This window comes from Microbacterium phycohabitans, from assembly GCF_032464935.1.
Classification (GTDB): Bacteria; Actinomycetota; Actinomycetes; order Actinomycetales; family Microbacteriaceae; genus Microbacterium; species Microbacterium phycohabitans.
This window is the reverse complement of the sequence record NZ_JAWDIT010000007.1, coordinates 1-98142: the sequence shown is the minus strand read 5'-3', so window position 1 is coordinate 98142 and position 98142 is coordinate 1. Positions and strand designations below refer to the sequence as shown.

Here is a 98142-nt window from a genome sequence, read left to right as displayed (position 1 = left end):
GCGCCGCGCCCGCCCCGCCCCGCCCCGCGCCCGCCCGGCCCCGCCCCGCGCGGTCGCGGGTCCGGCCCCTTCTCCGCCGATAAACGCCGTCCATGGCGAGAAACGGCGCGACGCCGCGTGTCTCGGCACAGGCGGCGTTTATCGAGGGATCCACGCGCGACCGCGCGCACCACTCCCCGCACAGCGCCCCGCACAACGCAACGCCCCGCACAGCGAACACCCCGCCCCTCGCGAGAGGGACGGGGCGTTCGACGTCGCGCCGGGTCAGACCCCGGGGTAGTTGCGCTCCGCGGCCCCCGTGTACAACTGCTGCGGGCGGCCGATCTTGGTCTGCGGGTCGGTGATGGCCTCGCGCCACTGCGCCAGCCAGCCGGGAAGGCGACCGATCGCGAAGAGCACCGTGAACATGCGCGTCGGGAAGCCCATCGCCTTGTAGATGACGCCGGTGTAGAAGTCGACGTTGGGGTACAGGCGACGCTCCTTGAAGTAGTCGTCCTGCAGCGCGATCTGCTCGAGCTCCTTCGCGAGGTCGAGCAGCGGGTCGCTGACGCCGAGCGCCTCGAGCACCTCGTCGGCCGCTTCCTTGACGAGCTTGGCGCGCGGGTCGTAGTTCTTGTAGACCCGGTGGCCGAAGCCCATGAGCTTGACGCCCTCTTCCTTGTTCTTGACCCGCTCGACGAAGCGCTCGACGCTCTCGCCGGAGTCGCGGATGCGGCCGAGCATCTGCAGCACGGCCTCGTTCGCCCCGCCGTGCAGCGGGCCCGAGAGGGCCTGGATGCCGGCCGAGATCGACGCGAACTGGTTGGCCCCGGTCGAGCCCACCAGGCGCACCGTCGAGGTCGACGCGTTCTGCTCGTGGTCGGCGTGCAGCATCAGCAGCAGGTCGAGAGCCTTGGTCATGACGGGGTTGACCTGGTAGATCTCGCTCAGCACGCCGAAGTTCAGCTTGAGGAAGTTGTCGACGAAGCTCAGCGAGTTGTCGGGGTAGAGGAAGGCCTGTCCGATGCTCTTCTTGTGCGCGTACGCCGCGATCACGGGCAGCTTCGCCAGCATCCGCACGGTGTTGAGCTCGACGTGCTCGGGGTTGTGCGGGTCGGACTCGGACTCGTAGTACGTCGAGAGCGCGGCCGTCGCGGCCGACAGCACCGACATGGGGTGCGCAGTCGGCGGCAGTGACGAGAAGAAGCGCTTGAGGTCTTCGTGCAGCAGCGTGTGGCGACGGATGCGCTCGTCGAACGACGCCAGCTCGGATGCCGAGGGCAGCTCGCCGTAGATGAGCAGCCAGGCGACCTCGAGGTACGTGCTGTTCTTCGCCAGCTGCTCGATCGGGTAGCCGCGGTAGCGCAGGATGCCCTGGTCGCCGTCGATGAAGGTGATGTCCGACTTCGTCGACGCGGTGTTGACGAAGCCGTAGTCGAGGGTGGTGTGCCCCGTCTGCTTGGTCAGCGACGCGATGTCGATGCTCGGGACGCCGTCGGTGCCTCGCAGGACCGGGAATTCGGCGGTGGTGCCCCCTACCGTGAGAGTGGCCTTGTCCTGCTGCGTTCCCGCGTCGCTCACCGCGCCTCCTTGCGATTTCTGGTCGCCCATTCGGTCGATCACGGGAGCGGCGGCACCCGCGGTCTTCTCGACCGGTGGATGCCACGGGTATGGCATCCGGGTCGGCACGCACGCGGAAGGTGACCCGAGCACAGTGCTTTTACAGCCTAGTAGGCACGCCGACGTACAGACGACATCACCAAAGGATGCTCCCATCGAATGGAGGGATCCTCCTGATCAGCGGGCCGGATGCCGTTCGCCCGCGCTCGACGCCCCGGGCGGGTCGCTGCGAGGGCGAGGAGCGAGGCGACGTCGCCACCGGCCCCGCGAGTGGGTCGTCCCCCTCAGCGGGCCGCGCGGCCCGACGCCCGTCAGTCCGCGAGGCGCTCCGCCGCCGCCGCGATCCGCTCGTCGGTGGCCGTCAGCGAGAACCGCACGTGCTGCGGGAAGTGCGTGCCGTAGAAATGCCCCGGACCCACCAGGATGCCGAGTTCGGCCAGGCGCCCCACGCTCTCCCACGCGTCGCGGCCCTCGGTCGCCCAGAGGTACAAGCCGCCCTCGCTGTGGTCGATCGTGAAGCCCGCCGCCTCGACCGCGGGCTTGAGCACGGCGCGACGACGGGCGTACCGCTCGCGCTGCTCCTCGACGTGGGCGTCGTCGCCGAGCGCGACGGTCATCGCGCGCTGCACGGGTGCGGGGGGCATGAGGCCGAGATGCTTGCGGCCGGTCAGCAGACGCGCGACGAGAGCCGGGTCGCCGGCGAGGAACGCCGCGCGGTATCCGGCGAGGTTCGACTGCTTGGAGAGCGAGTACACCGAGAGGACGTTGGCGAGGTCGTCGGCCACGACATCGGGGTCGAGCACGCTGGGCACGCGCCGGGCGTCCCACGGCGACTCCCAGCCCAGCTCGGCGTAGCACTCGTCGGAGGCGAGGACGGCTCCGAGCTCGCGCGCACGGCGCACGGCATCCCGGAGCTCGGCGGTGGAGAGCACACGACCGTCGGGGTTTCCCGGGGAGTTGATCCAGACGAGCCGGGTGTTCGCCGGCCACTCCGCCGGATCATCGGAGGCGACGGACTCCGCGCCGACGAGTCGAGCGCCGACCTCGTACGTGGGGTACGCCGCACGCGGGTGGACGACGACGTCACCCGGACCCAGATCGAGCAGCAGCGGCAGAAGAGCCACCAGCTCCTTCGATCCGACCGTCGGCAGCACGTGAGCGGCGGTGAGTCCAGGCACCCCCCGGCGACGGTGGTACCACTCGGTGATCGCCTCGCGCAGGGCGGGAGTCCCCGCGGTCTGCGGGTAGGCGTGGGCATCGGTCGCGTCGGCGAGGGCCGCGGCGACGACGGCGGGCGTCGGGTCGACGGGCGAGCCGATCGATAGGTCGACGATCCCGTCGGGATGACGTCGCGCGCGCTCCGCGTAGGGGGCGACGGCGTCCCAGGGGTAGTCGGCGAGGTCGGCGACTCCCACGGCTCAGTGGCTCTGCGGAGGAAGCGCCGACACGACGGGGTGATCCTTGGCGATCACGCCGACCTTGGCGGCACCGCCGGGCGAGCCGATGTCGTCGAAGAACTCGACGTTGGCCTTGTAGTAGTCGGACCACTCTTCGGGCAGGTCGTCTTCGTAGTAGATCGCCTCGACGGGGCAGACCGGCTCGCACGCACCGCAGTCGACGCACTCGTCGGGGTGGATGTAGAGCGATCGTTCACCCTCGTAGATGCAGTCGACCGGACACTCGTCGATGCAGGCGCGGTCTTTGACATCGACACACGGGAGGGCGATCACGTAAGTCACCCGCTCAGTCTAATCGCGTCGGGGCGACCGGCCCCGCCGACGGGCCGCGGGCCTAAGATTCGGCCGGTCGCGCGGGCGCCGGCAGTCTCGAGAAGTCGGGCCACAGGGCGACGAGCACCATGAGGGCGGGCCCCACCACGGTCCACACCAGCGGCACCCACTCGGTCCCCGCCGTCGGGGCGGCGACGATGGCCGACCCGCCGGGGCCGACCTGAGAGAACACGTAGGTCGCGAGCGTGATGCCGAGGCCGCCCGCCAGGGCGTTCACGCGGTCGCCCGTGAGGGTGCGCAGCGCGATGAGGAGAGCTGCGCTGCCAACCGTCGCGAGCAGCAGACCCGCGGGAAAGGGGCCGACGAGGGACGCCTGCGTCACCGTGCCGGCCGTGCCGTAGAACGCGCCGACGAGCAGGGCGACGATCCAGCCGACCACGCGCAGAATCCTGGACTTCATCCGCCTGATCCTAGGCGCAGACCCTATGCGCCGGCTCAGGTCGCGAGCCCCCACAGACGCAGCAGAGCGGCCGTGACCGCCGCCCCCGCGACGACGACGAGGAACGGCGCCCGCGCCCACAGCAGCAGCGCGGCGACGGCCACGGCCGGCAGGCGCGCGTCGACGACGATCGCCGACCCGGCCCCCAGCGTCTGCACCATCACCAGCGCCGCCAGCAGCGCCACCGTGAGCAGGTCGGCGATCCGCGCGGGGCGCGGGGCGTCGAGCCAGTGCGCGGGCAGGAGGTACCCGGTGGCCTTGAGGGCGAGGCAGACGAGGGATGCCGCGAGCACGGCGGTCCACAGGGTCACGGCATCCCCTTCTCTTCCGCCGTCGTCGCCCCGGACGCGGGCGACGCGGGCCGGGGGTCGGCCAGCCCCACCGCCACGGCCACGCCGGCCGCGGCGATCACCGGGATGCCGGGCATGAGCCACGGGGTGAGCAGGGCGGCGACGACCGCGGCGCCCGCCGCGACCGCGAGGGGCTGACGCCCCCGCAGGCGGGGCCACAGCAGCGCGAGGAAGGCCGCCGCGGCGGCGGCGTCGAGGCCATAGGCGCGGGGGTCGCCGAGCACGTCGCCCAGCAGGGCACCGAGAAGGGTCGACAGGTTCCAGCCAATCCAGATCGCGACGCCGGTCACCCAGAAGCCGGCCCGACGCGCACGCGCAGTCTCGTGGGCGAGGGCGACGGCGACCGATTCGTCGATCGTGAAGGGCGTCGCGATCGCCTTGCGCGCGAGTCCTCCCCCCACGACCGGCGCCATGCGCATCGCGTAGGCGGCGTTGCGCACCCCGAGAAGCGCTGCCGACGCGATCGCGGCCGGGGCAGCGGCCAGGCCCCCGGCCGCGATCACGCCGACGAAGGCGAACTGCGAGCCCCCGGTGAACATCAGCAGGCTGAGCACGCAGGTCTGCCACACGTCGAGACCGGATGCCACCGACAGGGCGCCGAACGACACGCCGTAGGCGCTGGTGGCGAGCGCGACGGCAAGACCCTGTCGGGTCGCCACCCCCTCGGGTGTTCGGTAGAACGAACGCATGGACATCATCGTGAACGCATCGCGCTCGTTCGTCAAGTCGAACGATCGGCGAGCATAATGAACGGATGACGGATCTCGGCGATCGCATCGCGACCACGCTCCGCCGCGAACGCGAGCGACGCGACCTCAGCGTCTCGGAGCTCGCCCGCCGCGCCGGTGTGGCCAAGGCCACGGTCTCGCAGCTGGAGAACGGCGGCGGCAATCCCAGCGTCGAGACGCTCTGGGCCCTCGCCTCGGCCCTGGAGGTGCCGTTCGCGGTCTTCGTCGACGAGGGCGCCCACTCCCCCACCCTGATCCGCGCGGGCGAGGCGGGCACGGCGGTGGCGTCGTCGGCATCCGCCTATGTCGCCGTCCTGCTCTCGGCGAGCCCGCCCCATGCCCGCCGCGACATCTACCTGCTCAGCGCCGAACCGGGCTCCCCGCGCCTCTCCGACCCGCACCCGCGCGGCACCGTCGAGCATCTCGTGATGGTCTCGGGTCGCGGCCGGGTCGGTCCCGCCGACGACCCGTTCGAGCTGTCCCCCGGCGACTATCTGTCCTATCCCGGAGACGCCCCGCACGTGTTCGAGGCGCTGACGCCGGGCATGAGCGCGGTGTGCGTGGTCGAGTCCCGCTGACGCGACGACCGCGTCGACAGGCGCCGGACGTGGGGATATCGTGCGGATATGTCCCGCGTCTTCGACATGCCCTTTTCGTCGGTGTATACGCTGTACGTCGCGAAGGTCGAACGCAAGGGGCGCACCACCGACGAGCTCGACACGGTGATCCGCTGGCTGACCGGCTACGACGAGGCGGATCTCGCCCGCCACGCGCAGGGGTCGACCACGTTCCGCGAGTTCTTCGACGAGGCACGGCTCACCCCGCAGGCCGCCGAGATCACCGGAGTGGTCTGCGGCGTACGGGTCGAGCAGATCGAAGATCCGTTGATGTACCGCATCCGGTTGCTCGACAAGGTCGTCGACGAACTGGCGAAAGGGAAGACGGTCGCGAAGGTGATGCGAGCGCGGGCGTCCGGCGACAGCTGAGGCCCCGCCGGTCTGAGCACAACCGCGGAGAGAGTCCACCACACACCGCCCACCCCCGCCACACGGCGGCGTGTCGCCGAAATCCCCTGCCGCTGTGCACGCCCCGGCATCCGGATGGCACCCACCCCGCCGGCCCGCAACGCGAACGGCCCCGCCGAGCGCGAGGCTGGGCGGGGCCGTTCTCAGGCGGGACGCTCAGGCGTTGGCGTCCTGGCGCTTCAGGCGCGAGGCCGCGCGGCCGCGCTCGGTCGCGTCGAGCACGACCTTGCGGATGCGCACCTTCTCGGGCGTGACCTCGACGCATTCGTCGTCGCGGGCGAACTCGAGCGACTCCTCCAGCGTGAGCACGCGCGGGGGCGTCATCGACTCGAAGGAGTCGGAGGTCGACGAACGCATGTTCGTGAGCTTCTTCTCCTTGGTGATGTTGACGTCCATGTCGTCGGCGCGCGAGTTCTCGCCGATGACCATGCCCTCGTAGACCTCTTCGGTGGGCTGCACGAAGAAGCTCATGCGCTCCTGCAGGGCGATCATGGCGAAGGGGGTCACGACGCCCATGCGGTCGGCGACGATCGAGCCGTTCTGACGGGTGGTGATCGAGCCCGCCCAGTCGTCGTAGCCGTGCGAGATGGCGTTGGCGATGCCGGTGCCGCGCGTGATCGTGAGGAACTCGCTGCGGAAACCGATGAGGCCGCGAGAGGGCACGACGAACTCCATGCGCACCCAGCCGGTGCCGTGGTTGGTCATGTTGTCCATGCGCCCCTTGCGGGCGGCCATGAGCTGCGTGATCGCGCCGAGGTGCTCCTCGGGGGCGTCGATCGTGAGGTGCTCGAAGGGCTCCTTGAGCTTGCCGTCCTCGCCGCGCTTGGTGACCACCTGGGGCTTGCCGACGGTGAGCTCGAAGCCCTCGCGACGCATGTTCTCGACGAGGATCGCCAGGGCGAGCTCTCCGCGGCCCTGGACCTCCCACGCGTCGGGGCGTCCGATGTCGACGACCTTGAGCGAGACGTTACCGATGAGCTCACGGTCGAGGCGGTCCTTCACCATGCGGGCGGTGAGCTTGTGGCCCTTCACCTTGCCCATGAGGGGCGAGGTGTTCGTACCGATGGTCATCGAGATGGCCGGGTCGTCGACGGTGATCGCCTTGAGCGGGCGCACGTCCTCGGGGTCGGCGATGGTCTCGCCGATCGTGATGTCGGGGAAACCGGCGATGGCGACGATGTCGCCGGGGCCGGCGTCTTCTGCCGGGTAGCGCTCGAGCGCGCGGGTCTTCAGCAGCTCGGTGACGCGGGCGTTGCTGGTGGTGCCGTCGGCACGCACCCAGGCCACGGTCTGGCCCTTCTTGAGCGTGCCGTTGAACACGCGCAGCAGGGCGAGGCGACCGAGGAACGGGCTCGAGTCGAGGTTCGTGACCCAGGCCTGCAGCGGGGCCTCGTCGTCGTACGACGGCGCGGGCACGTGCTGGAGGATCGCCTCGAAGAGCGGCTCGAGGTCGTCGTTGTCGGGCAGGGCGCCGTTGTCGGGGCGGGTGAGCGACGCGGCTCCCGCGCGGCCCGAGGCGTAGACCACGGGAACGTCGAGCAGGGCGTCGACGTCGAGGTCGGGCACGTCGTCGACGAGGTCGGAGGCGAGGCCCAGCAGAAGGTCGTGCGCCTCTTCCTCGACCTCGGCGATGCGCGCGTCGGGACGGTCGGTCTTGTTGACCAGCAGGATGACGGGGAGCTTTGCCTCGAGGGCCTTGCGCAGCACGAAGCGGGTCTGGGGCAGCGGACCCTCGGACGCGTCGACGAGCAGCACGACGCCGTCGACCATCGACAGGCCGCGCTCGACCTCGCCGCCGAAGTCGGCGTGGCCGGGGGTGTCGATGACGTTGATCGTCACCGGCACGTCGGTGTGGGCACCGTTGTACGTGATCGCCGTGTTCTTGGCGAGGATCGTGATGCCCTTCTCGCGCTCGAGGTCGTTCGAGTCCATCGCGCGCTCTTCGACGTGCGCGTGCTCGCCGAAGGAGCCGGTCTGGCGGAGCATGGCGTCGACGAGGGTCGTCTTGCCGTGGTCGACGTGCGCGACGATCGCGACGTTGCGGAGGTCAGGACGAAGGGCGTGCGCCATGGAGGGTCTCCAGGAAATTTAGGGGTGACGCCCGGAATCGGGCCCACCCAGTCTACCGGGCGTCCGCGACACTCCCGGCAGGCGACGTTCAGGAACCGTCGGAGCACGGCGAAGGGGCGGGATCCCGCAGGACCCCGCCCCTCCACGACCGGTGTCGGACTCAGCTGTTCTGGAAGCCGACGATCGTCCAGTCGATGGTCTCGAACTGGGTCGCGCCCCAGTTCACGAGGCCCTGCTTCACGGCCCAGACATTGGGCAGCGGCGCGATCGGGATGATCGGCACCGACTCCCAGAGGACCTTGTCGATCTCCTGGGCGGTCTCGAGGCGCGCGGCCGGGTCGAGCTCGTTGTTCGCCTGCTCCCACAGCGGGCCGAGGCGGTCATCGGCGATGCCGGTGAAGTTCTGCTCCGAGTCCACGGGGGTGAACAGCGAACGGGTCGACGAGATCGGGTAGGCCGTGCCGACCCACGAGAACGTCACCATCTCGAAGTCGCCCGGGATGATGTAGTCGCTGAAGTAGCCGCCCACGGGCACCGAGTTCAGCTCGACGGGGATGCCGAACTCGCTGAGGTCGGCCTGGATCTGCTCGGCGCGCTGGATGTTCGTCGCGGTGTCGGCGGGGACCGTGACCGAGAAGGTCAGGGGCGTGCCGTCCTTGACCCAGGAGTCGCCGTCCTTGGTGTAGCCGGCGTCTTCGAGGTACTTCGCACCGGCGTCGGTGTCGTAGGGCAGCGCCTCGTCGGTGTAGCCGTCCTGGCCGGGCATGAAGATGTAGCTGCCCTGCGTGATCGCGGGCACGCCGACGGGAGAGTTCGCCGTGTTGGCGATCTGCTCGCGGTTGACGATGGATGCCACGGCCTTGCGGACGTTGACGTCCGCGAGCGGTCCGTCGGAGGCGCGCATGGTGATGTGCGTCCAGGTCAGGCCGTTCGAGGCCTGGATCTGCGCACCCTGCACGTTCTGGGCGGTCTGGTAGAGGTCGGCGTTGGCCGAGATCTCGACGGCGTCGATCTCACCGTTGCTGAACGACGAACCCTGCTGGTCCTGGCTCACCGCACGGTAGACGATGGTCTCGAGCTTGGGCGTCTCGCCCCACCAGTTGGGGTTGCGCTCGAGCGTGGCGATACCGGCGGTCGCGTCGATCGAGCTCACCTTGAACGGTCCCGACGACGGCACGGCCTGCGTGGTGTAACCGGTGTTGAAGGTGGTCGGGTCGGCCGTGACGCTGGCCTTGAGCACCGGGCTCAGCAGCGACTGCCAGTCGGCGAAGACCGAGGAGAAGGTGATCTTGAGGTCGAACTCGTCCTCGCCCTGCTCGACCGAGGAGACCTGGTCCCAGCCGGTTGTCGAGGTGACGATGTACTCGGGGTTGGAGCCGTTGTTGGCCTTCCACATCCCCTGGTAGTCGGCGACGGTGATGGGCGTGCCGTCCTCCCAGACGGCATCCGGGTTCAGTTTGACCTCGACGACCTGGGGGTCCTCGCTGACGAGCTCGGCCGAGGAGGCGTAGTTCTCGTCGACGACGGGCTCACCCGACTCGTTGATCTTGATCGGGCCGCCGCTCATCGTCGAGTAGATGTCGTTGGTGTCGCGCTCGTTGCCGTCGATCTGGTAGATGTTCCAGTTCACGGGGAGCGACGACACCGCGAGGGTCAGCGAGCCGCCATCCTGCACGCTCGAGGCGTCGGCGCGCACCCACGCGGTCGAGGGCAGCGCGTTCTGGTCGTCGGGGTTCGCCGACGGAGCCGCGGTGTTGCCGGGCGCGCACCCGGCGATCGCCAGGGCGGCGGCGCTCAGCAGCGCGAGAGCGCCGAGCCCCTTCGCTTTGCGGATCTGCATGTGATCAATCCTCTCGTTGGTGATCAGGGAGGGCCTTCGACGACGTGGTGCCGTCGACCGAAGACGTTCGGGGGGAACCGGTCGCCGCCGTCTCGAGGACGAGGTCGGACCGTTCGGCGTAGTGGCACGCCACCTCGGAGTGCGCCGAGGGGCGCAGACCGGGGTCGTCGGAATCGCACCGGCGCCGGTCGGCGTCGGGCAGCAGGCGGTACAGCGGGCACCGCGTGCGGAAGCGGCATCCCGAGATCTCCAGCGTGGGGCTCGGCAGATCGCCGTCGAGCAGGATGCGGGTGCGCGAGCGCTCGATGCGCGGGTCCGGGATGGGCGCCGCCGAGATCAAGGCCTTCGTATAAGGATGCCGAGGATCGTCGAACACCTCGTCGACCGGGCCCTGCTCCACGATGCGTCCGAGGTACATGACCGAGACGTCGTCGGCGATCTGGCGCACCACCGCGAGGTCGTGCGCGACGAAGAGGAACGACAGGCCGAGGCGTTCCTTCAGATCCTCGAGCAGGTTGATCACACCAGCCTGGATCGAGACGTCGAGCGCCGAGACCGGCTCGTCGAGCACGACGACGGCGGGATCGGTCGCCAATGCGCGGGCGATGCCGATGCGCTGGCGCTGACCGCCCGAGAACTCGTGCGGGTAGCGGTCCGACATGTTCGGATCGAGGCCCACGAGCTCGAGCAGCTCGGTCATCTTGCGGTCGCGCTCGGCGCGCGGCACGCCCTGCACCAGCAGCGGCTCGGTGATGACCTCGCCGACCGGCAGACGCGGGTCGATCGCACCCATCGGGTCCTGGAACACGATCTGGATGCCCTTGCGCAGGGTTGCCTTGTCCTTGCGGCTCACCGTGGCGACGTCCGTGCCGTTGATGTGGATGCTGCCGCTCTGGGGGGCGACCATCTCCATGATCTCGAGGATCGTCGTGGTCTTGCCGCAGCCGGACTCCCCCACCAGGCCCATGGTGCGACCGGGCTGGATCGAGAACGAGATGCCGTCGACGGCGCGCACGGTGCCGATCCGGCGCGGGAAGACCGCTCCCTTCATCAGCGGGAAATGCTTCGTGAGGTCCTTCACCTCGACCGCCGGGGTCACGTCGGGGCGCAGCGGCGGGATCTCCCCCAGTGCTTCCGGGCGCGGGAAGATGTCGGGCCGCGACAGCGCACCGGAGGCGATCTCGTCGGCGCGGATGCACGCGGCGACGTGGTCGGCGGTCGCACCGTGGGTCACGAGCTCGGGTTCGACCTCGCGGCACGCGTCGATCGCGATGGGGCAGCGGGCGGCGAACGGGCAGCCGGTCGGGAGGTTCGCGAGGGACGGCGGGCGCCCCTCGAGAGGAACGAGTCGCTGCGAGCCGGCGGTCTGCATGTTCGGCACCGAGCGCAGCAGTCCCACGGTGTAGGGCATGTGGGGGTCGTGGAAGATCTCGTCGACGGATCCCCGCTCGACGAGCGCGCCGGCGTACATCACGGCCACGCGGTCGGCGTGACCGGCGACGACGCCGAGGTCGTGCGTGATGAGCACGACGGCGGCCCCCGTGACCTCGCGCGCCTTCTGCAGCACCTCGAGGATCTGGGCCTGGATCGTGACGTCGAGAGCCGTGGTCGGCTCGTCGGCGATGATCACGCGCGGATCGTTCGCGATCGCCATGGCGATCATCGCGCGCTGGCGCATTCCGCCCGAGAACTCGTGCGGGTACGCGCGGGCCCGGCGCTCGGCATCCGGGATACCGACGAGCTTGAGCAGTTCGACGCTGCGTGCGTGGGCGGCCTGGGCCGACAGGGCGCGATCGTGCAGACGCAGCCCCTCGGAGATCTGGTCGCCCACCGTGTAGACCGGGGTGAGCGCCGACAGCGGGTCCTGGAAGACCATCGCGAGCTCGGCGCCACGGATCTTCGACAGCTGCGCGTCGTTCATCGACAGCAGCGAGCGGCCGTCGTAGAGAATGTCGCCCTCCACCTTCGCGTTCGAGGGCAGCAGGCCCATCACCGCGAGCGAGGAGACGCTCTTGCCGGAACCGGACTCGCCGACGATGCCGAGGAACTCGCCCTCGTGCACGTCGTACGAGATGCCGCGCACCGCGCGCACGGCGTTGCCCTCGCGCTGGGGGAAGGTCACGCTGAGGTCGCGCACCGACAGCAGCGGCGACCGGCCGGTCGACGACAGCAGGGTGGCGGAACGGGTGTCAGTCACGGTTCGCTCCCGAGGTGGGGTCGATGGCGTCGCGCAGCGCGTCGCCGATGAGGCTGATGGCCAGGAGCAGCACGATCAGCACGCCGGCGGGGTACACGAAGAGCCACGGACGGGTGACGGCGGCCGAGGTCCCGGCCGACAGCAGCGTGCCGAGCGAGACGTCGGGCGCCTGCACGCCGAAGCCGAAGTAGCTGAGCGAGGTCTCGGCCATGATGGCCGCGACGACACCGAGGGTCGCGTCGATGATGAGCAGCGACGCGATGTTGGGGATGATGTGGCGCCCGAGGATCTGGCGGGTCGGCATGCCCATGTACCGCGCGGCGCGCACGAAGTCGCGATTGCGCAGGGACCGGGTCTGGTTGCGCACCACCTGGGCGAGGATCATCCAGCTGAACACCGCCAGGAAGAAGGTCAGTGCCAGCCACGACAGGCCGCGCGTCAGCGGGCTCAGCAGCACGAGGATGAAGAACGACGGGATCACCAGCAGCAGGTGGATCAGCCACCCGATCACCGCATCGATCTTGCCGCCGAGGTACCCCGCGATCGAGCCGACCGCCGCGGCGATGAGGGTCGCGCCGATGCCGGCGAGGGCGCCGATGATGAGCGACTTCTGCAGCCCCACGAGGGTCTGGGCGTAGATGTCCTGACCGATGCCGTTGGTTCCGAACCAGTGCAGCTGCGTCGGGCCGAGACCGACGTTGAGGAAGTCGCGCTCGCTCGCGTCGTAGGGGTAGAGGAGCGGTCCGATGAAGGCCCAGAGCACGATGAACACGAGGATGCTCGCGCCCACCCAGAAACGGGGCATCTTGCGCAGCCGGGCGCGCACGAGGGCGCCGCGCGAGAGCGGCTTCCGCTCGCGGGTGACCGGGCTGGTGGCGACGAGCGTGCCGTCGACGGCCTCTTCCTGCATCGTCATCTCAGCTCCTCACTCTCGGGTCGAGGGCTGCGTAGAGCACTTCGGACAGGGTGGACGACAGCAGCACCAGGACCGCGACGAACAGGGTCGATCCGGCCACCGCATTGATGTCCTGCTGGGTGACGGCGTTGAGCTGGAACTGGCCCATCCCCCGCCACGAGAAGACGATCTCGAGCATCGTCGAGCCGGCGATCAGGGTGCCGAAGCTGTAGGCGAAGAACGTCGACATCGGGATGAGCGCGATGCGCACGCCGTGACGGAAGAGCGCCTGCGTCCGCGGGAGTCCCTTGGCGCGGGCCGTGCGGATGTAGTCGGCGCCCAGCACGTCCAGCATCATGCTGCGCTGGTAGCGCGAGTACGACGCGGCGCTGATGAGCACGAGCGCGATCGTGGGCAGCAGGAGATGCACGGCGCGATCGGCGACGACCGGCCAGAAGCCCTCGATGCCGGCGGTGTATTCACCGGTGAAGCGGATGACCTGCGTGCCGAGGGCGTTGTTGAATCCGGTGGCCGCGATCATCAGCAGGACGCCGATGACGAACGTCGGCGTCGCGAACACCAGGTACGAGGCGTACGTGGTCACCTGGTCGCTCGCGCGGTACTGGCGAACGGCCCCCCACACGCCGATGAGGACGCCCACGACGGCTCCGATGAGCGAGCCGATGAGCAGCAGCCGCAGGCTCGTGCCGGCGCGGGCCGAGATCTCGGCCACGACGTCCTGACCGCCGATGGTCGAGCCGAGCGAGAACTTCGTGAACAGGTTCACGAGCCAGTTCCACAGGCGCACGAGGATCGGCACGTCGGGGTTGGCGCCGAGGGCGTTCAGGCTCGCGATGATCGAGTCCTCCGGCGGACGCGGGTTCATGCCGTAGAAGCGGTCCTGGGGTCGCAGGAGCGCACTGCCCAGCACGTAGGCCAAGCAGGTCGCCAGCAGGCTCAGGACGGCGTAGTTCAGGAACCGTCGCAGAACGTACAGCGTCATGACGAGCGCGAACCCGTCCGGAACGTGTCGGTAATCTGCATGATGGTGGTCCTCTCGCCGTCGAGATCCCCGCCTATTCGTTCGTCTGGCTAAGGATCTTCAGAGACCCTACGTCGGCTTCTTCGCGGAACGTGTGCCGGGGGAACACACTTTTCACGACCGTAACAAAGCCCTTACATGGCGGTTTGTCACGAGCGGTGCAGTCGAGCGCAGCACTGCGCTCAGCGGACACCGCCGGAAATGAACAAAGCGATAATAACCCAGGCGATGAGAACTGCCAGGGAAATCGCCGAGGGAATGTCCCAGAAACGACGGACCACTCCGTCGGACGCTGCGCCCGGGCGCGCCGACTCCCACGCGTCCTGGATCACCTGCAGATCACGGATGGCCGGGGGCTCGCGGCGACCGCGATCCTCGTCGCGGCGCAGCGGAGGCCGCCCCGGGCGACCCGCCACCGGGCCGCCGAACGCCTTCACGACTCGCGGCTCGTCGGTGGTCACCTCGAGCTGCCAGCGCATGTCGATGTCGCTCACCCGCGCCCAGGCGATCTCGGTGATACGCAGCGGATTGTGGATCCGGATGCCGCGGGCGTCGATGCGCACGTGCGGGGCGAACAGCAGGGCGTAGACGCCCCAGAACGCCAACAGCACCCACGGTGCGAGCAGCAGCATCTCGCCGACGCCGGCGCGCAGCGCGGCATCCCCGAGGAGGACGACCGCGAGCACGGCCCCGAGCACCAGCCCGAAGACGGACGACGGGGCGCGGAACACCCGTGGGTGCTCCGCGCCCCGGAAGCGCTCGTCGCGCGTCACGCGCCGCCCAGCTGGAGGGAGGCGCCGGGGATGGCGTCGAGCAGACGCTGCGTGTACTCCTGCGACGGCTGCGCGAAGATCTCGTCGACGGTCCCCTGTTCGACGAGCTTGCCGCGCTCCATGACGCACACCAGGTCGGCGGCGACACGGACGACGGCGAGGTCGTGCGTGATGAACAGGTACGTCAGGCCGAGCTCGGACTGCAGTTCCGCGAGCAGCTGCAGGATCTGCGCCTGCACCAGCACGTCGAGGGCCGAGACGGCCTCGTCGAGCACGAGGATGTCGGGCTTGAGCGCGAGCGCGCGCGCGATCGCGACACGCTGGCGCTGACCACCGGACAGCTCGTTCGGGTAGCGCGAGGCCAGCTCCTGCGGCAAGGCGACCTGCTCGAGCAGCTCTTCCACACGGGCGCGCCGTGAGGCGTTGTCGCCCACCTTGTGGATGTTCAGCGGCTCGGCGATGAGGTTGCCGATGCTGCGCAGCGGGTCGAGCGAGCCGTACGGGTCCTGGAAGACGGGCTGCATGCGGCGACGCAGGGCGAAGGTGTCCTTCGCGCTGAGCTTGCCGGTGTTGACGCCGTCGACCTCGATGGAACCCGAGGTGGGCTCCTCGAGCTTGAGCACCATCTTGGCGATGGTGGACTTGCCCGAGCCCGACTCCCCCACGAGCGCCAGCGTCTTGCCGCGCGGGATCTCGAACGAGACCCCGTCGACCGCGCGGAACTGCTCGCTGCGGAACCCGCCCTGACGGATTTTGTACTCCTTGACCAGATCGGTCACCTTCACGGTGGCCGGGGCGTCGAGGTCGGCTTCGTGCAGGATGCCGCGGTCCTCGACCTTCGCCTGGATGCGCTGCGACGCGATGCTCGGCGCCGCGGCGACGAGCCGCTGGGTGTACGGGTGCTGCGGGTTCTCGAGGATCTCGCGGCTCGGACCGGACTCGACGATCTCGCCCTGGTTCATCACCACGATGGTGTCGGCGCGCTCGGCGGCCAGCCCCAGGTCGTGCGTGATGAGCAGCACCGAGGTGCCGCGCTCCCGGGTGAGGGATGCCATGTGGTCGAGGATGACGCGCTGCACCGTGACGTCGAGAGCCGAGGTCGGCTCGTCGGCGATGAGGAGCTTCGGGTCGGCGGCGAGGCCGATGCCGATGAGCGCGCGCTGGCGCATACCGCCCGAGAACTGGTGCGGGTACTGGTGCAGTCGGCGCTCGGCGTCGGCGAGGCCGGCCTGCTTGAGCACCTCGATCGCGCGCTTCTCGACCTCCTTGCGGCCGCTGGCGATCCCGTTCGCGCGGATCGCCTCCTTGACCTGGAAGCCGATGCTCCACACCGGGTTGAGGTTGGACATCGGGTCCTGCGGGACGTAGCCGATGTCCTTGCCGCGCACCGACTCGAACTGCGTCGGGGTCAGGTCGGTCAGCTCGCGCCCGTCGAGCGTGATGCTGCCGCCGGTCACGTGGCCGGTCCCGGGCAGCAGCCCGATCACCGCCGAGGCGGTGGTGGACTTGCCCGAGCCGGACTCGCCCACGATGGCCACGGTCTGACCGGGGTACACGTCGAGGCTGACGCCGTGCAGGACCTGGCGGGAGCCGCCCTGGCCCTCGAAGGCGACCTTGAGGTCGCGCACGGACAGCAGAGGCGTCATGGTGGCGTCGCTCATCGGCGGGCCCTCGCTCTCGGGTCGATGGCGTCTCGGATGAGCTCGCCCAGCATGATGAACGCCAGCACCGTCACGGTCAGCGCCAGCGACGGCCAGATCAGCGCGGCCGGCGCGACGCGCAGCGACTGCTGCGCCTGGCTGATGTCGTTACCCCACGACATCGTGTCGCCACCGAGACCGACACCGAGGAACGACAGGGTCGCCTCGGCCACGATCGCCGCCGCGAGGCTGATGGTCGTGACGACCAGCAGAGGGGCGATGGCGTTGGGGATGACGTGGGTCAGCAGCGTCTTGAAGCGCGACTGCCCGAGGGCCTGGGAGGCTGCGACGTAGTCGGCTTGACGCACACGAAGCACCTCGGCACGCACGACGCGCGCCGTGGACGCCCACGCGAACCCGCCGATCGCGAACGCCAGGGTGAGGACGTTGCGGTACTGCGAGAACACGCTCATGACGACGATCGCCGCGAGGATGTAGGGGATCGAGAAGAAGATGTCGCCGACGCGCGAGATCACCGCGTCGAGCCATCCGCCGTAGAAGCCCGACAGCGCGCCCATGATGAGGCCGATGATCGTTCCGATGGCGGTGGCGAGCAGACCCACCGACAGCGAGGTGCGGGCGCCCCAGACGATGCGGGAGAACGTGTCGCACCCCTGGAAGGTGAACCCGAGGATGTGCCCGGCCGTCGGGCCGCCGTTGCTGTTCGAGAGCTGGCAGTCGTTGTTCGGCGGCACCTGCGTGAACAGGGTCGGGAACGCGGCCATGAGGATCACGACGGCCATGACGGCCAGGGCGATCCAGAACGTCGGGCGACGACGCAGGTCGCGCCACGCGTCGAGCCACAGGTTGCTCTTACGCGCGGCGACGCGGACGGCGTCGACCGAGATGGTCTCGGTCTTGATGGGGGCGACGTAGTGCGGCGCCGGGAATCGATTACTTGACATAGCGGATCCTCGGGTCAAGGAGACCGTACAGAAGGTCGACGACGAGGTTGACCAGCACGTAGATGATGACGAAGACGGTCACGAACGAGACGACCGTGGGGCCCTCGCCGCGGATCGTCGCCTGGTAGAGCGTGTTGCCGACGCCGGGGATGTTGAAGATGCCCTCGGTCACGGTGGCACCGACCAGCAGCACACCGAAGTTGGTGGCGGAGTTGGTGATGACCGGGATGAGCGAGTTGCGCAGCACGTGCACGGGGATCACGCGACGACGCGAGAGGCCCTTGCTGTACGCGGTGCGCACCCAGTCCTGGTTGAGCGTGTCGATGACCGACCCGCGCATCAGGCGCATGCTCGTGGCGAAGAGACTGAATCCGAGCACGATGGCCGGCAGGATCAGATCGCCCCAGTCGTTCTGCGCTCCCACGGTCGGTCGGAACCACCCCAGCTGGACGGCGAGGAAGTACTGCGCGAGGAAGCAGGCCACGAAGATGGGCAGGGCGACGAACAGCAGCGCGACGACGAGCGCGACGTTGTCGAACAGCTTGCCCTTGCGGATGGCGGAGATCGTGCCGATGACGATCGCGAGGACGAACTCGATGGCGAGGGCCATCACGGCCAGGCGCGCGGTGACGGGCAGCGTGCGCGCGAGAACCTCGTTGACGGACTGACCCGAGAAGGTCGTGCCCAGGTCGCCCTGGAAGATGCCGCCGAGGTACAGGAGGTACTGGACGATGAAGGGCTGGTCGAGGTGGTACTGCGCCCGCAGGGCTTCGACGACCTGCGGGGCGGGGGTCTTGTCACCGAAGAGACCGAGGATCGGGTCTCCGGGCATGGCGAAGACCATGAAGTAGATCAGCAGCGTGGCCCCGAAGAACACGGGGAGCACCTGCAGCAGACGTCTGAGGATGTAGCCGAGCATCCGCTCTCTTTTCGAACGTGGGAAACGCCTCATCGGACGTTACGTGGGGGGCAGGGCTCAGAAGAGCCCGTGCCGTTCTACCACACGTCGTGATGAGGCCTGGCTGGCAGACCGCGAGGCGGTGACGAATCCGTCACCGCCTCGCGGCCAGAGATCGGAAGGGTTACTTCGTGATCTCGTAGTACAGCGGAACCGAGTTCCACCCGAACTTGACGTTGTTCACGCCGTCGGCGAAACCGCCGGTGACGTTGGAGTACCAGAGCGGGATGGCGGGCAGGTCCTGGAGCAGGATCTCCTGAGCCTTCTGGAAGTCGGCGTTCTGCGCGTCGACCTCGGTCTCGGCGATGCCGGCGGAGAGCAGGCTGTCGAACTCGGGGTTCGAGTAGTCACCGTCGTTCGACGAGGCGTCGGTCGCGTAGAGCGGTCCGAGGAAGTTGTACAGACCGGGGTAGTCGGCCTGCCAACCGGTGCGGAAGGCGGTCTGGATGCTGCGGTCGGTGATGGCCGAACGGGCTTCCTTGAACGTCGGGTAGGGAGCGCCCGACGCGTCGATGCCGAGGGTGTTCTTGATCGAGTTGGTCACCGCGTCGACCCAGGTCTGGTGTCCACCGTCGGCGTTGTACGCGATCTGGAAGGTACCGGTCCACGGCGAGATGGCGTCGGCCTGGGCCCACAGCTCCTTCGCCTTGGCCTCGTCGTACTTCAGCACGTCGGCGCCGGCGAGCGAGTCGGACCAGCCGTCGATGACCGGCGAGGTGAAGTCGCTGGCCGGGGTGCGGGTGCCCTGGAAGATCGTGCTGGTGATCTCTTCGCGGTTGATGGCCATCGACAGCGCCTGACGACGCAGCTTGCCCTCTTCGCCGCTGAAGTGCGCGAGGCGCTCCGGGATGGTGAAGGACTGGAACACCGCAGCCGGCTGGTTGACCGCACGGTCGCCCAGGTCGGACTCGAAGGTGGCCTGCGACGCGGACGGGATGGCGTCGATCACGTCGACGTTGCCGCCGAGGAGGTCGGCGTAGGCGGCATCCTGCGACGCGTAGAAGACGACCGTGAGGCCGCCGTTCGCGACCGTGCGGCCACCCTGGTAGTCGTCGTTCTTGACAAGGTCGATCTGCACGTTGTGCTGCCACGCGCCGTCGCTGGCGAGCTTGTAGGGGCCGTTGCCGACCGGGTTCTCACCGAACGCGGTCATGTCGTCGAACGCGGAGTCCGGCAGCGGGAAGAACGCCGAGTAGCCCAGGCGCAGCGCGAAGTCGGCCGCGGGCTTGGACAGCGCGATCGTGAAGGTGTAGTCGTCGACCTTCTGCAGACCCGTCAGCTCCGAGTCCTCGTCGTAGCTGAAGCCGACGATGTCCTCGAAGAAGTAGCTGTTGAGCTGGTTGTTCGACAGCAGCGCGCCGTAGTTCCACGCCTTGATGAAGTTGTCGGCCTTGACCTCGGTGCCGTCGGTGAACTTCTGACCCTTCTTCAGGGTCACGGTGAGGTTCTGCGCGTCGTTGGTGACGATGGACTCGGCCATGTCGTTCACCGGAGCGCCGTCGGCGTCGTAGTAGACCAGACCGGCGAAGATCGAGTCGAGGATCTTTCCGCCGCCGACCTCGTTGGTGTTGGTCGGGATCAGCGGGTTCTGCGGCTCGGAGCCGTTCGTCCGGATGATGGCCGAGGCGTCGCCGCCCGATGCCGAGCCGCTGCCGCCGTTGTCTCCGCCCGAGCAGCCGGCGAGCATGAGCCCGACAGCTCCCAGCAGGGCGAGACTGGACAGGGCAATCTTGTTGCGCTTCACAGTTCCTCCAGGGAAGGGATGATCGTCGCCCGGGCAGGGTTTTCACGCAGCACAAGATGCGGGGAAATCCGTTCGGGCAGGATGAGAACACATTAGGCACGTTTACCCAGGTGCCCCAAACTTCTTCGATAAACGTTACAGAGGATTTACTCGAGAGGCCCATGATGTGGCAATTTGACAAGTCGTCGCGCTCCAGGGGCCCCGCGGACTGGACATATCCTCCGACTTTGGCGGCCTCAGACCGCTACCGGCGGACGCGTCTGGCCTGGGAGATCGTTCTGGTGCTCTTGGTCAGCGTGGGCCAGTCCGCGATCTATTCGGTGGTGTCGTTCGTGAGGGCGGCGACCCGGGCGCCGATCTCGCAGCAGCAGACGCAGCTGAACCCTTCGCGCAGCGCCGAACCGCTGTGGGACGCGATCTACCAGTTCCTCGACATCTTCTTCTCGCTCGCTCTGGTCGCGCTCGCGCTCTATCTGCTGTGGGAACCGGCGAACAACGCCCTGCGCCGGATCGGCTTGGACTTCCGGCGCTTCGGTTCCGACCTCGCGCGCGGGCTGCTGCTGGTCGCGCTCATCGGCGCTCCCGGCATCGGCGTGTATGCGATCGGCCGTGCGATCGGTCAGAGCATCGCGGTGGTCCCGGCCCCGCTGGACTCCTCGTGGTGGGTCGTCGCCCTGCTCGTGCTGGCGGCCCTGCGGGCCGGCTTGACGGAGGAGGTCATCTTCCTCGGCTATCTCTTCGACCGTCTCCGCCGGCTCGGGTGGTCGTGGACGGGGATCATCGTCTCGACCGCGCTGCTGCGCGGCAGCTACCACCTCTATCAGGGCTGGCCGTCCGCGCTCGGCAACGTGGTGATGGGTCTCGTGTTCGGGTGGTGCTACAAGCGCTGGGGCCGGGTCATGCCCCTCGTCGTGGCGCACACGGTGATCGACATCGTCGCCTTCGTCGGGTATCCGCTGGCTGCAGCCTGGTGGCCGGGGATCTTCGCCCCGCCCGCGTCCACCCCGACGCCCACGGCGACGCCGTCGCCGACGGCCTGAGGCGCCGCGGCGGAAGGTCGGTCGCGCACCGTCGGCGGACGGCATCCGGGCTCCGACGTCAGCGCTGGGGCGGGGACCAGGTCCAGAACGCCGGGGGCACTCCATCGGGCTCGGAGGTGTAGGCCACTCCCCCGACGCCCTCGGCGGTCACGACCGCGCCCGTGCGCTCGAGCAGCGGCACCCCCGCGTAGGCGGCGAACAGCGACCGGTCGATCTCCTTCGCCTCGGCCAGCACGTCGACCGGATCGGTGTGGACGGTCAGCTCGTCGAAGAGCTCGTTCGTGTTCGCCCCCTCGATCCCCTCGGCGATGCGGTCGCGCGCCGAACGGTAGAGGCTCTCGTCCTCGCCCACCCAGGCCAGAGTGGCATCCGCCTCTTCCGGCGTGGTCGCGAGACGGACGGCGATTCCGGCACGGGCTCCCATCGACACCAACCGGGGGAAGACCTGCGCGGAGACGTCGTCGGTGGTGTCGTAGGCCACCCGGAGCACCGCTGCTCGGTCGCCCAGGGCGCTGCGCGCCCCGTCGACGTCGCTTCCGGTGCCGGGGGCGCCGTTGCCGGACACGAGGTCGGCGTACAGCGAACCCGCCGCGGGCGACGACAGGAAGGATTGCAACGGCTGCGCATCCGGGCGCACCGCGCCCAGGACGTCCTGCACGAGGGACGAGCGGTCGATCGCCAGCGTCATGGCCTGTCGGAGATCGGATGCCGTCCCCTCGGCGAAACGCAGGTGCAGCGTCTGGGTGGTCGGGCCGACCTGCACCTGATAACCGGCATCCGTCAGGGTCTTGTTCTCCGCCACGTCGATGTCGCCGACGTTGGCCACGTCGACCTGGCCCGCCTCCACGGCGGACAGCTGGGCTGCGCGGTCGGCGAAGAAGCGCACGGTCAGCTGCTCGAGACCCGGGAAGTGCGCACCCTGGTACGAATCGCGGCGCGCGAGCTCGACCGTGTCGGCGGTGATCTCGGTCACGGTCCAGGGCCCTGCCGACACCACGCTCGCGGGATCGGGGGTGGAGCCGGGGGCGATGTCGAACCCGGTGTTCCAGGTCTGCGCCGCGGCGAGCAGCACGGGATTCGGCGTGCGCGGCTGCTCCGGATCGCCGGCGGGGGTGGTCAGGATCGCGGTGAGCAGATCCTTCACGCTGACGCCCGCGCGCTGCGCGACGACGTGGACGGGCCGGTCGAGCAGCCACTGACGGTTCCAGTCGGCGAACGGCTGCTCGTACGTGAGGGTCAGAGTGTCGTCGGAGCGGTTGATGCTCGGACGGGTGGTGCGCGCGTTCGGGTCCGCCGGCGCGGCCGTGTCGAAGTACCGCGTACCCGAGACGACCTGCCCGTTCGCGTCGTACGCGGCGTCGTCGAAGTAGTGCGAGGTGACGGCCCACCCGAAGAGCAGGTCGTCGAGGGTGACCGGGGTCCCGTCCGACCACACGCGGTCGGAGAAGAGCTCGTAGCTCACCTTGAGCGGGTCGCCCTGCACGCGGGTGATGCGACCGAGGCCGTCGTTGGGCACCACCTGCAGGTCGCCGTCGAGAGAACCGAGCCGTTCGTCCAGGAGAGCGGAGAGCGCGCGGTTGGCCGCCGTGTCGCCGGTCGAACTCGCCGCGTTGAAGCTCGTGAGCGAGCCGACGACACCGAGCGTGAGGCTCGTGGGCGCCTGTTCGACGGGAGCCGGGGCGGGCTCGGGAGCGGAGCAGCCGGCCAGCACGACGCCCGCGGCCGCGAGGAGGGCGAGCAGGCGCCCCGCGCCGCGCCGCGGCGCTGCGGGGCGAGATGCTGCGGGTCGTCGCCGAGTCGGTCGAGGAACGTCGTTCAGCCCGTGGTGCACAGGGGCACTTTACTAAACGCCTCCTGTGGGATCCCCGGGCCGCACGACGCGCTCGCCCCCTCGGCATCCCGCGCCATGACGGCGCGACGCCCCCGGCGGATCCGCATGCCGGACCCACCGGGGGCGTCGCGAGGTGTCAGGCGAAGGCCTCCGGCGGAGGGCACGAGCACACCAGGTTGCGGTCGCCGTACGCCTGGTCGATGCGGCGCACCGGGGGCCAGTACTTGCCGCGGACGAGCGAGCGCACCGGGTACACCGCGGTCTCGCGCGAGTACGGGTGCTCCCACTCCCCCACGACCACCGTCTCGGCGGTGTGCGGGGCGTTCACGAGCGGGTTGTCGTCGGCGGGCCACTCCCCCGCGGCGACCGCGAGGGCCTCGTGCTTGATCGCGATCATGGCATCCACGAACCGGTCGAGCTCGACGAGATCCTCGCTCTCGGTCGGCTCGACCATGAGCGTGCCCGCGACCGGGAACGACATCGTCGGCGCGTGGAAGCCGTAGTCGATCAGACGCTTGGCCACGTCGTCGACGGTGACTCCGGTCTGCTCCTTGAGCGGACGCAGGTCGAGGATGCACTCGTGCGCCACCAGGCCGCCCTCACCGGCGTAGAGCACCGGGTAGTGCTCGCGCAGGCGCGCCGCGATGTAGTTCGCCGACAGCACGGCGGCGGCCGTGGCCTGACGCAGTCCCTCGGCGCCCATCATGCGCACGTACGCCCACGAGATCGGCAGGATGCCGGCGGAGCCGTGCGGGGCGGCCGACACCGGGCCGCCGTCGAAGACGCCGCCCGCGTGCTCGGCGCGCTGCGAGAACGGGTGCGACGGCAGGAACGGCGCGAGATGCGCCTTGGCCGCGACCGGTCCGACGCCCGGGCCTCCCCCGCCGTGCGGGATGGCGAACGTCTTGTGCAGGTTGAGGTGCGACACGTCGCCGCCGAGGTCGCCGAAGCGGGCGAAGCCGAGCAGGGCGTTGAGGTTGGCGCCGTCGACGTACACCTGTCCGCCGGCGTCGTGCACGGCCTGCGTGATCTCGAGCACGTCGTGCTCGTACACCCCGTGGGTCGAGGGGTAGGTGATCATCAGCGCCGACAGCTCCGCGGCGTGCTGCGCGATCTTCGCGCGCAGGTCGCCGAGGTCGACGTTGCCGGCTTCGTCGCACGCGACGACGACGACCTTCATACCCGCGAGGATCGCGGAGGCGGCGTTCGTGCCGTGCGCCGACGACGGAATGAGGCACACCGTGCGCTCGGCGTCGCCGTTGGCGAGGTGGTAGCCGCGGATCGCGAGCAGGCCCGCGAGCTCGCCCTGCGAGCCGGCGTTTGGCTGCAGCGACACCGCGTCGTACCCGGTGACCTCGGCGAGCCAGCGCTCGAGCTGTTCGATCATCTCGAGGTAGCCGCGCACGTCGGCCTCGGGGGCGAACGGGTGCACGCGCGAGAACTCCGGCCACGACACCGCCGCCATCTCGGTCGCCGCGTTGAGCTTCATCGTGCACGAGCCCAGCGGGATCATGCCGCGATCGAGCGCGTAGTCGCGGTCGGCGAGCGACTTGAGGTACCGCATCATCGCCGTCTCGCTGCGGTGCGCGTGGAAGACGGGGTGCGTGAGGTACTCGTCGTCGCGGTGCAGCGCGTCGTCGATACCGCGCAGCGCCTCCCCGGCGGGCAGGTCCTCGCTCGCGAGACCGAACGCCTCGAGCACGGCGAGGAGGTCGGCATCCGTCGTCGTCTCGTCGACCGAGACGCCCACGGTCGCGTCGTCGACCCACAGCAGCTGGTACCCGCGATCGCGGGCGCGGTCGACGACGTCCTGCGCGCGACCGGGCACGTGCACGCGCACGGTGTCGAAGAACGCGTCGCTTGCGAGGTTCAGCTCGGAGGAGCGCAGAGCGGATGCCAGGGCATCGGCCTTCTGCGCGACCCGCGTCGCGATCGCGCGGAGCCCGTCGGGCCCGTGGTAGACCGCGTACATCGCGGCCATGACGGCCAGCAGCACCTGGGCGGTGCAGATGTTCGACGTGGCCTTCTCGCGGCGGATGTGCTGTTCGCGCGTCTGCAGCGATAGGCGGTAGGCGGGGGCGCCGACGGCATCCTGCGACACGCCCACGAGGCGACCGGGCAGCTGACGCTCGAGTCCCGCCCGCACGGCCATGTAGCCGGCGTGGGGTCCACCGAAGCCGAGGGGGACGCCGAAGCGCTGCGTCGTGCCCACGGCCACATCGGCGCCGAGAGCACCCGGCGACCGCAGCAGCGTCAGCGCGAGGAGGTCGGCCGCGGCGACGACGAGACCGCCGTGGGCGTGAACGGCGTCCGCGACGGCCGAGAAGTCCCAGATGCGTCCGGTCGCGCCGGGGTACTGCACGAAAGCGCCGAATGCTTCGGGCAGCTCGCCCTCGAAGGCGGTCTCGACGATGCGGATGCCGACCGCCGCGGCGCGGTGGTGCAGCAACGCCTTGGTCTGGGGCAGCGCGTCGACGTCGACGAGGAAGACGTCGGTCTTCGCCTTCGACGCACGACGGGCGACGAGCATGCCCTCGACGACCGCGGTGGACTCGTCGAGCATCGACGCATTGGCGGTGGCGAGGCCGGTGAGATCGGTGACCATCGTCTGGAAGTTGATCAGTGCCTCGAGCCGACCCTGCGAGATCTCGGGCTGGTACGGCGTGTAGGCGGTGTACCACGAGGGGTTCTCGAGCACGTTGCGCGAGATCACCGACGGCGTGAGCGTGTCGTAGTAGCCCAGGCCGATCATGGGCCGCGCGCTGCGGTTGGCCGTGGCCAGCTCGCGCAGCTCGGCCAGCGCCTCGGCCTCGGTCGCAGCGACCGGGATCTCGCTCGACGCGCGCGGCTGCACGTGAATGGATGCCGGAACGGCGGTCTCGACGAGCGCCTCGACGCTGTCGTAGCCGACGACGTCGAGCATGTGCGCCTGAGCGTCGGGACCGATGCCGATGTGACGATCGGTGAACGCGGCCGGCGACGCGGCCTGCGTGCGGGAAGGGAGAAGGGTGCTCATGCGGTGAGGTCCTCGTAGGCGGCGCGGTCGAGCAGGTCGGCCGGAAGGTCGCCCTCGACGCGGATCTTGATGAGCCAGCCGCCGGCGAACGGCTCGGCGTTCACGAGCGAGGGGTCGTCGACCACGGCGTCGTTGACCTCGACGACGGTGCCGGTGAGGGGCGCGTAGAGCTCGCCGACCGATTTGGTCGACTCGATCTCGCCGCAGACGTCGCCGGCCGAGACCGACGAGTCCGCGCCGGGCAGCTCGACGAAGACGACGTCGCCGAGCTTGTCGGCGGCGAAATCGGTGATGCCGACGGTGGCGACGTCACCGTCGATCGAGATCCACTCGTGCTCGGACGTGTAGCTGAGGGCGGTGAGGTCGGTCATGCGTTTCTCCGATAGAAGGGAAGGGCGGTGACGGTCGCGGGGATGCGGGTTCCGCGCACGTCGATGGTCAGTTCGGTTCCGAGTCCGGATGCCGCGGGCGCGACGAACGCCATCGCGACGGGGTGGCCGAGGGTGGGGCTGAGGGCGCCGCTGGTGATCTCGCCGACGACCTCGTCACCGTGCAGCACGGCGTATCCGGCTCGACCGGCACGGCGGCCCGCCGAGACGAGGCCGACGAGCACGGGGGCGTCTGCGGGACCCGACGAGAGGCCGTCCTTGCCGACGAACGCCGTCTTGTCGACGGCCACCACGCGACCGAGACCGGCTTGGGCGGGCACGATGTCGCGAGAGAGCTCGTGGCCGTACAGCGGCATCCCGGCCTCGAGGCGCAGCGTGTCGCGCGCGGCGAGTCCGCACGGGACGAGTCCTCGGTCGGAACCCGCGGCGAGCGCGGCGTCCCACAGCGAGCCGGCCTGCGCGGTCGGGATCATCAGTTCGTACCCGTCCTCGCCGGTGTAACCCGTGCGGGCGACGAACAGCGGCGCCCCCTGGAAGGTCCCCTCGGTCCAGGCGTAGTAGCCGAGCTCATCGAGGGCGGTGCCGGTGATCTCGACACCCGAGGTGGAGCTCAGGATGCCGCGGGCCTCGGGTCCCTGGAGGGCGATGAGGGCGTACTGGTCGGTGTCGTCGGTGACCGTGAGTGTTCCGGTCCCTTCGTCAGGCTCAGGGACCTCGGCCGACGCGGGGACCCACGTGCGCTGAGCCAGGTCGAACGCCGCCGCCACGGCATCCCGATTTCCGGCGTTCGAGATGACGAGGAAGCTTTCGTCCCCCGTGCGGTAGACGATGACATCGTCGACGATGCCGCCGCTTTCGGCGAGCACGAGCGAGTATTTCGCCTTGCCGATCTTCATGGTCGACAGGCGTCCGGCGAGCACGAAGTCGAGGAAGGCCGCGGCGCGGGCACCCTCGACGCGGAACTCGGCCATGTGCGAGATGTCGAACAGTCCCGCGGCCTCGCGCACCGCGTGGTGCTCGGCGAGGTCGGAGGTGTAGCGCACGGGCATGTTCCAGCCGCCGAAGTCGGTGAACAAGGCACCGAGGGCCTCGTGCCGATCGTGCAGCGGCGACGTGCGCGGTGGAGCGGGGGTTTCGGTCATGAGTTCTGCCGTTCGCGATGACGGACAGACGCCGGTCGGCGCCTGGAGAACTCCCCCTCTGTCATGGGCCTGAGAGTTTCACTGCCGCGTTGCGGACGCGCAGCTTTCACCGTCGGCGGATCCGGCGCGGTGCACCCGGATCACTTTCCAGAGTGGCCCGATCGACGCGGTACGCGTACCTGAGAGATTGGCGGGGAGGCTTGCTCCTTCGGTGCCCGGCTGCGTTCGCCGGAGCTCTCCCGCATCGATCATGGGGCCGGTGTGGACTTGTGGGGTCAGCCTAGCGGAGCTTCGGTCGGCCTCGTGAGATGTTCAGCCGTTGTCCTGTTTGCGGATCTCGTCCGCGTCGCCGGGGACGCAGAGGGAGGTGCCGGCGATGTAGTAGTTACCCGGCGCCGTCGAGAAGGACAACCCCGCGACAGGGCCTCCCGTGGCGTACACCACATGCGAAGGGCTCTCGACGATGCGGACGTCCATTCCGAGCGCTGTCCAATGGTCCGCCATTTTTCTGGCGTCCGCCTCATGATCTCGTTGAGGCTGCGGGGGCGCGTTGTACCAGTAGTTGTAGTCGACACGTTCGCCGGGCTGGTCGCCGCAATGTCCCCCGTCCGCCGGGGCCACCTCCGCCCAATCCAACTCACCGAGGATGGCCGCGCTTTCCTCGATTGTCGACGTGAGTTTCTCACGAGCCGACTGCGGACTGACGTCAGCTGGCGACGCGCAGGAGGCCAACGCCAACGTCAGCCCCAGCATTGCGGCCGCGCCGATCACCCAGCGGCCCATCCATTTGATTTTACCCACCATGGGCCATCCCTTCGATCAGCGCCTGCTGGAACGGCGTTGGTGCCGGGGAAACGTAATCCGTCACCATTTGAGGCAGCCCCGCGGTCGCGGCCGCGACATTGCGCAATGATTCCGTTCGGGGGTCTAGATAGCCCGTGCCCTGAGGAGTACTGATCTCATGATGGGCTACAGGCAGCAACTCGCCGCCGCCAGCGACACTGAATGCATGAGCACCGAAGCCCGGCGCGATTGGGTTGACGGGATGGGTGGGGGACGTTCGACCCAACCATGCCCACGGGTCACCGCCAGCGGGGTCGATGGCCAGCACGTCCTGCGCCTGCCCGGCATAAACCTCCTGTGCCTGCAGGTCAGCCGCCTCACCGATTTCCGCCGGCAACCCGGCCGATCCCAAAGTGACGAAGGCTTGAACGTGAACGTCATTCTGAGCGAGAGCAAATGATGCGGTGGTCGTCCCATATGAGTGGGCCACAACGTTGATGTCCGCACCGGGGCGCGAGCACTCAAGACCCCGAATTTCGGCGGCTAGTTTCTCCCCACCTTGTCTGGCGAGATTGGAACCAAGGACATCTAACTCACCGGCGCCCGTTGGCACAGGCGGCGTCTGATATCCGACCCACGCCACCGTCGCGTGGGATCGTGCTGGATCTAGCTGGTCTTGCATCGTCACCAAATTCTGCGTCACGCGTACCCAGTCGTTGATGTGCTCGGTTGTCGTTCCCATTCCCGGCACCGTGAAGGTGATGTTCTCAGCTGCGTCGAGGTCGCCTAACGAGATCGACGCAAGCGGGGGCGCGTCGGAAGTCAGCGAAACCAGTTGCCTCGGAAAGCCCATGGCGGTTTCCGCGAGTGTCGACGCAATATTCTCCAGCCCTTCCACCCGCGTCCGGGCCGCCTCCAGTCGCTGCGCCGAATTCGCCGCGCCAATGACCGCATTGACCCGCGAACCGTACGAAGGCGCCTCCGTTTTTAACGCATCCGCCAACGCCGCGCGCGCCTCCTCCAGCTGCGCGTCGAGCCAGAGACGGTTCGCTCGATCACGAGCGGCGTAGGCCACGCCGCCGAGGTTGCCGATGACCGCGGGCGCGGCGGAGATGAGAGCGTTCTGCTGCGCTGCCGACAGGGCGGCCCACCAGGGGGCGACCGCGGCGGGTTCGGCCTGCGCCAGGACGTCGGCGAGGGCGGGTTTCGCCCGCAGAACGGCCCGGAGGCTGGGGCCGTCGGCGCCCGCGAGCGCGTCGAGGATCTGCGAGGCCGAGGCGGTGTCGGCGAGGAGGGCCAGCCACTCCTCCGCCTGCAAGCCGGGCAGGGCAAGGGCTCGTCTCAGAGCCGTGGCCGCCGTCTGCGCCGCCCGGTCGAGCGCCCTGCGCGCATCGTCGAGGATCGCGCGGGCCTCAGCCCGGGGTTCGAGGCTGCGCAGCGGCTGCCGGTCTGCGGCGGGGAACCCGGGCGTCGCCGGCGCCGGTGCGGCGTCCATCGCCTCGGCGAGGTCCCACAGGTCGACCGCGTCGCCCGCTCGCGCCCGCGCGGCCTCGAGCGCGGCGGCGTACTCCTCCAGGGCGAGCAGCCCCGCGCGGAACGCAGAGGCCATGGCATCCCACGGCGAAGCGGCGGCCGTGACGCGCCGCTCGTAGGCGTCGGCGGCTTCTCCGGCCCACTCCGGCACGGCGCGCAGCTGACGCAGTGCGGCCCCGGACTCCTCCGCGTCGGCGGCTCGGGAGCGCCAGAGGGCGATCGTGCGGTGCAGGCCGGCGAGGTCTCCGGGGATCAGGCGGACGGGGTCGCGGGACTGTCCGAGTTCCGCTCTCACCGGATGCTCCAATCGAGCGAGGAACCGAGAGCGCGGATCTCGTCGAGGGCGCCGCTCTCGTGGCTCTCGAAGAGGTCGGCGACCTCGCGCAGCCCCGCCGACAACGCGTCGAGCTCGCGCTCCCGTTCCGAGCGGCAGTCGTTCATGCAGGCGACGAACTCGGCCACGGCGAGCGAGAGATCGGGCTGGTCCGCGATGCTCACCAGCGGGAGCGGGCTCAGCCCCGCGGAGACCTCTTTGACCTTCGTCGCGGCTCGCCGCATCTCGTCGACGGAGACGGAGATGAGCGGCATGGCAGCGATCGTAGGGAGCCGGAGCGCTCCGCCCGGTCACCCTGTGGACAACTTCACCCGCGCGGGCGCGTGCCCTCGCGAACCTCACCGATCCGGCGGCCTGAACGCCGCGAGCCGCCGGCGTGCGGCCGACGCAGTTGCCGTCGTCGCGCGTCAGCCGCGCGTGCAGCTCCCGGATGCCACGGGCGTCGACAGGGAGTCGATCTGCGCCATGACGGGCAGGAGCTCCGCGGGAGTCATGGCGTAGCCGACGTTGTCGTCGGTGTCGGAGCGGGCGAAGACGATCCCCGCGACCTCTCCCGTCGTCGTCAGCAGCGGACCGCCGGAGTTGCCGGGCCGCACGACACCGGCGATCGCGTAGATGTCCCGGGGTGTGGAGGAGCCGTCGTAGATGTCGGGGACGGGGACGGTGCCCTCCGAGAGGATCTGCGCGCCGCCCGACGTGAACGGACCGCCGCCCGGGTACCCCTGCACGACGGCAGCCGATCCCACGGCGAGGGTCGGCACGATCGGCAGGGCGGCGGCATCCAATCCGTCGACGGACACCACGGCGATGTCGTCGATCGGGTCGAAGTAGGTTACGCGACCCTCCCGCGCGGGCTGGCCCGGGAGTTCGACGAGCGGGGCGTCGACGCCCGCGACGACGTGCGCGTTGGTGACGATGCGGTCGTCGGCGACGACGAAGCCCGATCCGCTCGAGGTGATTCCGCACGCGTATGCGGTGCCCGAGATGCGGGCCACCGATTGCGCCGCCTGGGTCAGGGCCGGGTCGTCGAGGGCGATCGCCGGCGTGCTGGGCACGGGACCGATCTGGATGAGCGAGCCGAAGCTCGGGATGCCGCCGGCGAAGACCGTTCCGCGCAGGTCGGCGAGCGCGCCGCGCACGGGGGGCGGGGTGAGGTCGTCGATCGTCCGCACGACCGCGGAGGAGCCGAGGGCGGCCGACACGACCGGGAGTCCGACGGGGGTGAGGGATCCGGCGACGAACGAGATCGTGAGCGCCGCGGCGGCGACGTTGACGACGCCGCCGAGCAGCCGCTCCGGCACGCGCAGGCGGATGCGGTCGGCACCGCGGCGGAAGAACCCACCGACGGCACTGCCGAGACCCGAGCCGATCATGAGCAGCACGACACCGGTGAGGATCATCGCGGGCCCGCGCCACGCCGGGGCGGTGACCCACTGCCCGACGAACGGCGTCACCCAGTACGCGGCGACGGCGCCCACGGCGAGTCCGGCGAAGAAGCCGATCGTGGCGAGGAATCCGCGCGACAGGCCCACGATGAGAGCGATCGCCAGAAGGGCGATCAGAACGATGTCGATGATCGGCATCCGACCTCCTGAGTCCTCTTCGAGGCTAGGCGGCGCGTCTGGGAGAACGCTTCCGACGCGCGGCGGGCCGCCGGTCGGTCCCGCCCCTGCTCTCGAGAAACGCCGTCCCTGACGAGACACGCGGTGTCCCGCGGTGTCTCGCGAGAATCGGTGTTTATCGCGCGGATATCGACGGATTCGCCCTTCGGGTCGGAATGACACTAAGATCGATCCCGGAGATATGGTCAACATGACACGAACCCCGCAGCCCGAGTCCCGCGACGCCGACGTGCGCGTCGCGGTGTCGACCGTCATCTTCAGCGTGCGCAGGGACGCCGACGACGAGGCGGTGCTCTCGCTCCCCCTCGTGCGCCGCACCCGAGACCCTTTCGACGGGCGGTGGGCGCTGCCCGGCGGATGGCTGGACGCGACCGAGGAGCTCGACACCGCGGCATCCCGGACGCTCGCCGAGACGACCGGCCTCACCCCCAGCTATCTCGAGCAGCTCTACGCGTTCGGGGCCGTGGACCGCTCCCCCACGCGCGTCGTGTCGATCGTGTACTGGGCGCTGCTGCGCTCCGACGAGGTCGACGCGCAGGTCGCCGCGCACGCCCGGGAGGGCGATGCGCCCGAGAACGTCGAGTGGTTCGACGCGACCGATCTGCCGCCCCTCGCCTTCGACCACAACGACATCGTCGAGTACACGCTCTGGCGCCTGCGCAACAAGGTCGGGTACAGCCGCATCGCGCACGGGCTGCTGCCCGACGAGTTCACCCTCGCCGATCTGCGCGAGGTCACCGAGACCATCCTCGGCAAGCGCCTCGACCCGGCGAACTTCCGCCGCCAGGTCGACACGTCCGACACGCTCATCCCCACCGACCGCTTCCGCACCGGCAGCCATCGTCCCGCCCGCCTCTACCGCTACAACCGCGACGTGGAGCTCGCCGACCGCGGCCCGCTCCCGTCCCGTCACTGATCGGAAACGCCCATGTCCGCCACACCCCTCACCCTGCAGCCCCGCCCCGCGATCGACCCGAGCGTCGACCACGTCATCCAGGCGATCGTCACGGGCGCGTCGACCGACGCCACCTGCACCACGGACCTCGCCGTGGGACCGTGGGACTTCGACACGCGGCCCGGGTACGGTCCGGGCTCGTCGATGGGCGACGTGATCCCCACCGGCGCTCCGCGGCAGGGCGAGCTGCCCCAGGAATACCGCGACGCCTCCGATGACGAGCTCGACGAGCGCATCCGCACGGCGAAGGCCGTTCTCGGCGACCGAGTGGTCGTGCTCGGGCACTTCTACCAGCGCGAGGAGGTCGTGCGCCACGCCGACTACGTGGGTGACTCGTTCCAGCTCGCCAACGCCGCGAAGGACCGCCCCGAAGCCGAAGCGATCGTCTTCTGCGGCGTGCACTTCATGGCCGAGACGGCCGACCTGCTTTCACGCCCCGACCAGGCCGTGATCCTGCCGAACCTCGCCGCCGGGTGCTCGATGGCCGACATGGCCGACATCGACCAGGTCGAGGAGTGCTGGGAGCAGCTCGAAGAAGTGCTGGGCGACCTCGAGACCCCGGATGCCGAGGGCCTGGTCCCCGTCATCCCGGTGACCTATATGAACTCCTCGGCCGCCATCAAGGGCTTCGTCGGGCGCCACGGCGGTATCGTCTGCACCTCCTCGAACGCGCGGACCGTGCTCGAGTGGGCCTTCGCCCGCGGGCGCCGCGTGCTGTTCTTCCCCGACCAGCACCTCGGCCGCAACACCGCGAAGGCGATGGGGGTGCCGCTGGAGCAGATGCCCATGTGGAACCCCCGCAAGCCGCTCGGCGGGTCGTCGCAGGCGCAGATCGCCGACAGCCGCGTCATCCTGTGGCACGGCTTCTGCTCCGTGCACCGTCGCTTCACCGTCGACCAGATCGACAAGGCCCGTGCCGAGCACCCCGGTGCGCGCGTGATCGTGCACCCCGAGTGCCCGATGGACGTGGTGGATGCCGCCGACGAGGCCGGGTCGACCGACATCATCCGCAAGGCGATCGCCGCGGCGACGGAGCCCACGACCTTCGCGATCGGCACCGAGATCAACCTCGTGCAGCGCCTGGCCGCGCAGTACCCGCAGCACGAGATCTTCTGCCTCGACCCGGTGGTGTGCCCCTGCTCGACGATGTACCGCATCCACCCGGGCTACCTCGCGTGGGTCCTCGAGTCGCTCGTCGCGGGAGAGGTCGTCAACCGCATCACCGTCCCCGCCGACGTCGCCGCCCCCGCGACCGTGGCCCTCGAGCGCATGCTCGCGGCCAAGCCGAACGGCGCCGTGAAATGACCACCGTCGTCGTGGTGGGCAGCGGCATCGCCGGTCTCACGGCGGCACTGCACGCGCACGAAGCCGGATGCCGCGTCACGATCGTCACCAAGGGCGCCCTGGTCGACACCAACACGCGCTGGGCGCAGGGAGGCATCGCGGCCGTGACCGCCCCGGGTGACACCGTCGCCTCGCACGCGGCCGACACCCTCACCGCCGGCGCCGGCTTGAACGATCCGGATGCCGTGGACGTGCTCGTCGGCGAAGGCCCCGCGCGCATCGCCGAGCTCGTCACGCGCGGCGTCGCGTTCGATCGGAACGCCGACGGCGACTTCTCGCGCGGCCTCGAAGCGGCCCACGCCGTCGCACGCGTGCTGCACGCCGGCGGCGACGCCACCGGAGCCGCGATCCAGGCCGCTCTCGGCAACGCGGTCGGCGCCGCCGGCATCCCCGTTCGCGAGCACGCGCTCCTGCGCGACCTCGTCGTCGATCGCGGCCGGGTCTCGGGCGTCGACCTGGCCGACGGAGAGCGCCTCGCCGCCGACGCCGTGATCCTCGCCACGGGCGGGGCCGGTCAGCTGTACGCGCACACGACCAACCCGCTCGGCGCCACGGGCGACGGCATCGCCGCCGCGATCCGTGCCGGCGCTGCCGTCGCCGACCTCGAATTCGTCCAGTTCCACCCCACCGCCCTCGCTGTCGGTTCGCCCTTCCTGGTCTCCGAGGCCGTCCGGGGCGAGGGGGCCGTCCTGATCGACGACACCGGGCGCCGCTTCGCCTTCGACGCCCATCCCGACGGGGAGCTCGCGCCCCGCGACGTCGTGGCCCGCGCGAACGCGCGCGCCATGGCCGCGCAGGACGGCCACCCCGTGCGGCTGGACGCCACCTCTCTCGGCGGCGAGCGCCTGTCGCAGCGCTTCCCCACGATCGATTCGGCCGTGCGCGAGCGCGGCCTCGACTGGGGCCGCGACCCCATCCCTGTGACGCCCGCGGCGCACTACCTCATGGGAGGCGTCGTGACCGACCTCGACGGGCGCACGACGGTGCCGGGACTGTACGCGGTGGGCGAGACGGCCCGCACGGGGGTGCACGGCGCCAACCGCCTGGCATCCAACTCCCTGCTCGAGGGGGCCGTCTTCGGCGCACGCGCCGGTGACGCCGTCGCCCGTGACCGCGCCTGGCCGGTCTCGCCGACGCCGCCCGCCCGGACTTCGCCCGTCGCCGTCGACCGCGACGCCCCCGCGTTCTCGCGCGCTGCGCTGCAGCGCCTGATGTGGGACGACGCGGGGCTCGTCCGCGACGCCGCGGGACTGGATCGCGCGGCCGCGACGCTCGCGGCCTGGCGCGCCGCGGGACGCCTCCCCTCGATCGAGGACGACAACCTCCTGCTCGTCGCCACCCACGTCGTGGATGCCGCCCGCGCGCGCACGAACTCCGTGGGCGCGCACCACCGCTCCGACGCCGCCGACTCGGCATCCATCCCCCCATCCCCGGAGGTCCTCGCATGCTGACCCGCGCCGCCATCGACCGCGTCGTCTCCGCCGCCCTCGACGAGGACGCTCCGTGGGGCGACCTCACCAGCGAGACGCTCATCCCCGAGAACGCCACGGCGCGCGCCGAGCTCGTCGCCCGCGTCGACGGCGTCTTCAGCGGAGCGGCGGTCTTCGCGGCCGCCTTCACCCTCACCGACCCCTCGATCACGGTCGAGCAGCGCGTCGCCGACGGGGCGCGCTTCTCCCCCGGCGACACGCTCGCGGTGGTGACCGGCCCGGCACGCGCGGTGCTCACGGCCGAGCGCATCGGCCTGAACTTCGTGCAGCGCATGTCGGGCATCGCGACCCTCACCAGCCGTTACGTCGCCGAAGTCGCCCACACCGGCGCGCGCATCGTCGACACCCGCAAGACCACCCCGGGACTCCGCGCCATCGAACGGCAGGCGGTGCGCGACGGGGGCGGTCACAACCACCGCTTCTCGCTCTCGGATGCCGTGATGGCGAAGGACAACCACCTCGCCGTGCTCACCGCGAACGGCCTCTCGGTCACGCAAGCGCTCGAGAGCGCCATCGCACGGCTGCCGCACACCACGCACGTCGAGGTCGAGGTCGACCGTCTCGAGCAGATCGACGCGGTGCTCGCCGCCGGTGTCGGCACGATCATGCTCGACAACTTCTCGCTCGACGACCTGCGCACGGGCGTCGCCCGGATCGCCGGGGCCGCTCAGGTCGAGGCCTCGGGCGGCGTCACCCTCGACACCGTCCGCGCGATCGCCGAGACCGGCGTCGACGTCATCTCGGTCGGAGCGCTCACGCACTCGGCATCCGCTCTCGACCTCGGGCTCGACATCCGCATCGAGACGGCGTGAGCCTCTACCTCGACAACGCCGCCACGACCCCCGTGCGCCCCGAGGTGCTCGAGGCCATGGCCCCGTACTTCACGCGGTACTTCGGCAACCCGTCGAGTCATCACGAAGTGGGCGAGGCGGCGGCATCCGCCCTCGACGACGCCCGGTCGCGCGTGGCCGCCGTGCTCGGCGTGCGCGCGGGGGACGTGATCTTCACCTCGGGCGGGACGGAGTCCAACAACGCGGCGATCAAGGGCCTGGTGCTGGGATCGGGGAGGAAACACCTCGTCACGACGGCGATCGAGCACGAGTCGGTGCTCGCGTCGGCCGACTACCTCACCCGCCTGCACGGGGTCGCGGTGACCCACGCACCGGTCGACGACACCGGCACCCTCTCCCCCGACGCCCTCGCCGCGAGCCTGCGCGACGAGACCGCCCTGGTGAGCGTGGGGTACGCCAACAACGAAATCGGCACGGTGCAGGACGCCGCCGCCCTCGCCGCCGTCGCCCACGCACGCGGAGTGCCCCTGCACCTGGATGCCGTGCAGGCGGCCGGATGGCTCCCCCTCGCCGGCCTCGGGGCGGATGCCATGACCGTCGCCGGCCACAAGATCGGCGCGCCGAAGGGCACCGGCATCCTGGCCGTGCGTGGGCGGCTGCCGTTCGAGCCGCTGCTGCACGGCGGGGGTCAGGAGCGCGGCCGCCGGTCGGGGACGCCCGATGTCGCGGGAGCGGTCGCGATCGCCACCGCCCTCGCCCTCGCCGAGACCGAGCGCGCGGAGGAGGCCAGCCGGGTGGCGGCCATCCGCGACGCCTTCATCGCCCGGGTGCTCGCGCTCGTACCCGGCGCCCGGGTCACCGGTCACCCGACGCATCGCCTGCCGGGCACCGCGAGCTTCGTCTTCCCCGGCACCAACGGCGAGACGGTCCTGCTCGAACTCGAGCGTCGGGGGGTCGTGTCCTCCAGCGGCTCCGCGTGCGCCGCGGGCAGCGACGAGGCATCGCACGTCCTGCTCGCGATCGGGCTCGAGCACGACCTATCGCGCACCGCCGTGCGGTTCACGCTGCCGCACGGTCTGTCGGCATCGCTCGATCGTGTAGCGGATGCCGTCGCGGAGGCCGTGACCGCCGTAGGATCGCGCGGGTGAGCTCCACCCCCGTCACCGTCATCGTCCCCGGCTACGACGTCGCCGAATACGCGGTGGAGGCTCTCGACTCCCTGCGCGCGCAGACGCACCCGCACTGGACGGCGATCCTCGTCGACGACGCCTCGACCGATGAGACGGCCCGCATCTTCGCCGACGCCGAAGCCGACGACCCGCGCTTCCGTCTGCTTCGCCACAACGAGCAGCGCGGCCTGGGCGCCGCCCGGAACTCCGGACTCACCCTCGTCGACACCCCGTACACGGCGTTTCTCGACGCCGACGACGTGATGCGCCCCGACGCCCTCACGCGCCTGGCCGACACGCTGGACCGCACCGGCAGCGACTTCGTCGTCGGCGCCTACGTCCGGCTTCGACCGGATGCCGATGGCCCCGACTACACCGCCGGAGAGGTGCAACCGTGGGTTGCGGCCGCCACCGACCCCGCGCGATTCGGGACGACGCTCGCGCAGCACCCCGCGGCATCCGGGAACATCGTGGCGTGGTCCAAGCTCAGCCGCACCGCCTTCTGGCGAGCGCGGGGGCTCCGCTTCCCCGAGGGCCGCTACTACGAGGACCAGGTGCTCGCCCAGCGCATGTACACCTCCGCGGCGGCGTTCGACGTCATCCCCGACGTCGTCGTCGAGTGGCGCCAGCGCCGCGACGGCGGCTCGATCACCCAACGCCTGGGCGAAGTCGATGTGCTGCGCGACTACCTCGAGGCCCTGGGCGAGGGCATCGCCGTGCTGCGGGCCGCCGGAGCCGACGCCGCCGTCGCGGAGCGCGGGCGATTGATCCGCACGCTGGACCTGCCGCCGCTCCTGCGCATCGCCGAGACGCACCCCGACGCCGCATACCGCATCGCGCTCGAGGCGTTCGTGGAGTCGCTGCCGGACTGAGCGGGGCGGGCCCCGCGGCGGGCGGGGGTGGTGACGCGGCGGAGGCCGGGACCTGACGTGCACAACGGCGGGTCCGGCAGGCGACACGCCGAGGCCGGACGCCACCGGCCGGCGTGTCGGCGAGAACCTCCGCCGTTGTGCCCGGCTGCGGCACTCCGGCGCCGGCACAGACAGCCAGACCAACCCCACGCCGTGCCGTGCACAACGGCGGGTCCAGCGCGCGACACGCAGAGGCCGGATGCCACCGACCGGCGTGTCGGCGAGAACCTCCGCCGTTGTGCCCGGCTGCGGCATCCCGGCGCCGGCACCGACGGCCAGACCGACCCCGCGGCCTGACGTGCACAACGGCGGGTCCAGCGCGCGGCACGCCGAGACCAGATACCACCGACCGGCGTGTCGGCGAGAACCTCCGCCGTTGTGCCCGGCTGCGGCATCCCGGCGCCGGCATAGACGGCCTGTGGGCCGGTGGCTCGCTAGGCGGGTGCCTCGTCGGCCCGGCGAGCGGGCAGGGCCGCACGGGCGAGGCCCGCCTCATCGAACTGCTCCTCGGCGAGCACGAACGAGGCCGCCAACTGCTCGGCGGCGAGGCTGGCGTAGAGTCCGCCGCGCGCCAGCAGCTCGCTATGCGTGCCGGATTCGACGATGCGCCCGGCATCCACCACGTGAATCCGATCGGCGCCGATCACCGTCGACAGCCGGTGGGCGATCGACAGGGTCGTGCGGCCGTGCGAGGCGGTCTCGAGAGCTTCTTGCACGATGCGCTCCGACACCGTGTCGAGCGCGCTCGTCGCCTCGTCGAGGAGCAGCACAGGCGGGTCTTTCAGCAGAACCCGCGCGATCGCGATGCGCTGCTTCTCTCCACCCGACAGGCGGTAGCCGCGCTCGCCGACCACGGTGTCGTAGCCGGCCTCGAAACCGGCGATGACGTGGTGGATGTTCGCCGCCCGGCAGGCCGCCTCGATCTCGTCGTCGGTGGCGTCGGGGCGCGCGTAGCGGAGGTTCTCGCGGACGGTGGCGTGGAAGAGGTAGGTCTCCTGAGAGACGATGCCGATCTCGTCGATGATCGAGGCGCGATCGAGCGTGCGCACGTCGGCTCCCGAGAACATGACCGCGCCGCCGGTGGCTTCGTACATGCGCGGCGTCAGGTAGAGGATGGTCGTCTTGCCCGCGCCGGAGGGCCCGACGAAGGCGACGTGCTGGCCGGGCTCGACGGTGAACGAGACGCCGTCGAGGGTGGGGCGGGTCTGTGCCGGAGCGTCCGGATAGCGGAACTCCACGTCGCGGAACTCGATGCGCCCGAGCGGTCCGGGTGCGGCCGACACGGGCAGGGCGTCGGGGACGTCGACGATCGCCGGGCGCAGATCGAGGTACTCGAAGATGCGGGCGAACAGCGCCGAGGAGGTCTGCACGTCGAGCGCCACGCGCATGAGGCCCATCAACGGCATGAGCAGCCGCGCCTGGACCGTGGTGAAGGCGACGATCGTGCCGGCGGTGATCGCCCCCGCGCCCCCGCCGATGAGGTAGCCCGAGACGAGGTAGATGACCGCGGGAACGCTCGACATGATCACCTGCACGACCGCGAAGAAGCCCTGACCGCTCATCGCACGCCGCACCTGCAGGCGCACCTGGTTGTCGTTCTCGGCGTCGAAGCGCGCGGACTCGGTGCGCTGGCGGTTGAACGACTTCGACAGCAGGATGCCGGAGACGCTCAGCGTCTCCTGCGTGATCGCCGACAGCTCCGACAGCGACTCCTGCGTCTCGCCGGCGATACGCGCCCGTACCTGCCCCACGCGACGCTGCACGAAGATGAGGAAGGGCATGAGGGCGACCGCGATCAACGTCAGCCGCCAGTCGATGAGGATCATCGCCACCAACGAGGCGATCACCGTCACGGCGTTGCCGAGGATGCTCGTGACGGTGTTGGTGAGCACGCCCGACACACCGCCGACGTCGTTCTGCAGACGCGACTGGATGACACCGGTTTTCGTACGCGTGAAGAACCCGAGCTCCATGGCCTGGAGGTGATCGAACAGCCGCGTGCGGAGGTCACCCGTCACGCGGTTTCCGACCGTCGCGGTCAACCATGTCTGGCCGACGTTGAGCCCCGCCGACAGCAGGAAGAGCCCGATCATGATGCTCACGAGGGTCGCGAGCAGTCGGAGGTCGGGTGCGGAGCCGTCGACGGGGAACAGCGCGTCGTCGAAGATCCGCTGCACGAGCAGCGGAGGGATGACGGCCACCGCCGCCCCCACGACGACCAGAACCGCGGTGAGGGTGATACGCCACCGGTACGGGCGGAACAAGTCGACGACGCGGCGCCCGAGCTGCGCCACCTGCGGCGCCTGGGCGTTGCGCTTGCGCTGCATGTCGGCATCCACGCCGCGGAACATGCTCCCGCCACCTCCGTGCATGCTCATGCGAGCCAGCCTACGTCCGGCCACCGACATGGAGACTCGGAGCGGCGATGTCGGAACCCCTCGCTAGGGTCGATGACGGATCCCCGTCGATCCGATTGTCTCGATGTCGGAATACCTCGGGCCGCGCGCCCGTTGTGTCCGACGCAGTCGCCCTCGTGGCGCCACGAAGCCCCCCGTGCGTAAAGGACCTCGTCATGGCCGCCACCGGCACCATCCCCGTCTCCCGACCGGACACCGCGTCGACCCCGGCACATCGCCCCGGGCCGGTGATCGCCCTGCTCGTGGTCGCCGCGTTCGTCGTCATCCTGAACGAGACCACGATGTCGGTGGCCCTCCCGGCGATCATGGCCGACTTCGGTGTGAGCGCCGCCACCGGTCAGTGGCTGACCTCGGCGTTCCTGTTGACGATGGCCGTCATCATCCCCCTCACCGGGTTCCTGCTCGAGCGTTTCCCGATCCGCGTCGTGTTCTTCAGCGCGATGGGCGTGTTCGCCCTCGGCACGCTCGTCGCCGCGATCGCACCGGCGTTCGGAGTCCTGCTCGCGGGCCGCATCATCCAGGCGATGGGCACGGGCGTGATGATGCCGCTGCTATTCACCACCGTGCTGAACCTCGTGCCCGCGAACAAGCGCGGCCGCGTGATGGGCGTCGTGACCATCGTCATCGCCGTCGCGCCCGCGGTCGGCCCGACGGTGTCGGGGCTCATCCTGTCGGCCCTCACCTGGCACGCGATCTTCTGGCTCATCCTCCCCATCGCCCTGATCGCCATCGCTCTCGGCGCACGCTGGGTGCGTAACGTCACCCAGACCCGCCCCGACGCGCGATTCGACGTGCTCTCCGTCGTACTGTCGGCGATCGGCTTCGGCGGCCTCGTCTACGGCCTCAGCGCCATCGGGGAGTCGGCGTCCGGCCACGCGTCCGTCCCGGTGTGGATCCCCCTCGCCGTCGGCGTGATCTTCGTGACCGTGTTCGTCGTCCGTCAGCTCGCTCTGCAGCGCTCGGACTCCGCCCTGCTCAACCTGCGCGTGTTCCAGAGCTCCTCGTTCCGGCTCGCGGTTCCCCTCGTCGCGATCGTGATGGCCGCGCTGTTCGGATCGCTCATCCTGCTGCCGATCTTCCTGCAGCAGGCGCTCGGCCTCAGCAGCCTCACGGTGGGTCTCATGCTGCTCCCGGGCGGCGTGCTCATGGGCGTCATGGCGCCGATCGTGGGCCGCCTCTTCGACCGTTTCGGACCGACCCCGCTCGTCATCCCCGGGATGCTGATCGCGGCGGGCGTGCTGTGGACGATGGCACTCACCTTCGGTCAGGACACTCCCATCTGGTGGATCGTGACGGTGTACCTCGGCCTGAACCTCGGGCTCGGCCTCGTGTTCACTCCGCTGATGACCTCCGCGCTCGGCTCGCTCCCCCGTCGCCTCTACTCGCACGGCAGCGCCGTCGTCGGCACCGCTCAGCAGGTCGCCGGAGCTGCGGGCACGGCCGGCTTCGTGGCGATCATGACGGTGTTCTCGAGCATCGCCCTCGCCGACGGCGCCGACCAGGCCGGCGCGGTCGCGTCGGGTGTGCACGCATCGTTCCTCGTCGGAGCGGTGATCGCCACGGCCGCCGTGGTCCTCGCGTGCTTCGTCCGCAAGCCGGCGGAGGCGGAAGAGGCAGACGCGCCCGTCGTCGCGCACTGACCCGGGCTCGAGACGGGCGGGCATCCGCGCGGGGCGCATCCTGGAGAATCGCGAAACGGCGTGGAGCCGCCTCGTCGCGGGAGGGTGTCCCGTGCGCTCAGACGAGCGCCCTCAGCGAACGGGCGCGTGAAAGCGACGCGCTCAGAGGGAGCAGGAACCGCCGCCGCAGCACTGCGAGGCGGAGGGAGCGTCATCCTCGGTCTCGACCGCGGGAGCGTTCAGCAGCGTGAGAAGCGGCGCGGACGCGGGAGTGTCAGACGTGGAGTCACCGGACATGCGCTCCATGCTACGCCTGCGCGCGAGCACGAGGGCCGCGGCCTCCCACGACCGCGACGCCCGCCTTTTCCCGCCCGGCTAACCCCTGCTCGTGGCGACCGCAACCCCCGCCCCCGCGCCGCATCGCGTTCCTAGCGTGGATCACCTCACCGACAACGAAGAGAGGCGTATCCATGACCGATCTCAGCGGCAAGCGCATCGCGTTCCTGGCCACCGACGGATTCGAAGACAGCGAACTCACGAGCCCGTGGGAGGCCGTGACCTCGGCCGGCGCCGAGGCGGTGCTCGTTTCCCCGAGCGAGGGCAGCATCAACGGCGAGAAGGGCCACGAGCAGAAGGTCGACCTCGCCGTCTCGGGCGCCTCGGCCGGCGACTTCGACGCCCTCGTGCTCCCGGGCGGCGTGCAGAACGCCGACGACATCCGCATCGTGAAGGATGCGGTGTCCTTCACCCGTGACTTCTTCGACCAGCACAAGCCGGTCGCCGTCATCTGCCACGGCGGGTGGATCCTGACCGAGGCCGACGTGCTGAAGGGCCGCACCCTCACGAGCTACCCGACGCTGCAGACCGACCTGCGAAACGCCGGCGCGACCTGGGTCGACGAAGAGGTCCACGTCGACCAGGGGCTCGTCTCGAGCCGCAACCCCGACGACCTTCCCGCTTTCAACGCCAAGCTCGTGGAAGAGGTCGCCGAGGGGAAGCACTCCGGCCAGACGTCCTGAGCACCTTCATGTAAGGGCCCCGGACCGCGGTCCGGGGCCCTTACGCGTCGGCCTTCGCGCACATCCTCCGCGATGCGCACAACCTCAGCCCGAAACCGCCCTCACGAACGGAGGATGCGCACATCACGGAGGCCATGACGCGCCGACGCATCCCCGCCCGCGCGCGACACGACCCGCCGCCTCCGCGCACATCACGGACGCCATGACGTTCCGAGGCAGACCCGCGCGCGAGGTGCCGAGGCACCCCCGCCCACGCGTCGGCCCACCAGCCCCGTAGAACCGGCCCTGCCGCCGCCCAAACCCCGCACGCGCCCGGCCCTCAACCGCCCTGGCACGACGGGCACCACTGACCGCCACCCTTGGTGCCGGGGATGTCCTCGATCGCACCGCCGCACCCGGGGCACGGCTCGCCCGTGCGGCCGTGCACTCGCATCGCGGCCACTTTCGCGGCCTTCTGCTCCGCGATGGGGACGCCGCGGCGCGCCGCCACGGCCGTCGCGAGGGTGTCGTGCAGGGCCTCGTACAGCCGGGTCACCTCCTCGGCGTTCAGCGAGGACGCGTGGGCGACCGGCGACAGCCGCGCGGCGAAGAGGATCTCGTCCGAGTACGCGTTCCCGATCCCGGCCAGCGTCTCCTGCTCCTGCAGCAGAGCCTTGAGCTGCTTGCGTCGTCCGCCGAGCGCCGCCCGGAGCATCTCGAGCGAGAAGGCCGGGTCGATGGCATCCGGTCCGAGCTTCGCCACCGACGGCACCTCTCGCGCGTCATCGACGAGGTGCAGCTGCACCGACAGCCAGTCCCCCGCGTCGGTGATGCCCAGGATGCCGTCCGCGAAGACCACGCGCGCGATCACCGCGGCCGCGGTCGCGGGCTCCTCCTCATCGACCTCGGTCCAGGTCGCCCAGCCCGCCCGGCCGAAGCCGAGAGCGAGGTGCGCGCCCTCGAGGTCGAGGTCGACGTGCTTGCCGTACCGCGTCACCGCGGTCACCCGTCGCCCCACGAGCCGGTCGAGGGGACGGGCCCGGGTCTTCCAGGCCCTCCCCTCGACGAGCTCGGTGTCGACGACCTCGCGACCCGTCAGGCGCTCGCGCAGGAACAGCGCGAGCGCCTCGACCTCGGGGGCCTCGGGCATCGGCGGATGCCGCTCAGGCCCCGGACTCGGACGCCGTGGGCGCCGCGGGGGCGGTGGGAGCCGCAGACGCCGCCGCCGAGGGACGCGCCGCCGATTCGGCGAACGCGTCGGCCACGACACGTCCCTGGATGATCTGCGTCAAGTCGATGCCGGTCGCCGCCCGGACGGCCTCGAACGACGAGCGCAGGCCCGTCGCCGACTCCGCGGCGAGGTGGCCGCTGGCGCCCTCGCCACCGAGCACGGTGATGTTGCCGACCCGGTCGTAGCCCTTGGCGAACTCCGCCATCATCGGTACCAGCGCCTCAAGGGCGCGCTGCGCCAGCAGTGCCTCCTGGTTGTGCGACAGAGCCTCCGCCTCGGCGCGGATCGCCTCGGCACGTGCCTCACCGGCCAGGCGCACAGCCTGAGCGTCGGCCTCGGCGCGCACGCGCACGGCCGCGGCCTCCTGCTGGGCGATCTCGGCGCGCGCCTGAGCCGCCTTGATCTGCGCGTACGACTCCGCGTCGGCGTCTTTCTGACGCTGGTAGAGGTCGGCGTCGGCGACGCGGGAGACCTCGGACTCCAGCCGCGCCTGCGTGTTCTGCGCCTCCTGCTGTAGAACGGCCTGGCGTCGCTCGGCGCGCGTCAGGGCCTCCGCCTGCTCGGCTTCGGCGTTCGCGCGGCCGACCTCGGCCTTGGCCGCGGCGCTGTTCTTGTCGAGCTTGGTCTGCTCGATGAGGTTGGCCTCGTCGGTGGCGATCTGTCGCGCGCGGATCTCACGGACCGCGTTGATGCGGGCGACCTCGGCCTCGCGCTTCACGCGCTCGACCTCGGTCGCGCCGAGCGCGGCGATGTAGCCGTTGCCGTCGGTGACGCCCTGGATCTGGAACGAGTCGAGGATGAGCCCCTGCGACGACAGGTCGCCCTTGATGCCCTCGGCGATCTGGTCCGACAGACGCTGGCGGTCGCGCATGAGCTCCTCGACGGTCAGCGTCGCGACGACGCCACGCAGCGCGCCCTCGAGCTGCTCGGTCGTGAACTGCTCGATGGCCTTGTCCTGCGAGGCGAAACGCTCGGCAGCACGGCGCACCGACTCGGGGTCGGACCCGATCTTGACCAGCGCGACGCCGCTGACGTTGACGGTGACGCCGTTCGACGACTGCGCGGTCGGCTCCATCTTGATCTGACGCGCGCGCAGCGAGATCATCTCGCCGCGCTGGGTGAGCGGGTTGACGATGGCGCCGCCGCCGGTGATGACGGTGATGCGCGAGGACTCCCCGTCCGCGCCCCTCTGCCGCTTACCCACGATGACCAGGGCTTCGTCGGCCTTCGCGACGCGATACCAGCCGCGGATCAAGCCCGCGACGATCAACAGGACGACGACGACAACGACGAGTGCGATGACCACGACGATGCCGATCGCCCCCAGAGCAGCAAATTCCATGGTTCTCCTTCGACAGGCACCGCCGGAGGCGGCGCGGGGGAATTGCTTCCAACCTATCCGGGGCCCCGCGGGCACTGTCCAGCCCCGGAGCGCACGATCGACGTCCCCGAGGGGCCGGCCGGGAGCGTACCGTTGAGGGTGAGGCGGCCCGAACCGCCCGAAGAAGGGTCCCCCATGAAGATCGTTTCGTCGCAGGACTGGCGGGATGCCATCCGCTTCGACGCCCCCGTCCTCGTCGCCGATGTCGTCCCGGGCGAAGCCACCCGCTGCGTCGCCTGCGGAACCGAGGGTCCGCTCTACGAGCGCACCGAGCTGTGGGCGGTCAAGCACCGCCACCCAAAGCACCACGGCGGATTCGTCCGCTTCTACTGCGAGGCGCACAAGCCGGCCGCCCCGCCTCCGCCGCCCGCTCCGACCATCGAAGCCCGCCGCGCCCGCGCCGCCTCCGCCCCCAAGGAGCGTCGCGCGCCGAGCCTGAAGCCCACTCCGATCACCGACCGCCCCACGCGCGCGATGTGCCCCGACTGCTTCGTCGAGGTCTCCGCCGGCGGCGACTGCGGAATGTGCGGCGCTCAGGTCGTCTGACCGACCGCCCACGCGAAAGAACCGCCCCGGATCGCTCCGGGGCGGTTCTCGCGTTGCAGTGACCTCAGCGCGCCGAGATCGTCCACCCCGCGTCGTGCGAGGCTCCGGGGTCGAGCGAGACCACGCCGGTGGCGAAGTCGTAGGCGTCGTCGTTGAACGCGTCGGGCGCGCAGGTCATCGGCTCGACCGCGAGTCCTGCTCGATGTCCGGGGGTTCCGGGACCCGTCGGCAGATCGGCCGTGTGGATCTGCACCCACGCGCAGTCCTCGCCCCACGTCATGGCCACGGCCGAACCGGAGGGATCGGTGAGCGTCACGGTCGCGCGGCCGTCGGCATCCCGGATCAGTCCGGTGTAGGCGTGATCGATCTCGACCGCGCCGAGCACGCGCTCCTCGCGGTAGTCGAAGCGGTCGCCGTCGACCTCGACGGATGCCAGGGCCACCGGCGCGAGGCGGTCGGGCGTGACCTCCAGCACGGTGTCGGCCGGCAGCGAGAGCGTCCATTCGTCGAGGCTCGCCGGACCCGCGACGAGGTAGGGGTGCGGACCGGTCCCCCACGGTGCGGGCGTGTCCGACAGGTTGGTCGCGCGGACCGTCTGCGTGAGGCCGTCGGCGTCCAGGCGGAACGTGGTCGACACGACGAGCCGCCACGGGTACCCCGCCTGGGCGGTCACGGTCGCGGTGAGGGTCACGGAGTCGTCCGAGGCCTCGAGGATGTTCCAGTCGACCCACGACAGCAGTCCGTGCAGGGCGTGGCCGCGGTTCGGCTCCGTGAGGGGCAGTTGGTGCTCGACCCCGTCGAAACGATGGATGCCGTCCACCACCCGGTTGGGCCAGGGCGCGAGCGTCGTACCGCGATACGCGGGACGCAGTTCGTCGGCGTCGAAGGGGACCACGAGGTCGCGACCTTCGAAGGTGAGTGAGCGGAGGGACGCGCCGACGCTGGCGATCGCGGCTTCATAGCCGTGGGCGCGCAGGACGACGGGAGTGCCCGAGACGAGCGTGGGCGTCTCGGTGGGAACGGCAGCGGTCATTCCGCCATTATCGCGAACGTGAGCGCCCGCCCCCGGCATCCGTCCCGGAAACGACGAATGCCCCGACCTCGTGGGGTCGGGGCATTCGGGGAGGGCGACTTACTTGAAGGCGTCCTTGACGTTCTCGCCGGCCTGCTTGGCGTGGGCCTTGGTCTGGTCCGCCTGGCCCTCGGCCTCGAGGCGCTCGTTGTCGGTGGCCTTGCCCGTGGCTTCCTTCGCCTTGCCCGCGATGTTCTCAGCGGCGTTCTTGATCTTGTCGTCGAGTCCCATGTCGGCACCTCCCGTTAGGTTTCCGGGTATCTCCCGATGTGCGTCCACGCTAGGTCGGCCCCCTAGACGCGCCGGGGGGCTTGAAATTCGTGTGCGTGTGAGGCAGGCAGACCGGTTAGGTTCGAAGCATGCGCCGGGGGGAAGCATCATTCGCGACGGTCGGTCTCATCTCATGACCGCGCCGGACACGCTCGCCGATTTTTCGAGCCTGCTCGACGACGCACCGCGCGAGCCCGCGCCGCGCGGCCGGGGCGGCAGGATCGCGCTCATCGTCTTCCTCGTCGTCCTGCTGGCGACGCTCGGCGGCGGCGGTGGGTACGTCTGGTGGGCATCCGCGGCGCCCCTCCCGGCCCCGACCGTCACCTCGCAGGCTCCGAGCGTGAGCGCGGGGGCGGCGGCATCCCTCGTCCTGCCCTCCTCCGGCTCGGCGCGGGTGAGCATCGACGGAGGCGAACAGTACCTGGGACCGGACGCCGCGGGGGTGTTCGCGTCGTCGGGCGGCGACGAAGCCCGTCCCGTCGCCAGCATCGCCAAGCTCGTCACCGCCCTGGTCGTCCTCGACGCGCACCCGCTGACCGACGCCGCCGACCCCGGTCCCACCATCGCCTTCACCGAGGCCGACACCGACCTCTACGACCGGTTCTACGTGCAGGGCGTCACGATCGCCAAGATGCCCGACGGCACGCGGATGCCGTTGCACGACGCCCTGGCGACCATGCTGCTCCCCTCGGCGAGCAACTACGCCGTCGCGATCGCCCGCTGGGGATTCGGGTCGGAGGGCGCGTACGTCGACGCCGCCCGGTCGTGGCTGGCCCGCAACGGCCTGAACGACACCCGGATCGTGGATGCCACCGGCATCGACGCGCGCAACACCTCCACGCCCGGCGATCTCGTCGCCCTCGGCCGTATCGCCGCGGCGAACCCCGTGATCGCCGCGATCACCTCGCTGCGCTCGATCAGCGTTGCGGGCGCCGGCACCGTGACCAACACGAACGGTCTGCTCGGCACGCTCGGCGTCGACGGGCTCAAAACCGGCAACCTCGGCGACGGCAGCTTCAATCTGCTGTTCACGGCCAGCCTCGACGTGGGCATCGGCACCCCGCTGAAGATCACCGGCATCCGTCTGGGTGGTGAGACCCACGACAGCACCGACGCCGACGTGGCGCGGTTGCTGCAGAGCATCAGCGACGGGTTCCACGACGTACCCGTCGGCTCGCTCGGCGCGACGATCGGCACGATCACGACACCGTGGGGATCCGAGGCGTCTCTCGTCCTCGCCAAGAACGCCGAGCTGCGCACCTGGTCCGACACCCCGGTGACCGTGACGCTCGACACCGTCGCCCCGCGCACCTTCGCCGACGGGGAGACCGTCGGGACGGTGACCTGGACGGCCGGTCCGCAGTCGACCTCGGCCGACGTGAAGATCTCGGGTGCGATCGAGGAGCCCACGCTGCTGTGGCGACTGACCCACCCGGGCGAGCTCGGCTGACGAAGGCTCGCGCCCCTCAGCGCAGGTGGTCGCGCGCCCAGAGGGCCGCGCTCGTGCGGTCGGCCACCCCGATCTGGCGGAACACACTGCCCAGGTGCGCCTTGACGGTGCGTTCGGTGATGCCCAGGGCCGTGGCGACCTGCTTGTTGGCCAGGCCGTCGGCGACGAGACGCAGCACCTCCTCTTCGCGGGCGCTCAGACCGCTGCCGGGGGCGGTGGGCTCCGGCAGCAGCGCACCCGCGACCCGCGGATCCAGCGGCGCATGACCCCCGTGCACGGCCCGGACGGCCGCGCGCAGGTCGTGGGGCTCGGCATCCTTCAGCTGATATCCCGTGGCGCCCGCCGCGACCGCACGCCGCACCTGCGCGCGGTCGCCGAACGAGGTGAGCACGAGCACCCGGATGCCGGGAACCCGGGCGCGGAGCTCCCGAGTGGCCGTCACGCCGTCCATCACGGGCATCGAGAGGTCCATGACCGCCACGTCGACGTCGACGCCCTCGACGAGGGCGAGGGCGTCGGCGCCGTTGGCCGCGGTCGCCACGACGGCGATGTCGCCCTCGGCCGAGAGGACGGATGCCAGGCCCTCCCGCACCATGGAGTGGTCGTCGACGACGAGGACGCGGATCACGGGGTCTCCCGGCGTGTGTCGGAAAGGCGGAGGCGCCAGCGCGTACCCCGGCCGCGGGCGGTCGCGAGAGCGAGCTCGGCTCCCGCATCGGTGGCGAGGTCGTGGAGGACGCGCAGGCCGAGGTGCCCCTCGGCCGGGGCGTCGAGCGCGGCACGGGCGTCGAAGCCCGGGCCGTCGTCGGCGACGACGAGCTCGACCCGCCCGCCCTCATGGGCCACGGAGATCGTCACGGCGCACGGCGCGGCGTGGGTGACGGCGTTGCGGAGCGCCTCCTGAGCGACCCGGTAGATCAGGCGCTCGTCCGCCTCCGACAACGCCTCGACCGGCGTGCGCAGGTCGATCGAGACCTCGACGCCGCGCGTGCGGGCGGTGGCCGCCAGATCGTTCAGCGCGGACGCCAGGCCGGCTGCCGCGAGGTTCTCGGGGTAGATGTCCACGAGCAGGGAGCGGAGGACCCGGACGTTTCCGCGCACGGCACCCGCGATCTCCCGCATTCCCGCCGAACCCTCCCCCTCGCCGCGCGCGGCCGCGGCGGTCGCGGCGGCCTCGGCTCCGTAGCTGGTGGCGACCAGCTCCTGCACCGGACCGTCGTGCAGCGAACCCGCGATGCGGCGCCGCTCGGCGTCCGAGGCGTCGACCGCCCGCTGGAGGAGTTCGGCACGGCGGGCCTCGGCTCCGCGCAGCTGACGCAGCAGGGTCCACACGATCGGGGCGGTGAGCACGACCAGCAGCAGCAGGCTGCTCGTGGTCACGCCCGCGAATCCGCGCCAGAGCTCGGCGGAGCGGGCGGCCACCGGCTCGTAGGGATAGTACGCCTCGAAGAGCACCTGCTGCCCAGCGGGAGTCCACATCGGTCGGTACACCTCGAGCAGTCGCGAGCCGGTCTCGAATTCGTTCTCGTCTTCCGACAGGTCGGACACCGCCGCCCGCGTCGACGGCGTGGACAGGGCCGCACGCTGGGCGTCTTCGAGGGCGAAGGTTCGCCCGATCAGCTGCGGCTCGTCGGCGTAGAGGACGCGGCCCTGCGTGCTCCAGATCTTCACCCGGATGACGTCGTCGCCCAGGATCTGGGTGCGCACGGTCTCGTCGAACGCGGCGATCGCGCTCGGCTCCCCCGCGGCCAGCGCATCGGTGAGCGCGGGCCGCACGACGGCTTCGGCGAGCACGTTCGTCACGTGCGCGGCGTCATTGACCGCCTCGCGTTCCGCCAGCCATTGCGCCCCGAACCCGGCGAGCGCCGCGACCGCGACGAGGGCGGCGGCCAATCCCAGGGCCAAACGCACCAGAACGGCACGGGTCGACAGACGACGCGGTGCGGCGGAGGCCGTGCGGGCCTGCACCAGCACCTCCCAGGAGGGTGCGGGCGGGTCAGACGTCACTCAGTCGTCTCCCCCGTGGCCGCCGCCGTCGCGCCCGCCGTGATGCCCGTCGTCGCCCGAGGTCGACCCTCCCGAGGAGGATCCTCCCGAGGCCGCGTCGTCTTCCGAGGGCCGATCGTCGCCCGAGCCGGCCACCGCACCACCTGAACCTCCCGCATCCGATGACGAGCGGTCGTCACCGGGCTCCACCCGATCGTCGCGGGGAACGTCGCCGCCGCGGTCGTCCGCGCCCGACGGCACGACGGCGTCGTCCGAACCGGTGGACCCGCCGCGGTCGTCCGTGGGGGAACCGGCACCGTCGCCGCTCGGAGTGCCGGAGTCGCGGTCGTCTCCCGCCTCCGTGCGCTGATCCCGGGCGACGTCGCCGCCGTGATCGTCGGCCGTCGGAGAGGGGGTGGGCTGCAACACCTGCACGGCCGTCGGCACGGGCACCGGAACGGATTCCGCGAACGAGGCGTTGCCCCACAGCCCGATGGCCGCGGGGGCGGCGGCGAGCACGAGGGCGCTCGCGCCGATGAGGATCCGCTTCTTCATGTCATCCGTCCTTCCGCCCATTGTCACCCGCGACAGGGGCTGTCGTGATCCCTTCACTGTGCGCGAAGCGGCGTCCCCGGGGAATCGGACGATGGTCGTAGTACCAAGGTCGCATTGCCCGGTCCGCGGCCCCGGCCCGACGGTGGACACAGCTCGCCCACCGACGAAACGAGACACCATGAGCATCACCACCCCGCCCCGCCGTCGACTGGCCCGCGGTACCGCGATCGTCGCGGCCGCCCTGGTCGCGGCATCCGGGCTCCTCCTGCCCGCCGCGGCGCACGCCAAGACCACCTCGACGGGCGGCGACTACGTGGTCACCGTCAACGGCACCACCTACAACCCCGCTCCCGGCAAAGACGCGAAGCTCAAAGACCTCGCGGTTTCGGGCCGCATCACCGTGAGCGGCAAGAACAACCGCTTCACGATCGATCCCGCAACTCTCGGCGTCTACGACTACACGCTCACCGGGGCGCCCGACACGCAGCGGATGGTGACGAGCCCCACCGTCGTGTTCTCCTCGAAGGTGCCGACCCTCACCGACGCGCAGCGCGCGGGAGTGCGCCTGTCCAGCCTCGAGGTGCGCGACGACGCGATCGTGGCGATCTTCACGACCGCGGGCGGCAAGCTGAAGATCCAGGCGAAGGACGGCGCCCAGGGCGGCATCTTCCAGATGGAGCCCGAGTTCGCCGCTCCGGTCGAGCTCGTGCACACGCTCGGGCCGGGCCTGTTCTACTTCGTGAACCAGTACACCGGCAAGGTCAACTTCGGCAACGGCGTGGATGCCGTCGCCTCCGGCGCGAACGCCCATCAGATGCTGCTCGGTAAGGACAGCCCGCAGGTCGCGACGAAGACGTATCAGGATGCCACCGTCACCCGGTGGACAGTGGCCTCGGGTGGTCGCATGGGCGGCGTGCTCGGCGAGGATGCCGTGGAGCTCTCGGCCGGCGCCACGAACTGCACGAGCCAGTGCCAGGCGCAGAACCGCATCAACGGCTCTCTCCCCGTTCCGCCCGACCCGACGAACCCGACGCCGATCGGCGGCTGAGTCGCGCCGTACCCCTCGAAACCCCCGGCCGCGTGGTCGGGGGTTTCGCATGCTCAGAGACCCGCGAGCCCCTGCGGCCCGACCGTCGTCCCCGCGGAGCTCGCGAAACCGTCGGCCGGAGCGGGCGGCCGGGTCGCTTCCTCGTCTCGACGCCCCGTCGCTACGCGGAGGGCCGGCCTCCGAGCGCGTCCACGAGGATCCGCGGGTCTATGGCGAGGTTCTCGGCGGAGACCGTGCGACGACGCCGCTTGCGCCCGTCCTGACGCGCGAAGACGACGAGAGCCGTCCGCAGCAGACCGGATGCCGGTCGGATCTCCGCGGTCGTACCTTCTCGGGCCCACTCCTCAGCGCGCACCCGCGGAAACAGACCCGACGGCCGCTCGATCGCGGGGAACTGCACGCTCGTGGGGGTGATCGCGACAGCGATCTCGGGGATGCGCGGCCGCCGCCGGAGCTGACGCACACCCAGCGCGCCCATGGCGAGAGGGACGACGAGCATCGCTGCGATAGCGAGGAAGAGGGAGACGCTCGCCTGTCCGACGATGGACGCCGCCACGACCGGCAGCAGAGTGACCATTCCCCACAGCACGGCGAGGAGGAGCAGCAGGATGCCCTGCTTCCGGACGAGCGTGGCCAGGGTCCGTTCCACGGCCGCTCGCTTCGCCGCGTCATAGCGCGCGGTGACGGTCACGTCCGCAGCCATCGATCGATCCCCGTCCGTTCGACCCACGCGTCAGTTGTTGAAGCGGAACTCCACCACGTCGCCGTCCTGCATGACGTAGTCCTTGCCCTCGAGGCGTGCCTTGCCCTTCGCACGCGCTTCGGCCACCGAGCCGAGCTCGACCAGGTCGGCGAACGAGATGACCTCGGCCTTGATGAAGCCCTTCTCGAAGTCGGTGTGGATGACACCGGCCGCCTGCGGCGCCTTGGCGCCCTGCGGAATCGTCCAGGCGCGCGCCTCCTTGGGGCCGGCGGTGAGGTAGGTCTGCAAGCCCAGCGTGGCGAAGCCGATGCGGGCGAGCTGATCCAGACCCGACTCGTCCTGACCCGTGGATGCCAGCAGCTCGGCGGCGTCCCCGGGGTCGAGGTCGATCAGCTCGGACTCGATCTTGGCATCCAGGAAGACGGCCTTCGCGGGAGCGACCAGGGCCGCGAGCTCGTCCTTCTTGGCCTGATCCGTGAGCACGGCCTCGTCGACGTTGAAGACGAAGATGAAGGGCTTCGCGGTGAGCAGACCCAACTCGCGGATCGGCGACAGGTCGAGACCGGATGCCGACAGCAGTACGCCCCGCTGAAGGGCGTCCTGCGCGGCCTTGGCGGCGTCGAGCACCGAGGGGTCGAGCTTCTTGCCCTTGACCTCTTTCTCGTACCGGGTGATCGCCTTCTCCAGCGTCTGGAGGTCGGCGAGCTGCAGCTCCGCGTTGATGGTCTCCATGTCGCTGGCCGGGTTCACCTGGCCGTCGACGTGGACCACGTCGTCGTCGGCGAAACCGCGGACGACCTGGGCGATGGCATCCGCCTCACGGATGTTCGCGAGGAACTGGTTGCCGAGCCCCTCGCCCTCGCTCGCGCCGCGGACGATGCCGGCGATGTCGACGAACGACACCGCGGCGGGCACGAGACGCTCGCTGCCGAACACGTCGGCGAGCTTCTGCAGCCGCGCATCGGGAAGGTTCACGACCCCGACGTTGGGCTCGATGGTGGCGAACGGGTAGTTCGCGGCGAGCACCGAGTTCTTGGTCAGGGCGTTGAAGAGAGTGGACTTTCCCACGTTGGGAAGGCCGACGATTCCGATGGTAAGAGCCACGGGAGTCCAGGTTACCCGGCCCGGGGCGCCCTCATCGCGTCAGGGCCGCCGCGCGCGGAACGCGTGGGTGACGTACGGCAGCCCGACGGTGCCCCCGTCGGCCAGTTCGGGAACGGATGCCACCACCCCGTCGACCGCGGCGTCGATCCGCGCGCGCTCCCGCGGACTCGCGGTGATGATGTCGCTGCGCGAAGAGACGAGCTCGCGCAGCACGGGCAGCGTGATCGACCGCTCCCACCGCCATTCGCGATGCTCGAGCCCCGCGAACGGCTCTCCGACGCGCGGGCCGGTGGTCGCGAGCAGCACCTCGGCGTTCGAGCCGCCCATGGCCGCCGTCAGGCGCCGTACCCAGTCGACGGCGTCGTCGCGAATGTTCCAGATCAGACCGAGCGAGCCGCCGCTGCGCAGCACCCGCCCGGCTTCGCGCGACGCGGCCTCGACGTCGACCCAGTGCCAGGCCTGCCCCATCACGAGGGCGTCGAGCCCGGCGTCGGGAAGCGGTAGACGCTCGGCTGTGCCGACGAACGTGGGGACACCCCGCACCGCCTCGCGCAAAGCGGCGAGCATGTCGGCATCCGGGTCCACCGCCACGACGTCGGCACCGAGCTCCACGACCACGCGCGTGAGCTTTCCCGTCCCGGCACCGACGTCGGCCACGCGCAGCGCGCGCCCCGGCTCGCGCACCGGCTCGAGCAGCCACTCCACCGCCGCGGCCGGGTACCCCGGTCGGCCCGATTCGTAGGCGGATGCCGCCTGCCCGAACGACGTCGACTTCTCACTCCCCGTCATGGCCCCGACCCTACGCCGCCCCTCCGACACCGCAGCAGGGCGATCGGCCCGGCGTCGGAGGCGTGCCCCTCAGCCCGGGAGCCGTTGCGCGGAGTCGGTGCTCGACACGCCGATCCCGGATGCCGACCGCCGGTGTCTCGCCGACGGACCCCGCGCGACAGTGTCCGCCGCCCCCTCCGCCGTGCAGGGCGGACCCGGCGTGTCGCCGACGGACCCGCGCGACGGTGTCCGCCGCCCCCTCCGCCGTGGGGGCGGCCCCCGGCGTGTCGCCGACGGACCCCGCGCGACGATGTCCGCCGCCCCGTCCGCCGTGCAGGGCGGACCCCGGCGCGCCTCCCGGGCGACGCGGCCCCCACGGCGCAGGGTGGAGCCGTGGCTCTGGATTTCACCGCGATCGACTTCGAAACGGCGAACTCCAGCGGCGCGTCGGCCTGTGCCGTGGGACTCGCGCGGGTGCGCGGAGGTCGCGTCGTCGCCACCGCGGCCTGGCTCATCAAGCCGCCGCCCGGGCACGACCACTTCGCCCCGATCAACGTCGGCATCCACGGCATCGAACCCGCCCACGTCGTGGACGCGCTGTCGTGGAGCGCCCAGCTCGAACGCCTCACGGCCTTCGCCGGCTCCGACGTGCTCGTGGCGCACAACGCCGGCTTCGACATGTCGGTCCTCCGCCGCGCGTGCGCCGCGACCGGCGACGAGTGCCCGCCCTACCGCTACCTCTGCAGCGTGCAGATGTCGCGCAAGACCTACACGCTCGACTCCTACCGGCTGCCGCTCGTCGCCGCCGAGGCGGGCTGTTCCCCCTTCGCGCACCACGACGCGCTCGCCGACGCCGTCGCGTGCGCCGAGATCACGATCGACTGCGCCCGGCGCGCCGGAGTCGACGATGTCCAGAGCCTCGCCGCGCATCTCGGCGTGCGCATCTCGCAGATCGCCGTCGAACCGGCCGAGCGCGCCGTCGCCTGAATCAGGCCATCGCCTCCCGATCGCGGTCTGAGGCCTCCCACCGAGCACCACCGGCAACCTTCTCGCGTCGCATCCACCCTCGCCCGAGCCCGCCCGGCCCGTCTTTCCGGCGATGTCGGAGGTGTGCGGCATGCTGACCCCATGGATGCCATCACCCTCGTGCTCGTGATCCTCGCCCTGGCGCTCGGCGTCGCCGGCGGGTGGTTCGTCGGTGGGGCGCGCGTGTCCGCGCGCAGCGCCGTCGACCAGCGTGATCTCGAAGCCCGCGCGGTCGCGGCCGAGACCGCGCGGGCGGGGCTGCAGCAGCAGCTCGAGCATCAGGCGGCGATGTATCGCGAGCTCGTCGGCCAGTCGCGATCCGACCAAGCCGCTCGCGAAGAACGCGAGCGTCGCGAGCAGACCGTCCTGCGCGCCCTCGACCCCGTCCGCGAGACCCTCGACGCGATGCAGCGCAAGGTCGACGGGCTCGAGCGCGACCGCGTCGAGCAGTACTCCGCGCTGGGCGAGCAGCTCAGGCTCTCGCGCGAGGCCGACGAGGCCCTGCGCGCCACCACCGAGTCGCTCGCCTCCGCCATGCGCTCGGGCGCGACGCGCGGGGTGTGGGGCGAAACGCAGCTCCGACGCGTCGTCGAAGCCGCAGGACTCACTCGCTACGTCGACTTCGACCTCCAGACGGCGATCTCCAGCGACGCCGGAGCCGGTCGCCCCGACATGGTCGTGCGCCTCCCCGGGGGCAAGGCCCTCGCGGTGGATGCCAAGGTCCCCCTCGACGCCTACCTGCAGGCGAGCGCCATCGCGGTGACCGCGCACGGCGACGAGGGCGCGCGGCGAGCATCGCTTCTGTCCAAGCACGCGCGGGCGGTACGGGCGCACGTCGACGCGCTGGCGAAGAAGGCCTACTGGGCGGGACTGACCACCAGCCCCGAGTTCGTCGTGTGCTTCCTCCCCAGCGAATCGCTCCTCGCTTCCGCTCTCGACGAAGATCCGACCCTGCTCGAGTACGCCTTCGCGCGGCGCGTCGCCCTCGCCTCTCCGGTCAACCTGTGGGCGGTGTTGAAGACGGTGGCGTTCACCTGGACGCAGCAAGACGTGTCCGACGAGGCTCGAACGCTGTTCCAGCTCGGCACCGAGCTGTATGAGCGGGTCGGGGTCCTCGCGGGGCACGCCAACGACCTGCGTCGCGCGATCGAGAAGACGGTCGACAGCTACAACCGATTCGCGGGGTCGCTCGAGTCGCGCGTGCTCGTCACCGCCCGCAAGTTCCCGGGGATCGACGAGACGAAGCTCGCGGCCGTCAGCGCTCCCCCGGTCCTCGACGCGACGCCCCGCCGGTGGACGGCGCCCGAGATGCTCGACATCGACGCGCCGGCGTCACCGGCCGACCCCGAGGGCTCCGCCCCCGACGACCCCGCCGACGCGACGCTCGGCGAGACCGAAGCGGCCGCGGCGCCCACCTATGCCGATATCGGGAGCGTTCGCGAGTGGGCGGGGTTCTCCGCCGACCCGGGTCGACCGGCGGAGCAATGACGCGCCGCGACACCGCGGCCTGAGCGACTCAGGTCGACGATCGACGGGCGCCATCCCCGCAGACGAAACCGGGCCGACCCTGACGGATCGACCCGGTTCGGAAAGCGGGATGCCGCGACCTCGGGCCGCGGTATCCGGAAGAAGGCTCAGGACCCGCCGGGCACCCAGCTCAGCAGGCTCACCACGGCGGCGGACACGCCCACGAAGGCACCGACCATCCACCACGCGCTGACCTCGTGACCCTCGTCGCGGCGGACGCGCAAGAGTACGTCGGGACGGCGAGCCGGGTCGACGGCGCTGGCGATGACCGCCTGCGCACCTGTCTGAGGTGCGGTCTGATTCGTCGGAGCTGTTGCCATGGACGATCCCCCTTCGGGTCTCGGAAGAACACAGCGTCGCCGTTGACACTCCTAGAGATTCTGCCAGACGAGGTCCGAGGGACCGGTCACGCTTGCGTCACGACACGCCCGGCTGTATCTGCACGCCGGTCGGTCGTGCGCGCTGCGGCGGTCCGCGGAACAGCAGCCCGCCGACCGGTGGTCGCCGAGTCGCAGCCGAGATGTCGGCGACCCACTCTTCGACCCGATCGCTCGCCCGTGCCCGCCTCAGCAGCCGGCCCGTCTCAGCAGTCCGCCCGCGTCACAGCCACTTCGAGGTCAGGTGCTCCGACGAGATGCGCCGGAGTGTGCCCGAGGCTCCACGCAAGACGACGCTCTCGGTGTAGATGAAGTCACCGTCGCGGCGCACGCCCTGCACGAGCTGGCCGTCGGTCACGCCCGTCGCCACGAAGATCGTGTTCTTGCCCTTCACCAGATCATCGGCCTCGTAGACCGTGCCGTCGATCTTGAGGCCGGCATCCAGGCCCTTCTGCTTCTCGTCGTCGGTGCGGGGAGCGAGCACGCCCTGGATGTGACCGCCGAGGGCCTTGATGGCGCAGGCGGTGACGATGCCCTCGGGGCTGCCGCCGATGCCGACGCACATGTCGGTACGGGCGTTGTGACGGGCGGCGTTGATGCCGCCGGCCACGTCGCCGTCGCTCATCAGACGGGTTCCGGCGCCCGCTTCGCGGATGTCGGCGATGAGCTGCTCGTGGCGGGGACGGTTCAGCACCGACACGACGATCTCGTCGACCGGCTTGCCCAGCGCCTTGGCCAGCAGGCGGATGTTCTCGCCGATGGGCAGGCGGATGTCGACCACGCCCACGCCCGCGGGGCCCGTGACGAGCTTGTCCATGTAGAAGACGCTCGATGCATCGAGCATGGTCCCCTGGTCGGAGACCGCGATGACCGAGAGGGCGTTCTGACGGCCGGCGGCCGTGAGCGAGGTGCCGTCGATCGGATCGACCGCGACGTCGCACTGGGGGCCACGGCCGCTGCCGACGCGCTCCCCGTTGTAGAGCATGGGGGCGTTGTCCTTCTCGCCCTCGCCGATGACGATCGTGCCGTCGAAGTTGACGGTGCTGAAGAAGGCGCGCATCGCGTCGACGGCCGCGCCGTCGGCGGCCTCCTTGTCACCCCGCCCGATGAAGGGGACGGCACGGATGGATGCCGCCTCCGTCGCCCTCACCAACTCCAGAGCCAGGTTGCGGTCGGGGTGCAAAGGGCTCATGTCGGCAGTCAGGCTCACCATGGGCCCCACTGTATCCAGCGTGGCCGTCACATTCGGCTGTTTTCCGCGCCGCGGACACGAAGGATTCGCCGTTCTTAACGAAACGACAGAACTGCCGCGTTCCTGTCGCCACGGGACCGTCACGATCCGGCGGCTTCGCTAGAGTGACCGTTGTCCCGACAACACCAAGGAGCACCTCCATGCCCGTCGCTTCCCCTGAGCAGTACGCCGACATGCTGGACCGCGCGAAGGCCGGCGGCTTCGCGTACCCGGCGATCAACGTCTCGAGCTCGCAGACCATCAACTCGGTGCTCCAGGGCCTGACCGAGGCCGGCTCCGACGGCATCCTCCAGGTCACCACCGGTGGTGCCGACTACTTCGCCGGTCACACGGTCAAGGCCCGCGCCACCGGCGCCCTCGCCTTCGCCAAGTACGTGACCGAGGTCGCGAAGAACTACCCGATCACGGTCGCCCTGCACACCGACCACTGCCCGAAGGACGCCCTTCCCGGCTTCGTGCTCCCGCTGCTGGAGGCCTCCGAAGAAGAGGTCAAGGCCGGCCGCAACCCCATCTTCCAGTCGCACATGTGGGACGGCTCGGCCGTTCCCCTCGACGAGAACATCGACATCGCGGCGGAGCTGCTCCCCCGCATGAAGAACATCAACGCCATCCTCGAGATCGAGGTCGGCGTCGTCGGCGGCGAGGAAGACGGCGTGCAGCACGAGGGCTCCAACGAGGCGCTCTACACGACGGTGGCCGACGTCACCAAGGCCGTCGAGCGCCTCGGTCTCGGCGAGAACGGCCGCTACATCTCGGCCCTCACCTTCGGCAACGTGCACGGCGTGTACAAGCCCGGCGGCGTGAAGCTCCGCCCCGAGCTGCTCGGTGAGATCCAGGAGGGCATCGCGGCGAAGTTCGGCACCGGCCCCAAGCCCCTCGATCTCGTCTTCCACGGCGGCAGCGGCTCGACCGACGAGGAGATCGCCCTCGCGGTCGCCAACGGCGTCGTCAAGATGAACATCGACACCGACACCCAGTACGCCTTCACGCGCTCGATCGCGGGCTACATGTTCTCCAACTACGAGGGCGTGCTCAAGCTCGACGGCGAGGTCGGCAACAAGAAGCAGTACGACCCCCGCGCCTGGGGCAAGGTCGCCGAGTCGGCCATGGCCGTCCGCGTGGTCGAGGCCACGAAGCAGCTCGGCTCCTACGGCCAGTCGAAGAGCTGACCCACCCGCGCCTCGCGAACGCCCCGGCTCCGGCCGGGGCGTTCGTCGTTTCCGGATGCCACGCCCCGCCGCCTCCGTCGAGCCCCACGACCGGAACGCACCGCGCCACCCAACGCCGCCCACGCACGCCCACGCGCACAACGGCAGGACGAACGGACGACCCGCCGCCTCCGTCGGGCCCCACGGCCGAAACGCACCGCCCCCACCCAACACCGCCCACGCACGCCCCCGCGCACAACGCCAGGACGAACGGACGACTCGCCGCCTCCCACGCCTGCCGGCCGGCGTGTCGCCAAAACCTCCCGCCGTCGTGCGCACCCGCCCCAACGGCGCGCACGCCCACCGTCGGCCGATCCCCCGGCACCGGCGCGCACGCCCGACGGCCCGCGGCTCAGCTGCGATACACCTCGAGCACGGTCGGCGCTCCCTCCGGCGACGACACGACCTCGACGGCATCCCCCGCGCGCACCTCGCCCGCGCGACGCACGCGCAGATAAGCGCCCAGACGCCCCTCGTCGGAGAACCGCTTGACCCATCCGCGTGCCGCCGCGCCGCCGACCCAGCGTGCGAAGGTCGCGCAGGGCGTGCGGGGCATCGTCACCTCCACCTCGACGGTGTCACCGATGCGCCACACCTCGCCGACACGGGCGTTGTTGACGTCGATGCCCTCCACGCGCAGGTTCTCCCCGAACCATCCCGGGTGCAGCTCGCGGCCGAGCTCGCCCTCCCAGAACGCGGCGTCCTCCGCCGCGTAGGCGTAGACCGCCTTGTCGGGGCCGCCGTGATGCTTCCGGCTCGCCTGCACATCGGCGCGCACCCCGAGCTTGCCCACGCGCACGGCGCCGTCGAGTGCGCGCTTGTCGATCGCGGTCACGCCGACGGACCCGGCATCCGGATGCAATTCACGAACGGCGCAGACGGCGACGAGACGGGGCATGGATCGATGCTAGAGCGTCGGCGCAGGGCGGCCGCACCACGTCTCGGCATCGCACACGCCCGCCGCATCACGACGGGGTCCGCGCCTCACGGCGTGGTGAACTCCCGCCGCATGACGACCGTGTCGCCGTCGAGGGTGCGGATCTCCACCGATCCGATGTCGGCGGCCGCCAGATCGGTTCCCGCGCTCAGTTCGGTCGTCGATCCCGGGCCGGCGCGCCACGTCGACAGCACGCTCGTGGATCCCGAGTCGTCGGTGATGGCGAGCGCGTACGGCCACCCCCCGGGAGGAGCGTCGAGCACCTCACCGGTGTACTGGCACACGAGGTCGATGCGCGTGCCCCACGGGGCCGAGGTCAGCTTGACCGACGCCTCCAGCGGTGCGCCCGACACGCCGTCCAACGCGTACACCGTTCCCGACGACGACACGGCGCTGTTCAGCGCGACGACGCCGGGAACGGCGACCGCGACCAGGGCGATGGATGCCGCGAGCGCCCACCCCGTGACCCGTCGCCGCCGACGACGCCGAGCGGCCTGCACGATCCGGCCGCGCAGCGCGGGATCGGGCGCGGCCACCGGCGCCGGTCCGGTGCCCGTGTCGATCCCCCGCGCGCGGTCGGCCGACAGCCGCGACAGCAGCCCCGCCGTCGGCGCGATCTCGGCGACCGCAGCGCGGCACTCCGCGCACACGGCCAGGTGGGCCTCGAACTCCGCGCGGTCGGGTGCCGACAGCGCTCCAAGCACGTAGGCGCCATCCCAGCTCGACAGACGCTCGTGGTCGACGTTCACCGGGTCACCCCTCTCTCCTGCAGGGCGAGCCGCAGCGCTCGCACCGCGTAGTGCAATCGCGACTTGACGGTCCCGGAGGGGATGCCGAGTTCCTCCGCCGTCTGGGCGACGCTGCGCCCTCCGTAGTAGGCGCTGACGATGACCGCCCGATGGTCGGGGGTGAGGGTCGCGAGCGCTTCCTCGACGAGGAGCGCGTCGAACATGGCATCCGTGTCATCGCTCCGCGCCGTCTCGGGGAGCTCGTCGACGGGATGCTCGTGCCGCCGCCGCGCACTACGCGCCTCGTCGATCACGAGATTGCGGGCGACCGTGTACATCCACGACCGCAGCGATGCCGGGTCGTCGCTCATCACGCGCGGCGTCCGCCACGCGCGCAGCAGGGTCTCCTGCACGATGTCGTCGGCGCCGGCGTGATCGCCGGTCAGGCTCACGACGTAGCGCCAGACGGGGGTGGCGTGCGCGTCGTACAGCGCCGTCAGCTGCGCGTGATCGTCTCTCACCGCGGCATCCCCTCTCCCTCGTTCACAGGGGACACGGGATGCCGGGCCTCGCGGTTCAGTTCGGGACGCTGTCGAGGATCGCCGACATGAACTGCGCGTCACCGACGAGGGCCATCGTCACGCAGACACCGGCGACGAGCGCCGTCGCGACGAAGCCGACGAGGGGGACCCAGAACGCGATCCGGCCGCGGCGCAGACGCCGCCAGGTGAAGACCGCCGTGAGCAGCCACCCGACGCCGTACACCAGGGAGGCAGCGGCGCCCCAGACGTATCCGGCTGAGAGATTGGTGAAGGTCGCCGTCACGCCCAGCATCTGGGCGCCGCGCTCCGCATACTCGGGGAAGTTCAGCAGCTGGACGATGGTCGTGACCACCGAGAACAGGCCGTAGAACAACAGGCCGAAGGTCACGATGCGGTCGACGCGCGCCCCACCGGTGGCGGGCGCGGCCAGGGCCACAGGAGCCTTCGCGGCGGCCGGCGACTCCCGCTCCGGCTGCGGGGCGACACCCGCCTCGAGCGCCTCGGTCACCTCGGGTCGCTGGATGCGCGCCCTCTGCTCCTCGGGCGTGGCGTACTCCCCGAACTGCGGGCGCGGACGCTCCGCGCCCGGGGCAGGCACGCCGGAGTCGTCGCTCACGCGCGACCCCGACCGCCGAGAGCCCGGTTGTCGCGCTTGCCGCTGGCATCCTGCCGCAGCTCCTTGGGGAGCGAGAAGATGAGGTCCTCCTCGGCGGTGCGCACCTCTTCGACGTCGCGGTAGCCGGCGCCGGCGAGTTCCTCGAGCACCTCGGTGACGAGCACTTCGGGCACCGAGGCGCCGCTGGTCACGCCGACCGTCTGCACGCCCTCGAGCCACTCCTGCTTGACCTCGTCGACGTAGTCGACGCGGTACGCGGCCTTCGCGCCGTGCTCCAGGGCGACCTCGACCAGACGGACGCTGTTCGAGGAGTTCGCCGAGCCGACCACGATCACCAGATCGGCACCGACGGCGACCTTCTTGATCGCGACCTGGCGGTTCTGCGTGGCGTAGCAGATGTCGTCGGAGGGCGGATCCTGCAGCTCCGGGAAGCGCTCGCGGAGGCGCCGGACGGTCTCCATCGTCTCGTCGACCGACAGCGTGGTCTGCGACAGCCACACGACCTTCGAGGGGTCGCGCACCTCGATGGTGTCGGCGTGGTCGGGCGAGTTGACGACGGTGACGTGCTCGGGAGCCTCGCCCGCCGTGCCCTCGACCTCTTCGTGGCCCTCGTGGCCGATCAGCAGGATCTCGAAGTCGTCGCGCGCGAAGCGCACGGCCTCGCGGTGCACCTTCGTGACGAGGGGGCAGGTCGCGTCGATCGCCTGGAGACCCCGATCGGATGCCGCCGACACCACGGCCGGTGACACGCCGTGGGCGCTGAAGACGACGTGCGCGCCCGAGGGGACCTCGTCGACCTCTTCGACGAAGATCGCGCCCTTCTTCTCGAGCTCGGTGACGACGTGGATGTTGTGCACGATCTGCTTGCGCACGTACACCGGAGCGCCGTAGCGCTCGAGGGCCTTCTCGACGGCGATCACGGCGCGGTCGACGCCCGCGCAGTATCCGCGCGGCGCCGCCAACAGCACCTTCTTCTGTCCGTCGACGGGGATATCCTGGAGCCGCCCGCGTCGACCCGGGATACGGGGAACGGGCAGGTGGACGGCAGGTGAGCTCACCCCTCGATTCTACGGGGGCGCCCCTGGACGCCGGCCGAACCTCCCCCACCGCGACCCGCACGGATACGATGACCCCCTCCCCTCCCCGCCCCTCCCGCCGCCACCGGCGCGCATCCGAGCGGATGACATGACCTCCTTCCAGCCCGAAACCATCCCCGGTCAGGCCCCACCGGCCGACAGCGTCCACCCCCGCGATTCGCGCACCGACGCGCCCACCTCCGTCTCGCGCTTGAACGACACCATCCGCGGCTTCATCGAACGGTGGGGTTCGGTGTGGGTCGAGGGCGAGATCACCTCGTTCAACCGCCGCGGCGGCAACGTCTTCGGGCGTCTGAAAGACCTGGGCACCGAGTCGACGGTCTCGTTCCGGATCTGGTCGAGCACCCTCGCGCGACTGCCGAAAGACCTGCAGGTGGGCGACCACGTCGTGGCGTGCGTCAAGGCCGATTACTTCCCCCGCACGGGCGATTTCTCGTTCGCGATCTCGGCGATGCGCCACGTGGGCCTGGGCGAACAGCTCGAGCGCCTCGAGCGCCTGCGCGTGCAGCTGCGCTCCGAGGGGCTCTTCGACCCCGCGCGGAAGAAGCGCCTGCCGTTCCTGCCGCAGTGCATCGGCCTCATCACGGGCGAGAACTCGGATGCCGAGAAAGACGTGCACCGCAACGCCGAGCTGCGCTGGCCGCGCGTGCACTTCCGCACGAAGCACGCGGCGGTGCAGGGCGACCGGTGCGTCCCCGAGACCATCGCCGCCCTGAAGGCCCTGGATGCCGACCCCGAGGTCGACGTGATCGTGATCGCACGCGGCGGCGGCGACCCGCAGACGCTGCTCGGCTTCAGCGACGAGCGCCTGCTGCGCGCGGTGGCCGCGGCATCCACGCCGGTCGTCAGCGCCATCGGGCACGAGAACGACCGCCCCCTGCTCGACGAGGTCGCCGACGTGCGGGCCTCGACGCCGACCGACGCGGCCAAACGCGTCGTACCCGACGTGAGCGAGCAGCGCGCGCTGGTCGCCCAGCTGCGCGCGCGGCTGACCGGGCGCCTCACGCAGCGCGTGGTGCACGACATCGCTCAGCTCGAGCAGATCCGTTCGCGTCCCGCGCTGCGCACTCCCCACTCCATGCTCACCTCGCGTGCGCAGGAGCTGTGGATGCTGTCCAACCGCGGCCGCGACATCGTCGACCGCCGTCTCGAGAGCGAGCGGCGGCGCACGCGCGAGCTGAGCGCGGGCCTGCGCGCTCTGTCGCCGCTGGCCACCCTGGCACGGGGCTATGCGATCGCGCAGCTACCCGACGGCGCCGTCCTGCGCGACGCGGCCGACGCCCCCGCGGGCACGGCGCTGCGGCTGACGCTCGAACAGGGCACGGTCGCGACGACCTCGGAGGGCGTCGTCGCGGATGCCGTCCCCCACGGCTCCTCCCCCGCTCCCGCTCCGTTCGACGACGAGGCACCCGACGCCGGTCCGGCCGACGGGGCCGCCTAGAATGGATGCCATGACCGCGACGACCCCCGGCCCCGCCGCCGACGTCGCCACCCTCTCCTTCGAGCAGGCTCGCGACGAGCTCGTGCGCGTCGTCGCCGAGCTCGAACAGGGCGCTCCGACGCTCGAGGAGTCCCTGGCCCTCTGGGAGCGCGGCGAGAAGCTCTACGCCCGCTGCGAGGAGTGGCTGCTCGGCGCCAAGCGCCGTCTCGACGCCGCACGCGGCGAAGGGGACGACGACTGATGGCCCGCGTCGTCGCCCACCTCGGCCGCCCCGAGACCCCGCAGGAGACCGCCGACCGCAAGGCCGAGGCATCCCGCCGGTACCGCTCGAGCAAGACCTTCCGCAACCTCATCGCCGCCCTGCTGGTGACGGTCGCCGTCGTCTTCGTCGTGGTCGCCGGCGTCCCGCGCGGCGAGCCGACGCCTCCGCCGGCCCCCGACGTGCCCGCCCTCTCGGCCGAGATCGAAGCGGACCTCGGGCGCCCCGTGCTCTCGCCGTCGCTCGGCGAGGGGTGGCGGGTCAACCAGGCCACCACCGAGGGCGTCGGCGGCACCGAAGCCTGGACCATGGTCTACGTGCGCTCCGGCGAGTCGGGGTTCCTCCGCGTCGCGCAGGGGTTCGACGCCGACGAGAACTGGGTCGGCCAGGTGCTCGACGGCACCCGCAGCACCGAGACCGTCGACATCGACGGCATCACCTGGAACGTCTACCGCCCCTCCAACCCCTCGGGGACGGGCAACATCGACTACGCCCTGGCCACCCCGGCCGGCCCCGACTACGTACTCGTCTACGGCGACGCCGCACCCGAGACCGCGGCCCTGGCGGCCGCATCCGTCACGTCCCAGATCGAGCAGTTGAGAGAGGTCCCGTGAGCGAGCGCATGACCCCCCGTCAGGTGTGGCAGCAGATGGTGGAGGGCAACCGGCGCTTCGTCGCCGGTGAACCCGCTCACCCCCGTCAAGACGTCGAGCGTCGCGCCGAGCTCGCCAGCTCGCAGCATCCGACCGCCGCGCTCTTCGGTTGCTCCGACTCGCGTCTGGCCGCTGAGATCATCTTCGACGAGGGCCTCGGCGACCTCTTCGTCGTGCGCAACGCCGGCCAGGTCATCTCCGACTCGGTCATCGGCAGCCTCGAGTACGCCGTGGGCGTGCTCGAGGTCCCGCTCATCGTGGTTCTCGCGCACGACGCGTGCGGCGCCGTGGGGGCGGCGATCGACAGCACGGGCGTCGACGCGCCCACCCTCCCCGCCTACATCTGGCGCCAGATCGCCCCGATCGTGCCGGCCGTTCGCCGCGTCCAGCGCGAGAGCGCGGTCGACGGGCACCTGCCCGACCACGTCGACCCCGAACTCGTGGGTCGCGAGCACCTCCGCCACACGGTGGCCGACCTGCTCCGCGCCTCGGAGCTGATCAGCGAAGCCGTGGCCGAGGGCCGCACCGCCGTCGTGGGCGCGAACTACCGTCTCGACGAGGGAGAAGCCTCCCCCGTCGTCATCGTGGGCGACGTCGACGACCCGCGCGTCTGAGCACCTGCATCCGAGAACCGCGCATCCGAGACCAGCGCACCTGAGAACCGAACGAACGACCTGGAGGAACGACGACGTGACCGACATCGAGTACCGCATCGAACACGACACCATGGGTGAGGTGCGGGTACCCAAAGACGCCCTCTACGCCGCGCAGACCCAGCGCGCGGTCGAGAACTTCCCCATCTCGGGCTCGGGCCTCGAATCGACGCAGATCGCCGCCCTCGCGCGCATCAAGAAGGCCGCCGCGCTCGCCAACAAGGAGCTGGGCACCCTCGACGGCGCCATCGCCGACGCGATCGCGCAGGCGGCCGACGAGGTCGTCACCGGTCGACACGACGCGCACTTCCCGGTCGACACCTACCAGACCGGTAGCGGCACCTCCTCGAACATGAACATGAACGAGGTGCTGGCGACGCTGGCCACCGGCATCCTGGGCTCGACCGTGCACCCCAACGACCACGTGAACGCCTCGCAGTCGTCGAACGACGTCTTCCCGACCTCGGTCCACATCGCCGTGACCCAGGCCCTCATCACCGACCTCGTCCCCGCGCTCGAGCACCTCTCGGTCGCCCTCGAGGCCAAGGCCGAGGCGTGGAAGGGCATCGTGAAGTCGGGCCGCACCCACCTGATGGATGCCACGCCCGTCACCCTGGGCCAGGAGTTCGGCGGCTACGCGCGGCAGATGCGTCTGGGCATCGAGCGCGTGCAGGCCGTCCTCCCCCGCGTCGGCGAAGTGCCCCTGGGCGGCACCGCCGTCGGCACGGGCATCAACACCCCCCTCGGCTTCCCGCAGAAGGTCATCGAGCTGCTCGCGGCCGAGACCGAGCTGCCCATCACCGAGGCGAAGGACCACTTCGAGGCGCAGGCCAACCGCGACGGACTGGTCGAGGCCTCCGGAGCGCTCCGCACGATCGCGGTGTCGCTCACGAAGATCAACAACGACATCCGCTGGATGGGTTCGGGCCCCAACACCGGCCTCGGCGAGCTCCACATCCCCGACCTGCAGCCCGGCTCCTCGATCATGCCCGGCAAGGTCAACCCGGTCGTGCCCGAGGCCACGCTCATGGTGTGCGCGCGGGTCATCGGCAACGACGCCACCGTCGCCTGGGCCGGCGCCTCGGGCTCGTTCGAGCTGAACGTCGCGATCCCCGTGATGGGCACGGCGTTGCTGGAGTCGATCCGCCTGCTCTCCAACGCGATGCGCGTGCTCGCCGACAAGACGATCGACGGTCTCGAGGCCAACGTCGCCCGCGCCGAGGCGTTCGCCGGCATGTCGCCGTCGATCGTGACGCCGCTGAACAAGGTCATCGGGTACGAGGCCGCGGCCAAGATCGCCAAGCATTCCGTGGCGAAGGGCATCACGGTCCGCGAGGCCGTCATCGACCTCGGCTACGTCGAGCGCGGTGAGATCACCGAAGAGGTGCTCGACGCCAAGCTCGATCTGCTGTCGATGACCCACCCGGGCTGAGTTCGCACGCACCGTCCCCGACGCCACTTCCGACGCCGAGGCGCGCCATAATCGGAGGATGAGCCCCGCGACGAGACCTGTCTCGACGCGGGTGCGACTCCTCGGGGCGCTCCTCGGCGTCGTGCTTCTCGGCATGATCGTCGCCGGCGGCGTCACCTTCCTCGTCCAACGCGACAGGGTGCTGGCCAACGCGCAGCGACAGCTCGACGGTTTCGTGGCCTCGGTCGCCACCAGCGACGAGTCGGCGGCCGACCTCGTCGACGCCGTGATCCCCGGCCGCACCGACGGCACGCTCGCGATCGACGGCGCGCGTGTCCTCACCGCGACCCCGTCGCCTCCCGGCCTCGCCGTCGGCGACGACCCGGGACTCGTGGAAGCCCTCGATCGCGCCATCGCCGACGGACGACTCACCGGGCGTCTGGAGAGCGCCCGCGGGCCGGTCCTGTACGCCGCCGCTGCGGCATCCGGCGGCTACGCCGTCCAGGTCATCTCGATCGACCAGCGCATGGAGCTGGTCGCCCTGTCATCCGTCACATACGCCTCCACGGCGCTCGCGGTGCTGCTCGTCGTGGGCGCGGTCGGGTGGTTCGTCACCGGACGGCTCTTCTCCCCCCTGAAGCGCCTACGAGACACGGCGGACGCCATCACGATCGACGATCTGGGCACGCGGTTGCGCGCACACGGCAACGACGAGATCTCCGACCTCACCACGTCGGTCAACTCGATGCTCGACCGCCTCGCGATGTCGGTCGAGGCGCAGCGACAACTCCTCGACGACGTCCGGCACGAGCTCAAAACGCCCATCACCATCGTCCGCGGGCATCTCGAGATGATGGATCCGGCCGATCCTCACGACGTCGCCGAGACGCGGCAGCTCGGCATCGCCGAGCTCGACCGCCTCACCCGGCTGGTCGACGACATCGACACCCTCGCCGACGTCGAGGCCAATGCCCTGTCGAGCGAGGTGATCGACGTCGCCGCCCTGACCGATCGCGTGGCGGAGCTCGCAGGCGCCCTTCCCGGTCACCCGTGGAGCGTGGCCCAGCGTGCACGCGTCCGGATCGAGGGAGACGCCGACCGCCTGGTGCAGGCGTGGCTGCAGCTCGCCGACAACGCCGCGAAGTACACGCCCGAGGCAGCGCCGATCGAGATCGGCAGCACCGCCGACGACACCGTCGCGCACCTGTGGATCCGCGACCACGGTCCCGGCATCCCCCCGGCCGCGCGGCATCGGGTCTTCCGCCGGTTCGACCGCCTGTCGACGCGGCGCGGCGTCGACGGTTCGGGACTCGGGCTCTCGATCGTCGATGCCATCGCCAAGGCGCACGACGGCCACTGCTCGATCGGCGACACGCCGGGCGGAGGCGCCACCTTCACGCTCCACATCCCGCTCACGGGGGCGCAGTCGCCCGCCGCGCTCCCGACGCCCGTGCGCGCCGGCGACGTCGTCATGCAGAGAGAGGCCACCGGATGACCCGCATCCTTATCGCCGAAGACGAAGACCGCATCTCGGCCTTCGTCGCGAAGGGCCTGGAGGCAGCCGGCTATCAGACGCTGATCGTCGACGACGGCGCCGAGGCGCTCGACACGGCACTCTCGGGAGAGGTCGACCTCGTGCTGCTCGACGTCGGGCTGCCCTCCCTCGACGGCTTCGAGGTCTTGCGGAGCCTGCGCGGACAGGGATCCACCCTGCCGGTGATCATGCTCACCGCCCGGACGAGCACGCGTGACACCGTCGACGGCCTCGACGCGGGCGCGAACGACTACGTTGCGAAGCCGTTCAAGTTCGATGAGCTGCTCGCCCGCGTCCGATCCCGGCTGCGCGAACCGGTCACCCAGGGCACGATGACCGTGGCGCACGGCGACGTGTCGCTCGACATCCTGGCGCGCCGCGCGACCGTGGGTGGCCGCGAGATCGACCTCAGCGCGCGGGAGTTCGCCCTCGCCGAGGAGTTCATCCGGCACGCGGGTCAGGTGCTCTCGCGCGAACAGTTGCTGAGCCGGGTGTGGAGTCTCGACTTCGACCCCGCGTCGAACGTCGTCGACGTGTACGTCCGCTACCTGCGGGCGAAGGTGGGACCCGCCCACATCGTCACCGTACGCGGGGCGGGTTATCGCTGGGAGTGACTCCTGGAACCCCGAAAACCCCCGGTGGGGGGATCGACCGGGGGTTTCGAGGGAGATCGCGTCGGTGGTCTTCCGACTCACCCGAAGAGCGGTGACCTGCGCGAACGGACCTCGTGTTTCCTTGGGGGGAACCGCCGGGGCGGTGGCGAGGTCTCCCTCGCCGATGAGACCACTCTGTCCGTCGTTCGTGAGAGACCGGGGAGCCGCAGATGAGAACCTTCTCATCCGAGTCCCCGGCGCGGAACGCCCGCCGAGCGCCCGCACGGAGGAAGGGCCGGGATGCCACGGCATCCCGGCCCTTCCTCCGTGCGGGCATCAGGACAGTTCGCCGGCCTCCAACAGCTCCGTCACCAACGCGGCGATGGCGGAGCGCTCCGAGCGCGTGAGCGTGACGTGCCCGAACAGACCGTGACCCTTCAGGGTCTCGATCACCGAGGCGACACCGTCGTGGCGACCGACGCGCAGGTTGTCGCGCTGCCCGACGTCGTGCGTGAGCACCACGCGCGAGTTCTGACCGATGCGGCTGAGCACCGTGAGCAGCACGTTGCGCTCGAGCGACTGCGCCTCGTCGACGATCACGAACGCGTCGTGCAGCGACCGACCGCGGATGTGCGTCAGCGGAAGCACCTCGAGCAGCCCGCGCGCCAGCACCTCTTCGAGGACGTTGCCCGACACCACGGACCCCAGCGTGTCGAACACCGCCTGGCCCCAGGGCCCCATCTTCTCGGCCTGATCGCCCGGGAGGTAGCCGAGCTCCTGCCCACCGACCGCGAAGAGCGGGCGGAACACGATGATCTTCTTCTGCTGCTGGCGTTCGAGCACGGCCTCCAGTGCCGCGCACAGCGCGAGGGCCGACTTCCCGGTGCCGGCCCGGCCGCCGAGCGACACGATGCCGACCTCGGGGTCGAGCAGCAGGTCGAGGGCGATCCGCTGCTCCGCCGAGCGCCCGTGCAGGCCGAAGGCGTCACGGTCGCCGCGGACGAGGCGGAACTGCCCCTTGCCGGTCACGCGACCCAGGGCCGATCCGCGCTCCGAGTGGATGATGAGCCCGGTGTTCACGGGAAGCCCGACCACCGCGTCGCTGACGGCGACCTCGCTCTCGTACAGGTCGGTGATCTCGTCGCCCGAGACGTCGATCGAGGCGATCCCCGTCCATCCCGAGTCCATCGCCTGCTCGGCGAGGTACTCCTCGGTCGCCAGACCCAGGGATGCCGCCTTCACGCGCATCGGCAGATCCTTCGACACCACCGTGACCTCGGCGCCGTCCTTGGCGATGTTCATGGCCACCGCGAGGATGCGGCTGTCGTTGCCGCCCGTGCGCATGCCCGACGGCAGGACCGACGGATCGGTGTTGTTCAACTCGACGCGCAGCGTGCCGTCTTCGCCGACGGGGACCGGGAAGTCGAGCCGGCCGTGCTCGATGCGCAGCTCGTCGAGGTGGCGCAGAGCCTGGCGGGCGAAATACCCGATCTCGGGATCGTGACGTTTGCCCTCGAGCTCCATGATCACCACGACGGGGATCACGACGGAGTTCTCGGCGAACCGGAAGAACGCCCGCGGGTCGCTCAGAAGGACGGAGGTGTCCAGGACGTACGTGCGGAGCGCCTGATCGGCCCCCGCTTCGGACTCGGTGCTCTCGACGACGCGACGCTGGTCGTACGGTGCTCGTGCAGTCACAACCCACTCCCGACCCGGGTGTTTCACCCGGTTGTCACGAGTCGACCTGTGGGTCACGAGTCGCGATCCGAAGGTCGACTCGACCGGACTCCGTGTCCGATGTGATCACCGTACGTCCCCCGGACACCGCTCAGGGTCGTTAACACGCCGCGAATGTGACGAGTTCGTGAACACCGGGAACACGGGGGTTCGTCCCAGCAGATGGTTTAGTCCGGGATGCCACGGCCCGCGGCCGCGACGACGGTCGGCGTCACTGCCCGAAGCGTCGATCGCGCGCCGCGAAGTCGCGGATCGCGCGGAGGAAGTCGACCTCGCGCAGGTCGGGACCGAGGGCCTCGACGAAGTAGAACTCCGAGTGCGCGGACTGCCAGAGCAGGAAATCGCTCAGGCGCTGCTCCCCCGACGTGCGGATCACCAGGTCCGGATCGGCCTGGCCACCGGTGTACAGGTGCTCGCCGATCTGCTCGGGCGTCAGGCTGTCGGCCAGCTCTTCGAGCGACCCGCCCGACTCGTCGTGCTTGACGATGATCGAGCGCACGGCATCCACGATCTCGCTGCGACCGCCGTAGCCGACGGCGAGATTCACGTGCAGTCCCCTGTGCCCGCGCGTGCGCTCCGTGGCCTCGTGCAGCACCTCGGCGAGCTCCGGGGGGAGCCCTTCGGCGCGACCGACGTGCTGGACGCGCCAGTTCGGCTCGCGGGAGAGCTCTCCGGCGAGTTCGGCGATGATCTCGAGCAGGTCCTGCAGCTCTTTGCTGTCGCGTTTGACGAGGTTGTCGTTCGAGAGGAGGTACAGCGACACCACCTCGATACCGAGGTCGTCGCACCATCGGAGGAACTCGTGCATCTTGGCCGCGCCGGCGCGGTGCCCGTGGGCGGCGCTGTCGTAGCCGAGCTGCCGCGCCCAACGCCGGTTGCCGTCGATCATCATGGCCACGTGGTGGGGCACCGTGGCCGGCATGCGGCGACGCAGGCGCGAGATGTAGAGACGATAGAGCGGGCCCCGCCCCTCGTTCTTCCACACGCGCGCCACCCGCCTACGCTACCGCGTCGGGGGCCTCCGGCCGCATCGGATCCGGGTGGCACTTCCTGGGGGAAGGGTGAGTGCTGCTCCCATGTTCCGCCCGCGGCATAGGAGCGGACGTACTGTCGAGGAGTGACCCCCCGAAGCCCGGCCGACGGCCCCGAGATGCCCCAGCTCCCCCTCCTCGAAGCCGGAGCCGTGGGTGCGCAGGCGGAGCTGAAGCCCACCTGGCGCGGGTGGATCCACGCGGGGACGTTCCCTGTGGCGATCGCCGCGGGGATCGTGCTCATCGCCCTCGCGCAGGGCGCCCCCGGCAAGTGGGCGGCGGCGGTGTTCATGGCGACGTCGATGCTGCTGTTCGGGAACTCCGCGCTCTACCACCGCTTCCACTGGAAGCCGAAGACCCTGGCCGTGCTCAAGCGCATCGACCACGCGAACATCCTCCTGCTCATCGCCGGAACCTACACGCCGCTCGCCGTGCTCGCCCTGCCGACGCCGAAGACCGTGCTCCTGCTGTCGATCGTGTGGGGCGGTGCGCTGCTCGGCATCCTGTTCCGGGTGTTCTGGATCAACGCCCCGCGCTGGCTCTACGTCGCCCTTTACCTCGCCCTGGGGTGGGCGGCGGTGATGTACCTCGGCGACCTGCTGGCCGCGAACGTCGCCATGATGGTGCTCGTCGTGGTGGGCGGACTGCTCTATACCGCGGGCGCCATCATCTACGCCCTGAAGAAGCCCAACCCCTGGCCCGGGCATTTCGGCTTCCACGAGATCTTCCACGTCTGCACGGTGCTGGCGTTCCTGTGCCACTGGACGGCCTGCCTGCTGATCGCCCTCGCCCCGGCGTACCACGGCGGCTGACCGCGCGACTCGCCAGAATTTGTCGCTGCCGAGTCGCGCGAGGCGACGATTCCTGGCGACTCACGCGAGGCGGAGCTCCGGATGCCGTCGGCTCGCGGCCCGGGATCAGCGGCGCGGAGCGGCGGGGTCGATGTCTTCGTCGTCGACGTCGCTGGCTCGCTCGGCCGCGCGGGCCTGTTCCTCGGCATCCAACTCCGCGTTGACCTCCTCGCGGTAGCGTCCACGGCGGATGCGTCGCAGCATGTCCCACACGAGCAGGAACACGGCGATGCCGATGAAGGCGATCGCGGCGAATCCGAGCGGCCCGGGCGTGACGATCGACTCGTCGGGGGTGACGGCCGGGGAGGGCGTTGTCGCGAGAGCGACGATCACGGGAAGCATGGAGTCCTTCGGTCCGGGCGGAAGCGCGTAGCCTGGAAGTCCAGCCTAAAGCCCGGAGAGAGCATGACGACGCAAGCCCAACTCGACGACCGCTACGGGCGCACGCGTTCCCCGCGGCGACGCATCGTGGGGTGGTCGATCGTGGGCGTCCTCGCCCTCGGGGCGATCGGCTTCCTGGGCTGGACGACGGTGTCGAACAGCCTGAACGCGGTCACGGCCACCGACACCGGATACACGGTCGTCGATGACCGCACCGTCACCTCCACGTTCCAGATCACCGCGCCCACCGGTCGACCCGTCGCCTGCGCCCTCGAGGCCCGCGACGAGGAGCACGGAACCGTCGGTTGGCGCGTGGTCGAGTACCCGGCATCCGAGGATCACACGCGGGCCTTCACGGAGGAGATTCCGACGCTGTCGCTCGCGACCACGGGTTTTGTCAACGCCTGCTGGGTGCCGTAAACTCGCGGAATCACGACGCGCCCCGGCTCGATGCCGGGGCGTTCGACATATCCCCCGCCGACGGCCCGACAACGCCTGCCGTCAGCGCCTCGACGAAGGAGTAACCGTGTCCAACGACGCTCAGGTGACGTTCCTCACGCAAGACGCCTACGACCGCCTGGCCAACGAGCTCGAGCACCTCTCGACCACGGGTCGCGAGGAGATCGCCAAGCGCATCGAGGCCGCTCGCGAAGAGGGCGACCTCAAGGAGAACGGCGGCTACCACGCCGCTAAAGACGAGCAGGGCAAGCAGGAGGCGCGCATCCGCACGCTCCAGCAGCTGCTGAAGGATGCCAAGGTCGGCGAGGCCCCCGAGAGCCACGGCATCGTGGAGTCGGGCACCGTCGTCACAGCTGTCGTCGCCGGTGGCGAGGAGAAGTTCCTCCTCGGCAACCGCGAGATCGCGGCCAACTCCGAGCTCGACGTCTACAGCGAGGCCTCGCCGTTGGGCGCCGCGATCCTCGGCCTCAAGGAGGGCGACAAGGGTTCGTACACCGCTCCCAACGGCAAGGAGATCTCGGTCGAGATCGTCAAGGTCGAGACCTACTCCGGCCAGTAAGCGCCGCACCGTCCGCGAGCCGCTCCCCCGCTGCCGGGGTGGCGGCTCGCGGCGTTTCCAGAACGCGCAACCTCAGCGATGCGCACGAACTCAGCCCGTACCGCAGCCGCGCGGCTGAACTCACGCACATCACTGAGGATGCGACCCGCGGCACAGCCGGCGACACAACCGCAGCGATGCGCAGATACTCAGCCCGAATCGCGGCCCTGCAGCTGAACCTCCGCACATCGCTGAGGATGCGCCCTCGCCCCGCGCGCCGACCCACGTCACGCTCGGACTCACGTCGCGCCGCGCGACGCCGACGTCAGTCGGGTACGACAGTGGCGACGAAGCCGGCGTCCTCCAGGGTCTTGATGACCAGCGCCCGGTGCTCGGCCCCGCGCGTCTCGACGCTCAGCTGCAGGATCACCTCGCTGATCTGCAGTCCCTGGCCGTGGCGCGTGTGCAGCACCTCGATCACGTTCGCTCCCACCTGCGCGAGCAGCTCCGACACACGCGCGAGCTGCCCCGGCCGGTCGGGAAGCGGGATGCGCAGCGACATGTAGCGTCCGGATGCCGATAGACCGTGCGCCACCACGCGCTGCAGCAGCAGAGGGTCGATGTTGCCGCCCGACAGGATCGTGACGGTCGGACCGCTGGCCTTCACCTTGCCCGCGAGGATGGCCGCGACGCCCACGGCGCCCGCCGGCTCGACGACCTGCTTGGCGCGCTCCAGCAGCACGAGAAGGGCTCGCGCGATGTCGTCCTCGGTCACGGTCACGACCTCGTCGACGTACTGACGGATCAGCTCGAACGGGAGGTCGCCGGGCCGCGCGACGGCGATGCCGTCGGCGATGGTCGGCGTGGTCTCGACCTGCATCGGCCGACCCGCTGCGAGCGAGGAGGGGTAGGCGGCGGAGTTGTGCGCCTGCACCCCGATGATGCGCACCTCGCGCCCCTCTGCGGCCGCACGGGCCTTGACCGCCGCTGCGACGCCGGCGGCGAGCCCGCCGCCGCCGATGCCGACGATGACGGTCTCGAGGTCGGGCATGTCTTCGACGAGCTCGAGGCCGAGAGTGCCCTGACCGACGACGATGTCGCGGTGGTCGAACGGGTGGATCAGCACCGCACCGGTACGCTCGGCGAACTCGGCGGCGAGGCGCAGTGGGGTCTCGACGGTGGCCCCCTCGAGGATCACCTCGGCTCCGTAACCCTTCGTCGCGAGCAGCTTGGGCACGGGAACACCCAGCGGCATGAAGATCGTCGCGGCGATGCCGAGCTGTTGCGCGGCCAGCGCGACGCCCTGGGCGTGATTGCCGGCGGAGGCGGCCACGACACCGCGCGCACGCTCCTCCGGGGTCAGCCGGGACAACCGATAGGTCGCTCCGCGGATCTTGAACGAGCCCGTGCGCTGGAGGTTCTCGAGCTTCAGGTTCACGGGCACGCCGAGCAGGTCGGTCAGGTGCAGCGACTCGTCGAGGGGTGTGCGCGTGATGATGCCGCGCAGAGCCTGCGCGGCATCCTCGAACTCGGCCAGAGTGGGAGTGTCGTTCATGATCTCCTTCCGCGCTCACGCGGGACGGTCTGCCAGATGAGATCTCGGGATGCCAGGTCTTGGCCGGCGTGCTGCCACGCCTTCGAGCTGAGGTACACGGCGACGACGTTGGCGAACGCGGCGAGCGGCACGGCGAACAGCGCGCCGGCGATCCCGCCGATCATCGCGCCGCCGGCCACGACCAGCACGACGGCCAGAGGGTGCACCTTGACGGCCGAGCCCATGAGGATCGGCTGCAGCACGTGGCTCTCGATCTGTTGCACGCCCAGCACGACGATCAGCATGAACAGCGCCACGAGCGGCCCGTTGTAGACCAGCGCGATGAACACCGCCAGGGCTCCCGTCGCCACGGCTCCCACGAACGGGATGAACGCACCGAGGAAGACGAGCACGCCGATCGGGATCGAGAGCGGCACGCCGAGGAGGAACGCGCCGAGGCCGATGCCGATGGCGTCGATGGTGGCCACCAGCAACTGCGTGCGGGCGTAGCTCTTGACCGTCCGCCATCCCGCGCGACCGGCACCGTCGACCGCGGGGCGGGCGACACGCGGGAACAGGCGCGTGGTCCACCGCCAGATGCCCCCTCCGTCGGCGAGCAGGCACAGGAGGATGAACAGCGTCAGCAGCACGCCCGTGCCGACGTGGCCGATCGTGGTGCCGATGGCGAGGGCGCCGGTCCACAGCACCTCGGCCTGCTGCTGCAGGAAGGTGCCCGCCTGGCGCAGACCGTCGTCGATCTGCTGCGCGCTCAGGTGCAGGGGCCCGTCGATCAGGTACTGGCGGAACTGCGAGACGGCGTCGACGGTCCGCTCCTGCACGGAACCGAACTCGCGCGTGATCTGCCAGACGGCCAGCCAGACGAGTCCGGAGATGAGGGCGATCGTGCCGAGCACGGTCACGACGATGGCGAGCCACTTCGGCCACCGATGACGCAGGAGGAAGGAGAACGCGGGCCAGACCAGGGCGGTCACCAGGATCGCCACAAGAAGGGGCACGACGAGGAGCTTCAGCTGGATGACGACGAAGATCACGACGCCGAGAGCGGCGGCGATCACGAGCAACCGCCACGCGTAGGCGGTGGCCTGACGCAGCGCCGGCGGGACCGGGGGCTGCAGGTCGCTCGAGACGGTGCGTCGTTTGAGGGCGTCGAGGAAGGATCCGCGGGGTTCGGGATCGGTTCCACTCATCTTGTCAGCCTACCGCCGCGCTCCCCCGGCGAACGCTGGATGTCGGAGGCTGTGGATACGGTGGCACGCATGACCACGACGCTCCGTCGCGCCGATGCACGCCGCATCGCCCTCGCCGCTCAGGGCTTCGCCCGGCCGAGGCCCGAAACGGTCGGCACGCGCCAGATCACGGCGACCCTGCGTCGCATGCGCATCCTCCAGATCGACTCCGTCAACGTCTTCTCGCGCTCGCACTACATGCCGCTCTTCGCCCGCCTCGGCGCCTACGACACGTCGCTCCTCGACGCCCTGGCCTTCTCGCGCCGCCCGCGCTGGGTGGAATCGTGGGCGCACGTGGCATCCCTCGTCTCGACCGAGGATTGGCCGCTCCTGCAGTTCCGTCGTGACGACCTGCGGCGCAAGTACGCCGGCGACGCGTGGGCGCAGGCGAACCAGCCCCTCCTGCAGTGGCTGCGCGACGAGCTCGCCGAACGGGGGCCGCTGCGCCCCGCCCAGATCGACCATGACGCCCGCAGCGGGTCTCGCGGCTCGTGGTGGGGGTGGGACGACGTCAAGAACGGCCTGGAGCGCCTGTGGCTGTTCGGCGACGTCGCGATCGCGGGACGCCGCGGATTCGAGCGTCGCTACGCTTTGGCATCCGACGTGCTGCCCGCGTCGGCGCTCGAGACGCACGTCCCCCGCGACGAGGCCATCCGCGAGCTCGTCCGGAGGGCGTCGATGGCCTACGGCGTGGCGACGGCCTCCGACCTCGCCGACTACTGGCGCATCCGCGACCGGCCGGCGGTCATGGCGGCCGTGCACGACCTCGTCGACGCGGGCGAGCTTCAGCCCGTCCACGTCGAGGGGTGGTCCGTCGGCGGGCGTCCCGCGAAGGCATGGCTGCATCGCGACGCCGCGCGCCCCCGCAGGGTCGATGCCACCGCGCTGCTCACGCCCTTCGACCCCGTCGTCTGGTTCCGCGATCGTGCGGAGCGTCTCTTCGACTTCGACTACCGCATCGAGATCTACACCCCGGCACCCCAGCGCCGGTTCGGCTACTACTCGCTCCCGGTGCTCGTCGGAGACGACGTCGTGGGTCGACTCGATCTCAAAGCCGACCGCGGGGCGAGCGCCCTGCGCGTGCAGTCTGCATGGTGGGAGCACGGTGCTCCCCCGGATGCCGCCGAGCGCGTCGCCGCCGAGCTGCGCACCGCCGCGCGCTGGCAGGGCCTCGAGCGGGTGACGGTGGCGCGGTGGGGCGACGCCGCCGACGCGATCGCCGGCGCGCTCTCGGCCGAACGGCACGAGCATCCCGACGGACGCTCGAACTGAGAAGCGCCCCCTCCGACCAGCGGAGAGGGCGCTTCTCTGGAGCGTCAGAACTGCACGCGAGGCGGCTCGGAGATGGCCGCACCGTCGATGACCTCGAAGAACTCGCGCTCGTGGAAGCCGAGCTGACGGGCGAAGAGGTTATTCGGGAACACCTTGATCTTGGTGTTGAGTTCGCGCACACCGCCGTTGTAGAACCGGCGCGACGCCTGGATCTTGTCTTCGGTGTCGACGATCGCCTGCTGCAGAGCGAGGAAGTTCTGGCTCGCCTGCAGCTGCGGATACGCCTCGGCCACGGCGAAGAGCGACTTCAGCGCCTGCTGCATGTGTCCTTCGGCGACACCCGCCTCGGCGGGGCTCTCGACGTTCAGCGTTTCGGCGCGGGCCCGGGTGACGTTCTCGAAGACCGCCTTCTCGTGGGCCGCGTACCCCTTCACCGTTTCGATGAGGTTGGGCAGCAAGTCGGCGCGACGCTTGAGCTGCACCGTGATGTCACTCCACGCCTCGTCGACGCGCACGTTGAGCGACACGAGGGCGTTGTACGTGGCCCACAGGTAGATGCCGGCGATGACGAGGATGCCGACGATCACGATGACCGGTACGAGCCACTCCCACATAAGTCCCCACACTCCGTTCGAGAGATTGCCCTTCAGTGTAACTGCGGGCCGGTCGGCGGCACGGAGCCGGACGGGGACTCTCAGCGGATGCGATGGATGCCGTACCCCCGGTGGGACTCGAACCCACACTGAAGCGATTTTAAGTCGCCTGCCTCTGCCATTGGGCTACGGGGGCCCGTCATCCACCGTAGCGCGGGGCGGCTCGCGTCCGCCGACGCCCGTCCGGCGGATCGACCGGGGCCCCGATCCGGCGTGGCGGGCTCGACCTCCGCACGACGACGCGAATCGCGCTGACCACGCACGCGCCGGCCGCATGGCGGGACGACGAGACCCCCGCGCCTCGAGGGCACGGGGGTCTCGAACGGGAAGAGGTTACTTCGCCGCGACGGGCTCGGCCTTCTTCTCGGCCGGGGCCGGCGCGTCGGCCGCGGGAGCGGCCGGGCGCGGACGCGCCGCGAACTCCTCGAACGCCGCACGGGGCTTCTGCACGGCCTCGAGCGACACGACCTCGCGGCCGTGGACGAAGTTCTGGATCCAGTCGCCGATGACGCGGAACTTGCGCTCCCACGTGGGCATGGCCAGGCCGTGGTAGCCGCGGTGGGCGAACCAGGCGATCAAACCGGTCAGGGCGATGTTGCCCGACTGGAACGCGCCGTTGTACAGCCCCAGGCCGGCGACGGCACCGAGGTTCTTGTGGTTGTACTGCTTGGGCTCCTCGCCGCGCAGCACGGCCACGAGGTTCTTCGCCATGAGCTTGCCCTGACGCACCGCGTGCTGGGCGTTGGGGACGCAGAAGCCGCCCACGCCGCCGCCCGACAGGTCGGGAACGGCCGAGACGTCGCCGGCGGCCCAGGCGCCCTCGACGATCTCCTCGTCGGTGCCCACGCGCAGGTCGGGGCGGGTGCGGATGCGACCGCGCTCCTCGACCGGGAGGTCGCTGCCGCGCACCACCGTGGGGTTGGCCATGACGCCGGCGGTCCAGATGATGAGGTCGGTGGGCAGCTGCTCACCGGTGGACAGCTCGATGACACCGTCGACGGCGCCCTTGACCTGCGTGTCGAGGTGCACGAACGCACCCTTCTTCGCGAGGTCGGCGAGCACCCACTCGCTCGTCTTCTGCGACACCTCGGGCATGATCCGACCCATGGCCTCGATGAGGTGGAAGTGCGTGTCGTCGAACGCCAGCGTGGGGTACTGCTTCAGCAGCGACGAGGCGTAGGCGCGCAGCTCGGCGAACACCTCGATGCCGGCGAACCCGCCGCCGACGACGACGACGGTCAGCAGACGATCGCGCTCGGGACCGGCTGGAAGCACCGAGGCCTTGTCGAAGTTCGACGTGAGGCGGTCGCGGATGGCGACGGCCTCTTCGATGGTCTTCAGACCGATCGCGTTGTCGGCGATCCCGGGGATCGGGAACGTGCGCGAGACGGCGCCGGCGGTCACGACGATCTGGTCGTAGCCCTGCTCGAAGGTCTCGTCGCCCGCGATCGGCGTGATCGTGGCGGTCTTGGTCGCGTGCGAGATGCCCGTGACCTTGCCCGCGATGACGGTGGTGCGCTTGAGGTGGCGACGCAGGCCGACCACGACGTGGCGCGGCTCGATCTCACCGGCGGCCACCTCGGGGAGGAACGGCTGATACGTCATGTACGGCAGCGGGTCGACGAGCGTGACTTCGGCCTCGCCACGCCCGAGGAGCTTCTCGAGCTTCCAGGCGGTGTAGAAACCTGCGTAGCCCCCACCGACGATGAGGATTCTGGGCACGGTAGTGGTCACGATGGGAGGGACTCCTCGTTTGTGGTGCGGCTCGGCTCGCGGGAGGTGCGCGCCTGTCGGATTCGCCGGGCAGCAGCACTGACGCCGAGCGCAATCATTATAGCGGCCAGCGTGGCGCCCCCGAGCGGCAACGATCCGTAGAGCACGCTATCGCGCGACGGGAGAAGAGGCGAACCGGCCTCGGGCGCCGAGTCGACCGGCGGCAGAGCCGGGATCTCGACCGGACTCGCCGTCGGCTCGGGCGCCGGTTCGGCATCGGCGCGACGGTACAGGCGGATCCATTCCTTCAGGCTGCCGAGCGGGTTCTCGCTGACCGTGTCGACCCTCGCCGACACCGCGCCGGCGGCATCCACCAGTCCGTAGCCGTACAGCTTGTCGGGCACGCTCGTCGCGCCGGCCGCGGGCTTGGCGGTCTGGATGAGCCGGTTCAGCACGTTGTTGGCGTCGAGTTCCGGGTGGGCCGCGCGCACCAGCGCGGCGATGCCCGCGACGATCGGCGCCGCTCCGCTGGTGCCGTTCCACCCCACCAGGGTGCCGTCGGACGAGACGCCGATGAGCCGCTCGCTGGGGGCGGAGAGCCCGATCGTGATGCCCTGGGTCGAGGCGCTGTTGCTCGCGGTGCCGTTCGGATCGACGCCGCCGACGGCGAGGACGCCGGGGATCGTGGCCGGGGCGCCCACGCGGTCGGTGCCGCTCCCCCGGTTCCCCGCGGCGACCACCACCACGACGTCGTTGTCGAAGGCGTACTCGAACGCGGTGTCCCAGCTGGTGTCCCAGTCGAGGGTGTTGGTGGTCAGCGAGAGGTTGATGACGGTCGCACCGTTGTCGACCGCCCACGTCATCGCCTCGGCAATCTGCTCGGAGAACGGCTTGGTGCTTGAGGCGCCGAAGCCGACGGAGATCGAGAGCAGCTCGGCCTCGGGCGCCACGCCGATCATGCCGCGACCGTCGCCCGTGCCGCGCGCCGCGGCGAGCGAGGCGACCCAGCTGCCGTGGTTGGCATCCACGGCTCCCACCGGCGTCCGTCCGTCGGATGCCCCCACGCCCGAGACGTCGGTGCCGGCGACCACCGCGCCGGTGAATTCCGCGGGGCCGCGGGCGATGCCGGTGTCGATGATGGCGATCTTCTGACCGGCCCCGCGCGTGGTCTTCCACGCCTCGCGCACGCCGTACTGGTCGAGCCAATACTCCGAAGCGCGCACCGAATCGGTGGGGTCCTCGGGCACCGGGCCCGACGTCGCCGCCGGAGAAGCCGTCGCGCCGGTCATCACCGCCATGAGGATGACGGATGCCACGGCGACGACGACGCGCTTCATCCGCCGGCCCCGGGGCTCTCGCACTCGCATCGCTCGGGTGACCAGGTACCGCGCTCGAGAGCCCGATCGCCGATCGGGTTGACGCCCGGGCCCGCCGCCAGAGCGTGGCCGGCGAGGGCGTGCAGGCACTTCACGCGCGTCGGCATCCCCCCGGCTGAGATGCCCGCGATCTCCTCGGGCTCGCCGTAGGCGGCGCGGTCTCGCAGGTACGCCTCGTGCGCCAAGCGATAGGCGGCCTGCAGCTCCTCGTCTTCCGCGAGCTCGTCGGAGAACTCCTTCATGACATGGCCGGCCTCGAGCACCGACATCGCCGCGGTCGCGGCGGGGTGGGTGAGGTAGTAGAACGTGGGGAACGGGCTGCCGTCGTCGAGTCGCGGAGAGGTGGCCACGACCGTCGGGTTGCCGCACGCGCACCGTGCGGCGATGCCGATGACCCCGCGCGGGACACGGCCGAGCTGCGCCTGCAGAACAGCGAGGTCGGCGTCGGAAGCGGGAGGAAGCGGTGCGGTAGTCATCTCTGCCAGGGTACCCGGCGTGTCCGACACCGCGCCCGGAGCCGTCGGCGCCTCGTCGCGGGGGCGGCCGGCTCCGACCTGCGGAAGGTCGGGCGACGCGGGTTCAGCCGGACGGGGTCTGGGACGGAGACGGATCGGGCACGCCGATCTGGAGGGACGGCACCGCCACCTGCGCCGCTCCCGATGCGGCGACCGAGCGCACGAGCTGCGCCATCCAGTCCGTCCGGGTCTGCCCGACGTCGTCGCTCACGTCGGCCTGCTCCTGCGGCGTCGCCGAGGCGGGCAGGTCGTTGTCGATGAGGTACACCACCTCGCCGGGGAAGGTGTAGCCGAGACGCTCGCGCGCCTGCGTCCGGATGTACGCCGGGTCGGACCACCGCTCGCGCTGCGTCTGCAGGTCGGCGACCTCCGACTGGCTCAGGGCGACGGCGCTGCGCAGCGCCTGAATCTGCTGGCGCTGGTCCATGTACGTGCCCACGGTCGGCACCAGGACGAACGTGCCGAGCACGACCAGGCCCAGCATGATGACGACGAAACCCGAGATGCGCACCTTACCGAGCCACTCGCGCACGTCGAGACGGGGGCGCGTGGCCGGACGCGAGGTCGGCGTGCGCCGCGAGGGCGTCGAGGCGGGCTGGCGGCGCGGCGCCTTCTTCCCGGCGGCCGGCCGGGGAGCGGGCGTCTTGCGGGGTGGCAGTGTCGGTCGATCCACGTCCAGCCCCTCTCATCCGCCCGGTGCACACGTGCCCGGACCGCAGGCGAGTCTACGTCGGCGGCCCCGGCGTTCCCCGTGGGCCACGCCGCGTGCTCCGTCGAGCCGAGCCCACAGGATCGATCTCCCCGCGTCCCTCGTCGAGCGGATGCCAAGGGGTCGTCCTCGCGAGTGCGCCCCGGCCCGCGGCACGACGCCGCAATGGCCCGGGAACGACGAAGGAGGGGGAGCCCTCGGGCTCCCCCTCCTCGCATGTCAGACGCTCAGCCCTTGAAGCGGGGGAACGCCGAGCGGCCGGCGAAGACGGCGGCGGCGCCGAGCTCTTCCTCGATGCGCAGCAGCTGGTTGTACTTCGCGACGCGCTCGCTGCGCGCGGGGGCACCGGTCTTGATCTGGCCGGCGTTGACCGCGACGGCGAGGTCGGCGATCGTGGTGTCCTCGGTCTCACCCGAGCGGTGCGACAGCATCGAGGTGTAGCCCGAGCGGGTCGCCAGCGAGATCGCGTCGAGCGTCTCGGAGAGCGTGCCGATCTGGTTGACCTTCACCAGCAGCGAGTTGGCGACGCCGAGGTCGATGCCCTGCTGCAGGCGCTTGGGGTTGGTGACGAACAGGTCGTCGCCGACGAGCTGGACCTTGGAGCCGATGGCATCCGTCAGCTTCTTCCAGCCGTCCCAGTCGTCCTCGGCGAGGGCGTCTTCGATCGTGACGATCGGGAAGTTGGCGACGAGGTCGGCGAAGTAGTCGACGAGCGTGTCGACGCTCCACTCCTTGCCCTCGACCGTGTAGACGCCGTCCTTGTAGAACTCGGTGGCGGCGACGTCGAGGCCGACGGCGATGTCCTTGCCCGGGGTGAAGCCGGCCTTCTCGATCGCGCGGATGAGGAAGTCCAGGCCCTCGCGGTTGCTGGGCAGGTCGGGGGCGAAGCCGCCCTCGTCGCCGAGGCCGGTGTTGTAGCCCGCGGACTTCAGCTCGCCCTTGAGGACGTGGTAGACCTCGGTGCCCCAGCGCAGCGACTCGCCGTAGGTCTCGGCGCCGATGGGCGCGAGGAAGAACTCCTGGAAGTCGATGCCGTTGTCGGCGTGCTCGCCGCCGTTGATGACGTTGAACAGCGGGACGGGCAGCAGGTGGGCGTTGGGTCCGCCGAGGTAGCGGAACAGCGGCAGGTCGGCGCTGTCGGCGGCGGCCTTGGCGACGGCGAGCGAGACGCCGAGGATGGCGTTGGCGCCGGTGCGCGACTTGTTCTCGGTGCCGTCGGTCTCGATGAGGATCTCGTCGATGATGCGCTGCTCGCTGGCCTCGACGCCCTCGATGGCGGGTCCGAGCTCGTCGACGACCGCGGCGACGGCCTTGAGCACGCCCTTGCCGCTGTAGCGGCCCTTGTCGCCGTCGCGCAGCTCGTAGGCCTCGAACGCGCCGGTGGACGCGCCGGAGGGGACGGCCGCCCGCTGGACGATGCCGTCGTCGAGGAGCACCTCCACCTCGACGGTCGGGTTACCGCGCGAATCCAGGATCTCGCGCGCGTTGACAGCCTCGATAAGTGCCACGAAGGACTCCTCGTTGGTTCTTGGGTGGAGAGGGGGCGGAGCGTCGTCGGTCCGTGGTCGAGTCTAGTGACCCCGGTCGGCGGGCGTGGGGCCGGCTTCTCCGCCAGGAGGTCCGAGCCACCGGCGCCCGCGCGACCCGGGCCCTTCGGCAGGGTCGGAGACCCGGCGATCGGGCTGCCGGGTCAGGATGCCGCGGGGGTCACGACGATCGCGAGCGCGATCCCGTCCCAGCCCTTGCGGTCGAGGGTCTGCAGGGCCGTCGCGTCGAAACGGGGGTCGGTGCCGAGCATCTCGATGCCCCGGCGCGCGCCGAGCACCTTGGAGTCGGCGGTCCCGGCATCCGCCACTTCTCCCCCGCGCACGACGTTGTCGAGCACGATCACCGTGCCGGGGCGGCCCAGGCGCGCCGCCCAGTCGAGGTAGACGGTGTTCGACTCCTTGTCGGCGTCGATGAAGACGAGGTCGAAGGGCTCGCCCCCGTCGAGGGTCGGGAGCACCTCCGTACCGCGACCGAGCAGGATCTCCACGCGATCGGCCACTCCGGCCCGCTCCAGGTTCGCCTGGGCGACGGCGGCATTGGCGGGCTCGGCCTCGATCGTGACGACCCGCCCCTCCGCGCCCACGGCGCGGGCGAGCCAGATGGTGGAGTACCCGCCGAGCGTGCCGATCTCGAGCACGCGGCGAGCGCCCGCGACGCGCGTGAGCAGGTGCAGGAACTTGGCGTTCACCGGAGCGACCTCGATCGCGGGCATGCCGGCCTCGTGCTGCGCCCGCAGCGCGGCGTCGAGGGTCGGGTCCGCCGTGAGGAGCGTCTCGGTCAGGAACGCGTCGACGTCATCGTGGGTGGGCACCCTCCCAGCCTGGCGCGGCGGAGGATGCGGGTCAACGCTCCCCGCGCAGGTGCGCGCGCGTCATCCGGTCGTACTCCTCGTCGGTGAGGTCGTCGAAGCCCTTCGCCTCGACCCGATCCGACCGCATCCACCGGATCATCAGGATGACGAGGATCGGCACGTCCGCGAACTCGGCGATGAACCAGATCATGTCGCCCGCGAGGTGCTGGTCGTGCAGCGTCGACGGCCACCACGACACCGCCTGCGCGGCATCCGGGATGAGATCGAGCACCGAATCGTTCAGGCGCATCAGCAGGCCCGGAACGGAGTCGATCAGGAGCTCGACGAAGGCGAGGAGGAACTCGATCGCGATGAAGGTGCCGGTGTGCACCGCTCCCAGCGCCATCATCGGCAGCACCATCGCGAGCCCCACGAGGGGAACGACGACACCGAGCGAGGCCTCGACGACTGCATCCACGCGCAGGATGCCGGCCACGGGCGTGAGGAAGAGGCAGAACACCGCGGCGATGACCACGGTGGCGACCATCGCGTTCCCGAAGACGCGCGTCACGCGTGACGCCAGCAGGCGCTCCCGCACCGGGGAGGGGACGAGATCCAGGGGGCGGCCCGCCGCGATCCCGGCGGGGACGGCGAAGATCAGCAGCGCGATGCGGGTCGAGAACGCCCACCGCAACTGCCCCGAGTACACGCCGAGGAACCCGAGCTCGATCACGGCGTAGGGAAGGAGCCCCAGGACGAAGAAGCCGATCGAGCGCCGAAGCGGCCAGGCTTCTCCGCGGCGGCGCACCCGGCGGACGCCGAACAGGTACGCGAGGGATGCCACGAACAGCACGCCGAGCGTGAGGGGGTCGGCGCGCCAGGTGCTGAGGAAGTCTTCGACGGGAGGCGTGAGGGCACGCTAGGCCGCGAAGCTATGCGGGAGCCGGGACGCCCCTCGAGGCGGGCTCAGCGGTCCGCCTCGACGGCGACCGGTGCGATCTCGAGCGCCGCGAGGATCGCCGGCAGCAGGGCCTCGGCGGTGCGCCGGTACCCGAGCGCGCTCGGGTGGAAGCGGTCGACGCTGAACATCTCGTCGGGGCGCTCGGCGAACACGGGTCCGACGGCGCGGGCGAGGGCGACGACGCGGCCTCCCGCCCGGTGCACCGCCACCGCTTGCGCCGCGGCGAGCTGCCGCGACGACCGTGCGGCCAGCGCGCGCAGGGGCTGCGGGATCGCCCGCAGCGTGCCGAGGTCGGGGCAGGTCCCCACGACGACGGGGATCCCGTCGTCCCGCAGACCGCGGACGACCTCCTCGAGCTGGCCCGCGGAACGGGATGCCGGGATCCGGTGGGTCACGTCGTTCCCGCCGACGACGATGACCGCGGCATCCGGACGATATCCCTCGGGGAGTGCGGCGATCTGCTCGGCCAGCGCCGAGGTCTCCGATCCGACGACCGCCGCGGTGCGCAGTCGCACCGGCCGCGCCGCCGCGCGAGCGATGCCCTTGGCCAACCGCGCCCCGAGGGTGTCGCGTCGATGCCCGGCGCCCAGGCCCGCCGCGATCGAATCCCCGAGCAGCAGCAGCTCGACCGGTCGCCCCGGGTGCTTCTTGCCGCGCCAGACCCGATCCGCGTCGAGCGCCTGCTCGCCCAGCGGCTTGCCGATGCGGCGACGGGCGATCGCCGCCTGGCGCGCGATGAGGGTGCGCAGCCCCACGGCACCGGCGCCCAGGAGCGCGATCGCGGAGGCGGCGGTCACGGTCACCGGACGACGCATGCTCTGATGACACCGGGCCGCGGTGAACGAGCGGTGGACGCCCCGTGACGACGCGGCGACGGCGGGCTCCCGGCATCCTGAGTCCCGACCGGATGCCGCGCGCCCGCCGCGCGCGTTCAGCCCGCGGTTCGAGCGCTCTGGGCGCGCAGCACGATCGCGAGCACCAGCACCGCGACGGCGAGGGCGATGTCGAGCGCGAGACCCGCGATCAGCTCGTCGCGCCCGGCGGCGCCGGTGACGCTCACGACGCCCCCGATGACGATGACGCCGAACGACAGCGCCAGCTGCTGGGCGGTGCTGAACATCCCGCCCGACAGGCCCGCCGCCTCGACGGGGACCTCGCGCACCACGAGCTGCGTGAGCGGCGAGAAGATCAACGCCTGCCCGACGCCGAGCAGGATCAGCGCGGGCTGCAACCACAGCCCGATGTCGCTCCCCCACGCGATGCCGAGGGTCGCGGCCATGGCGATGAGCGCGACGATCTGCAGGGCGACGCCGAGCACGAGCGTCGTGTCCCCCAGCCGGCTCTGCACCCGCGCGACCGCGAGCGACATGGCCGCGAACACCACCGCGAAGGGCAGGAGCGCGAGCCCCGCCTGCAGCGAGCTGAGTCCGCCGGCCTCGACGGCGCGCGGGAAGACGTACAACAGAGCCGAGTAGCCGGCGAAGAACAGTGCGGCCGCGATCAGCCCCAGCTGCAGGGGGCGCAGGCGCAGGACGCTGGGCGGCAGCAACGGCACGCGCCCCGACCGCTCGATGCCGTCCTGATGCCGCCACATCGCCACGAAAGCGACGGCGGCGACGACGAGGGCGACCGCGACGGGCCACGACCAGTTCCACACCGGTCCGAAGGTGAGAGCCACGGACGCCGCGAGGATGCCGACGGCGAGCGCCGCGGTCCCGATGAGGTCGATGGCCACCACCTCGTGCGAGCGGGAGCGCGGTGCGAGCGGTGCGAACGAGATCGCCGCGACCGCGATGAGGGCGACGACGACGAACACCGCGCGCCAGCCCTCGACGGGACCGAACGACAGGGCCGCGAGAGCGCCTCCGGCCACCTGGCCCACGGCGGCGCCGATCCCACCGCTCGCGCCGAAGGCGGCGATCGCCCGGGTGCGCGCCGCTCCGCGCGAGGTCGCCTGGATCGTGCCGAGCACCTGCGGCGTGCACAGCGCCGCTCCCACGCCCTGGACGACCCGGGCCGCGATCAGCGTCTCGATCGACGGGGCCAAGGCGCACGCGATCGCCGACACCAGGAACAGTCCCATTCCGAGCGTGTACAGCCGGTGGCGTCCGAAGCGGTCGCCCAGTCGTCCACCGAGGATCAGCAGCACCGCGAACGGGATGCCGTACGCCGCGATGACGAGTTCGAGGGCGATGTCGCCGGCGGCGAACCGCTCCCGGAGCGTCGGGAGGATCACGGTGACGGCGTTGAAGGCGAAGGTGCCGGCGCCCGGCCCGAGCAGGAAGCCGAGGTAGCGCCAGGTCGGCACGTCGTCGGCCTGGGGGCGGATGGGCACCGGGGCGCTGCCGGTCGCCGGCTGTGCGGAGGTGGTCATGGTGCCAGCATGGAAGGCGTGACATCCTGGTACCAGGAGCCCCGTCATCCTGGTACTGACAGCACTCCCCAGGGGGCGGGCGAGCCACCGGCGCGGTTCTAGGATCGCCGGAGGAGGATCCCATGACCCGGTCCGACGATGTCCGCGCGGAGTTCGCGGCGTTCCTGCGCAGTCGTCGTGCGCGCCTGCGCCCCGCCGACGTCGGTCTGCCCGACGGAACCCGGCGCCGGGTCGCGGGACTGCGCCGAGAAGAGGTCGCCCAGCTCGCCGGGGTGGGGCTGACCTGGTACACCTGGCTCGAGCAGGGGCGGCCGATCGCCGCCTCGGCTCAGGTCGTCACGGCGATCGCCCGCGCACTCCTGCTGAGCGATGACGAGCGCGACCACCTCTTCGCCCTCGCCGACCTCCCCCTCCCCGACCGTGCGGCGCGGATGTGCGTCGGGCAGACGCACCTCGATCTGCTCGAGAAGCTCATGCCCTACCCCGCCGCGGTGCAGACGTCGCGGTTCGACATCCGCGCCTACAACCGGTCCTACCGCTACCTCTTCGACGACCTCGACGACCTGCCCGTCGAGCGCCGCAACTGCGCCGTGCTGCTGTTCACCGACTCCGCGTGGCAGCGGGCCCACGTCGACCTCGACCACGCGCAGCGACGCATCGCCGCCCGCCTGCGCGCCGCCTACGGCCGCCACCACGACGAAGCGTCGTGGCAGCGCTTCGTCGCCGAGCTCGACGCGGAGTCCCCGCGCTTCGGCGAGCTCTGGCGACTGGGCGACGTCGGCGGGGAACGCAACGCCCCCAAGCACCTCGTGCACCCCCGCGTCGGCGAACTGCACCTCGAGATGTCGAGCCTGTGGATCGACGAGGCCCTCGGCTCGCGCGTGGTGTGGTTCTCACCCCGCGATGCCGCGACCGCCGAGCGTCTGGAACGGCTCGCCGCCGAGCGCCCGAGCGAAGCACTGGTCAGCACCGCGGCCTGATCCCGGCACGGGTCCGCCTCGTCGCCGGCGCGACGCGACCGTCGCCCTCACGAGAGGGGCTTGAGCTCCAGGGAGTCGGCGGTGGTCTCGGTGCCCACCGAGGCGAACGCGGTGTACCCGTCGGCCGCAGAGCGCTCCAGCAGGGCCTTCATGTTCTTCACCCGCTGCTCGAGGCGCACGCGCGCCCCGTCGGCGACGAGTCGGCTCTTAAGCGCGACCAGTCGGTCCAGCGGAACGTCCCGGTCGTGCACGAGCACGACGGAGCGCTCCCCGTCGGCACCGTCGTCGGGCAGCAGGTCGACGATCCGCTCGAACCCGATCGAGAAGCCCACCGCCGGTACTTGCTGGCCGAGGAACCGCCCGATCATGCCGTCGTATCGGCCGCCCCCGCCGAGGGAGTAGTCGACGCTCGGGTGGGCGAGCTCGAAGATAGTGCCGGTGTAGTACCCCATGCCGCGCACGAGGAACGGGTCGAACACCAGCGGTGCGTCCGCACCGCGCGCCGCGGCCACGGTCTCGCCGAGCGAGACGAGATGAGCGATGACCTCGTCGGGGATGCCGTCCGGCAGGGCCGCGCGGATGCCGGCATCGTCGAACGAGGGGGTGGCGGCGGGTCGGTCGAGATAGGCGTCGAGGGCGTCCACGGCGGGGCCGCTCGCCTCACGGTCGCGGAGCTCCGCGACGACTCCCGACGGGCCGATCTTGTCGAGCTTGTCGACGGTGATGAGCACTCCCGGCCGCTCGTCCGGAGCGAAGCCGAACGCGTCGAGCATCGCGTCGAGCACCCGGCGGTCGTTCACGCGGATCGATCCGCCCTCGAGTCCCAGCGTGTCGAGCACGTCGAGGCTCGCGACCATCAACTCCGCCTCGGCGCGCGCCGAGGCGTCGCCGATGATGTCGATGTCGCACTGCATGAACTGGCGGTAGCGCCCCTTCTGGGGGCGCTCCGCGCGCCACACCGGCGCCATCTGGATCGCCCGGAAGACGGTGGGCAGCTGCGCACGGTTGGTCGCGTAGAAGCGCGCCAACGGAACGGTGAGGTCGTAGCGCAGGCCCAGGTCGGCGAGGGCCGCCGGGTCGTCGGCTGCGGCGCGGATACCCTCGGCATCCATCCCCCGCTTGAGGATGCTGAACGACAGCTTCTCGTTGTCGCCGCCGAGACCGGCGTGCAGACGGGAGTACTCCTCCATGACGGGGGTCTCGATCTCGTCGAAACCGTGCGCGCGGTAGCGCTCCCGGATGACGGCGAGCACGCGCTCGCGACGGGCCTTGTCGGCGGGGAGGAAGTCGCGCATGCCGCGCGGCGGGTTCACGGATGCCACCCGTCCATTGTTCCAGGCTCCCGGCCGTCCCCCGCGCGCCCGAGACCACGCGTCCGCGCGAGGTCACCCTCTCCCGCCTCGCCGCGCCGGGCGCCCTCGACCCGATCATGTGCGCTCGGGCGGGGTGCGTCAGTCGACCCGCGAGACGGCCCCCTGCTCCGCCGCTCGCACGTCGGCGCGCAGCGCGCGGAGGCGCTCGCGCAGCGCGCGCTCGGCATCCCAGCCGTGCGCGCGCGCGAACTGCACCAGCGTCAGCAGCGCATCGCCGAGCTCGGCCTCGGTCTCCGGATCCGCGAGGTGGTGCGACGGCGCCGGCACCCCGACCTGCGCCGCCTTGCCCACGAGCTTCTGCGCGAGAGAGAGCGACGGCATGTGCTCGCTGACGCCGTCGAGCACGCTCGTGCGCTCGCGCTTCTCGGCCGCCTTCGCGGCGTTCCAGTGCACGAGCACTTCTTCGGGGGTGGATGCCACGGCATCCGCGAAGACGTGCGGATGCCGGCGCACCATCTTCTCGGTGAGCCCGCGCGCGACGTCGTCGATGTCGAACGGCTCCTCGGCATCGCCCGCCGCGATCTCGGCGTGGAAGAGCACCTGCCACAGCAGGTCGCCGAGCTCCTCCCTGAGATCGGCCCGTGTTCCGGTCTCGACCGCGTCGATGACCTCGGCACTCTCCTCCTCCAGGTACGGCACGAGGTCGCGGTGATCGATCTGCTGCGTCCACACGCAGCGCTCGCGCACCGCACGCATGGTCTCGGCGGCTTCCCGCAGGGCGTCGTCGCTCACGGTCTCTCCCTCCGCGGGCCCGGCGGCCCCGTCGACTGCGAGTATGCCCCGGCCCGACGGTCGCAGGCTCCTGACGTGCCGAAACGCACGCGCCCGGCCCCTTCCCGACCGCGACCGACCCGGCATCCGTCGGCGTGTTCCCGGTCACCGTGTCCCGACCTCCGGAGATTTCCGGATGCCGCACGGCCGACGTCGCCAATTCCTCTGGCCGCGGGCCCTCGATCCCGGAGAAAGTCCGGAGTTCGGCCCGTGTGGCCGTCGAGGAACGTCACACGTGATCTGCACGCAACAGGACGCGGATAATCTGGGGCGTGTGCGTGAACTGACCCCGACCGAGGCCATCGACCTCGTGGGCCGCTTCGAAGCCGGCCAGGAACTGCCCGAGCAGATGCGCGCCGACGTGCGCCTGCTCGGATCGCTCCTCGGCCGCGTCCTTCAGGAGAGCGGCTCCCCCGGACTGTACGACGACGTCGAGCGGCTGCGCACGGCGACGATCCAGGCCTACACCGACGAGACATCGGAGGCGTTCGAGCGGGCCGCGGCGATCGCCGACGGGTTCTCGATCGAGCGCGCCGACGAGGTGGCCCGTGCCTTCACTGCGTACTTCCACCTCGTCAACCTCGTCGAGGAGCACCAGCGCGTCCGCGTCCTGCGCGAACGCGGTGACGCCCCCTCGCGCTCCGGCACGCCCGACACGATCGCCGCGGCGTTCGACCGTCTGGCCGGCGAGGTCGGACGCGAGACGGCGCTCGAGCGCCTGCAGTCCCTGCGCTTCCACCCCGTCTTCACCGCCCACCCCACCGAGGCGCGCCGGCGGGCGATCTCCACCAGCATCCGTCGCCTCTCCGAGCTGCTCGCCGAGCACGACGACGCCGCCGGCAACGACAGCGAGAGCCGCCGCGCCGAGCGCCGCATGCTCGAGGAGATCGACACGCTCTGGCGCACCGCTCCACTGCGACGCGAGAAGCCGTCGCCGGTCGACGAGGTGCGGTCGGTGATGGCGGTCTTCGACGAGACCCTCTACACGGCCGTGCCCCGTGTCTACCGCCGCATCGACGACATCCTCCAGGGCGAGAACGCCGGGGCCCGCGCCCCCATCGTGAAGCCCTTCGTGCGGGTCGGCTCCTGGGTCGGCGGCGACCGCGACGGCAACCCGTTCGTCACGGCGTCCGTCACGCGCAAGGCCTCCGCGATCGCCAGCGAGCACGTGCTGCTGGGCCTCGAGCGGACGACGCAGCGCGTCGGTCGCGGATTGACCCTGGATGCCGAGACCACCCCACCCAGTGACGCCCTCGTCGCACTGTGGCACCGCCTGCGCGCGGCCGACGAGGACGCCGCCGCGGAGATCGCCGAGCGCTCCCCCGACGAACCGCACCGCCGCATCCTGCTGCTGCTCGCCCGCAAGATCGCCGCGACCCGCACGCGCAACGCCGACCTCGCCTACCGCGATCCCGAGCACCTGCTGGCCGACCTGCGCTGCGTGCAGGACTCCCTCGTCGCCGCGGGTGCCGCTCGCCAGGCCTACGGTGCACTCCAGCGCCTCGTATGGCAGGTCGAGACCTACGGCTTCCACCTCACCGAACTCGAGGTGCGCCAGCACTCGGCTGTGCACCGCAAGGTGCTCGACGAGCTCCGTGCCGGCGACGCGCGCAGCGAGCTGACCGAGGAGGTGCTCGAGGTCTTCCGCTCGATCGCCTATGTGCAGGAGCGCTTCGGACCGCGCGCCGCCGGCCGCTACATCGTGTCGTTCACGCAGTCGGCGCAGGATCTCGCCAACGTCCACGAGCTCGCGACCTTCGCGATGGGCCCCGGTGAGCAGCCTCCCGTGCTCGACGTCATCCCGCTCTTCGAGACGTTCGCCGACCTGCAGGCCGCCCCCGGCATCCTGGCCGAGATCGTGTCGCACCCGGCCTTCGTCTCCCGGCTGGATGCCACCGGCCGCCGCCTCGAGGTCATGCTCGGCTATTCCGACTCCTCGAAGGACGTCGGCCCCGTCGCCGCCAACCTCGCGCTCTACGAGGCGCAGGCGAAGATCTCGACGTGGGCCCAGGCGGAGGGCATCGAGCTCACGCTCTTCCACGGACGTGGCGGTGCCCTCGGGCGCGGCGGCGGTCCCGCGAACTCCGCGATCCTCGCGCAGCCCCCGCACTCGGTCGACGGTCGCTTCAAGCTCACCGAACAGGGCGAGGTCATCTTCGCCCGCTACGGCGACCCCGACATCGCGATGCGTCACATCGACCAGGTCGCCGCGGCGGTGCTCACGGCATCCTCGCCGTCGATCGAACGCCGCAACCGCGGTGCCGCCGACGCCTTCGCCGACGTCGCCCAGAAGATGGACGTGGCCTCGCGCGAGCGCTTCTTCGCTCTCGTGAAGGCCCCCGGCTTCGCTCCGTGGTTCGCCACGGTCACGCCGATGGAGGAGCTCGGGCATCTCGCGCTGGGCTCCCGGCCCGCCCGTCGCGGCCTCTCGGTCGAGTCGCTCGAAGACCTCCGCGCCATCCCGTGGGTGTTCTCGTGGACGCAGGCACGCATCAACCTCGCCGGCTGGTTCGGGCTCGGCAGCGCTCTCGACGCCGTCGGCGACGCGCAGCGTCTCAGCGAGGCGTACGAGCAGTGGCCGCTGTTCCGCACGATGATCGACAACGTCGCGATGAGCCTCGCGAAGGCCGACGAGCGTATCGCCCGGCGCTACCTCGCGCTCGGCGACCGCGACGACCTCGCCCAGCTCGTGATGGAAGAGATGCTTCTCACCCGCTCCTGGGTCGAGCGCATCACCGGCGGCGACCTGCTCGGCAACAAGCCGATCCTCCAGCGCGCGGTCAAGATGCGCAGCCCCTACGTCGACGCGTTGTCGCTCCTCCAGCTGCGGGCGCTTCGCGCCCTGCGCGACGTCGATGCAGAGAACCCGACTCCGGATGCCGAACACCAGCGCCTCCTGCTGCTGTCGGTCAGCGGTGTCGCGGCCGGCCTGCAGAACACCGGCTGAGCGACTCCGCCCCGTCGATGCGCCGGCTCCTCCTCACGAGGGGTCGGCGCATCGTCGTCTCACGGCGACGGCGTCGCGGCCACCGCCACGCCGAGTCAGTCGATTCGGCGGTCCGTCCCGTGGCGGGAGAGGCTGCGGCCGTAACGCTCGGTGAGCTGCACCATGAGATCCGGCGTCTCGCGGTCCAGTCCGAAGACGTACCCGGGGAAATCGAGCTCCTTCTGCGCCGCCCAGATCTCTTCGTGACGATCGGGCGGGAGGATCAGCAGGGGATCCCCCACGGCCACCCAGGAGATCGGCACGACGGTTTCCGGCGGGAACACGGTGCGGAGGTGCACCACGGCGTTGATGCGCACTTCGCTCCGGTCACCGATCTCGGCGCCGTTGAAGACGCGCGTTCCCGTGGCGAGGAACACCTCCTCGCCGATGTCCGCCCCGGCGATGCTCGCCATCGGGCCGACGAGCGTGTGCGCGCCGACGTGGACTGCGTGGGTGGAACTCGCCCGCACGATGGCGTTCTCCATCACGATCGTGTTCTCCCCTAGGACGATCGGACTGCCCTCCGCCGTGATGACGGCTCCGTGCAGCACCTGACAGCCCGCGGCAACCGTCACGTCTCCGCTGATGACCGCGGTCGGCGCGACCACCGCATCGGGGTGGATACGCGGTTCCGATCCCAGGTGTGCGAACAGCATCGAGTGTCCTTCCGGTGGGTGATGCACAGCGTAGACCCGTGCCTCACCGAGCCGCGAGCACGTCGCCGTCCGGGTACGACGAAGCGCCGGTACGCGTCCCCCGTGTTCACGGAGGGTGCGTACCGGCGCTGTCATCTCACGGGGAATGTCCCCCGTGAATGCGAAATGGCCACCCAGCGTTGGGTGGCCATTTCGTTAAAGGAAGTCCGGCGGTGTCCTACTCTCCCACAGGGTCCCCCCTGCAGTACCATCGGCGCTGAGAGGCTTAGCTTCCGGGTTC

90 protein-coding genes, 1 tRNA gene, 1 rRNA gene and 2 riboswitches are annotated in these 98142 nt (G+C 70.7%); of the genes, 30 read left to right on the top strand and 62 right to left on the bottom strand.

Annotated features, from left to right (window positions below):
* Positions 1–264: 264 nt before the first annotated feature.
* The 6 genes from RWH44_RS15840 to RWH44_RS15815 all read right to left on the bottom strand — a co-directional run bounded on the left by RWH44_RS15840 (position 265) and on the right by RWH44_RS15815 (position 4867).
* Entirely contained in the window at positions 265–1560 is a 1296-nt protein-coding gene (locus RWH44_RS15840) for a citrate synthase (RefSeq protein WP_316005317.1), read from the bottom strand.
* A gap of 350 nt (positions 1561–1910) precedes the next feature.
* Positions 1911–3014, bottom strand: a complete 1104-nt coding sequence (gene dapC, locus RWH44_RS15835) for a succinyldiaminopimelate transaminase (protein WP_316005316.1) — start codon at positions 3012–3014, stop codon at positions 1911–1913.
* 3 nt (positions 3015–3017) lie between these two features.
* Positions 3018–3338, bottom strand: a complete 321-nt coding sequence (gene fdxA / locus RWH44_RS15830) for a ferredoxin (RefSeq protein WP_134127594.1) — start codon at positions 3336–3338, stop codon at positions 3018–3020.
* A 52-nt stretch (positions 3339–3390) separates the two neighbouring features.
* Positions 3391–3789 (bottom strand): DUF6113 family protein, encoded by a 399-nt coding sequence (locus RWH44_RS15825; protein ID WP_316005315.1) that lies wholly within the window; start codon positions 3787–3789, stop codon positions 3391–3393.
* 35 nt (positions 3790–3824) lie between these two features.
* Positions 3825–4139, bottom strand: a complete 315-nt coding sequence (locus RWH44_RS15820; protein ID WP_298871922.1) for an AzlD domain-containing protein — start codon at positions 4137–4139, stop codon at positions 3825–3827.
* On the bottom strand, positions 4136–4867 hold the full coding sequence (locus RWH44_RS15815; RefSeq protein ID WP_316005314.1) for an AzlC family ABC transporter permease: 732 nt from the start codon (positions 4865–4867) through the stop codon (positions 4136–4138). Before RWH44_RS15815 ends, RWH44_RS15820 begins: the two co-directional genes overlap by 4 nt.
* 65 nt (positions 4868–4932) lie before the next feature.
* Here RWH44_RS15815 and RWH44_RS15810 point away from each other — a divergent pair, with 65 nt between their 5' ends.
* Both RWH44_RS15810 and RWH44_RS15805 read left to right on the top strand, forming a co-directional pair.
* On the top strand, positions 4933–5484 hold the full coding sequence (locus RWH44_RS15810) for a helix-turn-helix domain-containing protein (RefSeq protein WP_316005313.1): 552 nt from the start codon (positions 4933–4935) through the stop codon (positions 5482–5484).
* A gap of 48 nt (positions 5485–5532) precedes the next feature.
* Positions 5533–5892: a DUF2200 domain-containing protein gene (locus tag RWH44_RS15805; RefSeq protein WP_316005312.1), complete on the top strand. Its 360-nt coding sequence runs from the start codon at positions 5533–5535 to the stop codon at positions 5890–5892.
* 195 nt (positions 5893–6087) lie between these two features.
* Here RWH44_RS15805 and typA read toward each other — a convergent pair whose 3' ends face one another.
* From typA to RWH44_RS15755, 10 genes are all read right to left on the bottom strand, one after another.
* Positions 6088–8001, bottom strand: a complete 1914-nt coding sequence (gene typA / locus RWH44_RS15800; RefSeq protein WP_316005311.1) for a translational GTPase TypA — start codon at positions 7999–8001, stop codon at positions 6088–6090.
* A 160-nt stretch (positions 8002–8161) separates the two neighbouring features.
* Positions 8162–9841 carry an ABC transporter family substrate-binding protein gene (locus tag RWH44_RS15795; protein ID WP_316005310.1) on the bottom strand — a complete coding sequence of 560 codons (1680 nt, stop codon included), beginning with the start codon at positions 9839–9841 and terminating at the stop codon, positions 8162–8164.
* Between the two features lie 4 nt (positions 9842–9845).
* Positions 9846–12038, bottom strand: a complete 2193-nt coding sequence (locus RWH44_RS15790; RefSeq protein ID WP_316005309.1) for an ABC transporter ATP-binding protein — start codon at positions 12036–12038, stop codon at positions 9846–9848.
* Positions 12031–12954: an ABC transporter permease gene (locus RWH44_RS15785; protein WP_298871888.1), complete on the bottom strand. Its 924-nt coding sequence runs from the start codon at positions 12952–12954 to the stop codon at positions 12031–12033. The genes RWH44_RS15790 and RWH44_RS15785 overlap by 8 nt, the downstream gene beginning before the upstream one ends.
* Position 12955: 1 nt before the next feature.
* Positions 12956–13936: an ABC transporter permease gene (locus tag RWH44_RS15780; RefSeq protein WP_298871886.1), complete on the bottom strand. Its 981-nt coding sequence runs from the start codon at positions 13934–13936 to the stop codon at positions 12956–12958.
* 221 nt (positions 13937–14157) lie between these two features.
* A complete protein-coding gene (locus RWH44_RS15775; protein ID WP_316005308.1) occupies positions 14158–14706 on the bottom strand; it encodes a PH domain-containing protein in 549 nt (182 codons plus the stop codon).
* A gap of 38 nt (positions 14707–14744) precedes the next feature.
* Complete coding sequence (locus tag RWH44_RS15770; RefSeq protein WP_316005307.1) at positions 14745–16409, bottom strand: ABC transporter ATP-binding protein; 1665 nt, start codon at positions 16407–16409, stop codon at positions 14745–14747.
* Positions 16406–17353 (bottom strand): ABC transporter permease, encoded by a 948-nt coding sequence (locus tag RWH44_RS15765; RefSeq protein WP_316005306.1) that lies wholly within the window; start codon positions 17351–17353, stop codon positions 16406–16408. The genes RWH44_RS15770 and RWH44_RS15765 overlap by 4 nt, the downstream gene beginning before the upstream one ends.
* Positions 17343–18272 carry an ABC transporter permease gene (locus tag RWH44_RS15760; RefSeq protein ID WP_298871878.1) on the bottom strand — a complete coding sequence of 310 codons (930 nt, stop codon included), beginning with the start codon at positions 18270–18272 and terminating at the stop codon, positions 17343–17345. Before RWH44_RS15760 ends, RWH44_RS15765 begins: the two co-directional genes overlap by 11 nt.
* A gap of 163 nt (positions 18273–18435) precedes the next feature.
* The gene (locus RWH44_RS15755) at positions 18436–20055 is read right to left on the bottom strand and encodes a peptide ABC transporter substrate-binding protein (RefSeq protein ID WP_298871876.1); all 1620 of its coding nucleotides are present in this window, start codon (positions 20053–20055) and stop codon (positions 18436–18438) included.
* 164 nt (positions 20056–20219) lie between these two features.
* Between RWH44_RS15755 and RWH44_RS15750 the strand changes: the two genes are divergently transcribed.
* Entirely contained in the window at positions 20220–21095 is an 876-nt protein-coding gene (locus tag RWH44_RS15750) for a CPBP family intramembrane glutamic endopeptidase (RefSeq protein WP_298873126.1), read from the top strand.
* A gap of 58 nt (positions 21096–21153) precedes the next feature.
* On the opposite strand, the gene RWH44_RS15745 is transcribed toward RWH44_RS15750, so the two are convergent.
* The 8 genes from RWH44_RS15745 to RWH44_RS15710 all read right to left on the bottom strand — a co-directional run bounded on the left by RWH44_RS15745 (position 21154) and on the right by RWH44_RS15710 (position 31706).
* The gene (locus RWH44_RS15745; RefSeq protein WP_316005304.1) at positions 21154–22926 is read right to left on the bottom strand and encodes an ABC transporter substrate-binding protein; all 1773 of its coding nucleotides are present in this window, start codon (positions 22924–22926) and stop codon (positions 21154–21156) included.
* A 136-nt stretch (positions 22927–23062) separates the two neighbouring features.
* The gene (gene gcvP / locus RWH44_RS15740) at positions 23063–25942 is read right to left on the bottom strand and encodes an aminomethyl-transferring glycine dehydrogenase (protein WP_316005303.1); all 2880 of its coding nucleotides are present in this window, start codon (positions 25940–25942) and stop codon (positions 23063–23065) included.
* Positions 25939–26313, bottom strand: a complete 375-nt coding sequence (gene gcvH / locus RWH44_RS15735; RefSeq protein ID WP_298871868.1) for a glycine cleavage system protein GcvH — start codon at positions 26311–26313, stop codon at positions 25939–25941. Before gcvH ends, gcvP begins: the two co-directional genes overlap by 4 nt.
* Complete coding sequence (gene gcvT, locus RWH44_RS15730) at positions 26310–27473, bottom strand: glycine cleavage system aminomethyltransferase GcvT (protein WP_316005302.1); 1164 nt, start codon at positions 27471–27473, stop codon at positions 26310–26312. The genes gcvH and gcvT overlap by 4 nt, the downstream gene beginning before the upstream one ends.
* Positions 27474–27521: 48 nt before the next feature.
* Positions 27522–27630: riboswitch (glycine riboswitch) on the bottom strand.
* Positions 27631–27725, bottom strand: a riboswitch (glycine riboswitch).
* 60 nt (positions 27726–27785) lie between these two features.
* Complete coding sequence (locus RWH44_RS15725) at positions 27786–28277, bottom strand: hypothetical protein (protein WP_316005301.1); 492 nt, start codon at positions 28275–28277, stop codon at positions 27786–27788.
* The gene (locus RWH44_RS15720; protein ID WP_316005300.1) at positions 28267–30084 is read right to left on the bottom strand and encodes an alpha/beta hydrolase; all 1818 of its coding nucleotides are present in this window, start codon (positions 30082–30084) and stop codon (positions 28267–28269) included. The genes RWH44_RS15725 and RWH44_RS15720 overlap by 11 nt, the downstream gene beginning before the upstream one ends.
* Positions 30081–30377 (bottom strand): hypothetical protein, encoded by a 297-nt coding sequence (locus RWH44_RS15715; RefSeq protein WP_298871859.1) that lies wholly within the window; start codon positions 30375–30377, stop codon positions 30081–30083. The genes RWH44_RS15720 and RWH44_RS15715 overlap by 4 nt, the downstream gene beginning before the upstream one ends.
* Positions 30378–30530: 153 nt before the next feature.
* Positions 30531–31706: a MarP family serine protease gene (locus tag RWH44_RS15710; RefSeq protein ID WP_316005299.1), complete on the bottom strand. Its 1176-nt coding sequence runs from the start codon at positions 31704–31706 to the stop codon at positions 30531–30533.
* A gap of 229 nt (positions 31707–31935) precedes the next feature.
* On the opposite strand from RWH44_RS15710, the gene RWH44_RS15705 reads away from it, so the two are divergent.
* The 6 genes from RWH44_RS15705 to RWH44_RS15680 are packed head-to-tail and all read left to right on the top strand — an operon-like array spanning position 31936 to position 38366.
* Complete coding sequence (locus RWH44_RS15705) at positions 31936–32661, top strand: NUDIX hydrolase (protein ID WP_437127309.1); 726 nt, start codon at positions 31936–31938, stop codon at positions 32659–32661.
* A 12-nt stretch (positions 32662–32673) separates the two neighbouring features.
* Positions 32674–34005 (top strand): quinolinate synthase NadA, encoded by a 1332-nt coding sequence (nadA, locus tag RWH44_RS15700; protein WP_316005297.1) that lies wholly within the window; start codon positions 32674–32676, stop codon positions 34003–34005.
* Entirely contained in the window at positions 34002–35495 is a 1494-nt protein-coding gene (gene nadB, locus RWH44_RS15695; RefSeq protein WP_316005296.1) for an L-aspartate oxidase, read from the top strand. Before nadA ends, nadB begins: the two co-directional genes overlap by 4 nt.
* Entirely contained in the window at positions 35489–36346 is an 858-nt protein-coding gene (gene nadC / locus RWH44_RS15690) for a carboxylating nicotinate-nucleotide diphosphorylase (protein WP_316005295.1), read from the top strand. Before nadB ends, nadC begins: the two co-directional genes overlap by 7 nt.
* The gene (locus tag RWH44_RS15685; RefSeq protein ID WP_316005294.1) at positions 36343–37473 is read left to right on the top strand and encodes a cysteine desulfurase family protein; all 1131 of its coding nucleotides are present in this window, start codon (positions 36343–36345) and stop codon (positions 37471–37473) included. Before nadC ends, RWH44_RS15685 begins: the two co-directional genes overlap by 4 nt.
* Entirely contained in the window at positions 37470–38366 is an 897-nt protein-coding gene (locus RWH44_RS15680; protein WP_316005293.1) for a glycosyltransferase family 2 protein, read from the top strand. Before RWH44_RS15685 ends, RWH44_RS15680 begins: the two co-directional genes overlap by 4 nt.
* 473 nt (positions 38367–38839) lie before the next feature.
* On the opposite strand, the gene RWH44_RS15675 is transcribed toward RWH44_RS15680, so the two are convergent.
* Positions 38840–40783, bottom strand: coding sequence for an ABC transporter ATP-binding protein (locus tag RWH44_RS15675; RefSeq protein ID WP_316005292.1), 1944 nt, complete (start codon positions 40781–40783; stop codon positions 38840–38842).
* Positions 40784–40977: 194 nt separating this feature from the next.
* Here RWH44_RS15675 and RWH44_RS15670 point away from each other — a divergent pair, with 194 nt between their 5' ends.
* A complete protein-coding gene (locus RWH44_RS15670) occupies positions 40978–42462 on the top strand; it encodes an MDR family MFS transporter (protein ID WP_316005291.1) in 1485 nt (494 codons plus the stop codon).
* 449 nt (positions 42463–42911) lie between these two features.
* Positions 42912–43460: a type 1 glutamine amidotransferase domain-containing protein gene (locus RWH44_RS15665; RefSeq protein ID WP_316005290.1), complete on the top strand. Its 549-nt coding sequence runs from the start codon at positions 42912–42914 to the stop codon at positions 43458–43460.
* A 319-nt stretch (positions 43461–43779) separates the two neighbouring features.
* Here the strand turns inward: RWH44_RS15665 and RWH44_RS15660 are convergent, their stop codons facing one another.
* Positions 43780–44589, bottom strand: a complete 810-nt coding sequence (locus RWH44_RS15660; RefSeq protein ID WP_316005289.1) for an Fpg/Nei family DNA glycosylase — start codon at positions 44587–44589, stop codon at positions 43780–43782.
* Positions 44590–44602: 13 nt separating this feature from the next.
* A complete protein-coding gene (locus RWH44_RS15655) occupies positions 44603–46012 on the bottom strand; it encodes a flotillin family protein (protein WP_298871831.1) in 1410 nt (469 codons plus the stop codon).
* A 174-nt stretch (positions 46013–46186) separates the two neighbouring features.
* On the opposite strand from RWH44_RS15655, the gene RWH44_RS15650 reads away from it, so the two are divergent.
* On the top strand, positions 46187–46597 hold the full coding sequence (locus RWH44_RS15650; protein WP_316005288.1) for a glucose-6-phosphate dehydrogenase: 411 nt from the start codon (positions 46187–46189) through the stop codon (positions 46595–46597).
* Positions 46598–46661: 64 nt separating this feature from the next.
* On the opposite strand, the gene RWH44_RS15645 is transcribed toward RWH44_RS15650, so the two are convergent.
* Both RWH44_RS15645 and RWH44_RS15640 read right to left on the bottom strand, forming a co-directional pair.
* Positions 46662–47630, bottom strand: a complete 969-nt coding sequence (locus tag RWH44_RS15645; protein WP_316005287.1) for an aldose 1-epimerase family protein — start codon at positions 47628–47630, stop codon at positions 46662–46664.
* A 99-nt stretch (positions 47631–47729) separates the two neighbouring features.
* Entirely contained in the window at positions 47730–47900 is a 171-nt protein-coding gene (locus RWH44_RS15640) for a CsbD family protein (protein ID WP_074697048.1), read from the bottom strand.
* Positions 47901–48072: 172 nt separating this feature from the next.
* Here RWH44_RS15640 and RWH44_RS15635 point away from each other — a divergent pair, with 172 nt between their 5' ends.
* Entirely contained in the window at positions 48073–49389 is a 1317-nt protein-coding gene (locus tag RWH44_RS15635; protein ID WP_316005286.1) for a D-alanyl-D-alanine carboxypeptidase family protein, read from the top strand.
* A gap of 16 nt (positions 49390–49405) precedes the next feature.
* Here RWH44_RS15635 and RWH44_RS15630 read toward each other — a convergent pair whose 3' ends face one another.
* The 3 genes from RWH44_RS15630 to RWH44_RS15620 are packed head-to-tail and all read right to left on the bottom strand — an operon-like array spanning position 49406 to position 51930.
* Positions 49406–50017, bottom strand: coding sequence for a response regulator transcription factor (locus RWH44_RS15630; RefSeq protein WP_316005285.1), 612 nt, complete (start codon positions 50015–50017; stop codon positions 49406–49408).
* Positions 50014–51396, bottom strand: a complete 1383-nt coding sequence (locus tag RWH44_RS15625) for a sensor histidine kinase (RefSeq protein WP_316005284.1) — start codon at positions 51394–51396, stop codon at positions 50014–50016. Before RWH44_RS15625 ends, RWH44_RS15630 begins: the two co-directional genes overlap by 4 nt.
* A complete protein-coding gene (locus RWH44_RS15620; protein ID WP_316005283.1) occupies positions 51397–51930 on the bottom strand; it encodes a hypothetical protein in 534 nt (177 codons plus the stop codon).
* A gap of 178 nt (positions 51931–52108) precedes the next feature.
* Here RWH44_RS15620 and RWH44_RS15615 point away from each other — a divergent pair, with 178 nt between their 5' ends.
* A complete protein-coding gene (locus RWH44_RS15615; protein WP_316005282.1) occupies positions 52109–52978 on the top strand; it encodes a hypothetical protein in 870 nt (289 codons plus the stop codon).
* Positions 52979–53138: 160 nt separating this feature from the next.
* Here the strand turns inward: RWH44_RS15615 and RWH44_RS15610 are convergent, their stop codons facing one another.
* From RWH44_RS15610 to RWH44_RS15600, 3 genes are read right to left on the bottom strand one after another with little or no spacing between them, the layout of a single operon-like run.
* Entirely contained in the window at positions 53139–53681 is a 543-nt protein-coding gene (locus RWH44_RS15610) for a hypothetical protein (RefSeq protein WP_316005281.1), read from the bottom strand.
* Between the two features lie 30 nt (positions 53682–53711).
* Complete coding sequence (ychF, locus tag RWH44_RS15605) at positions 53712–54785, bottom strand: redox-regulated ATPase YchF (RefSeq protein WP_316005280.1); 1074 nt, start codon at positions 54783–54785, stop codon at positions 53712–53714.
* Between the two features lie 39 nt (positions 54786–54824).
* Entirely contained in the window at positions 54825–55574 is a 750-nt protein-coding gene (locus tag RWH44_RS15600; protein WP_316005279.1) for a class I SAM-dependent methyltransferase, read from the bottom strand.
* 372 nt (positions 55575–55946) lie between these two features.
* Here RWH44_RS15600 and RWH44_RS15595 point away from each other — a divergent pair, with 372 nt between their 5' ends.
* Together RWH44_RS15595 and RWH44_RS15590 are read left to right on the top strand one after the other, a co-directional pair.
* On the top strand, positions 55947–56540 hold the full coding sequence (locus RWH44_RS15595) for a 3'-5' exonuclease (protein ID WP_316005278.1): 594 nt from the start codon (positions 55947–55949) through the stop codon (positions 56538–56540).
* Between the two features lie 141 nt (positions 56541–56681).
* Positions 56682–58067: a DNA recombination protein RmuC gene (locus tag RWH44_RS15590; protein WP_316005277.1), complete on the top strand. Its 1386-nt coding sequence runs from the start codon at positions 56682–56684 to the stop codon at positions 58065–58067.
* A gap of 146 nt (positions 58068–58213) precedes the next feature.
* On the opposite strand, the gene RWH44_RS15585 is transcribed toward RWH44_RS15590, so the two are convergent.
* Positions 58214–58426, bottom strand: coding sequence for a UDP-N-acetylmuramyl pentapeptide phosphotransferase (locus tag RWH44_RS15585; protein WP_251509429.1), 213 nt, complete (start codon positions 58424–58426; stop codon positions 58214–58216).
* Positions 58427–58706: 280 nt separating this feature from the next.
* The gene (glpX, locus tag RWH44_RS15580; protein ID WP_316005276.1) at positions 58707–59696 is read right to left on the bottom strand and encodes a class II fructose-bisphosphatase; all 990 of its coding nucleotides are present in this window, start codon (positions 59694–59696) and stop codon (positions 58707–58709) included.
* A gap of 179 nt (positions 59697–59875) precedes the next feature.
* Between glpX and fbaA the strand changes: the two genes are divergently transcribed.
* The gene (fbaA, locus tag RWH44_RS15575) at positions 59876–60904 is read left to right on the top strand and encodes a class II fructose-bisphosphate aldolase (RefSeq protein ID WP_144785501.1); all 1029 of its coding nucleotides are present in this window, start codon (positions 59876–59878) and stop codon (positions 60902–60904) included.
* A 391-nt stretch (positions 60905–61295) separates the two neighbouring features.
* On the opposite strand, the gene RWH44_RS15570 is transcribed toward fbaA, so the two are convergent.
* The 5 genes from RWH44_RS15570 to RWH44_RS15550 all read right to left on the bottom strand — a co-directional run bounded on the left by RWH44_RS15570 (position 61296) and on the right by RWH44_RS15550 (position 64824).
* Positions 61296–61841, bottom strand: coding sequence for an MOSC domain-containing protein (locus tag RWH44_RS15570; protein ID WP_316005275.1), 546 nt, complete (start codon positions 61839–61841; stop codon positions 61296–61298).
* Positions 61842–61927: 86 nt separating this feature from the next.
* Positions 61928–62629, bottom strand: coding sequence for an anti-sigma factor family protein (locus RWH44_RS15565; protein WP_316005274.1), 702 nt, complete (start codon positions 62627–62629; stop codon positions 61928–61930).
* Positions 62626–63129, bottom strand: coding sequence for a sigma-70 family RNA polymerase sigma factor (locus RWH44_RS15560; protein WP_298871775.1), 504 nt, complete (start codon positions 63127–63129; stop codon positions 62626–62628). Before RWH44_RS15560 ends, RWH44_RS15565 begins: the two co-directional genes overlap by 4 nt.
* Positions 63130–63184: 55 nt before the next feature.
* Positions 63185–63766 carry a DUF6264 family protein gene (locus RWH44_RS15555; RefSeq protein WP_316005273.1) on the bottom strand — a complete coding sequence of 194 codons (582 nt, stop codon included), beginning with the start codon at positions 63764–63766 and terminating at the stop codon, positions 63185–63187.
* Entirely contained in the window at positions 63763–64824 is a 1062-nt protein-coding gene (locus tag RWH44_RS15550) for a 4-hydroxy-3-methylbut-2-enyl diphosphate reductase (RefSeq protein WP_298871770.1), read from the bottom strand. The genes RWH44_RS15555 and RWH44_RS15550 overlap by 4 nt, the downstream gene beginning before the upstream one ends.
* A gap of 127 nt (positions 64825–64951) precedes the next feature.
* Between RWH44_RS15550 and xseA the strand changes: the two genes are divergently transcribed.
* From xseA to RWH44_RS15515, 7 genes are all read left to right on the top strand, one after another.
* Positions 64952–66304, top strand: a complete 1353-nt coding sequence (gene xseA, locus RWH44_RS15545; RefSeq protein ID WP_298871767.1) for an exodeoxyribonuclease VII large subunit — start codon at positions 64952–64954, stop codon at positions 66302–66304.
* Positions 66305–66314: 10 nt separating this feature from the next.
* Positions 66315–66545 carry an exodeoxyribonuclease VII small subunit gene (locus RWH44_RS15540; RefSeq protein ID WP_298871764.1) on the top strand — a complete coding sequence of 77 codons (231 nt, stop codon included), beginning with the start codon at positions 66315–66317 and terminating at the stop codon, positions 66543–66545.
* Positions 66545–67177 (top strand): DUF4245 family protein, encoded by a 633-nt coding sequence (locus tag RWH44_RS15535; RefSeq protein WP_316005272.1) that lies wholly within the window; start codon positions 66545–66547, stop codon positions 67175–67177. Before RWH44_RS15540 ends, RWH44_RS15535 begins: the two co-directional genes overlap by 1 nt.
* Complete coding sequence (locus RWH44_RS15530) at positions 67174–67830, top strand: carbonic anhydrase (protein ID WP_437127308.1); 657 nt, start codon at positions 67174–67176, stop codon at positions 67828–67830. Before RWH44_RS15535 ends, RWH44_RS15530 begins: the two co-directional genes overlap by 4 nt.
* A gap of 76 nt (positions 67831–67906) precedes the next feature.
* Positions 67907–69301, top strand: coding sequence for a class II fumarate hydratase (locus RWH44_RS15525; protein WP_316005271.1), 1395 nt, complete (start codon positions 67907–67909; stop codon positions 69299–69301).
* Positions 69302–69359: 58 nt separating this feature from the next.
* Complete coding sequence (locus RWH44_RS15520) at positions 69360–70775, top strand: sensor histidine kinase (protein WP_316005270.1); 1416 nt, start codon at positions 69360–69362, stop codon at positions 70773–70775.
* Positions 70772–71428, top strand: coding sequence for a response regulator transcription factor (locus tag RWH44_RS15515; protein ID WP_298871756.1), 657 nt, complete (start codon positions 70772–70774; stop codon positions 71426–71428). The genes RWH44_RS15520 and RWH44_RS15515 overlap by 4 nt, the downstream gene beginning before the upstream one ends.
* A gap of 315 nt (positions 71429–71743) precedes the next feature.
* On the opposite strand, the gene phoH2 is transcribed toward RWH44_RS15515, so the two are convergent.
* Positions 71744–73105 carry an RNA 5'-3' helicase PhoH2 gene (gene phoH2, locus RWH44_RS15510; protein ID WP_298871753.1) on the bottom strand — a complete coding sequence of 454 codons (1362 nt, stop codon included), beginning with the start codon at positions 73103–73105 and terminating at the stop codon, positions 71744–71746.
* A gap of 250 nt (positions 73106–73355) precedes the next feature.
* Positions 73356–74129 (bottom strand): isoprenyl transferase, encoded by a 774-nt coding sequence (locus RWH44_RS15505; RefSeq protein WP_437127310.1) that lies wholly within the window; start codon positions 74127–74129, stop codon positions 73356–73358.
* Positions 74130–74294: 165 nt separating this feature from the next.
* On the opposite strand from RWH44_RS15505, the gene trhA reads away from it, so the two are divergent.
* The gene (gene trhA / locus RWH44_RS15500) at positions 74295–74987 is read left to right on the top strand and encodes a PAQR family membrane homeostasis protein TrhA (protein WP_298873124.1); all 693 of its coding nucleotides are present in this window, start codon (positions 74295–74297) and stop codon (positions 74985–74987) included.
* Between the two features lie 105 nt (positions 74988–75092).
* Here the strand turns inward: trhA and RWH44_RS15495 are convergent, their stop codons facing one another.
* Complete coding sequence (locus RWH44_RS15495; protein WP_316005269.1) at positions 75093–75368, bottom strand: hypothetical protein; 276 nt, start codon at positions 75366–75368, stop codon at positions 75093–75095.
* A 63-nt stretch (positions 75369–75431) separates the two neighbouring features.
* Here RWH44_RS15495 and RWH44_RS15490 point away from each other — a divergent pair, with 63 nt between their 5' ends.
* Together RWH44_RS15490 and greA are read left to right on the top strand one after the other, a co-directional pair.
* The gene (locus tag RWH44_RS15490; RefSeq protein WP_316005268.1) at positions 75432–75827 is read left to right on the top strand and encodes a DUF4307 domain-containing protein; all 396 of its coding nucleotides are present in this window, start codon (positions 75432–75434) and stop codon (positions 75825–75827) included.
* Between the two features lie 106 nt (positions 75828–75933).
* Positions 75934–76425, top strand: coding sequence for a transcription elongation factor GreA (gene greA / locus RWH44_RS15485; RefSeq protein WP_298871742.1), 492 nt, complete (start codon positions 75934–75936; stop codon positions 76423–76425).
* A 304-nt stretch (positions 76426–76729) separates the two neighbouring features.
* Here the strand turns inward: greA and ilvA are convergent, their stop codons facing one another.
* Positions 76730–77959, bottom strand: a complete 1230-nt coding sequence (ilvA, locus tag RWH44_RS15480) for a threonine ammonia-lyase (protein WP_298871741.1) — start codon at positions 77957–77959, stop codon at positions 76730–76732.
* Positions 77956–79146 (bottom strand): AI-2E family transporter, encoded by a 1191-nt coding sequence (locus RWH44_RS15475; RefSeq protein ID WP_316005267.1) that lies wholly within the window; start codon positions 79144–79146, stop codon positions 77956–77958. The genes ilvA and RWH44_RS15475 overlap by 4 nt, the downstream gene beginning before the upstream one ends.
* Before the next feature lie 69 nt (positions 79147–79215).
* Between RWH44_RS15475 and RWH44_RS15470 the strand changes: the two genes are divergently transcribed.
* On the top strand, positions 79216–80457 hold the full coding sequence (locus RWH44_RS15470) for a winged helix-turn-helix domain-containing protein (RefSeq protein WP_316005266.1): 1242 nt from the start codon (positions 79216–79218) through the stop codon (positions 80455–80457).
* 44 nt (positions 80458–80501) lie between these two features.
* Here RWH44_RS15470 and RWH44_RS15465 read toward each other — a convergent pair whose 3' ends face one another.
* From RWH44_RS15465 to RWH44_RS15415, 11 genes are all read right to left on the bottom strand, one after another.
* Positions 80502–81071: a LemA family protein gene (locus RWH44_RS15465; protein ID WP_298871736.1), complete on the bottom strand. Its 570-nt coding sequence runs from the start codon at positions 81069–81071 to the stop codon at positions 80502–80504.
* A 102-nt stretch (positions 81072–81173) separates the two neighbouring features.
* Positions 81174–81246: transfer RNA gene (locus RWH44_RS15460), tRNA-Leu, on the bottom strand.
* Between the two features lie 197 nt (positions 81247–81443).
* On the bottom strand, positions 81444–82844 hold the full coding sequence (locus tag RWH44_RS15455) for an NAD(P)/FAD-dependent oxidoreductase (protein ID WP_298871733.1): 1401 nt from the start codon (positions 82842–82844) through the stop codon (positions 81444–81446).
* Entirely contained in the window at positions 82841–84160 is a 1320-nt protein-coding gene (locus RWH44_RS15450) for a S8 family serine peptidase (protein ID WP_316005265.1), read from the bottom strand. The genes RWH44_RS15455 and RWH44_RS15450 overlap by 4 nt, the downstream gene beginning before the upstream one ends.
* Positions 84157–84675, bottom strand: a complete 519-nt coding sequence (locus tag RWH44_RS15445; RefSeq protein ID WP_316005264.1) for a DUF501 domain-containing protein — start codon at positions 84673–84675, stop codon at positions 84157–84159. Before RWH44_RS15445 ends, RWH44_RS15450 begins: the two co-directional genes overlap by 4 nt.
* A 103-nt stretch (positions 84676–84778) precedes the next feature.
* Complete coding sequence (locus tag RWH44_RS15440; protein ID WP_316005263.1) at positions 84779–85387, bottom strand: FtsB family cell division protein; 609 nt, start codon at positions 85385–85387, stop codon at positions 84779–84781.
* A 263-nt stretch (positions 85388–85650) separates the two neighbouring features.
* On the bottom strand, positions 85651–86931 hold the full coding sequence (gene eno / locus RWH44_RS15435) for a phosphopyruvate hydratase (RefSeq protein ID WP_316005262.1): 1281 nt from the start codon (positions 86929–86931) through the stop codon (positions 85651–85653).
* A gap of 182 nt (positions 86932–87113) precedes the next feature.
* Positions 87114–87782: an O-methyltransferase gene (locus RWH44_RS15430; RefSeq protein WP_316005261.1), complete on the bottom strand. Its 669-nt coding sequence runs from the start codon at positions 87780–87782 to the stop codon at positions 87114–87116.
* 31 nt (positions 87783–87813) lie between these two features.
* Positions 87814–88605, bottom strand: a complete 792-nt coding sequence (locus RWH44_RS15425) for a cytochrome c oxidase assembly protein (RefSeq protein ID WP_316005260.1) — start codon at positions 88603–88605, stop codon at positions 87814–87816.
* Between the two features lie 122 nt (positions 88606–88727).
* Entirely contained in the window at positions 88728–89525 is a 798-nt protein-coding gene (locus RWH44_RS15420) for an SGNH/GDSL hydrolase family protein (protein ID WP_316005259.1), read from the bottom strand.
* A 128-nt stretch (positions 89526–89653) separates the two neighbouring features.
* Entirely contained in the window at positions 89654–91096 is a 1443-nt protein-coding gene (locus RWH44_RS15415) for an MFS transporter (protein WP_316005258.1), read from the bottom strand.
* A gap of 122 nt (positions 91097–91218) precedes the next feature.
* Between RWH44_RS15415 and RWH44_RS15410 the strand changes: the two genes are divergently transcribed.
* Positions 91219–92076 carry a helix-turn-helix transcriptional regulator gene (locus tag RWH44_RS15410; protein ID WP_316005257.1) on the top strand — a complete coding sequence of 286 codons (858 nt, stop codon included), beginning with the start codon at positions 91219–91221 and terminating at the stop codon, positions 92074–92076.
* Positions 92077–92123: 47 nt separating this feature from the next.
* On the opposite strand, the gene hisS is transcribed toward RWH44_RS15410, so the two are convergent.
* Positions 92124–93371 (bottom strand): histidine--tRNA ligase, encoded by a 1248-nt coding sequence (gene hisS / locus RWH44_RS15405; protein ID WP_316005319.1) that lies wholly within the window; start codon positions 93369–93371, stop codon positions 92124–92126.
* Positions 93372–93527: 156 nt separating this feature from the next.
* On the bottom strand, positions 93528–94145 hold the full coding sequence (locus RWH44_RS15400; RefSeq protein ID WP_316005318.1) for a nucleoside triphosphate pyrophosphohydrolase: 618 nt from the start codon (positions 94143–94145) through the stop codon (positions 93528–93530).
* Positions 94146–94494: 349 nt separating this feature from the next.
* Here RWH44_RS15400 and RWH44_RS15395 point away from each other — a divergent pair, with 349 nt between their 5' ends.
* The gene (locus RWH44_RS15395; protein ID WP_316005256.1) at positions 94495–97167 is read left to right on the top strand and encodes a phosphoenolpyruvate carboxylase; all 2673 of its coding nucleotides are present in this window, start codon (positions 94495–94497) and stop codon (positions 97165–97167) included.
* Positions 97168–97262: 95 nt separating this feature from the next.
* On the opposite strand, the gene RWH44_RS15390 is transcribed toward RWH44_RS15395, so the two are convergent.
* Both RWH44_RS15390 and rrf read right to left on the bottom strand, forming a co-directional pair.
* Positions 97263–97862 carry a gamma carbonic anhydrase family protein gene (locus RWH44_RS15390; RefSeq protein ID WP_316005255.1) on the bottom strand — a complete coding sequence of 200 codons (600 nt, stop codon included), beginning with the start codon at positions 97860–97862 and terminating at the stop codon, positions 97263–97265.
* A 204-nt stretch (positions 97863–98066) separates the two neighbouring features.
* Positions 98067–98142: ribosomal RNA gene (gene rrf, locus RWH44_RS15385) — 5S ribosomal RNA — on the bottom strand; the annotation flags it as partial.

What these genes read in the sequence shown, in the direction of transcription:
- RWH44_RS15585 (WP_251509429.1), bottom strand. Translation starts at nt 58,426, where the DNA reads ATGGCAACAGCTCCGACGAATCAGACCGCACCTCAGACAGGTGCGCAG.
- RWH44_RS15465 (WP_298871736.1), bottom strand. Translation starts at nt 81,071, where the DNA reads ATGTGGGAGTGGCTCGTACCGGTCATCGTGATCGTCGGCATCCTCGTC.
- RWH44_RS15785 (WP_298871888.1), bottom strand. Translation starts at nt 12,954, where the DNA reads ATGACGATGCAGGAAGAGGCCGTCGACGGCACGCTCGTCGCCACCAGC.
- RWH44_RS15535 (WP_316005272.1), top strand. Translation starts at nt 66,545, where the DNA reads ATGGCCCGCGTCGTCGCCCACCTCGGCCGCCCCGAGACCCCGCAGGAG.
- RWH44_RS15635 (WP_316005286.1), top strand. Translation starts at nt 48,073, where the DNA reads ATGACCGCGCCGGACACGCTCGCCGATTTTTCGAGCCTGCTCGACGAC.
- gcvT (WP_316005302.1), bottom strand. Translation starts at nt 27,473, where the DNA reads ATGACCGAAACCCCCGCTCCACCGCGCACGTCGCCGCTGCACGATCGG.
- fbaA (WP_144785501.1), top strand. Translation starts at nt 59,876, where the DNA reads ATGCCCGTCGCTTCCCCTGAGCAGTACGCCGACATGCTGGACCGCGCG.
- RWH44_RS15780 (WP_298871886.1), bottom strand. Translation starts at nt 13,936, where the DNA reads ATGACGCTGTACGTTCTGCGACGGTTCCTGAACTACGCCGTCCTGAGC.
- RWH44_RS15705 (WP_437127309.1), top strand. Translation starts at nt 31,936, where the DNA reads ATGACACGAACCCCGCAGCCCGAGTCCCGCGACGCCGACGTGCGCGTC.
- RWH44_RS15760 (WP_298871878.1), bottom strand. Translation starts at nt 18,272, where the DNA reads ATGCTCGGCTACATCCTCAGACGTCTGCTGCAGGTGCTCCCCGTGTTC.
- RWH44_RS15390 (WP_316005255.1), bottom strand. Translation starts at nt 97,862, where the DNA reads ATGCTGTTCGCACACCTGGGATCGGAACCGCGTATCCACCCCGATGCG.
- RWH44_RS15710 (WP_316005299.1), bottom strand. Translation starts at nt 31,706, where the DNA reads ATGCCGATCATCGACATCGTTCTGATCGCCCTTCTGGCGATCGCTCTC.
- RWH44_RS15450 (WP_316005265.1), bottom strand. Translation starts at nt 84,160, where the DNA reads ATGAAGCGCGTCGTCGTCGCCGTGGCATCCGTCATCCTCATGGCGGTG.
- RWH44_RS15590 (WP_316005277.1), top strand. Translation starts at nt 56,682, where the DNA reads ATGGATGCCATCACCCTCGTGCTCGTGATCCTCGCCCTGGCGCTCGGC.
- RWH44_RS15540 (WP_298871764.1), top strand. Translation starts at nt 66,315, where the DNA reads ATGACCGCGACGACCCCCGGCCCCGCCGCCGACGTCGCCACCCTCTCC.
- RWH44_RS15815 (WP_316005314.1), bottom strand. Translation starts at nt 4,867, where the DNA reads ATGCGTTCGTTCTACCGAACACCCGAGGGGGTGGCGACCCGACAGGGT.
- glpX (WP_316005276.1), bottom strand. Translation starts at nt 59,696, where the DNA reads ATGGTGAGCCTGACTGCCGACATGAGCCCTTTGCACCCCGACCGCAAC.
- RWH44_RS15665 (WP_316005290.1), top strand. Translation starts at nt 42,912, where the DNA reads ATGACCGATCTCAGCGGCAAGCGCATCGCGTTCCTGGCCACCGACGGA.
- RWH44_RS15475 (WP_316005267.1), bottom strand. Translation starts at nt 79,146, where the DNA reads ATGAGTGGAACCGATCCCGAACCCCGCGGATCCTTCCTCGACGCCCTC.
- ilvA (WP_298871741.1), bottom strand. Translation starts at nt 77,959, where the DNA reads ATGAACGACACTCCCACTCTGGCCGAGTTCGAGGATGCCGCGCAGGCT.
- RWH44_RS15470 (WP_316005266.1), top strand. Translation starts at nt 79,216, where the DNA reads ATGACCACGACGCTCCGTCGCGCCGATGCACGCCGCATCGCCCTCGCC.
- RWH44_RS15415 (WP_316005258.1), bottom strand. Translation starts at nt 91,096, where the DNA reads ATGACCACCTCCGCACAGCCGGCGACCGGCAGCGCCCCGGTGCCCATC.
- RWH44_RS15725 (WP_316005301.1), bottom strand. Translation starts at nt 28,277, where the DNA reads ATGGTGGGTAAAATCAAATGGATGGGCCGCTGGGTGATCGGCGCGGCC.
- RWH44_RS15645 (WP_316005287.1), bottom strand. Translation starts at nt 47,630, where the DNA reads ATGACCGCTGCCGTTCCCACCGAGACGCCCACGCTCGTCTCGGGCACT.
- gcvP (WP_316005303.1), bottom strand. Translation starts at nt 25,942, where the DNA reads ATGAGCACCCTTCTCCCTTCCCGCACGCAGGCCGCGTCGCCGGCCGCG.
- RWH44_RS15765 (WP_316005306.1), bottom strand. Translation starts at nt 17,353, where the DNA reads ATGTCAAGTAATCGATTCCCGGCGCCGCACTACGTCGCCCCCATCAAG.
- RWH44_RS15570 (WP_316005275.1), bottom strand. Translation starts at nt 61,841, where the DNA reads ATGCCCCGTCTCGTCGCCGTCTGCGCCGTTCGTGAATTGCATCCGGAT.
- RWH44_RS15490 (WP_316005268.1), top strand. Translation starts at nt 75,432, where the DNA reads ATGACGACGCAAGCCCAACTCGACGACCGCTACGGGCGCACGCGTTCC.
- RWH44_RS15615 (WP_316005282.1), top strand. Translation starts at nt 52,109, where the DNA reads ATGAGCATCACCACCCCGCCCCGCCGTCGACTGGCCCGCGGTACCGCG.
- RWH44_RS15620 (WP_316005283.1), bottom strand. Translation starts at nt 51,930, where the DNA reads ATGAAGAAGCGGATCCTCATCGGCGCGAGCGCCCTCGTGCTCGCCGCC.
- RWH44_RS15655 (WP_298871831.1), bottom strand. Translation starts at nt 46,012, where the DNA reads ATGGAATTTGCTGCTCTGGGGGCGATCGGCATCGTCGTGGTCATCGCA.
- nadA (WP_316005297.1), top strand. Translation starts at nt 32,674, where the DNA reads ATGTCCGCCACACCCCTCACCCTGCAGCCCCGCCCCGCGATCGACCCG.
- RWH44_RS15495 (WP_316005269.1), bottom strand. Translation starts at nt 75,368, where the DNA reads ATGCTTCCCGTGATCGTCGCTCTCGCGACAACGCCCTCCCCGGCCGTC.
- RWH44_RS15805 (WP_316005312.1), top strand. Translation starts at nt 5,533, where the DNA reads ATGTCCCGCGTCTTCGACATGCCCTTTTCGTCGGTGTATACGCTGTAC.
- RWH44_RS15770 (WP_316005307.1), bottom strand. Translation starts at nt 16,409, where the DNA reads ATGAGCGACGCCACCATGACGCCTCTGCTGTCCGTGCGCGACCTCAAG.
- RWH44_RS15675 (WP_316005292.1), bottom strand. Translation starts at nt 40,783, where the DNA reads ATGAGCATGCACGGAGGTGGCGGGAGCATGTTCCGCGGCGTGGATGCC.
- RWH44_RS15670 (WP_316005291.1), top strand. Translation starts at nt 40,978, where the DNA reads ATGGCCGCCACCGGCACCATCCCCGTCTCCCGACCGGACACCGCGTCG.
- nadC (WP_316005295.1), top strand. Translation starts at nt 35,489, where the DNA reads ATGCTGACCCGCGCCGCCATCGACCGCGTCGTCTCCGCCGCCCTCGAC.
- gcvH (WP_298871868.1), bottom strand. Translation starts at nt 26,313, where the DNA reads ATGACCGACCTCACCGCCCTCAGCTACACGTCCGAGCACGAGTGGATC.
- RWH44_RS15810 (WP_316005313.1), top strand. Translation starts at nt 4,933, where the DNA reads ATGACGGATCTCGGCGATCGCATCGCGACCACGCTCCGCCGCGAACGC.
- RWH44_RS15825 (WP_316005315.1), bottom strand. Translation starts at nt 3,789, where the DNA reads ATGAAGTCCAGGATTCTGCGCGTGGTCGGCTGGATCGTCGCCCTGCTC.
- RWH44_RS15445 (WP_316005264.1), bottom strand. Translation starts at nt 84,675, where the DNA reads ATGACTACCGCACCGCTTCCTCCCGCTTCCGACGCCGACCTCGCTGTT.
- RWH44_RS15400 (WP_316005318.1), bottom strand. Translation starts at nt 94,145, where the DNA reads ATGCGTGCGGTGCGCGAGCGCTGCGTGTGGACGCAGCAGATCGATCAC.
- typA (WP_316005311.1), bottom strand. Translation starts at nt 8,001, where the DNA reads ATGGCGCACGCCCTTCGTCCTGACCTCCGCAACGTCGCGATCGTCGCG.
- RWH44_RS15600 (WP_316005279.1), bottom strand. Translation starts at nt 55,574, where the DNA reads ATGACGGGGAGTGAGAAGTCGACGTCGTTCGGGCAGGCGGCATCCGCC.
- RWH44_RS15515 (WP_298871756.1), top strand. Translation starts at nt 70,772, where the DNA reads ATGACCCGCATCCTTATCGCCGAAGACGAAGACCGCATCTCGGCCTTC.
- RWH44_RS15660 (WP_316005289.1), bottom strand. Translation starts at nt 44,589, where the DNA reads ATGCCCGAGGCCCCCGAGGTCGAGGCGCTCGCGCTGTTCCTGCGCGAG.
- RWH44_RS15715 (WP_298871859.1), bottom strand. Translation starts at nt 30,377, where the DNA reads ATGCCGCTCATCTCCGTCTCCGTCGACGAGATGCGGCGAGCCGCGACG.
- RWH44_RS15410 (WP_316005257.1), top strand. Translation starts at nt 91,219, where the DNA reads ATGACCCGGTCCGACGATGTCCGCGCGGAGTTCGCGGCGTTCCTGCGC.
- RWH44_RS15750 (WP_298873126.1), top strand. Translation starts at nt 20,220, where the DNA reads ATGTGGCAATTTGACAAGTCGTCGCGCTCCAGGGGCCCCGCGGACTGG.
- RWH44_RS15610 (WP_316005281.1), bottom strand. Translation starts at nt 53,681, where the DNA reads ATGGCTGCGGACGTGACCGTCACCGCGCGCTATGACGCGGCGAAGCGA.
- xseA (WP_298871767.1), top strand. Translation starts at nt 64,952, where the DNA reads ATGACCTCCTTCCAGCCCGAAACCATCCCCGGTCAGGCCCCACCGGCC.
- nadB (WP_316005296.1), top strand. Translation starts at nt 34,002, where the DNA reads ATGACCACCGTCGTCGTGGTGGGCAGCGGCATCGCCGGTCTCACGGCG.
- trhA (WP_298873124.1), top strand. Translation starts at nt 74,295, where the DNA reads ATGCCCCAGCTCCCCCTCCTCGAAGCCGGAGCCGTGGGTGCGCAGGCG.
- RWH44_RS15650 (WP_316005288.1), top strand. Translation starts at nt 46,187, where the DNA reads ATGAAGATCGTTTCGTCGCAGGACTGGCGGGATGCCATCCGCTTCGAC.
- hisS (WP_316005319.1), bottom strand. Translation starts at nt 93,371, where the DNA reads ATGCGCGACTTCCTCCCCGCCGACAAGGCCCGTCGCGAGCGCGTGCTC.
- RWH44_RS15520 (WP_316005270.1), top strand. Translation starts at nt 69,360, where the DNA reads ATGAGCCCCGCGACGAGACCTGTCTCGACGCGGGTGCGACTCCTCGGG.
- RWH44_RS15640 (WP_074697048.1), bottom strand. Translation starts at nt 47,900, where the DNA reads ATGGGACTCGACGACAAGATCAAGAACGCCGCTGAGAACATCGCGGGC.
- RWH44_RS15795 (WP_316005310.1), bottom strand. Translation starts at nt 9,841, where the DNA reads ATGCAGATCCGCAAAGCGAAGGGGCTCGGCGCTCTCGCGCTGCTGAGC.